Origin of the sequence: Vibrio sp. RE86 (assembly GCF_013114545.1) — a bacterium.
Taxonomy (GTDB): Bacteria; Pseudomonadota; Gammaproteobacteria; order Enterobacterales; family Vibrionaceae; genus Vibrio.
On the sequence record NZ_VTXI01000021.1, the window covers coordinates 1 to 83,042 of the forward strand.

The 83,042-nt window shown below is 44.3% G+C and carries 62 protein-coding genes; 24 read left to right on the top strand and 38 right to left on the bottom strand.

Annotated elements, in window-relative coordinates; genetic code table 11:
* The 6 genes from F0231_RS21170 to F0231_RS17110 form a co-directional block, all read right to left on the bottom strand.
* The coding region (locus F0231_RS21170) for a hypothetical protein (protein WP_216612299.1) at positions 1 to 1,181 on the bottom strand (1,181 nt) is incomplete at its 3' end.
* 15 nt (positions 1,182 to 1,196) lie between these two features.
* Complete coding sequence (locus tag F0231_RS17090; protein WP_171760912.1) at positions 1,197 to 1,499, bottom strand: hypothetical protein; 303 nt, start codon at positions 1,497 to 1,499, stop codon at positions 1,197 to 1,199.
* 436 nt (positions 1,500 to 1,935) lie between these two features.
* Positions 1,936 to 4,353 carry a hypothetical protein gene (locus F0231_RS20850; RefSeq protein WP_216612301.1) on the bottom strand — a complete coding sequence of 806 codons (2,418 nt, stop codon included), beginning with the start codon at positions 4,351 to 4,353 and terminating at the stop codon, positions 1,936 to 1,938.
* A gap of 318 nt (positions 4,354 to 4,671) precedes the next feature.
* On the bottom strand, positions 4,672 to 6,204 hold the full coding sequence (locus F0231_RS17100; protein ID WP_171760913.1) for a phospholipase D family protein: 1,533 nt from the start codon (positions 6,202 to 6,204) through the stop codon (positions 4,672 to 4,674).
* Positions 6,205 to 6,383: 179 nt separating this feature from the next.
* Complete coding sequence (locus F0231_RS17105) at positions 6,384 to 6,731, bottom strand: ATPase (RefSeq protein WP_171760914.1); 348 nt, start codon at positions 6,729 to 6,731, stop codon at positions 6,384 to 6,386.
* A gap of 9 nt (positions 6,732 to 6,740) precedes the next feature.
* Positions 6,741 to 8,750, bottom strand: coding sequence for a S8 family serine peptidase (locus F0231_RS17110; RefSeq protein ID WP_171760915.1), 2,010 nt, complete (start codon positions 8,748 to 8,750; stop codon positions 6,741 to 6,743).
* A 426-nt stretch (positions 8,751 to 9,176) separates the two neighbouring features.
* Between F0231_RS17110 and F0231_RS17115 the strand changes: the two genes are divergently transcribed.
* Positions 9,177 to 10,430 carry an SGNH/GDSL hydrolase family protein gene (locus tag F0231_RS17115; RefSeq protein ID WP_171760916.1) on the top strand — a complete coding sequence of 418 codons (1,254 nt, stop codon included), beginning with the start codon at positions 9,177 to 9,179 and terminating at the stop codon, positions 10,428 to 10,430.
* Between the two features lie 73 nt (positions 10,431 to 10,503).
* Here F0231_RS17115 and F0231_RS17120 read toward each other — a convergent pair whose 3' ends face one another.
* Positions 10,504 to 11,010: a DUF3087 domain-containing protein gene (locus F0231_RS17120; RefSeq protein WP_171760917.1), complete on the bottom strand. Its 507-nt coding sequence runs from the start codon at positions 11,008 to 11,010 to the stop codon at positions 10,504 to 10,506.
* A gap of 99 nt (positions 11,011 to 11,109) precedes the next feature.
* Complete coding sequence (locus F0231_RS17125) at positions 11,110 to 12,297, bottom strand: benzoate/H(+) symporter BenE family transporter (RefSeq protein ID WP_171760918.1); 1,188 nt, start codon at positions 12,295 to 12,297, stop codon at positions 11,110 to 11,112.
* An 88-nt stretch (positions 12,298 to 12,385) separates the two neighbouring features.
* Between F0231_RS17125 and F0231_RS17130 the strand changes: the two genes are divergently transcribed.
* The 4 genes from F0231_RS17130 to F0231_RS17145 all read left to right on the top strand — a co-directional run bounded on the left by F0231_RS17130 (position 12,386) and on the right by F0231_RS17145 (position 14,646).
* On the top strand, positions 12,386 to 12,949 hold the full coding sequence (locus F0231_RS17130) for a helix-turn-helix domain-containing protein (protein WP_171760919.1): 564 nt from the start codon (positions 12,386 to 12,388) through the stop codon (positions 12,947 to 12,949).
* Positions 12,950 to 13,092: 143 nt separating this feature from the next.
* Positions 13,093 to 13,635, top strand: coding sequence for a TetR/AcrR family transcriptional regulator (locus tag F0231_RS17135; protein ID WP_171760920.1), 543 nt, complete (start codon positions 13,093 to 13,095; stop codon positions 13,633 to 13,635).
* Positions 13,636 to 13,729: 94 nt separating this feature from the next.
* Positions 13,730 to 14,233 carry a GNAT family N-acetyltransferase gene (locus F0231_RS17140; protein WP_171760921.1) on the top strand — a complete coding sequence of 168 codons (504 nt, stop codon included), beginning with the start codon at positions 13,730 to 13,732 and terminating at the stop codon, positions 14,231 to 14,233.
* Positions 14,234 to 14,388: 155 nt separating this feature from the next.
* Positions 14,389 to 14,646, top strand: a complete 258-nt coding sequence (locus F0231_RS17145) for a YjhX family toxin (RefSeq protein WP_171760922.1) — start codon at positions 14,389 to 14,391, stop codon at positions 14,644 to 14,646.
* Positions 14,647 to 14,761: 115 nt separating this feature from the next.
* Here the strand turns inward: F0231_RS17145 and F0231_RS17150 are convergent, their stop codons facing one another.
* The 3 genes from F0231_RS17150 to F0231_RS17160 form a co-directional block, all read right to left on the bottom strand.
* A complete protein-coding gene (locus F0231_RS17150) occupies positions 14,762 to 15,592 on the bottom strand; it encodes a DUF3626 domain-containing protein (RefSeq protein WP_171760923.1) in 831 nt (276 codons plus the stop codon).
* A gap of 54 nt (positions 15,593 to 15,646) precedes the next feature.
* A complete protein-coding gene (locus F0231_RS17155; RefSeq protein WP_253825823.1) occupies positions 15,647 to 16,045 on the bottom strand; it encodes a hypothetical protein in 399 nt (132 codons plus the stop codon).
* 89 nt (positions 16,046 to 16,134) lie between these two features.
* Positions 16,135 to 17,508, bottom strand: a complete 1,374-nt coding sequence (locus F0231_RS17160) for a serine hydrolase (RefSeq protein ID WP_171760924.1) — start codon at positions 17,506 to 17,508, stop codon at positions 16,135 to 16,137.
* A 127-nt stretch (positions 17,509 to 17,635) separates the two neighbouring features.
* Between F0231_RS17160 and F0231_RS17165 the strand changes: the two genes are divergently transcribed.
* On the top strand, positions 17,636 to 18,634 hold the full coding sequence (locus tag F0231_RS17165) for an AraC family transcriptional regulator (protein ID WP_171760925.1): 999 nt from the start codon (positions 17,636 to 17,638) through the stop codon (positions 18,632 to 18,634).
* Positions 18,635 to 18,728: 94 nt separating this feature from the next.
* Here F0231_RS17165 and F0231_RS17170 read toward each other — a convergent pair whose 3' ends face one another.
* From F0231_RS17170 to F0231_RS17205, 9 genes are all read right to left on the bottom strand, one after another.
* Positions 18,729 to 19,616 carry a DUF726 domain-containing protein gene (locus tag F0231_RS17170; protein ID WP_171760926.1) on the bottom strand — a complete coding sequence of 296 codons (888 nt, stop codon included), beginning with the start codon at positions 19,614 to 19,616 and terminating at the stop codon, positions 18,729 to 18,731.
* A gap of 98 nt (positions 19,617 to 19,714) precedes the next feature.
* Positions 19,715 to 20,017, bottom strand: coding sequence for a hypothetical protein (locus tag F0231_RS17175; RefSeq protein ID WP_171760927.1), 303 nt, complete (start codon positions 20,015 to 20,017; stop codon positions 19,715 to 19,717).
* Between the two features lie 53 nt (positions 20,018 to 20,070).
* A complete protein-coding gene (locus F0231_RS17180) occupies positions 20,071 to 20,535 on the bottom strand; it encodes a hypothetical protein (protein ID WP_171760928.1) in 465 nt (154 codons plus the stop codon).
* A complete protein-coding gene (locus F0231_RS21255) occupies positions 20,528 to 20,794 on the bottom strand; it encodes a YkgJ family cysteine cluster protein (protein ID WP_171760929.1) in 267 nt (88 codons plus the stop codon). The genes F0231_RS17180 and F0231_RS21255 overlap by 8 nt, the downstream gene beginning before the upstream one ends.
* Positions 20,791 to 21,933 (bottom strand): hypothetical protein, encoded by a 1,143-nt coding sequence (locus F0231_RS17190; protein ID WP_253825824.1) that lies wholly within the window; start codon positions 21,931 to 21,933, stop codon positions 20,791 to 20,793. Before F0231_RS17190 ends, F0231_RS21255 begins: the two co-directional genes overlap by 4 nt.
* 216 nt (positions 21,934 to 22,149) lie before the next feature.
* Complete coding sequence (locus tag F0231_RS20990) at positions 22,150 to 22,473, bottom strand: hypothetical protein (protein ID WP_253825825.1); 324 nt, start codon at positions 22,471 to 22,473, stop codon at positions 22,150 to 22,152.
* An 18-nt stretch (positions 22,474 to 22,491) separates the two neighbouring features.
* Entirely contained in the window at positions 22,492 to 23,565 is a 1,074-nt protein-coding gene (locus F0231_RS17195) for a chemotaxis protein (protein WP_171760930.1), read from the bottom strand.
* A 20-nt stretch (positions 23,566 to 23,585) separates the two neighbouring features.
* The gene (locus F0231_RS17200; protein WP_171760931.1) at positions 23,586 to 24,575 is read right to left on the bottom strand and encodes a YafY family protein; all 990 of its coding nucleotides are present in this window, start codon (positions 24,573 to 24,575) and stop codon (positions 23,586 to 23,588) included.
* Between the two features lie 304 nt (positions 24,576 to 24,879).
* Complete coding sequence (locus tag F0231_RS17205) at positions 24,880 to 26,073, bottom strand: acetate/propionate family kinase (protein ID WP_171760932.1); 1,194 nt, start codon at positions 26,071 to 26,073, stop codon at positions 24,880 to 24,882.
* A gap of 294 nt (positions 26,074 to 26,367) precedes the next feature.
* Between F0231_RS17205 and F0231_RS17210 the strand changes: the two genes are divergently transcribed.
* Positions 26,368 to 27,975 (top strand): bifunctional diguanylate cyclase/phosphodiesterase, encoded by a 1,608-nt coding sequence (locus tag F0231_RS17210; protein WP_171760933.1) that lies wholly within the window; start codon positions 26,368 to 26,370, stop codon positions 27,973 to 27,975.
* A 48-nt stretch (positions 27,976 to 28,023) separates the two neighbouring features.
* Here the strand turns inward: F0231_RS17210 and F0231_RS17215 are convergent, their stop codons facing one another.
* Positions 28,024 to 30,039: a TonB-dependent siderophore receptor gene (locus F0231_RS17215; protein ID WP_171760934.1), complete on the bottom strand. Its 2,016-nt coding sequence runs from the start codon at positions 30,037 to 30,039 to the stop codon at positions 28,024 to 28,026.
* A gap of 116 nt (positions 30,040 to 30,155) precedes the next feature.
* Between F0231_RS17215 and F0231_RS17220 the strand changes: the two genes are divergently transcribed.
* On the top strand, positions 30,156 to 31,133 hold the full coding sequence (locus F0231_RS17220) for an AraC family transcriptional regulator (protein WP_171760935.1): 978 nt from the start codon (positions 30,156 to 30,158) through the stop codon (positions 31,131 to 31,133).
* Between the two features lie 106 nt (positions 31,134 to 31,239).
* Positions 31,240 to 31,626 (top strand): Cu(I)-responsive transcriptional regulator, encoded by a 387-nt coding sequence (gene cueR, locus F0231_RS17225; RefSeq protein ID WP_171760936.1) that lies wholly within the window; start codon positions 31,240 to 31,242, stop codon positions 31,624 to 31,626.
* 52 nt (positions 31,627 to 31,678) lie between these two features.
* On the opposite strand, the gene F0231_RS17230 is transcribed toward cueR, so the two are convergent.
* Positions 31,679 to 32,218 (bottom strand): GNAT family N-acetyltransferase, encoded by a 540-nt coding sequence (locus F0231_RS17230; protein WP_171760937.1) that lies wholly within the window; start codon positions 32,216 to 32,218, stop codon positions 31,679 to 31,681.
* Between the two features lie 9 nt (positions 32,219 to 32,227).
* Positions 32,228 to 35,116, bottom strand: coding sequence for a TMAO reductase system sensor histidine kinase/response regulator TorS (torS, locus tag F0231_RS17235; protein ID WP_171760938.1), 2,889 nt, complete (start codon positions 35,114 to 35,116; stop codon positions 32,228 to 32,230).
* Between the two features lie 80 nt (positions 35,117 to 35,196).
* On the opposite strand from torS, the gene torT reads away from it, so the two are divergent.
* Entirely contained in the window at positions 35,197 to 36,207 is a 1,011-nt protein-coding gene (gene torT, locus F0231_RS17240) for a TMAO reductase system periplasmic protein TorT (protein WP_171760939.1), read from the top strand.
* A gap of 13 nt (positions 36,208 to 36,220) precedes the next feature.
* Entirely contained in the window at positions 36,221 to 36,676 is a 456-nt protein-coding gene (locus F0231_RS17245) for a methylglyoxal synthase (protein ID WP_171760940.1), read from the top strand.
* Positions 36,677 to 36,729: 53 nt separating this feature from the next.
* On the opposite strand, the gene F0231_RS17250 is transcribed toward F0231_RS17245, so the two are convergent.
* Together F0231_RS17250 and F0231_RS17255 are read right to left on the bottom strand one after the other, a co-directional pair.
* Entirely contained in the window at positions 36,730 to 39,789 is a 3,060-nt protein-coding gene (locus F0231_RS17250; RefSeq protein ID WP_171760941.1) for an efflux RND transporter permease subunit, read from the bottom strand.
* Between the two features lie 11 nt (positions 39,790 to 39,800).
* A complete protein-coding gene (locus F0231_RS17255) occupies positions 39,801 to 40,898 on the bottom strand; it encodes an efflux RND transporter periplasmic adaptor subunit (protein ID WP_171760942.1) in 1,098 nt (365 codons plus the stop codon).
* 241 nt (positions 40,899 to 41,139) lie between these two features.
* On the opposite strand from F0231_RS17255, the gene F0231_RS17260 reads away from it, so the two are divergent.
* Complete coding sequence (locus F0231_RS17260; protein WP_171760943.1) at positions 41,140 to 41,349, top strand: hypothetical protein; 210 nt, start codon at positions 41,140 to 41,142, stop codon at positions 41,347 to 41,349.
* Positions 41,350 to 41,355: 6 nt separating this feature from the next.
* Here the strand turns inward: F0231_RS17260 and F0231_RS17265 are convergent, their stop codons facing one another.
* Both F0231_RS17265 and F0231_RS17270 read right to left on the bottom strand, forming a co-directional pair.
* Positions 41,356 to 42,003 (bottom strand): HAD-IA family hydrolase, encoded by a 648-nt coding sequence (locus F0231_RS17265; protein WP_171760944.1) that lies wholly within the window; start codon positions 42,001 to 42,003, stop codon positions 41,356 to 41,358.
* Between the two features lie 192 nt (positions 42,004 to 42,195).
* Positions 42,196 to 42,696, bottom strand: a complete 501-nt coding sequence (locus tag F0231_RS17270; protein WP_171760945.1) for a flavodoxin — start codon at positions 42,694 to 42,696, stop codon at positions 42,196 to 42,198.
* Positions 42,697 to 42,849: 153 nt separating this feature from the next.
* Between F0231_RS17270 and F0231_RS17275 the strand changes: the two genes are divergently transcribed.
* Together F0231_RS17275 and F0231_RS17280 are read left to right on the top strand one after the other, a co-directional pair.
* A complete protein-coding gene (locus tag F0231_RS17275) occupies positions 42,850 to 43,323 on the top strand; it encodes a CreA family protein (protein ID WP_171760946.1) in 474 nt (157 codons plus the stop codon).
* A gap of 164 nt (positions 43,324 to 43,487) precedes the next feature.
* Entirely contained in the window at positions 43,488 to 44,792 is a 1,305-nt protein-coding gene (locus tag F0231_RS17280) for an inosine/guanosine kinase (protein WP_171760947.1), read from the top strand.
* 72 nt (positions 44,793 to 44,864) lie between these two features.
* Here F0231_RS17280 and F0231_RS17285 read toward each other — a convergent pair whose 3' ends face one another.
* Positions 44,865 to 47,225 (bottom strand): Lon protease family protein, encoded by a 2,361-nt coding sequence (locus tag F0231_RS17285; RefSeq protein ID WP_171760948.1) that lies wholly within the window; start codon positions 47,223 to 47,225, stop codon positions 44,865 to 44,867.
* A 202-nt stretch (positions 47,226 to 47,427) separates the two neighbouring features.
* Here F0231_RS17285 and F0231_RS17290 point away from each other — a divergent pair, with 202 nt between their 5' ends.
* From F0231_RS17290 to F0231_RS21260, 3 genes are all read left to right on the top strand, one after another.
* Positions 47,428 to 47,922: a hypothetical protein gene (locus F0231_RS17290; RefSeq protein ID WP_171760949.1), complete on the top strand. Its 495-nt coding sequence runs from the start codon at positions 47,428 to 47,430 to the stop codon at positions 47,920 to 47,922.
* Positions 47,923 to 47,934: 12 nt separating this feature from the next.
* The gene (locus tag F0231_RS17295; protein ID WP_171760950.1) at positions 47,935 to 49,557 is read left to right on the top strand and encodes an ABC transporter ATP-binding protein; all 1,623 of its coding nucleotides are present in this window, start codon (positions 47,935 to 47,937) and stop codon (positions 49,555 to 49,557) included.
* 144 nt (positions 49,558 to 49,701) lie between these two features.
* Positions 49,702 to 50,454, top strand: a complete 753-nt coding sequence (locus F0231_RS21260) for a PilZ domain-containing protein (RefSeq protein WP_171760951.1) — start codon at positions 49,702 to 49,704, stop codon at positions 50,452 to 50,454.
* On the opposite strand, the gene F0231_RS17305 is transcribed toward F0231_RS21260, so the two are convergent.
* Complete coding sequence (locus F0231_RS17305; protein WP_171760952.1) at positions 50,451 to 51,350, bottom strand: LysR family transcriptional regulator; 900 nt, start codon at positions 51,348 to 51,350, stop codon at positions 50,451 to 50,453. The genes F0231_RS21260 and F0231_RS17305 overlap by 4 nt on opposite strands.
* A gap of 154 nt (positions 51,351 to 51,504) precedes the next feature.
* Here F0231_RS17305 and F0231_RS17310 point away from each other — a divergent pair, with 154 nt between their 5' ends.
* The 5 genes from F0231_RS17310 (at position 51,505) to F0231_RS17330 (ending at position 57,148) form a co-directional block, all read left to right on the top strand.
* Positions 51,505 to 53,196, top strand: a complete 1,692-nt coding sequence (locus F0231_RS17310; RefSeq protein WP_171760953.1) for an L-lactate permease — start codon at positions 51,505 to 51,507, stop codon at positions 53,194 to 53,196.
* Positions 53,197 to 53,323: 127 nt separating this feature from the next.
* Positions 53,324 to 54,463, top strand: a complete 1,140-nt coding sequence (gene lldD / locus F0231_RS17315; RefSeq protein ID WP_171760954.1) for an FMN-dependent L-lactate dehydrogenase LldD — start codon at positions 53,324 to 53,326, stop codon at positions 54,461 to 54,463.
* A gap of 177 nt (positions 54,464 to 54,640) precedes the next feature.
* Positions 54,641 to 55,429 carry a PhzF family phenazine biosynthesis protein gene (locus F0231_RS17320; protein ID WP_171760955.1) on the top strand — a complete coding sequence of 263 codons (789 nt, stop codon included), beginning with the start codon at positions 54,641 to 54,643 and terminating at the stop codon, positions 55,427 to 55,429.
* A 225-nt stretch (positions 55,430 to 55,654) separates the two neighbouring features.
* Positions 55,655 to 56,425, top strand: coding sequence for a hypothetical protein (locus tag F0231_RS17325; RefSeq protein ID WP_171760956.1), 771 nt, complete (start codon positions 55,655 to 55,657; stop codon positions 56,423 to 56,425).
* Between the two features lie 108 nt (positions 56,426 to 56,533).
* The gene (locus F0231_RS17330) at positions 56,534 to 57,148 is read left to right on the top strand and encodes an alpha/beta fold hydrolase (protein ID WP_171760957.1); all 615 of its coding nucleotides are present in this window, start codon (positions 56,534 to 56,536) and stop codon (positions 57,146 to 57,148) included.
* A gap of 81 nt (positions 57,149 to 57,229) precedes the next feature.
* Here the strand turns inward: F0231_RS17330 and F0231_RS17335 are convergent, their stop codons facing one another.
* Positions 57,230 to 59,980, bottom strand: a complete 2,751-nt coding sequence (locus F0231_RS17335) for a pitrilysin family protein (protein ID WP_171760958.1) — start codon at positions 59,978 to 59,980, stop codon at positions 57,230 to 57,232.
* Positions 59,981 to 60,145: 165 nt separating this feature from the next.
* Here F0231_RS17335 and F0231_RS17340 point away from each other — a divergent pair, with 165 nt between their 5' ends.
* Positions 60,146 to 60,487 carry a helix-turn-helix transcriptional regulator gene (locus F0231_RS17340; protein WP_171760959.1) on the top strand — a complete coding sequence of 114 codons (342 nt, stop codon included), beginning with the start codon at positions 60,146 to 60,148 and terminating at the stop codon, positions 60,485 to 60,487.
* Between the two features lie 80 nt (positions 60,488 to 60,567).
* Positions 60,568 to 61,644: an ACR3 family arsenite efflux transporter gene (arsB, locus tag F0231_RS17345; protein ID WP_171760960.1), complete on the top strand. Its 1,077-nt coding sequence runs from the start codon at positions 60,568 to 60,570 to the stop codon at positions 61,642 to 61,644.
* Positions 61,645 to 61,704: 60 nt separating this feature from the next.
* Here the strand turns inward: arsB and F0231_RS17350 are convergent, their stop codons facing one another.
* The 8 genes from F0231_RS17350 to pepT form a co-directional block, all read right to left on the bottom strand.
* Positions 61,705 to 63,735 carry an EAL domain-containing protein gene (locus F0231_RS17350; RefSeq protein ID WP_171760961.1) on the bottom strand — a complete coding sequence of 677 codons (2,031 nt, stop codon included), beginning with the start codon at positions 63,733 to 63,735 and terminating at the stop codon, positions 61,705 to 61,707.
* Between the two features lie 217 nt (positions 63,736 to 63,952).
* Positions 63,953 to 64,351, bottom strand: a complete 399-nt coding sequence (locus tag F0231_RS17355; RefSeq protein WP_171760970.1) for a GFA family protein — start codon at positions 64,349 to 64,351, stop codon at positions 63,953 to 63,955.
* Positions 64,352 to 64,380: 29 nt separating this feature from the next.
* Complete coding sequence (locus F0231_RS17360) at positions 64,381 to 65,232, bottom strand: mechanosensitive ion channel domain-containing protein (protein ID WP_171760962.1); 852 nt, start codon at positions 65,230 to 65,232, stop codon at positions 64,381 to 64,383.
* Between the two features lie 52 nt (positions 65,233 to 65,284).
* Complete coding sequence (locus F0231_RS17365) at positions 65,285 to 66,199, bottom strand: OmpA family protein (RefSeq protein WP_171760963.1); 915 nt, start codon at positions 66,197 to 66,199, stop codon at positions 65,285 to 65,287.
* A gap of 9 nt (positions 66,200 to 66,208) precedes the next feature.
* Positions 66,209 to 69,742 carry a hypothetical protein gene (locus F0231_RS17370; protein WP_171760964.1) on the bottom strand — a complete coding sequence of 1,178 codons (3,534 nt, stop codon included), beginning with the start codon at positions 69,740 to 69,742 and terminating at the stop codon, positions 66,209 to 66,211.
* A gap of 19 nt (positions 69,743 to 69,761) precedes the next feature.
* Positions 69,762 to 80,735 (bottom strand): DUF11 domain-containing protein, encoded by a 10,974-nt coding sequence (locus F0231_RS17375; RefSeq protein WP_367613483.1) that lies wholly within the window; start codon positions 80,733 to 80,735, stop codon positions 69,762 to 69,764.
* 299 nt (positions 80,736 to 81,034) lie between these two features.
* Positions 81,035 to 81,502: a DM13 domain-containing protein gene (locus F0231_RS17380; protein WP_171760966.1), complete on the bottom strand. Its 468-nt coding sequence runs from the start codon at positions 81,500 to 81,502 to the stop codon at positions 81,035 to 81,037.
* A 78-nt stretch (positions 81,503 to 81,580) separates the two neighbouring features.
* Positions 81,581 to 82,810 carry a peptidase T gene (pepT, locus tag F0231_RS17385; RefSeq protein WP_171760967.1) on the bottom strand — a complete coding sequence of 410 codons (1,230 nt, stop codon included), beginning with the start codon at positions 82,808 to 82,810 and terminating at the stop codon, positions 81,581 to 81,583.
* Positions 82,811 to 83,042: the final 232 nt, after the last annotated feature.

Sequence of the window (83,042 nt, forward strand, 5' to 3'; positions counted from 1 at the left end):
GTATCACCCGTTGGGCCTGTGTCACCCGTTGCACCTGTGTCACCTGTTGGGCCTGTGTCACCCGTAGGACCTGTGTCGCCCGTCGCACCTGTGTCACCCGTTGGACCTGTGTCGCCCGTTGGACCTGTATCACCTGTTGGGCCTGTGTCGCCTGTCGCACCTGTGTCACCTGTTGGACCTGTGTCACCCGTTGGACCTGCGTCACCCGTTGGGCCTGTATCACCCGTCGCACCTGTATCACCCGTAGGACCTGTGTCACCCGTCGCACCGGTATCACCGGTTGGGCCTGTGCTGCCCGCTGGCCCCGTATCACCCGTTGGACCGGTCCCCCCCGTCGCACCTGTGTCACCCGTTGGGCCTGTATCGCCCGTTGGACCTGCGTCACCCGTTGGGCCTGTGTCACCCATTGGGCCTGTGTCACCCGTTGGGCCTGTGTCACCCGTTGGGCCTGTGTCACCCGTTGAGCCTGTGTCACCCGTCGCACCGGTATCACCCATTGGGCCTGTGTCACCCGTCGCCCCTGTGTCACCAGCTAAACCAGCCGTTGGCCCAATCCATTGACCATGTGTATTGATGACTGGCAAGCTATTTATCGATATCTCTGAAACATTCACACCGCTCGTAACATCTAGAGAGCTCAACGTAGCAGCACCATCTTCAGAAATAATGACATTACCGTCACTGTCTAGAACTGATCTAGCTGTGCCAGCTCTCTTTGCATACGCAGAACGTGGGACATAACTGATTGGGGTTGCTTTATCCATCAAGTTATATGCTGAAGGGTCTACACTCTCCGCGCTTGTAGCATCGGCGTACTCACTTTCCGAACCAATGATAACAACGTCAAATTCAACATTTGTCTCTTCAAACAGATCGACATGTAGGGGCATTCGTTCCCCCAGCTCTACGCTATAGACACCTTCTTTAACGACCACTCGATGTAGCTCTTCCCACAGTGGTAGTTCACCGGAATAACGTGAATCTGAGCCATCATTGGGAGAGTCAAATATTCTGAATTTAAACCATAAGGTATCACTCACGAATTGGTCGGTGTTTGAATCTCGCAGAATACCATTATGCAGCATGGTGATTGATTGCTCTGACGTCGATGACATTGCTGAGCCAGAGGTTAACAATGAGCCAATCAAAGCTGGCAGCAAACTTTTTTTAAATAACTTCATAGATTTCCCTCTCTATCAAAGAGAACCATTTAGTGAAGAGGATTCCATACTGAAAGAGATCTCAACACTTAAAGCATATTCGCTGTTTGATAAATCTGTTTCCATTGACTGGAATGGTTTCATTACTGAGTCTGTTGAACTGTCGGTACCCATCATTGAGCCGTTCAAAACGAACTTTGTCTTATTTAATTCTGGATCAGAGTCACTTTCCGCATCTTCAACCGCTTTAATAGGACTAACACCATTTGAGAATGAGATCGTTGTATCGTTACACCCAAACAAGCCAAACGATCCACATAAAATGAATATCTTCGTCAAATTTTGTCTCATAATACACCCATACAATACAACATACTGTTAAAGATAGTAGTATTTATTATTGGCAAGATCAACTGGTTATTTGATACCTAAAGACATAGGTTCGAATGTAGAGCTTTATGCTTTTTCCAGCCACCTTCTTTCCTATATGAGTGAGTTATCCCCCCAACCAACCGCTGGTGGCGTCCGATAAAAAAGTGTCTTGTTTAACGACTTAATGATAACTGTAGTGAGGCGAAGCACGTATTCACGGCTTACATGTGCGTTCATGATACGGTAGTAACACCGTTTAAGAGAGAGGAGTAGGTTGACGAAACAGAAGTTTACATCGTTAGGTATGATTCATCACGGATAAGTGGCCTCTCTAAAAGTCAATGAGCTAAGCAACAAATATTGCTCAGCTCAATCCGTTTCCGCTAAAGTTGTGTACTGCTTACTAACGCCCGTAGTTAATAGATAGAACCCTCCCCCTCAAGTCAATTGCCGCACCTGAAGTATCAGAGCAGAGAATATGGTATTTATCGCTTGCCAAATTTTGTGCCCATATCGCGCAAGTACTTGCTGACTCATTTAAAGAGCTTCTGAATAAGTTTGCGGTAACATGTGCCCCCATATCATTGATGCCCAGCAAAAGCTCTATCGCCCGGCTTGATACGTTGTAACTTATGCCGATGGGGGATGCTATTGCACCGCCATATGAATACCAAGTAACACTACCGCTACCATCAACCTCCGCTCTACCTACTAGCTTAAACCCTGAACCTGTTGGGCCTGTTGGGCCTGTTGGGCCTGCGTCACCAATGGCGCCGGTCGCACCAATAGGACCAGTGTCTCCCGTTCCACCCTCGGAACCGATTGTCCCTGCAGGACCAGTTTCTCCCGTCGGCCCTGTGTCACCCGTTGGACCTGTGTCACCCGTTGAGCCTGTGTCACCCGTTGAGCCCGCTGCACCTTGACCACCAGTCGCACCTGTTGGACCTGTGTCACCTTGACCACCAATCGTACCCGTTGGGCCTATAGCACCTTGATCACCCGTCGTACCCGCTGGGCCTATGCTTCCTTGAGCGCCGATCGCACCCACTGGTCCTATGCTTCCTTGAGCGCCAGTTGCACCCGCAGAGCCTATAGCACCTTGAGCGCCAGTCGCACCCACTGAGCCTATACTACCTTGGCCGCCAGTCGCACCCACTGAGCCTGTGTCACCTTGGTCACCAGTCGCACCCGATGCACCTATAGCACCTTGGTCGCCGATCGAACCTACTGAGCCCATGTTACCTTGAGCGCCAGTCGCACCCGCCTGCCCTACGTTACCTTGGTCGCCGATCGCACCTACTGAGCCCATGTTACCTTGAGCGCCAGTCACACCTGCTGGCCCTTCGTCACCTTGATCGCCAGTCGCACCTACTGTGCCTATGTCACCTTGATCGCCAGTCACGCCCACTGAACCTGTGCTTCCTTGGACGCCAGTCGCGCCCACTGGGCCTGCGTTGCCTTGATCGCCAATTGCACCCGCCAAGCCTGTATTGCCTTTATTTCCAGTTGCACCCACTGGCCCTATGTTTCCTTGATCGCCAGTTTCACCCGCGGGGCCTGTGTTACCTTTACCTCCAGTAGCACCTGCTTGCCCTATATCACCTTGATCGCCAGTCGCACCCGCTGGGCCTATGCTACCTTGAATGCCAGTCGCACCCGCTGGGCCTATGCGACCTTGAATGCCAGTCGCACCCACTGGGCCTATGTTACCTTGATCGCCAGTCAAGCCCACTGGGCCTATGCCACCTTGAATGCCAGTCGCACCCGCTGGACCTATGCTACCTTGAATGCCTGTCGCACCCGCTGGGCCTATGTTGCCTTTATCGCCAGTTGCACCCGATGGACCTGTGTCACCTTTGTCGCCAATCGCACCCGCAAGGCCTGTATTGCCTCTATTGCCAGTAACACCTGTCACACCTGTGTTACCTTTAGTACCAGTTATGCCCGCAGGGCCTGTATTACCTTTATCGCCAGCCACACCTGCTGAGCCTGTGTTGCCTTTATCGCCAGTCGTACCCGAGGGGCCTGTGTTGCCTTTATCTCCAGTCGCGCCTGCTGAGCCTGTATCGCCTTGGTCGCCAGTCGCACCCGTTGGGCCTGCATCTCCGTTCTCACCCGTGGCCCCCGTTGGGCCTGTATCACCTTGACTGCCCGTCGCGCCTATGTCACCAACTATACCCGTCGTTGGTCCAATCCATTGGCCATGCGTATCAATGATCGGCAAGCTATTTATCGAAATTTCTGAAACATTCACACCGCTCGTAACGTCTAAAGAGCTCAACGTAGCACTCCCATCTTCAGAGATAGTGACGTTACCCTGACTGTCTAGAATGGCTCTAGCTACGCCGGCGCTCTTTGTATACGCAGAACGTGGGACATAACTGATTGGAGTTGGTTTATCCATTAGTTCATACGTTGAAGGGTCGACACTCTCCGCGCTTGTAGCATCAGCGTACTCACTTTCCGAACCAATGATAACAACATCAAATTCTACATCGCTCTCTTCAAATCGATCGACGAGTAGAGGCGTTTTTCCCCCAAGCTCTACGCTATACATACCTTCATAAACGACCACTCGATGTAACTCTTCCCACACTGGTAACTCACCGGAATAACGTGAATCGGAACCATCGCTAGGGGAGTCAAATATTCTGAATTTAAACCATAAGGTATCATTGACTAATTGGTCCGTGTTTGAATCACGCAGGATCCCATTATGTAGCATGGTGATTGCTTGCTCTGAAGTCGATGACATCGCAGAGCCAGAGCTTAACAATGAACCAATCAAAGCGGGCAATACACTTTTTTTACATAACTTCATAGATTTCCCTCTCTATTAAAGAATACTTATTAGTGAAGAGGATTCCATACTGAAAGAGATCTCAACACTTAAAGCGTATTCGCTGTTTGATAAATCTATTTCCATTGGTTGGAATGGTTTCATTACTGTGTCTATTTAAGCATTCATACAACATAGCATACTGTTAATGATAGTATTACTTGTTTTTGACAAAATCAACTCAATATTGAATCGACAAACCAATCTAGAGGGATGATTTGGAGTGGAGGGATAGAGCGCTTTCGGTGAGAGGTTTAAATGAAGCAAAGTAAAGGGAGCGTGACCTACGCTCCCTTTTAATTACAGATACTTTTCTATGGGTAGTAACTGAAGGAAGCCCGATTGCATTCTTTCCCAGTTGCCAGTTTCCGGCTCTTTCTCCCATACCTTATCGTTGGCATACCAAACAACATTGCCATCGTCTAGTATGAGGTTCCAACTGTTTGCCTCTTTCAATGCTGGAGTAATATGCTCGGTTAGCTGCTGAGCAACTTTTTCGCTCTCAATGATAAGAAGTGATTCCGTATTTAGGTAAGTTGATCGCAAATTAAAGTTAAACGACCCTATCGCTGCGATCTTTGAATCAAACACCGCCGACTTAGTATGCAGCCCATATGGGACCTTTGGCGCGCATTTTGAATCATCTTTTGTCGATTCATTACATAGTTTGGTATCAGGCATCAACTCAAACAGAGAAATGCCATGCTCTAGCATATCTTTTCGTCTGCCCGCATACGCAGAATGATTGGTCACCAAATCATTCGACGCCATTGAGTTAGTTAAGGCCCTAATCTCAACACCACTTTCTCTAAGTGCTTGCCACCCTTTTAGCTGCTCATCGTCAAAGACAAGATAAGCCGATTCAAGCAGAACCTGATTCTGAGATTCTCGAGCAAGCTTCCCCAACGCTTGAGCAGTAATCTTAGGTTCGTCAGTATTACTTACGTCATCAGGCACTGGTGTGTCTGAGATATAATCAGCTTTTACCAGGCTCATTTCACTAAGCCTGTCTTTCATAAACTGTCGTGACGATTTAGCGCCTTTAGGTAGGTTTGGAAACCCTAGATAAACGGGTGTGGCGATTTTAGGTAACGTCGGGCTTTCTGAGGTCGCTTCACCGCCCAACATCTCAACTGGGTATGACCAAGGGCTGTCCCAGTAACCCACAAAGCTTGTTTGAATCTCACCGACAACCTCACCCGTTACCAATGCGTCACGGTCACGAAAGTTGATTTCATCGGAAAGATCAAAATACTCATCGCCAATGTTTCTTCCCCCTACGACAGAGAAAGCGCCATCAACGGTAAACGATTTATTATGCATACGGCGATTGAGTCGTGAAAAGTCGCCAAGAAACTCAAACCACTTGCCTAAACCCCGTCTTGTCGGCGTTGGGTTGAAGACTCTAATTTGAACATTAGGGTGTGTATCTAACGCGGTTAACAGATCTTCTCGCTGATTTAAGTTTATGTCGTCCAATAACACTCTGACTGACACACCGCGGTCTGCTGCAGCCAACAATCGACTCGCTAAGTAGTGGCCAGATTTGTCTGAATTCCAAATATAGTACTGGATGTCTATGGAATGTTCGGCGGAGTCTACCAATGCTAAACGTTGTGATAATGCCTGCCAACCACTGTCCTGTATCAACACACCGCTCTGATCTGGCACTTCTGTATTGGAAAGATAACTTTCGCTTAAACTCAAAAGCGTACTCTCTGGTACCGCCTTTTGAGGGTCGCTGTCATGACTGATCGATTCTGGTAGCGATGAGCACCCCGCAAGTGAAGCGATCAAAAGCACTGAGCTCGTGATACGATTTAACGTCGGCATTAAATGACTTCCTTTTCTTTTTTAGCTTCAGTTGGTTTTGCTTGAAGCCATACGCAGAGCGTAGTTCGATAATTCAACCTATAGAATAGCAAAAAGGCGAACCAAACGGCTCGCCTTTTCAACTACTTATTGATGTGAGTAGTTGTTTATTGATTTCATGCTTGGAAACGTCACAAGCACTATTGGCTTAACAATTTCCTCATTGGCTCTTGCTCAGTGTATTCCACCGCCGCCGATCGCCCGAGAGCATCAATGGTCTCTTTGTCACCCATCACGACATAAACTTGTTGCGCTGGTAGGTGATCAACAACATCAAGACCGAGTTCTTGAATGCGTTGCTTCACTTGCTCCTCTTTACTTTGGTGATATTTAACAAAATAACGAGGTATTTGCTCTGCACTCTCTTCTAGCCGTTTATCATCAAATGGAAAACCCTGATTATTGGCTAGGCTTGCCCCACACAGGACAACCGAAAAGATTAGGCTCGCAAAAGTCGTCAACCTACGTATTAAAAATACTCGCTTCATTGTGCCCTCTTATTCAAAGGTTAAACTCCAGCTGTTGAGCGTGCCAACATCTCTCCAAGCACTATCAACCACTTTGAGTTGCCAAACACCTGACGCCTCGTAACCTGTGAAGTTCGCATCATAACTCGACTTAATATTATCAGCACTTCCTCCACTATTCGCATGAAGTGCCACTTGTGCACCAGAAGGTGAAGTCAATGTGATGTAAAGATCACCAATATACGTGTGACTGATGTCTAGTGTGACTCGAACAACACCTGCGTCACCACTTCGGCTTACATCAAGATCGCTAACTGCACCAACATAGCTATTGTCTGGTATTTCTGCACCCATCGTGTTTTCAAACGTCCAACCGTTTGAACCACCTGTTGGTCCATTACATCCAGAATCAAGGTGGAGTTTTGCCGCGTTTGCGTCCACTAAACCATGACCTGTGCGATTGTCACGTCCGGCAACATCGATATCAACTGCAGTCTCTGCCAGCGCAGAACGAATCTGCTCAGCGCTACACTCTGGATGATAGCTCCAGACTAAGCCTGCAACGCCCGCTACATGCGGTGTCGCCATTGATGTACCATTGTAGTACTCGTAATCTTCGTTCAACGTTGTAGACAGTGAAATTTCGTTGCCTACTTCGTTTAGTAAAGACAGGCCAAACTCGCGATCTACACTCACTGATACCACAGGGAATTGATTGTCTCTATCCACAAGGAAAGGATTTTGCAAACCCGAAAGTTCCGCGTTGCTGTATACAACCACAGCGCGCGCACCGGCGTTGTAACACGCTTCGACAGCATTGATTTCTGGGTAATCCCCTGAAGATTGATTGCCAATACGTTCAGTTAAACAGATCTTGCCAGTCATATCGCCACACGAAAACGCGCCACTCGACACGTCACAAGCAGCCAATGGTGCCGTGATTGAACCCGCGATCGGTTCTGGCCCAAAACTTCCGTTGTTCTGAACCAATCGATTATGCGGAACAATGCCACGTTCAAATTGGCTTACACCATTTAATGTAATATCAGAAAGTTTACCTTCCCCAACCGTCACAGTTGATAGGATCGCCACACCTGGGCCAGAGACTTCAACCTGATCAGTCGATTGTGAAAATGCTGCATGATCATTTTGGTTGTCAGTCGCGGCAACCGACATAACCGAATCATACGATGCTGGGTAGCTGTGTGCAGTATTACCGTCATTACCAGCAGCCGCTATCAACAATACGCCTTGTTCGTAAATAGTTTGGAGTGCTGCCTTCTCAGTTTGACTCGACTGACTGCCACCCAAGCTCATGTTCACTACATCTGCACCGTTATCAGCACATGTCTGTATCGCTTTAACTAAGCTTGAAGAGTAACCCCAACCTTGTTCATTAAAAACTTTAACGATATGTAGATTAACATTCTGATTTGGTAGAACGCCTTTGATTCCTTCCGTGTTGGCGATAGCAGCGATGGTGCCCGCTACGTGTGTTCCGTGGGAGTTATCTGTTCCAGGGATGTTCCATGAACCCGTGCCACTATCATTTGTACCCGTCACACGGTTCCCGCTAAGATCGTTGTGTGCAAGATCGTAACCAGAATCAATGATACAAATGGTGCGATTTCCTGAGTTAGAGTCATCCAACAGGTCAGCGTTTACTGCGTTGTATCCCCACGGTGTTGTTTCACTCAGTAAGTAGCGAGGTGGATCAATTTCAACATATTCAACATCTGTTCGCGTTCTTAGTTCCTCAAGTTTTGAGTTCTCTAATTCAACACTGTAGATTGCATCTTTACCTAGCTTCTCTACCTCTCGAGCATCAAGTTCGCTTAAAACGCCTTCTTGCACGATCTCAGGTGCAATCAGCATTCCTCCACTCATAGTCGAAAGCCTAGAAGTATCCTCTTTAAATTTAACGATGTATTTTGTGGGTAGTGATGACTCGTCAAAGCCTACTAACGGTGCTGCGTAACCTAATGTTGGAAGCGTCATAGCCAATGACAAGGTTACTAAGCCTATCTTTTTATTATGCATTTGCCTTATTTCCTTTTCAGACAATATTTATTCATCTTGTATTCAGTCACAGTCAATTTAGAGAATGACGAGTGACGTGCTTAGCTAGTCTTAAATAGAAAGCATCGCCAAACCATTTCAGCGATGAATCGTTATAAATGAACAAAAGATCGGCAATCCAACAGATAGAGTGAATACTCAATAGACGCACCATTATTCTTATAAAGCAATGACTTAATAATAATTTTTGCATTGCGAGTCACTTAGCTTGAGTATTTATTCTATAAATTTAATATTGCTTGATATTCACTAAATCTATTGAAATGAGACAGCGGTACCAAAGCTACTTTTTTGAATTTTATTGCAATTGACAAATCCGACCAGTAAGTCGAAGCTTACCTTTCTTAGTGAGAGTAATTCTCAAATGTAAGTTCGAAAGAGACTATTATGAAAAAAATAATTTCGTTACTGAGTGTCATTCTTCCACTCGCTTCAGCGTCAGCAGCAGAACCTAACACATTCGTTGAGCCACTAAGCGCAGCACAAATTGCGAGTGCTCAAAGACAACAAACCTATACCTATGTTCGCTGTTGGTATCGGACAAGCTATGCCATAGAAGATGCCGCGACCGATTGGGAATGGGCGGAAAACCCAGATGGAAGCTACTTTACGATCGACGGTTATTGGTGGAGCTCACTCTCTTTCAAAAACATGTTTTACACTGATACCCCTCAAAGCGTCATTCGTGAACGTTGTGAGCAGACATTAGATCTGGCAAACGACAACGCAAACATCACCTACTATGCAGCTGACAATCGCTTCTCATACAACCATACGATTTGGAGTAATGATCCTGTCATTCAACCAAATCAGATCAACAAGGTAGTTGCGCTAGGCGACAGTCTTTCTGATACAGGCAATATATTTAACGCTTCTCAGTGGCGTTTCCCGAATCCAAATAGCTGGTTCTTGGGCCATTTTTCTAACGGATTTGTCTGGACGGAATACATTGCCAATGCCAAGAATCTACCACTCTACAACTGGGCTGTTGGCGGAGCTGCGGGCGAAAACCAATATATCGCGTTGACGGGTGTAGGCGAGCAAGTTTCCTCATACCTTACTTACATGAAACTCGCGAAAAATTATAACCCAGCCAATACACTGTTTACGTTGGAGTTCGGCTTAAATGATTTCATGAACTACGGTAGAAGTGTTGCAGAAGTAAAATCGGATTACTCCGAAGCGTTAATACGATTAACCGATGTGGGGGCAAAAAACTTACTATTAATGACGCTACCTGATGCGACAAAAGCACCGCAATTCAATTACTCGACACAAGAAGAGATCGAAGTGATTCGAGAAAAGATCATCGCGATGAATGCGTTTATTCAAGCGCAAGCTGACTACTATATCTCGCAAGGCTATAACATAACGCTTTATGATGCGTATTCGCTGTTTGACAGCCTCACTTCGAATCCTCAGGAGCATGGGTTTGAGAACGCGACGGCCGCCTGTTTGAATATTAATCGCTCTTCCGCGGCAGATTATCTCTACAACCATTCTTTGCGTAATGAATGTGCAGCTTACGGAGCAGATAAGTTTGTATTTTGGGATGTCACCCACCCTACAACCGCAACGCACCGCTACGTCGCAGAAAAGATGTTAGAAAGCAGCAATCAACTGTCTAATCATCCTTTCTAAAATAAGACCTATAAACAAAGGCGAGCATATTTGCTCGCCTTTTCGTTATTGTCCTACCCGAAGTAAAAAGGATCTAGAAAGACTTCAGGATATCTGAGTGATATTCCGACACATCCAAATCAACGCCGTATTCTTTCGCTAGTTCGTCTAATTTTTCTTGAGCGGTATTCAAGCTATCCATCGTGATGGTGTTGTCGTCCAGTTGCCAAAGCTGACGTGAGCCCTCGTAGCTAAACTGAAGCGCCAGCATTGCATCAGCGTTACCCTGCTCTGCCGCCGCATCCAGTTTTCTCTTCTTACGATAAATCAAGTTTAACGACTGCTTAAGGTCCCATACGTAGGCTACTTCGTGCATTTTAGGGTGGCTTTTAAGCTTACTGAGCGTCACCACGACTCCAATCGCACTGACAACAACACCCAGTAAATTCCAATGAAAGTGAGAACCCGATTCTGAAGGAAACAAAGCAATCAGTGTCTGAGAAATCGCCAAACTCGCGACGGCAAGAGCAGCGATACACGAAACAATGACGACATTTAAACGGGAACGGTATAACTGCTTATCGATCTTCTGTAATTTCATTGATAATCCATTGTTAGAACAACACTAACATCGCTTAGATTGGGGGGAATAATTCGCTCATTATACATTGTTATCGATTCAAAAGGGGTTGAGCCACGATTATGTTGACGACTGCCCCTTCACTTGCGCGACGTTTGCTCGACGATTCAATAACCAACAACAGGCCAAGCCAATACATAATCCCCAAAATGCACTGCCTATTCCAAGAAGGTCAATACCTGACGCGGTTAATAAGAACGTCAACAGAGCGGGCTCACGGTATTTGGAATCTGCCATCGACACCGATAAACAATTCAACAACGTGGGCATAATCGCTAACCCGGCAATCGCAATTACGATAGCTTGAGGAACTGCGCTAAACAGTGATACAAACGACATGCCCATAATCCCCGCCAACAAATAGAATACACCCATCGACACGCCTGCCATGTATCGTGTTTTTGGATCTTCGTCCGCATTTGGCCCCATACAAATCGCTCCTGTTATCGCCGCTAAATTAAACGCAAATCCACCAAAAGGTGCCAATAGCAAACCAGTGACACCAGTTGTCGTTATCAATTTAGACGAGTCAACCTTGTAGCCATTTGCTTTCAATACTGCAAATCCCGGTAAATTTTGAGAGGCCATAGTCACAATAAACAATGGAATACCAACACTGATCATCGAGAAGAGTTCAAAGTCTGGAACCATTAACACCGGCGAGGTTATCCCCATTGTCACTTGTGTAAGATCGAGTTTCCCCATCCCGATACACATAATGAGTGCGATCAAAAAAATACTAGGGATCAGCAAGTTGCCCAATCGAACTTTGGCTAATATGAACAGTGCCAGCATCACGGCGACAACGAGTAGCTCTTCCATGAGAGACGTAAACAGACCAAGGCCAAATTGCAGTAAGATCCCCGCTAACATGGCCGATGCAATTGATGTTGGTATCTGCTTTAACACCTTTTCAAATATTCCCGCTAACCCCACCAGCGTGATCAATAGCGAGCTAAACAAAAACACAGCGATCGCCTGATTCATCGTTAACCCATCAAGCGAGGTGATCAGTAAGGCAGCGCCAGGCGTCGACCACGCGGTAACAATCGGTTTCTTATAGTACAAAGACATTAATATCGTCGTCGCACCCATACCAATGCCTAACGCCCAAAACCAAGAAGCAACTTGATCTTCCGTGGCGCCTGCGCTCATCGCAGCTTGGAAAATGATCGCTGCTGCACTCGCATAACCAATGAAAACGGCGATAAATCCCGTACTGATATGAGAAAATTTTAACTGAGTCATGTTAATTCCCCTCCTTGTGCGTTATAACGTCCATACATTCAATCTAGCACCCGTGCGTTATAGCGCACAAGTTATTTGTTGAAAAAATATGCAAACAGAAATCAAAGTTGGTGATAATTTAAAGCGTCTTCGTAAGGACAAAGGCTGGAGTCTAGACAAAGCAGCGAAAGAAACAGGTGTCAGCAAAGCCATGCTTGGGCAAATAGAGCGTGGTGAGTCAAGCCCTACGGTCGCAAAGCTATGGCAGATCGCTTCAGGGTTCGAGGTTTCATTTTCGAGCTTTATCACCACCAGTTCTAACAATGAACTCACCAGCCTATTTAGAGACGCCAATGAGCTTAGACGCGAGGAGTACAACGTTGGTTTTTTTGTCAGCTTGTTGTTCCCTTTTGAGCCTGAACTTGGCTTTGAGATATTCGAACTTACCCTCGCCCCGAATTATCAGCACGAATCAGAGCCGCACAACCTAGGCGTGACTGAGCACATCTTATGTATTTCAGGCGAAATGGAAGTACTGTTTGATGGGAAATGGCATAGGTTACAAGCCAGCCAAGCCGTTCGCTTTAACGCCAATCAGCTGCATGGATACAAAAATATAGGCAAGGATAACGCCGTATTCCACAATGTGATTCACTACCCACAGAGTAAGTAACCGCGCATAACTATAATCCGATTTCCTCTAGTCATTGAGAGCGTATAGAGGCTCGAAAGGATCAAGCTGCTTGACAAGATCCTTTCGAACAATTAAATTACAAACCGACCAGACGGTCAGTGGCATTAAAGTAAGTTAAAAGCATGGACAAAAGACAACATATTATTGAAGTCGCGACTCGTATGTTTTCAGAAAACGGGTTCGAGAAAACGCCAATTTCCGTAGTCTGTGAAGAAGCACAGGTTTCCAAAGGGCTGGTTTTTCATCACTTCAAGAACAAAAATGAGCTTCTTCGAGAAGTCTTCATTCATATCACTACGATAATTGAAGAGGTTGACCAACAGGATGCGAATGTAAACAGCAATGACATCCGCATAGAGTCTCTCATTGATTCTATCTTTGACGGAATGACGGTGTCTAAGCACCGTAAAATGTACCAGTTCAACTTTAGCGTTATGGTGCACCCAACGACTAGAGCAATCGTGGTTGACTTGATTGAAGAAAGATACAAAGGGTTACAGGTTTCGACAGAAGCCGTGTTTAAGGCTCTTGGATTTAGCAATCCAGCAGTCATCACTAAGATGTTTATCGCCGAAATCGACGGTATTTCAATGAACTACCTTCTGAATGATGATTTTCCGATTGAAGAGATAAAGCAAGAATTTATAAAAAAATACAGCCGATAAGCTCTTAAACTACGCACAATTTGGTGCGTATTTTTTTCAACCAACAACAAACCGACCAGCCGGTCAGATAGTTTAGAGAAATAAGAAGGAAAAGATGAAAACTCCATACGAAATACAATTTGAAGCGTTTAACGCAGACAATTACTACACCGAAGCACATGCAAAACTGTATGCGCAGTTTGCCCAAGAGCTCATAGAAGAAGGTAATTACTCAATCTTATATAAAGGTGTCGCGCACGCATGTTACACACCAATTACGATTGATCGCGCCCCTCAATTGAAATGCTTTGTGCTCGCACCATTAGCGGTATTACCAGAGCATCAAGGTAAAGGTTACGCCACGCAACTTATGGAACAGGCTGAAAGCGAACTAGGTGCAGATGTGGTATTCGTTCTCGGAGATCCGAAACATTATGCTCGACGCTTCAATGCGAGACATAGCGTGGCTTTGCCTGTGGGTTCTGATGAAAAACCAGAATTCTGGTTTGCTCGTGAAGTAACGCCCGGAGCACTAAACGGAATTGGCAAATCTTCATCAAGTATAAAAGGTGTGTTCGCAAACCCACTCATGTGGAGCAACCCAGAAGAGCAAATATAACGTCTTTACTTTAAACCTTTATAACTAATAACAAGGTGATTTTTGACTAGAACACTAATTAGCATTGTATAAGCGGCGTGTTTGCTGCCAAAGGCGACAAGCACATGTTCAAAACCAACCATGAGGAAAAATTTAACTACAACCGGAGAAATCCCGTGAATTTATCGAAACAAGAACAACGTGTACTTCATACACTTGCTATGGGCGGAGAGATTCGTCGTTACCTAGATGACAATAAAAAGATCACAGAAGTCATTTGTTTTACCCGCGAAGGTTATGGCTTATCTAACTGCACACTCGATGTATTTAGAAGCCTAAAAAGAAAAAAAATGATCAGCTCAAAAAGTGGCGAACCCTACCGAATAACCTATTTCGGCGCGACGTCTGTACAAGCTCAGATGAATCAAAGATAGGTATCATTAGCAAAGGCGAACCAGGCGGTGCGCCTTTTAAACTAACTTGTCTTTTCGCTATGAATCTACTCAGGCTAGTAATTCTAGCGCGCAGTAAAGCCATGTTAATGCTCGATTATCGACGGCCAAATCGAGCCAAGTAGTGCCAGATCTTCTTGATGTCTTGTTCCTCGAAGCCATATTCGTTAACAGCAATTCCGAGAAGCTTTGCATCAAGCACACCATCAATTGCAAGTTTTTGGGCTAACTCAATAAAGGACAAGCCACGGTAGTCTGGGTAACGGCCCATCTCTTCAACTGATAATTGAAACCCACCATGCCACTCAATGGGAATACCAAGCTGGGATGCATACTCGTCGACTTGGCTCTCTTTGTATATTGGATCTAACACAATACTTTCAATGTCGTCATGCACAGATATAACTCCATGCACATGGGCTTCAATATAATCATCTAGCAAATCCGCATTTGAAGATATCGCCATGCTGATTAGAGCATCTGCGTTATCCGTAGTAGCAAAGTCCTGCGGATTAAAATAACTATCAGGATAACAAAATGTTGTTCTTTTGAGTGTATGAGGCTTCAACTTGAAGTAGGCAGAACCAAAGCGTGGCGCAGCGCCAATCTCATCATTTTTGTAGTTCAGCGCTCCATATTTGGGGCGAAAGCAATTCTCGGCGTTGTCGTAGGCCCCGCCAAAGATTCGTTGTTCCCACAACCAGCGGTCCCCACCTTTGTATGCGGTAAGTCCCCCATTACTTGTGTGCGTTTCAAACTGTGACTTTAAGTATCCATCTTTGGCGATCGCCAAAAGTAGCGGAATGTTCGATGAGGTGTATCGGTCAGGATGAAAGTTGATGGTCACATCATGGCCAATAACAGCATCTCCACCGTTAGACTTAGCTTTTACCATCTCGATTGCCTTACTCACCGCGATTTCAGTCATTTACATTCCTTTTAGGGTTTCACTTTCAATGAACAGCTAGCTAATCAATGTATCTCATTCGTCGTGAGACTCAATAAATTTGATTGCTAATGCTTCGCCCGAGCCACTGTGTATTCCCGTACCTTCACCCTTAAAACCCCAGTGACCTTCAATAACTGAACGTATAATGATTGCATCGGCACCTAACTTTACTGCATCTTTTGTCATCGCTTTGATAATGCCTGGGCCACTGTAATCGTGAAAGATGGTTTGCCCCGTTGTCATTGTTATAAGCCCTAACTCTTTGTAATTAGAGCCGACAGGAGGCTCATACAAAACTTCGATTTGATCGCTAAACTCATTTTCGACCACCGTCGTTTTTGCGCATCCACCCAAGGTAAACATAGCCAGAGCTAGAACCATTAAACGTGTGAACTTGGCATTTGATAGACTATTTTTCACTGTCATTAACATCTGTTTTTCTTCTCTCTTGTCGAGTAGCCGCAACTAGCAAGCTAGGTAAAATGCTCCGTCCCTAGAGCAAACAGAAATAAATTGGTGTATTACTTATCGGCGAGTAACTTTGCAGCAGAACGCATTAATGCTGGGCCTTTGTTTTCACCGTACCCTGAGTGATAAGGATTGGTCGAGAACATCACCCCGACAAAATCTCGTTTAGGATCGATGTAGATCATTTGCCCTAAGTTACCGCTTTTCGCCATAGCACCGTCGTCGTAGATGAAGTCAAAATGAAACGACTGATAGCTCGACATCTCATTGAACGCCCCGGCCGAACTCTTTTGCTTGGCAGAGCCTTGGTGACTCTCGCGGTTTCCATTCTCATGAATCAGGCGAATCACGTTGTCGCTGACTACTTGCTCAGTCGCCACAGCACTCCAGCTTGGAGTGAACAATGTACCAAAGCGAGCTTTGTCTTCTAACGTTGACAACACAAGACCGAGTGAGATTGCCGTGCCATCCGGAGCTTGGTTAAAGAGGATTGGTTGACGAGCTGTGGTTTTGCTCCACACTCGATCTTCAAACACTTGAGTAAAAGTTTTGTTTTCGATGTTCTCAATCATCTTCGTCAGAATCATGGTATTGATGGAGGCATAACGGAACCGCTCTCCCGCGTTTTCACCAGTTAGTTTTTCCGTATCCTGCGCGACAGTAATCCAGTCTTCATATTGGCCTGTAGAGTGGCGTGGAGAGCCCGTAATTGAAGCGAAGAATCGAACCACTGGCGAATCTGGGTTTAAAATCGAGTCCAATGTTTCTTCGTTATCTAACCCTGTGGTGTGATTTAATCCATCACGCACTGTCACTGCATCCCAAACCGTGTTTTTCAACTCAGAGACATAAAAGCTCATCGGCTTGTTGATATCCACCTTGCCCTCTTCAACCAGTTGAGCAATCACCAAACCTACGGTTGTTTTCGCTGACGATGCCCAAACATGGCGATCAGTTGGTTTCATACCTGGATAAGCTTCATAGATGACCTCACCCTTATGAATCAACATGAAGCCCTGAGTACGAAATTCTGGATCCGCTAAGTAATCCTTCATTGTCATTTCGCCCTTGCCCACGGTTTCAACCGTCAGGCTATCAAGACTCTTGTTAATTTTTCGCACTAATGGCTTATATTCTTCACTCGGTGAAGCGACTGCAGTTGTCATGAACTCATTCATACTCTTGTTGTAATAAAGCGCATGATCACCGCCCATTTGCCAATGGAAGTTATTGAAGTTAGTACGCGCGGCGTCAACAAACTCGGGCGTGAACGCATTTTTAGCTCGCTCTACTGGCATCGAGACAGAAGCACCTTCGACACTTAACGCTGCCTCAACTGGATTTTCTGTTATTGCTTTAGAAGATGTACCGGCCAATGCAGTTGCCGATACGAGAGAAATTAATATCGCTATTGGTTTAAGTTTCATTAGGTATCTCCTGTAAATCTGGAGCCATTATAAAAAACTCATCGCACACAAATAGGTCATTTGGTGACATTTGAACCAGTAGCAATTACCCTTGTATTAGATTCGGCAAGTCGCAGAGCGTACAGCTATGAAAGCTTCCCATAGCACCACCAAACTATTGGTCACAGCGTCAAATAACCTTTTCCCTTACATTGAGTTTTGTAATAAACACCATATTCCTTGGCGAACAATCGCAAGTGAATGCGGCATCCAACCTCATTTATTAGCAGAAGAACAATGGCTGGCAACCAAAGATGTACTTAAGTTCCTTCACCGAGTGGAGCAACAATATGGTAAGAAAATAGGCATTGAAGTTGGTCAACTCGCGACCATAACGCTACTTTCTCCCAATATAGAAAAGCTGGTTGGGTCAGTGTCCTCTCTGGACGACGCTATTCATGTACTTGTCTCTGAAATCAACAAGCTTTCGAATCACGTCAATATCTGGACTGAGTTTAAAGATGGAAGATGGTGGTTATGTCACCGCAGTTGCTACCATCCTTCTAACTTGGGCTTTGAACAAGCCGAATGGTTTAGAACCTGTGCACTGGTTAATTACTGCCAACGATATTTAGGTGATGCTTGGCAGCCAGAGATTACCCAACTGATTTCCAGTCGCTCACAATATGATGATCTGTCAAAGCAATACCGTAACTCAACGTTAGTGTTTGAATCAGACTATGGCGCTTTAAGTATTCCAATGCCAGATGGCTATCGGCCATTAACAATCAATCAGGCACAACCCGACTGGTTTGAATCGGTTGTGAAGTTGATTGAAACCTACGCATTTCTTCCGTGGTTTAACATAGAGTGGTTTGGTGACATGCTCGGGATGTCTAAAAGAACACTGCAACGAAGTTTGAAGACGCAGAGTTTAATCTTCATAGATTTGAAAGAGTCAGCCCGCTTTAACAAAGCTAAGCAACTATTGATTGAAACACCGCTGTCCGTGCAAGAAATCAGTTGGCAGGTGGGCTACACAGACTTGAGCAACTTTAACCGCGCCTTTAAGAGGTGGTCTGGGATGACAGCGCCTAAGTATCGAAAAAGCAAAATCGAAGCTCAAAACGACAAAAGCGAGCACTAGGCTCGCCTTTAGAAAGGATTATATTCACTGCTGACAGTCAGAAACAGTCGTGTCTAATTATGATAAACTACAGATTAATTGGAGGCTGTACATGCTACTTTAGTAATTGCTGCTTTAAGTACTGGCCAAGTAGGGTCTGCTTATAATCAGTATGTCCTGGAGCGTATTCAGTCACGTCTAAATTCACTGTATTCTCATTAGCTTCCATCACAGAAGATAAACCAGCCGGTTCATGATCCCATAATGTTCCGGCTTTATAAGCACTTTTTAAAACGTAATCCTTCTTTGACATACAGTTGATCAGCTTCAAACGATCATGCTTTTCAAAAATAGAATGCCATTGCTCATTATCACTTGAGACAGCACCTGCAAGTACATATGCTACAGATACCTTATTGGCCGAACTTAGCTCATTTAGCGTATGTCTAACGATACGCCCGCCAAGTGAATGCCCCATTAGTATACAGTTTTCAAACTGTTCCTCACTTTCTAGGTATTTTGCTAGGCTTACTGACACATGGCGCGTTTCATGAAAAGACGTTTTCCAGTGTCCAATAACCTTATCGACAACAAAACCACCAGCAGTAGCGATCATACCAATCAGATTTGTTCTAGCCATTAAAGTCGCGGCAAACCCTAGTTTACTACCGCAGGCAATCTTCGCATCAGGTACGACTCCTTTATCAAACACCATATCTTTGAGATTACCCGCTTTCCATTGAACTCGGACAACCTTATGCTCGGGATAAAGCTCATCGACGATTTCAAGCCAATCCTCTGAGCATTCTCCATTCTGAGTCATGAAGCCATTAATAATAATAACCGCCGGCAACTTTCCATCTCGAACGCCAACTAGCTCACACGATGGCGTTTCTCTTAAGTCTAGATCTTCAGTTCTCGGTTCAGTCAAAGAGCCTTTAACACCTTTTAACAATGAATTTACATCAAACCCAGGAAGAGAGGCTTTAAATTTATTTAACATTACTTATGACCTTTGACGATTTTCTGTGCTTTAAAAGCCAAACTGATTACACCGTAGAGAAAGACAATGAACACAAAAATAGCGATAAATTTCATTGATTAGCCTAAAACCTTATTAAAAACAAACGCAATAACAGCCACTACCATAATGGCAATATTTATCATTAAAGATTTCTTTTCATGTTTAATAATTAACTTTCGCTCTTCAGCCATTTCATTGCGGATATCCGTTGCAACTTTATTAATGCGCTGGTCGACTATATTCAATAAACTTTCAAGCTTTGACTCATCAATGCCTAGGTCGACGCTTTTTGATGTTTCCACTACTTCTTTCAAGTTTTTGGTCGATTCATCGAAACGTTCTAAGGCGCCCTCGAACCGCTTTTTTATATTATCAGTCATACTAAGTTCCAGTAAAAATCTGCATGCTTTCCGAACAAGGTTAAACCCTAGTTTTATACGCTTCCCGACTTGTTAGACAACTCAGACGCAACAATGGAAGAGTATTTAAACAGAATTGACGCTGCATCTAAAAGATACCTTAGTTCTTCATCGTTGGTGTTTTCCACTTTGCCTAGGTCCATGACAAAGAACCTTTCAGACTTCAAATATTCATACGCTTCTAAAAGCCAGTCATTAACGAATGAACTAAATACGTACCCGTAAAAGTCGAAGAGGTCTATATGATTGGACATGACTCTTATCTGCTCTAGGTTATCAAAGATAACCTCCCTATCAATTAGGGTATAATCAAAGTCTCTTTCGATATGGACAGTAACCGAAGTCATACCAGAGCGGCATTCATATTCAATAGATTCACCCAACTCGGAAATTTTAGAAAACCAAGCCTTACCACCTGGTTTGATATGACTCAAGTCAGATAAGTGAGGGGTAAGCATAGACACTATTTTGCTAAACATTATTCTTTCCTAACAATTCGCAGACTTCGACATTGACCGCTACAAACTGGTCCCAAGAATACTGCTTTGAGTAATTTAATTGATACTGAAGCTCTACTCGGCATATATCAGGGCGAGTGTCGTATATGCTACAACGCATATCTTTCCCAAGGTGGCGACAAACACCATCCCCCCTATCTAAGGACTGAGTTAACTCAGACAGATGAACATTGCTACAGCATTTACCACATTGATTACAAGGGAAAGGCTTTTGGCTCATAAGCTGTTCAACCAATCACGGGTGCTGTTAACATTGTTCGCTTCAAATGGCAGTTCAATGTTTCTTCGCTTCACTTCTTGAGCTAACAAATTACCTTTCTCGACTTCGCAATTAACAATAACTAAGTTGTCTGCAAATGTTCTTAACTCATCAGCATTCAAATTGAACTCAATTGCTGCTAACTCTAAAAGATATTCATCTAACTGCTCATTGACGGCTTGGAAGTACTCAAGCGTCTTTTTTGCGTCACTTTTAAAAGAGTCTAGATAATCCCATACCTTCGACATCATTTCGCTATGATCTAAAAAGTATGAAAAGCCAAGCGTCATAAGCCCTGAAGCCACAGCACTTACGAATGCTGCAATTTCAGCCCCAAATGGGAAAGTCAGTAAACTGGAAAGATGCTGATTCAAGATAGCACCAAGTGCAACGGATACACCGGTAGACAACACACGGATAACTTCTTTAGTAAGCTCTCCCGCAGAAAGCCTTTTAGGGTTAAAGAAAATCATCTTTGCTACAGTTGTAAGGCTGTTCCACATCTCTCTTACAAGCTTCACTAAGGTCTTTTGAGTAGTAAAAAAGATATTCATAACAGTTGTTGTGAGGCTTGAAAGCGCGCCTGCTAACATACCACTCTTGAATTCTTCGAAGATATCTTTGAATCTTGATTTGACCCGATTCCAAATAGACACCCCAATGGCTTTCAAACGCTGTAGAAACTTGTCGAAAGTAAATGACTCATTTTTGTCTTTAAACAGTTCAGGAATCGCATCTTTTAACTCAAACCAAACCTCAGCAAACACAATGCCTAGAGCTTGGCGAACTCCCATCTTGAATCCGCTTTTAGCAGCATCATATCCAGTATCCTTTAGGAACTTGCTACTTGTGTAATACTGCTTATTAATTTCAGCATCGTACTCTTTTCTTGCCTTTTGATCGGCTTTTTTCATTTCTTTAGGGTCAATGCTTTCCAGGGCTTCTAGGTGCTCTTTCTCTTTGCGAACTTTGTCTTCTAGTTTCCTCTTACGGTGCTTTTGCTCTGGTGTAGTAGGATTTTCTAGAAGCTTTAGGGCCTCTGTATTCTTTTGGATACTGTGCTTCTTTTTATCAATCGTTGCCGGCAGTTTTTCATTCAAAAACACATCCATTGAATGGTTAGACTTCAATGTGTTGATGTAGCCGTAAGTTGATTGAAAGTTAGTTTCTTGATTGGCGATGATCGCGCCATCAACGTTAGCAAGAACCCTTCCGGCATCGTTGTGCACTTCACTTGCTGAGATCACATGATCGAGCTGTCGGTTGTCACTCTGAGACATGGTTTTGTTGCGATACGCGTCGTGAAGTTGGCCTTCTCACTGGGCAACCTTGTCCTCTTTACCCTTGGCTTTGTAGTTTGAATGACTATGGTAAGCATGAGAATCATATTTACCCCTGTCACGATATTCGTTTTTGACTTTATCAGACAGATAGATGTCTTTCTCACCGCTTTGGTATGCTCGTGCATTATGAATTGTTGCTACGTTCCCACCCTTTTTGTCATCAAAAAGCAGAAAATCTAAACCAAATGATGTCACTAAGCTTTGAACAACGGTTTTATGTAGCTCTTCTGTCAGTTGAAATTCTTTCTGTGCTTGAACAGTCATATCTATATCGCCGGATGTATGAGGAGCTAGCATAGCTAGCCCCTAGTCAAACTAAAATTGTTGAGATGCTTCGCTTGAAGTCGCTAAGTTTCTATCGATTTCTTGAGCGTTGATAACCTGTAGACCATCGGCATTTACTTCGATTTCTACTGCGTTGTCTTTATTCATTACAACTTTACCATCACTATCCATCTTTGGTTTGAATAATGGCGTTGTAATAATATCAGTCAGAATTGCTGCCACTTGGTAACCATTACCGATAATTTGGAGCAATTCATCAGCAATATCCTCTCGACTTTCACCAGACTTTATTACTCTTTCCATCTCTTTAAGAGCCTCAAAGTACGGAAGGAAAATACTGGTATAAATGCGCTCAATTTCTGTGTGCAGTTTTTTAACGTAAATACGAGTTTGCCCTAATTGATGTTGAGCTTTTTGCATCTTAGTAATGGCTTGCTCGACTTCCTTTCGAGATTTTTTCGCGTCAGATAGAGCCTCTTCAGCATGTGAAGCAAATGCAAAACCAGCAATTGCAATAATTGGAGCTGCAACTACACCGCCAAGAACCATCGCGCCTCCTGCCATGCCCATTCCGCCAGCACCGATAGCACCGCCACCGATTGCTGCCATTGTAGCGTTGTATGCAGCGGCACCAGAAAGTGCGGCAATTGGCGTCCCTGTTGAAGCTGCGGCAAGGGCCATTACACCACCATAAACAGCATATGCAGCCGCACCACCACCTACTGCACCTTTCGCAAGCTCACCAAGATAAGCTGTCGTAGAAAACGCCAAGCCATCTATTTTATCCAGTTTATGTTTTGGGAAATCTATAGAAATGTCACCAGCACTAGACTCATCTAACTTTTCGAGCAGGCTTTCCGCGATAGTACGAAATTCCTTAAACTCACTACCAACTTTAAGTTGCAACTCACCTAGTTTATTCAAATGCTCTTCAGTAATCTCATTCGCCTCATCGAAGCGAGATTTTGTAAACTCATAATCTGATTTCGCTTTTGCGATAATGTCATTCGCTTCTGTTTTATCTTGGTAACCATCATATCCCTTCTTTGCGCCGTAACCTGCGACTGCTGCTGCCGCTGCGCCTAAAATAAGTGGTAAAGGCATAATGCTCTCCAGTTGTAATTTCAGTTAATATTTGAATTGGTTAGGTCTATCTCACAATCGTCGAAACGGATATTGTTAACTTTATCTCCAAATGCCATTAGCCACCTTTTTAGCAGTAAAGAATCCGTAACCGTTGCTTTGATTTGGTAACTTTGTTCGCTTTTAGCTTCTATCGTTTGATCATCAGAAAGAGGTGTCTCTGATAGATACTGGCTGATTTTCTTATCTGTTGTGAAAGAAAGCACACCTACCACTCCTTCACCAAAGCCAAAGCGTCCATCCGCATCATACTGCTCTAAAGAGAAGTCCTTAGGACGCTCAAAGTTGAATGTTGATACCGTTGCTTTAGTAATCCGGTGTAATGCAAGACTTCTCTCATTATCAAACCCATCAAAACGACAAACTAAATAGATCCGATTGCTTTGCTGTGCTAGGCCTAAAGGCATAACTAATGCTGAATTTGTTCTATGATTGGCGTTTGTATATTCAACAGTGAGAAACCGATCATGAAACAAAGCTTCACTGACGGCATAAAATATATCTGACTCTATTTCTGGAGGCAGCAAAGGTTGAGTATCAGCGACAAACCGCACTTTCTTTAGCCAAGCGCGCTCTTTTGAACTTTCAGTTACAGAACGTAATTTGTGCCTCGCTTCGCTAAAAAAGCTTTGCATAGATGCCATTAAGCTCTGAGGTAAAAGGTTGCTTAAGTAGTCTTCTGCAAGTGCAAGCAGTAATGATTCTTGCGGAGTTAGCGTAGGCAGAGCTAAACCATCGATATTCTGTTTCAAAGAATATCCATATGGTTTGGTTCGATCATCACGCTCTATCTCAAAATGCTCACAAAGCATCTCAAGGTTACGCTGAATCGTCCTGATATCTCTTGCTATCCCTGCATGTTCTAACTCTTCGTGAAGTTCAGAAGCAGTAACTTTTCTAGAGCGTGGTATGCGCTTCAATAGTTCAAAAGCTAACACTAATGATTCACGAGTACTTGCTCGTTTAGTCATGCGTTGTATCTTCTAGAGCATCAAAACGCTACTTATCGCCGATGCCCATTGATTGAATAAGGTAGTCTCGTAGATCAGCATGTAAAATCATGCTGCGACATAATATGACGTACGTTATACACCACAATCACTACTGCGTAAACAATATACTATTCTAATGTGTTAAATAAAGTTTACCCAAGCAAACGACAAATTGTGCCGCATGCAATAGGTTAACTTTTAAAAATGAAGGGATATCTAAAAGGCAGGCATAAAAAAGCCCCAGAGACCGAGGCTTTTAGGAGAGGTTACACTCAGCGTCAAACTACAGAAGCTCAACCGACTGCTGCGCGATAACAAATTCTTCGTTGGTTGGGATAACCATCGCTACTGCATCTAGGACTTGTGATTTCGCGATGATACCAGCATTGCCGAAACGCGCGTCTTCGTTGCCTTTCTCGTCTTCAACGAAACCTAGAAGTTTAAGATTTGCTAGGATTTCGCGACGAATCGGTAGTGAGTTTTCACCGATACCACCCGTAAAGATAACAGCGTCTATGTTGCTTAATGGAATCATGTAAGAGCCGATGTACTTAGCTACGCGGTAAGTGAAGACTTCAAACGCCAGTTTCGCGCCTTCGTGCCCTTCTTCCATCGCTTCAAGAATGCCGCGAGCATCCGACGTTAGGCCAGACACACCTAAGAAACCAGACTTCTTGTTCAGCGTTTCAAATACTTTCTCTGCTGACCAACCTTTCTTGATTAGGAACTCGATGATACCTGGGTCTAAGTCGCCAGAGCGAGTACCCATCATCAGACCTGCTAGTGGAGTAAAGCCCATTGATGTGTCAACTGATTCACCATTAGCGATAGCACATACCGATGCACCGTTACCAAGGTGAACAGAGATAAAGCTGGACTCTTCGATTGGCTTATTCAGCATCTTCGCCGCTTCACGACTTACGAAGTAGTGGCTAGTGCCGTGGAAACCGTATCGACGGATACCGTACTCTTTGTACAGCTCGTTAGAGATTGCACCAGTGAATGCTTTTTGAGGCATTGTTTGGTGGAATGCAGTATCAAATACAGCGAATTGAGGAAGGCTCGGGAAAGCTTGCATTGCAGCTTCGATGCCTTTTGCGCCAGCTGGGTTGTGGAGCGGCGCCAGATCTGACAGGTTCTCAATTTCAGCAAGTACTTCATCGTTAATACGTACAGTAGAAGTGAACTTCTCTCCGCCGTGAACGATACGGTGACCCACGGCTACTAAATCTTTTGTGAAACCTAACGTATCCATTAGTGCAACGATTCGATTGATCGCATGCTGGTGGTGGCTGTCTGGAGCGTCAATTGATTCTTCAGTTTTCTCACCATTGTACTTCCAGCTGATAACTGCTTCAGGTAGACCAAAGCACTCACCTAGACCACTCACAATGGCATCACCAGATTTTGAGTCAATCACAGCAAATTTAAGTGAAGAGCTACCAGAGTTAATGACCAGTACAAACGAATTCGACATGGGTATGTTCCTGTTTCAGAGCAAATTAGTGAAGCGATATGCTTCTATTGTTGTGTGGCTACCATTATTCAATATTTTTTGAATCTTTCAACTTTATTTTTAAATCATCAACAAACTAAGTAATTTTTATTGATCTAAAGCAACTGTCGATTTAATTCACTCAAAAAAATTAATGACATTTTAATCGGTAAGCTCCAATTGCTTATACTTTAGTCATGTTTGAACCATTTAGCTTGATAAAACTCTCGATATAACTACAATTTAACAACACAAAATACTGTTAGGGTGATACGTTTGTTTACATTTGCAATTGTTTCGATAGCTACAGGCATATTTTTTCTGGCCTATGGTCTTTTGATTGCAAGAAAAATCTGTACAAAAACACGACATAATGGCTGGAAAGCACTCAGCGGCTTAATTGCTTGTTTCATCGTCGGTTACTCGGCCGTGTTGACGTCAGTTGCGCTTGAAAACAGCATCACACCTGTACTTTTTGGCCTCTCAATTATCTTACTTTCCGGTAGTATTTTTGTGTTGATGGTTTCTAGCTTCAGCTTAAAAACCATTTCTCAACTTCATGTGTTAGCAGAAGAAGAAAAATACAACGCCCTTCATGACTCATTGACTTCTCTACCGAATCGTAAACATTGTATTGAAACGATTCAGATGCTCATCGAAGAAAACGTTCCGTTCCAATTAATGCACCTCGATGTCGTCAACTTTAAACAAGTGAACGATGGTATGGGCCACTTTTGTGGTGATCACCTTCTTATGATGATCGGCCAACGAATTCGCTCTCATATAGAACAAGGAGACTTTGTCGCGCGTATTGGTGGTGACGAATTTGTCGTCATATTGCCGAAAAAGAGTCCTGAAGAAGCCACCCTAGTCGCAAAAAACATTAATGTGGATTTGAAAAAGCCATTTGTCATTGACGGGTTTGAATTAACGAGTGGTGCAGTCATCGGTGTCAGTACTTATCCGGCGCATGGGCAAAATGCAGAGCAGCTCATTAATTCAGCTGATATAGCCATGTATTGGGCTAAATCTTCAGAGCTTGAAATTGCCACATTCTCCCCAGAAATGAATCAGGGCGCTCGACGTAAACTCAAAATATCTCGCCAGATCGACGAAGCGTTGGAAAACAACCAGTTTAAACTGTTTTATCAACCTATTGTTTCTGGTAAATCCAACACAGTTGAGGGCTACGAAGCGCTAATGCGTTGGGTTGGTCCTGATGGCGTTCCCGTTGACCCAGTCGAGTTTATTCCCGTCGCTGAGCAAAGCAATAAAATCACCTCGATAACAGAGTGGATACTGAATCAAATCGCTAGAGACCTTGCCACGTTTCAAGATGCGGGTATTCAGTGCCCTATTCACGTGAACCTGTCTGCTAAAGACTTGATGAGTAGAAATATTGAGAACTTACTGACCAAACTGGCGTTCCAACACTCAACTTTCGTGCGCAATGTTGTTTTAGAGTTGACTGAAACTGCCGCGATTAATCGCCTACGCAGTCCAGAGCAAACTCTTCGGTCTTTAAAAGACTTAGGCTTTAAGATTGCTCTAGATGACTTTGGCACGGGCTACTCTTCGCTATCCTTACTTCGTGATCTGCCTGTCGATCAAATAAAGATCGATCGCTCGTTTGTTTATCAGCTGCAAAAAAATCAACGTAATCGCTCTATCGTAGAAAACTCAATTGCACTTGCACACGGACTTGGTTACTCCGTCGTGGCCGAAGGTGTCGAGAACCAAGCTGTCTATAACATCTTACGAGACAATCACTGTGACTTTGTACAAGGCTATTTCTTTAGTCCTGCGTTACCTATAGAGCGCGCTATCGAGTGGACACATAACTATCAACCTAATGCTTTAACAAATGTGGCTTATTCGCAATAAAAAAGCTGCCCCGAGAGGCAGCAAATGTTCAACACCTAATGGCAAAGATTAAAATTGATAAGCGGCTGAAAGCTTGAAGTTACGACCTGGTTCATAGTCGTCAGCTGCTACGTCTCCGATCATTCCTGATTTAGAGGCATGTGAGGTATATTCTGCGTCAAAGATATTATCAATGCCGAACGTCACCGATAAGTCTTCTGCCTGAGAAGGAATCCACTGAGCATAAAGATTGTGAACATCATAGCTCTCTTTTACTGGCGCACCGTCTTGTACATTATCTTCTTCAAGAACGACGATTGACGTCCACCCAAAGATCGTATCGATTGAGTCCGCTTGATAATCTAACGTTAGCGCGATGCTATCCCCAACATCTAGGCTTCGCGAGGAGCGACCTAGGGTATTTAGCACCGGTCCACCATTGGTTTTATCTTCGTTGTCTGATTTAGCGTAAGACAGCTTAGAATGGAAGTTTTTGTAACCATACGTCGCACTCATTTCAAAGCCTGTGAACTCCATATCACCATAGTTGTAGATGTTATAACCCGCTACAGCATTGGAATATTCAGCAACGATGTAATCATCAATGTCTGTTTTAAATACGGTTAAGTTTGCACTGACGTAATGTTCATCAAAGTGTTTATCGAAGCGCACGCCACCCTGTGTGTTTTGCCCTGTTTCCGCTTTAATATCATCGGCTAGGTACGCCACATCCTGGTATTTGACAAAAGATTCCAGCAGTTCTGGGCCTTTGAATAGGCTTCGTGTACTAGCGAATACTGTCCAGTCACTGTTTACTAACCACTCTGCCCCCAATGACCAAGTCACATCATCAAATGACTTCGTGCTCGTCGCAGCTTCACGTTTATAGTCATCGAATCGAACACCGGCAGTCACACTGAAATTCTCAGTGACGAACATTTGGTTCTCAGCAAAAATAGCACCGCTGATCGCTGTTTCATCGGCGTAGGTCGCTCCCCCATAGATACTTTTACTGTTCTTATCCATGTAATCGGCACCGTAAGTAACCGTATTGCTCAAACCAGCTATAATGACATCCGATTGGAAAGTCGCATTCAAGCCAGCGTTGCGATTTTCTGCGCTGTTAATGGACAGTCGGTCAGTCGGCCAACGGCTGGTCACATTACTTTCATCGCGTACAATCTCTGTTTTGCTGCTGTATAGAGTTACCTTGCCACGATGAACATCACCGCGTAACTCATAAGAGAGCGTCAACGTATCACGGTCATAATCGGTTGGGATGAGTTCTTCGTCGCTGCGAGATTTGTTTGCATCCACAGACCAGTCTGGCCTTGGGTTGTAATCCCCGCTGTCACGATACAAATCATAAGCCAGTTCAAATCGGTGAAGTTCTGACGGTTCGAAGCCAAGCTTTCCGAGCACATTATAGGTGTCCCCCTCAACCCCAAGGGTTTCTACTCCACGCCCATCATCAAAGTTGTCTCGATGGAGCATATGGCCATAAACCATTGCATCCACGTTGTCAGATAACATGCTATACAAAGTCAAAGAACCCTGCTGGCTCGCATTACTCGCGTATCCGCCATACACCCGAGTACCAAACGCTTCGTCGTACCTCAACAAGTCTTTGGCATCTTTCGTCTCGAATAACACTGAGCCACCAATACCATTTTGCGTCACTGAGTTGTTACCAACCTGGATATCCGCACTTTTCAAAATATCAGGATTTAAGGTCAAGTTGCCGATATGGTGGAACATGTTGGCGTGTTGTGACGCCCCATCAAGCCTGATATCGAGGTCTGTCTCACCTAAGCCACGAATATTAATACGTTGGTTTACTGAGTGAGTACCGCCCACATCAACGCCTGGGATGTCGCGCAGTAAATCAGACATATGATCCGCTTGCTTAACAGACATGTCAGCCGCACCGAGTGACTCCGAACTACTGGACACTTTTGTTCCCCAAACGATCACATCGTCAAAGTAGCTAACCTCTTCTTGTGCAACGATTGATGTCGAAAACGTACTAATGATCGCTGCTGTTAACAGTGAGAGTTTTTTGGGGAGCTGGTTTACCCTTTCCATGTGAGACTTCCTAAATCTAAATGATAACAATTCGCAGGTATGATATGTTCGTCTGTCATTGACGAAAAGATGAATTGGTTATGCAAAACTGCATATCACTTATGAGGAAGCACAACATGGCAGTCGCTACACGACAGGCAGGTCGAATACAGAAAATAGCAATCACGCAAAAGATTGAAAATTCAGAACGGCAGATGATTGTTGGTCAAACACCTCATGGGCGGTCGGCTTTGGTCGAAGGTAAATTCATTTCTCATAGCATGGACTCTGAGTTCTCAATCCATGCGGCTCAGTGCCTTGAATTAGAAGATTCCAACGTCATCTCAATGGCCCCGGCTTCAATCATCATCACTGTCTTACTTAAAGGGGAGCTCGATTTTGGTTACGATGATCTCTCGTTTTCTATCGATGGGAACAAAGAAGGCCAAGTTGCCATCGTAAACTTATCTCAGCCGGCAAGTTTTCGGCGTCGAATTATCAAAGACAACAACGTCACCAAACTAAATCTTATGTTAAGTCACCACTGGCTAAAAAAACGCATCAGTGGTCAGTGTAGCCTGAGTGACTTTATGTCCGTGCATAAAAACCACCTTCAACTTTCGGTCAATCAAGACGTTAAACAGATGGTCGAAAAGGTTTTACTGTTCGACAAGGTAGAATCATTTTCTGAACAAATAGCGATTGAGTCGCTATCGTTTCAGTTAATTGAAGCCTTGATGGGTCAAATTGATCTTCACAAATTACCATTGACCAACAAGCCTAGCGACACCGTAGACGTCACATCAATTGAAGATATTGTCTGTTTTATTGAAGCTAACCTGAGCGAATCCCACTCTGCGCAATCACTCGCTACTCGATTTGCCATGAGCACCTCAAACCTTCAACGAAAGTTCAAACTTCAATTGGGCATTACGCTAAACAGCTACATCAGAACGCGCCGACTCAATGTGGCGAAACAACACTTACAACGTGGCTTAGTCAGTGTCACCGAAGCGGCCTATGAAGCGGGATATAACCACCCTGCTAACTTTACCAACGCCTTTAAAAAAGAGTTTGGAGTTCCACCATTAGATATTGTCTCTGACACTCTATAGGTAACGTTTGTAGCTCTGTTCTCACTATGGCTTTCCGTATCACAAAGGCGTTAAAATAAGGACAGTATGACTAAGTTGCTTTCATTGTAGTAAGCGAGGAATATTAATGAACATTGGCGCAGTAGCGAAACTGACAGGTCTTTCGAGTAAGTCCATTCGTCTTTACGAAGATAAGGGGCTGATCAATGCTCCAGCACGCAGCGAGTCGGGTTACAGAGAGTATTCTGATCAGCATATTCAACAACTTAATCTGATTTCTCGTGCCAAGAGTGCAGGCTTTTCTCTTATTGAATGCAAAGAGTTTGTCCAACTCGCATCAAACCCAAACCGAAAAAGCAGTGAAGTGAAAGCAAAGGCAAAAGAGAAGCTCGATGAGGTACAGCACAAGATCGCACAGCTTCGTGAAATTGAACGTCAACTGAAAAGTTGGGTGTCCGTATGCCCGGGTGACTCAGGAAGTTCCTGCCCCATCATTGAAGACTTGACCAAGTAACCAACAAAAAAGCAGCGAAATATCGCTGCTTTTCAGTATGTTAAAGATGTAATTACGCAGACTCGACTTCGTTCACATGCAGTCGATAAATGAGATCATCATAAAGCTTACCACCAATCTCATAAGCATCGATTTCTCTTTCAGCAAGATTAAAGCCCGCCTTTTCCAGCACTTTACAAGAAGCGACATTTCCATCGGTAACGATCGCATTTACAGTGTGAATTGGGTAATTGTGAGTCACATGATCAATCAGTCCAATCAATGATTCTGTACCGTAGCCTTTACCATGAAACTCTGGTAACAATAGATAACCGACTTCAGCTTGATCTTGCTGTTCTTCTGAAACACATAAGCCTGTAACACCAATAGCCTGCCCTGTTGATTTTTCGCGAATAACAAGACATAACCAATGCAAACTTGGCCAAGACCACGTTGGTAATCGAGAGTCAAAACGTTCACGAATTTGCTCGCTAGAGGGCTTATTAAACGCGTAACGAATCACTTCGTCATCTTGATTTAGTCGTTCAAATAGCAGCCAGTCAGATTCCGTAATTTGTGTCATTGATAGCTTATCGGTTTCAATCTTTATCATTATACGTCTCTATGTTAAAAGCTTTGCTAGTGCAGTTTTAGACTCAACAACAATCGTGTGCAGTCGTGACTTATTGCTAGCATAACAATCAACTGGCTGAGTGTCTTTTTCTATTTCCAAACACACATCAAATAAGGCATCTAACCCCAAACTGCCTGCCGATCCTTTCAGCTTGTGGGCAACACTTTTTACGTCGTTACTATTCGTCTGTTCATGCGCTGAAGCTAGTAGTTCCAATGCTTCATCGGCACTACTGTAAAACAACTCCGCGATTTCTTGCATCTTTGGTTTGCCAAGGACATTCATATCTGATGTCACTATCGCTGGATTAATCACTGATCGTGCGGTCATAACGGTTTTCTCCTCATGACAATCACTTTGTTTCAAAAGTAACTCTTTGCCATCTAGGCTGTTTTGAACGGTGTGACAAAGCGCATCTTTGTCCAAAGGTTTGGGTAGATAACCATCAAAACCTGCTGAAAGATAGCTAGCCACTTCCTCATTATAGACATGGGCCGACACCGCTATCATCGGCGTTGGCGGGTTACCGCACTCACGTTCTGAACGTTTTAGTTGTGCCAGTAAGTCAACACCGTTGCAGTCTGGTAGGTTGATATCCATTAAAACAATATCAAATCGTTGCGAATCAAACAGCGCAGCCGCACTTTGGCCATCAACTGCGGTATGTACTTGATGCCCCATACTGTTCAAGAAGCCTTCTGCCACCATGCAGTTTACTGGGTTGTCTTCAATCAACAGAACTTTGGCATCAATTAGGCACTCAGAGCTTGTCTCTAATTCTTCAACCGCGTGACCGACGACCAATGGAATTGAGAACCAGAATCGACTGCCTTCACCTGAGGTGGACTCAACATTCAACTGGCCACCCATCGCTTCGACAATACGTCGACTAATCGCAAGGCCAAGCCCTGTTCCCCCCTTCGCACTCAATCCGCCAGATGCTTGAGTAAACGCATCAAACAGTGTTAACTGCTCCTGTTCGCTAATACCAACACCACTGTCAGTGACTTCAAACAGAACATTACCTTCGATATCAAGATCCAAAGAGACATAGACATCAACATGACCAGAGTCGGTAAACTTAATCGCATTACCCACCAAGTTATTTAACACCTGACTAATTCGCGTCACGTCACCGTGCCAGTACTTCTCGACATCGGATTCAATAAAAGACTCGAGTGCTAGTGATTTCTCTTGTGCTCGCCCATCTAACAGTTGTTTTGTATCTTCAACCATCGAATATAGATTAAAGTCTGTTGGGCGTATCGCTAAATGCCCCGCCTCTATCTTTGAGTAATCCAATACATCATTCAGAATCGCTAATAGCGTTCGACCACTGCGGTTAATGACATCGACATAGTGCCCTTGTGTGCTATTCAGACCTGCATCCTTTAGCAAGCGGGCTGTCCCAAGTACACCATTCATTGGAGTTCGTATTTCGTGGCTCATGGTCGCTAAGAATGCAGATTTTGCCTTACTTGCTTGTTCAGCCTCTTTCCGTGCTCTAGCATGATTTTCAACCTCTTCGTTGAGGCGAACATTGGCATTTTGAAGCTGGTGCGTGCGCTCTGTAATCAGCTCTTCTAGGTGCTCTTTGTGTTCTTCTAGTTCGCGTTTTGCTTTGGTTTCACTCTCAGCAACGACTTTAAGTGCGCGCGCTGTATCTCGCGCGGTAATAATGGCCTGCCCCATGTGTGCAAGCTCATCGTTACCTTTCACAGTCACATCTACTTGAAGCTGACCTTTCGCGATGGAAAGAAGAGCTGATGAATACTCTGCTAGTCGTTTTAAAACCGACAAATAGACCACTTTCCAAACGATTAAAACCGCACCCACCATGCCGAGTATGGTAATAATCGTCAGGGTTAACTGAGCGTAATCCAGTGTAGTTTTTAACTCTGCGACCGCTTTTGTTGTCGCCGCATTCGATTCATCGATAAGCTTGTTTACTGTGGTATTCAGTGTTGAGAACTGGGTCAAAGTATCTTGCATGAGCTGCTGAGCAAGAAGTTCGTTCTCGTAACGTTTTAGGAGCACTTCGAATACCACTTCACGTTGTTCTAATTGAACAAGCAAATCGACCATTTGAATCGATCGAGTAGGATCTTCTACCGCTTTCACTCGGCGCTTCATAATCGACAAGTTGTTGTTGAACTCCTGACGGATCGTGCGAATACGGTCAATATTCGAAATAGTTCGCGTCTCTTCGATATGATTGAGTAGCTTAAAAGCCAACAGATGAAGCTCGTGTAAGCGCTCAGCCAAGTCAAGGTCGACCTCAACCAAGGTATCGAGCGCTCGGTAGGCTTGTTGCTTATTATCGCTCTCCAACAGGTCGTAAATATGCGTAACGTTCGCGACTGCAATGGTTGATGTATTGGAGACCTGAGTACGTGTAAGTTGTTCCAGTTCTTTGGCTAACTCGCGTAGCTGCGATGTTCTGACTTTAAGTTCACTATCGAGAAATAGTCGCTTTTCGACACTAATACCCAATTTAGCGAGTGTATCGATGACGACTTGAAGGTCAGATTCCAACTTATTAAGCAATGATGAATCAAACGAGTCCGATCCTAACTGTTTGATGTGTGTAAGCAGAGACTCTAATTGCGAGAATAGTGCCTGACCTGATGCTTGACGTTCCGCTTCGGTCTTCGCATTTGATAATGTTTGCACCGATGAAATGATGCGTGAACTGAGTTCCGATACCTGGCGGGCTTCAATCATAGATGGAATTGCAGAGTTAACGACGTTACGCTCAGTTTTAGCCACCGAAGTGAAACCAAATACACCAATCAGAGCGGAAATCAAAACCAGCAGTGCCATCGCGATAAACGCAAACAGCAACTTACGACCAATACTGGCTTTAGCGAGTAACATAGAGAATCTTCACTTCTTTAGTCTTCTATAATGCGGTATATTTTGCAGTGTTTATTGTGCCTTTACCAACGAAATACTGCATGTCTTTGATCTCCGCTATTAAAAAGCGAGCACCACTCCTCAGCATGGTTAGCCTGCTGACTATCCCTAACTTGGCTCAAGCCAACGAGCCCGAACGTATCTGCGCGGTATACCCGCATTTGAAAGACTCTTATTGGCTTTCAGTTAACTATGGGATGGTCGATGAAGCCAATCAGCAAGGCGTTGATTTAAGAGTGCTTGAGTCTGGGGGCTACCTAAACTTTGAAAAGCAAAAAGAGCAAATTTCACTTTGTGTGCGTTGGGATGCTGACGCCATTATTTTAGGTACGGTCTCCCCTGACTTGTTCTACACGTCTCTGCGTCAAACTGCGAGTTCTACACCAGTTTTTGCTGCCGTGAATGAGCTGAGCGTCGATGAAGCTAACAGCAATGTGGTTAAAGGTCAGGTTGGCGTAGATTGGTATTGGATGGGTCATTACACCGGAGAATACCTTAAGGCCAAACACCCCACAGGTTCAGGCATCGCGAATGTCGTGTTATTACCGGGCCCTCAGTCAAGCGGTGGTACAAAGCCTGTCGTCAAAGGCATTTATGATGCGATCAAAGGAAGCGACATTCGAATCATCGACACCTATTGGGCTGATAATGACAAGGAGTTACAGCGTAACCTAGTTCAAACCGCCATCGACAATAAGAACACCGATTACATAGTGGGCAGCGCCGTTGCAATCGAAGCGGCCATTAGCGAACTGAGAAGTTCAAATATGCAAGACAGTATCGGTTTAGTTTCAACTTACTTAAGTCACGGCGTATACCGAGGACTTTTAAGAGGCCGTGTTGAATTCGCACCAACAGATAAAATGGTAAAACAAGGCCGCCTCTCAATCAGACAAGCGGTCAGTTACCTCCGCGGAGAACAGTACAACCGTGTTGTTGCCCCTACGATTGAACCTTTAACACCAGATAATTTAGACTCAGAAGTGATCGATCAATCTCTATCGCCTTCAGAGTACCGCCCTACTTTTTACGTCTATAACGAAAACAAATAATTAGGAAGTCTTGATGGAAAAAACGACTCGTACACTACCGGAAAACAAACACATCGCACTTGTTGCTCATGACAATTGTAAGCCTGAGCTGCTGCGTTGGGTTACTGAGAACAAAGAGAAGCTGCAAGGACATTTCTTGTATGCGACAGGCACCACTGGCTCAATGCTGAGTAAAGAAACGGGCCTAGCAATCAAAAGTATGATCAGCGGCCCAATGGGTGGTGACCAACAGCTAGGTGCCCTTATCTCAGAAGGTAAGATTGATGTACTGATCTTTTTCTGGGATCCACTCAACGCCGTACCTCATGACCCTGATGTAAAAGCACTATTGCGTATTGCGAGCGTTTGGAATATTCCAGTTGCAACAAACCGCGCAACCGCTAAGTTCATCATTGAGTCTGAGCTGATTACCGAAAAAGTAGATATTGAGATCCCTGATTACGAAGCTTACCTAGCGAATCGTACTTAACACCATCTCAAGATGAATAAAAAAAAGCCTGCATCGACGCAGGCTTTGTTATTTTAAGCAGTTTGTAAGGACGCTTTCGCTTGTCTATCTCTGAAAAATAGACTGTAAAGCACTGGCACTACACCAAGGGTCAGCACCGTTCCCACTGCCATACCAAAGATCATCACAATCGCCATCGAGTACCAGAACTCCCCGCCAGAGATAGCAAGCGGTACAAGCCCAAGAATCGTTGTCAGCGTCGTCATTATGATAGGTCTAAAACGCGTAACACAGGCTTCAACAATAGACGACTTCACAGAAAGACCTGTCTCTCTTTGCTGTTCGATACAATCGATTAAGACAATACCATTGTTAATAATGATCCCCGCTAGACTGAAGATGCCTAACATTGCTGGGAACGTAAAATACGCATCCATGATAAGCAAGCCTGATGATGCACCAATCAATGACAGCGGAATCGTCATTAAGATAATTGCTGGGCGGCGAATTGAGTTAAATTGCAAAAGCAACAGCAAGATCATCACAGCAAAGCACTGAGGTAAGTAACCAAATAACGCGCCGTTTGCCTTGCTCGCCCCTTTTAGCTCACCACCAAGGTAAATATCGTAACCTGGAGGAAGGTCAAGCTTATCCAACGCTGGCTGAACCAGTTTATTTAATTCGCTAGCCTGAAGCGAATCGTGTTTAACGCTGATCGTTACTGTACGCTCTAAGTTAAAACGACGGATGACTGACGGCTCGCTATGTGCCTCAATGGTTGCGAATTGAATCAAAGGTAATGCCGCCCCCGTACCACTTGATACGATTTGAGCAGAGAATAACTCTTCGATTCGTTTATCTTCATCACTGCCACTTACAACGACTGGAATGACATCTTCGTCACTGCGATAGCTTGTGATTGTCTTTCCACGTAAATAGCCTTCTAGGCTCTGAGCGATGTCTCGGCTTGAAACCCCTGCTCTAAGCGCTAATGCTTGGTCAATATTTACCACAAGCTTAGGCACGTTGTTTTCCCAATCGTTGCGTACACCGACTGCACCCGGAATTTGTCGAAGAACTTGCTCGATTTCTAATGCGATGTTTTGCAAGGTCTCGATGTCTTCCCCAACGACTTGATATTCCACTAACCCTAACTCTGTGCCACCAAGCCACATACGTTTCGCTTGACCACTTGCTTCAGGAAGATCGGTGTTAAAGAAACGGTTGGTCTTTTCAACCATGGTCAGTGCGGCATTGGAGTCTGTGGTGTTTACAACTAAAAATGCACGATTTGGTTGGCGATCTATTGGAGACAGAGCCAAGAAAAAACGAGGACCACCATCACCAACATACGCAACGGTACTGGTCACTTCTGGATTTTCTTCTTGGTTAAGTAACCAATTATTAAGACGTTCAGTCACTCTTTCCGTTTCGGAAACTTTTGTCCCAGCAGGCAGATCGACAAAAACCAAATATTGGTTGCGCTCCGAACCTGGCATGAATTGAACCGTTACAAAACGGAAACCATAAATAGCTAGGGCAAAAATAACCAATACAGTTGTAATAAAGCTAAAGCGGAAATTCAATACTGTGGTAATCGCCTTACGATAACCAGTATGAAACTTTGTCTCTTTCGCTGGTTGATTTCCTTCTTTGCTATCGCGCATGAACCATACGCACATAACAGGGGTAGCGAAAAGACACAGAAACCAAGAGCTAAGAAGCGCAATGGTAATTACCTGAGAGAGTGAACGCAGATATTCACCCGTCACATCTTGTGCGAGCAGCAATGGCATAAAGGCCAAAATTGTCGTTAACGATGAGGTAAGCAGCGGCAGCGCCATGGTACGAGAAGCTTCAATGGCAGCCTCTTTTCGTTCTACGCCCTCTGCAATCTTAGTTTTTATGTACTCCGCAATAACGATACCGTTATCCACCAGCAGCCCGAGTGCAATGATGATCGCCGCAATCGACATTCTTTGCAGTTCGACACCCCACAATGTCATTCCTATAACAGTCATTAAGATGGTTAAAGGAACGATACTGCCGACAATCAGCCCCATTCTGACGCCAAGAAATATCATTACGACGGCTAAGACGACACCGATTGTCTGCAATAAGTTATTGGTTGCAGACTTCACTGCAACATCAACTTTTTCTGGTTGGAATGTCGCTAACTCTAACTGCATACCTACTGGTAGTTTTGTTTTCTCTTCAGTAAGAAAACGCTCAATCTCTTGCCCGAACTGGTCACTCTGCGCGCCATCAATCATCGCCGCAGCAATAATGATCGCGCGTTGATTGTTGAAATAGACAGGTGTGTTAAATGGCTCCTCATAACCGCGGTAGACTGTCGCTAAATCACGTAAGAAAACCGTGTTATCAAGCTCACGAATGTACAAATCAAGGTTAAGGATATCTTCGACAGACTGAAAGTTGCCGGTGGGTTCAATCTCTACTTCCAATGAGTCCGCTTCAATCACACCACCAGGCATCACAACGTTTCGAGCCTGTAGTGTTTGGATCACTTGCTTAAACTGAAACTTGTCGTTTTCAAGCGCATCAGGGTTAGCCTTAATCCAGATACGTTCTTCATTAACGCCATACAATTCAACCTGTGATACGGTTCGTTGACTGTTCAAACGGTCTTGGATGTTTTCAGCGACCGTGTTCAACTCGCCTTGCGTAAAGTCATCACCATAAAGTGCAATCGTTGCCGAATAGACCTGACCAAACTCATCATTTACAAATGGGCCTTGGGTCCCATCAGGAAGTTGGGGCTTTATCGCATCCATTCGGTTACGAAGATTGTCCCAAATAGGTTGGAGATCAAAAAACTGGTCATCAACCGTTACGTTAATTTGAGCAACCCCCGTACGAGAAAATGACTTAATATCCGTCACTTCAGGGATCTGCTTGATCTCTCGCTCTAGTGGTTTGGTAATGAAGTTTTCGATTCGCTCTGGCGACATTCCCGGGAACTGAGCAACCACCACTGCATTTCGAATGACAATCTCAGGATCTTCTTTGCTAGGCGCACTCATAAAGGTTTTGTAACCAATGAGCACCAGCATGATGAGAAATACTTGAGTAAAGCGATTAAAGTTAAGCGCTAAGCGGGTCAACTTTTCCATGGTGTCTCTCCTTAAATACCATTCCAAAGAGACACTTGTTGCCCTTCAAACAAATAAGGCACACCAGCAACGACAACCTTTTCACCAGCAGAAAGATTATTCAGTACAACCACATCGCTATTGATATTGCGTCGGACTTGAACATAACGTTTTTCAAGAGTTAACTGCTCGTTGACGACAAAGATAGCCGCATTGTTCTGCTCGCCACGCTCTTCATAATCATTAAAGTCAAACGCCGTTAGCGGCAAAAACACAATCTTTTCATTTTGCTGACCAATGTTGAACTCCACGTGCGCCGTCATACCATTTCTCAGTAAATCATGAGCTTGACTCAACATAAGAGTCACGCTGTAGGCATTGCCCTTTTCGACCACAGCGCCAATTTCACTGACTGAACTTTCAAGTACTAATCCATTTAGAGCAGGAATAATCACGTTAATCTGTTCGCCAAAATCCACTTCACCGATTAGAGATTCTGGAACCAAAAAGTCCACTTGGTAAGCGTTCGAGTTGATCAGTTCAATGACCGTTGTACCGGAGCTAATCTTAGTAAACTCATCAAGAAATACCGCACTTACCTGACCTGAGAATGGCGCGTATAAAGCAGTTCGTGCAAGGCTAAGCTCTGCGTTGTTAACGTCTGTGACCGCAACATTCACTTGCTGCGCTTTTGCATCAAGATCCGCTTTAATTGAAAAGAGTTCAGAGTCCGATACGAATCCTTTTTCCTTAAGCTTATTTGCTCGCTCATATTGGTCTTTGGCTTGGACGTGTGCAGCCGTAGCTGACCCTAAAGACGCTCTTGCCTTAGCTAAAGCAAGTTTAAACTCTTCTTTGTCTAGCTCAGCAATGAGCTCTCCCTTTTCTACTCGTTGGCCCTTTTTGATATGGAGGACTTCGATTGTACCACTCACTTTGAAACTTAGAGGGGATGTAGTTGCACTCTTCACCTCACCGCCAAACTGCCTAGTTTGCTGATGATCAGCGAATTCCGTTTCGATATATTTTACACTTTTGACTTGAAGTTCAGCGACATTCGATGCGTTTTCCGAACGTTCACCACATGCACTTAGTGCAACGAGAAATGGCAGTAGTAGTAGGCGTTTCAAAGTATCAATCTCTAAATGGTATTTTGTACCATTATATACAAAACGGCGTTTTTTTAAAGTTAGCAGATCTTGATTATATGAATTGCTTCCCAATAATATTCAAATTATAAGGCGATCGGACTTCTAAGAAGAGAATTAGACTAAAATGGAATTGTAACGTTTAGGGTATGGCGTTAATCTGTCCAAGAATAATAAAAAATATACCCATCTAAACTAATCGCTGTTGCTAGGAGATCACTCTATGTGTAAAGAGAAAACATCAAATGATGTGCTATGTTGCCCACTGTGCGGCAGTGAAGAGTACTTACTCTCGTCTAGTGACAAGATGCTGTGTGCGGAGTGCGGTTCTTTCTTTGAAGACATCAAAACGGTCATTAACGAGCAGCCGATTCCTCGCCCTCTTTCTAATACTCAAAGTATCGGCTATGTCCCCGTTTCTTTAATGCATTAATTCCCTTTAGATTAACGACTCCAACTCTTTCAAACTGTGGATCTTCGTCAGCTCTAACTCATGAGATTTGTTGTTCAGCCTTGTAAGGTGCACAGTATGAACGCCAGCTCGAATGCCCGCTTCAAGACCTTTTGGCGTATCATCGACATAGACACACTCTTGCAGCCTAAAGCCCATATTCATTGCACTGTATAAAATAAGGTCAGGTTCAGGTTTCCAACTGTTGGTATCAAACGCAGAGAATATTTTCCCTTTAAAGAAAGGTAGAAGCCCAGTTAACTCAAGAGATCGTGTTATTTTGTCTACCGGGCCATTAGAAGCGACACAGTACTCCACACCACGCTGATTGAGGTTATCGAGCATTTCAAACACGCCATCCATTGGCTTCAACTGTTCTTCAAACAGATCATCGAGAATGTCGCGATAAATGGGTTCTAATCGATCTATTGAAACCGTTACCCCTAAACGCTGTTTCGTCGCCGCTAAGATGTCAGCAAGCTTGCCACCTTCAAAGTGGTTAATCGCTTCTTCCATTGTTAACGTTGCATTGAAGCGATGGAAGGTTTCGCATAGTGCCTGACAACAAAGTCGCTCACTATCGACAAGCGTGCCATCACAATCAAAGATTACGCATTGTGCTTGTGTATTTGCCATGAAAATCACCTTCTTATTTCGCTTCGAGAAATATTAGAAAATTTGGTGATAATTAAAATGACCCAGTTAACAGTTTATTTGATTGGATGAGATTAGATGCAGAAGTTTAGAGTACGTCACCTTTTTTGGTGTCCATACTCACATAAAGATCAGACGAAAGTCGCAAGTGTTGAAGGGAAGCTAGCGGTGAGCTTAAAACTCTAAATACAACGCTTCAGCCTGTGTCGTATGGTCGTATTTAGTCAAAACCGCTGAAACAAATGCAGCAGTTTCACTCTCGTCTCCGCTTTTTACCACAACATCGGAAACCAACACAGAACCTTCATGCTGAGAAATAATAGCAGCCGCTACCGGTTCACCGGACTTAAAGCCTAAATACAGAGCACAAGGTTCTGAATAGATAATTTGAGTAAGAAACTCGACGATCATGTCTTGATCTGAGCTGTCGTGCCATTGCGTTGATTGAAGCAAGGAGAACATGACGGTTAAGCGATGAAAATCAACTAAAAAAATATCGTCTTGTGCAAAAGAGGCTTGCTCGCCTGTATTGTGCTCAATACGCTTGTATTGACGGCTCTCAACCGCCTTTTTGTATACCTCTAACCCTATAAGACTTTCCTTGGTCGGAAACTGTACGTCAACTTGTTGATAAAGCCAGTTATTCTTAATTTCGGCAATCTGAGGTAACGACATAATAAGGTTAAACCTGTTTGTATACTCTAAGTTGATGAAAGCTTACTCGATAACACATTGAGGCCACAAGTATTTTGAACAGATATCCAGAATATATGAACAAAAACTGATATGCTGTCTCTATCACATTTATAGACCTATTCAGGATAAAGCATGAAAAAGATATTAATGGCTACACTCATCGCAGCTTCAGTCGCGGGCTGTTCTGACAATGAGGTGGGTAATGTTGACCTTGGCATCTTTAGTCTAAAGGATCTATCGGTAAAGAACTTAGATGACGAAAAAATTCCTGGCGTAACCTGTCACATAGCCTCTGTAGAAGCCGACTTTTCGCTTGCCGACCCAAGTGACTCTTCTATTTCTTGTCGCCAAACCGGCGAGATTACTCCTGAGATGATTGCGAAGATCGACAAGAGTCAATCTGGCGAGGTTGTCTTCAAGCAGTCTAAAAGTATCTTCTTTAAAACAATGAAGGTTCGACGCATCTATGATGCAGAAAACCAAACCCTACTCTACTTGTCATACACAACCAAAGAAACAGATAGCAGCTTTAAACATAGCCTATCTACTGTTCCACTTTGGGGTACAGCGGCTTACGTTGACCAACCAGTGACAGTAAGCAACTAAACGGTTTAAACGATGTAGCATCAGACGACATTCGTTATGCCGCTGAAAAATCGATTAAAAAAGTGCCAAAGCAGTGTCTTTGGCACTTTTTTATGTAATAAAAATGAAAGGAATCTTACATTAATGTGATATCATGCGGGAAAATTTTCAACGCCACTTTTAAAATGAAGTTTCCCGGACAGCGCAAATCTAAGCACTACTTTCCTACACACGCTCGTGACCCATTAATCAACCAAATGAAGCAAACACCAAAGCTTTATCGCCCGATTGTTGTTGGTATTGGTCAAACGATTGTTGACATCGAAGCTCGTGTAGACGATGAGTTCCTAGCAAAATACGACTTGAGTAAAGGACACTCTCTAGTCTTAGAAGAGAGCAAAGCGGATGCACTGTATGAAGAGCTAGTCGAACGTGGCTTGATCACTCACCAATACCCTGGTGACACGATCGGTAACACACTGCATAACTACTCTGTTCTAGCTGATAGTAAGTCCGTTCTACTTGGCGTAATGTCGCGTAACATTGAAGTAGGCTCATTTGCATACCGTTACCTATGTCGCACGTCTTCTCGTATGAACCTGAACCACTTACAAACGGTTGAAGGTTCAATTGGTCGCTGTTACACACTAATCTCCGAGAATGGAGAGCGTACGTTTGCTATCAACGAAGGTGAGATGAACAAGCTTCGTCCTGACAGCATTCCTGAAGAAGTGTTCGAGAAAGCCTCTGCACTGGTTGTTTCTTCTTACCTAATGCGCGGCAAACCTGAAGACCCGATGCCTCAAGCGGTCGCACGCGCAATCGAGCTTGCAAAAGAGAACAACGTACCTGTTGTCCTGACTCTTGGTACTAAATGGGTAATCGAAGGCAACGCCAAATGGTGGCAAGATTACATCAAAGAAAACATCACTATCGTTGCAATGAACGAAGAAGAAGGTGAAGCCCTAACGGGAGAAAAAGATCCACTTCTTGCTGCCGATAAAGCGTTGGAATGGGTTGACCTTGTGCTGTGTACTGCAGGCCCTTCAGGTCTTTACATGGCTGGTTACACAGAAGACAGCGTTAAGCGTGAAACTGAACTTCCTCTATTGCCAGGTAATATCGCTGAGTTCAATAAGTACGAGTTTAGCCGCGCAATGCGTCGTGATGAATGCGCAAACCCGTTAAAGGTGTACTCGCATATTGGCCCTTACCTTGGTGGTCCACTTGAAATTAAGAACACCAACGGTGCCGGTGATGCTGCTCTTTCAGCGCTTCTGCACGACATGGCAGCCAATAGCCATCATTTGATGAATGTACCTAACTCATCGAAGCATGATCAGCCATACCTAACGTACTCATCTCTTTCTCAGATTTGTAAGTACGCTAACCGTGTAAGCTATGAGGTGTTAACGCAGCACTCTCCTCGTTTGGGCCGAGCATTGCCAGAGCGTGAAGACAGCTTAGAAGAAGCATACTGGGATCGCTAAGACGATAACGGTCACTTTCTAACGAATTAAAGCAAGAGCCCCACATTTAATGTGGGGCTCTTTGTTTTGATGCTATTTTCTCAACGCATTCAGTTTCGCTTGCGCAATACCAAATATCGTATCAATCGGATAGCTGCCTTCATCACTCGGCGTGCCAGCAGGTTTGCCAGTAAATAGTTCTATGGCCTCGGTCACGTGCTCAATCGCCCAGATGTGGAACTCACCTTTTTCAACCGCTTTAACCACGTCAGGACGCAGCATTAAATTGTGCATGTTCGAACGTGGAATAATGACACCTTGAGAATCGGTGCGACCTTTGATTTCACACACATCGAAGAAGCCTTCGATTTTTTCGTTCACACCACCAATAGGTTGAGACTCACCAAATTGGTTCATAGAACCGGTAATGGCTATGTCTTGGCGGTTTGGCTGCTTAGAAAATGCGGAAACAACGGCACAAAATTCAGCCATACTCGCACTATCACCATCGACACCGCCATAAGATTGTTCAAATGTAATCGTTGTACTGAGGGGAACTTTCGCCGTCTTACCAAACACTGAGGACAGATAAGCGGTCAGAATCATCACCCCTTTAGAGTGAATACTGCCACCGAGATCAACACTACGTTCGATGTCGATCACTTCACCTTCACCGTAACAGGTGGTCGCAGTAATTCGATTTGGCGCACCGAACATATACTCACTGGTACTAAGTACAGAAAGCGCATTCACTTGGCCAACCGCTTCACCATGGGTATGAATAAGCGTTGTACCGTTGATAAAGCTTTCCATGACGCTATCTTTAAGTCGGCTCACTCGAAGCTCTTGATTCGACAGCGCTTCTTCAACATGACTAGAACGAATCATGTTCGAGTTTGCTTGCCTTGCAACGTAGTTCGACTCTCGCAAAAGGTTGGCGATATTGGCAGAGTGAAGCGAGATCTTTGTTTGATCGCCTGCCAGTCTGGAGCTGTGTTCAATAATCCGTGCGATTGCTTTTCTATCACAGTGCAACATGCCATTGTCGTTGACCACACTCGAGATAAACTTAGCGTATTGAAGCTCTGAATCTGGATTGCGTTTCATCTCGTCTTCAAAGTCAGCCGTCACTCGGAATAGCTCGCTAAATTCCGGATCGTAGTGTTGCAGTAGTTGGTAAGTACGATAGTCGCCAAAGAGGATGATCTTCACATCTAATGGAATCGCTTCAGGATCAAGAGAGACCGTACCCGTCAATGTCACCTCTTTTTCTAATGAGGTAAAACTTAACTGACGCGCTCTTAACGCACGTTTAAGCCCATCCCATACATAAGGTTGTTCAAGTACCTTTTGAGCGTCCATAAGTAGCACACCGCCATTCGCTTTGTGCAGGCTACCAGGGCGGATCAGTGAGAAATCCGTAAACACAGTACCTTTAAACGTTGCCGTCTCAATATAGCCAAACAATGTGTGATAGTTTGGGTTCTCTTCTACAACAATCGGGAACTCATCGCTCTTACGGCTTACAAGCACGTTAACCTTGTAACGTCGTGGCAATTTTTTATCAAGTGATGCTGTCGCCGCTTCGCCCTGCTCTGCACTCTGTTCCAAAAATATATCGGCATTCTCGACGATATCGGCTTGCAACTCGGTCAAGTAACTCTTGATTACCGGATAACCTGAGTAATCCTTTTTCAGCTGTTTGATAAAGTGCGTAATAACGTCCAACGTCACTTCATCATTGAGCTTCTTGATTTTCTCACTGTACGCTTCTTCCCACTCGGTCAGCTGACGAACCATATTGCGCAATTGAACTTCGAGGTCGTCGATTGCTTCGCCGAACTCCTCTTGCTCTTTTTTGCTCAGCTCATCAAATGACTCTTCACTGTGCAGCTCTTCACCATTCATTGCGACGAACTGATAGTCACCTTGAGTAGTAATCGTCAGGCTAATCCCTTTGGTTTTGGCGTCTTTAGTGATCAGTGCTAGCTCAGCTTCTTGCTTGGCTGCCAACTGATTCTTCAGCTTGTCAGCACGGCTGTAGTAAAGCTCGTTATCAAACGCCAATGGCATAGCGTTAACAAGTTTGGACATCAGCTTTTCGATATCTTGCTTAAGCTTGCTACCGACTCCACAAGGCAACTTAAGAACTCGTGGTGTTCTAATATCTTCAAAATTTGCAACATAGCACCAGTCGTAAAGTGCCTGCGCGTCGTGCTGATGACGATTAAGGTAGCGTAAAATCATCGTGCGCTTACCAAGGCCATTTTGCCCGATAGCGTAGATGTTATAGCCTTTCTCTTTAATCGACATCGCAAACTCTACTGCTTTTTGAGCTCGCTCTTGACCGACAATTTCATCGATAGGCGGCAACTCTTTAGTAGACTTGCTTTCTAATTTTTCTAGTTCAGCTGCTAGGTATAGCTGATTGGCATCAAGTCTTTGAATCGTCATCACTCTATCCTTGTGTTTTTCTATCTTGCCCTTAGTTTAGGCCAGAATTATTTAGATTTTAGTGACTTACAACCAGAACACGTTCAAGTGATTACTTTTTACACAAAATCATCTTAATATCACTTTTAAATGATAATTATTTGCATTGGTTAATAAATTGCATTTAAATAGTGGCCTCAAATGGTGAGCGGAGTATTTGAACATGGAACTGCAACAATGTTGGGCACATTATCTAAAAGCTGAGCAATTGTTAGAACAAGGGCACTGGCCAGAGGCGCATTACTTATACGATCAAGTCTTAAACCATCTCCCTGGGCACCTGCAATCCGCCCTCTCTTCAACCGATACTAAACCATGTCAATTTAGCTGCTTAGTAACAGGGCTACGTGATGCTGCGGTTTCTCAGTCAGAGATACTGAACAAGATGGGCCAACAGCAAGAAGCGTTCAACCTCCTCAATCAAACCTATGCACATCTGCAATTTGTGTCGATTGAAACGTTCGACTTGGTTCAAGCAACCCAACACATTATTCATAACCAGTGCGAAGACTTACTCCGTCATATTGGGGCTTTTTGTAATGCCCAAAGAAGCGCACAGTGGATGCTTGAGTTCGAACATGTCCAGAAAGCCCACCATTACTTTTCTACCTTGAAACAACACAATGCGGTTATGGAAAGCGCACACATAATAAATTAATAAGGAAATACAATGTCACAGATGCCAATCCTTTCAGTTCGCGAGCTATCGGTCAGCTTTACCACAAACGATGGTATTGTTGATGCCGTGAAGGAAGTCAGTTTTGATCTGTTTAAAGGTGAAACACTGGCAATTGTTGGTGAATCAGGAAGTGGTAAATCGGTATCAACCAACGCCTTGATGCAGCTATTGCCGAACAATGCCATCGTTCACCCTAGAGCTGAAATTGAGTTCGAAGGTAAGCAACTACTTGATCTGACAGAAAAGGAGATGCAGTCCATTCGAGGTGACCGAATTGGCATGATCTTCCAAGAACCAATGACCTCTCTCAACCCATACATGAGAGTCGGCATTCAAGTTGCCGAGGCCATTATGTGTCACCGAAGCGTCACACGTAGCCAAGCGAAAGAGAAGGTATTAGAGCTATTTGATCTTGTTCACCTACCGAACCCACAACAAGCTTATACCAAGTATCCCCACGAATTTTCTGGCGGTCAGTTGCAGCGCATTATGATCGCAATGGCGCTCATTAACGAACCTGATATTTTGATTGCCGATGAACCGACTACCGCTTTGGACGTAACGGTACAAGCGGAGGTCCTCAACCTGATCAAAGAGATTCAAGCTAAAATGGGGATGTCGATCCTCTTTATTACTCATGATTTAGGTGTCGTTAAACACCTTGCTGATCGCGTAATTGTGATGTGTAAAGGAGACGTGGTTGAAGAAGGAGAGTGTGACGCGCTTTTTGCCGATCCGCAGCATGAATACACCCAAATGCTCATCAACTCGATACCAAAAGGCAGTAAGAGCCCTATTGAAGACTCCGCTCCTGCCCTACTTAAAGCTGACGATATTCGCGTTAAGTTTCTTATTAAGTCACACTTTATGGCGAAGCATAACCAATACTTTGAAGCCGTGAAAGGTATCTCTCTAGAACTTAAGCAAGGTGAAACACTCGGTATTGTTGGCGAATCTGGTTCAGGGAAGTCGACGTTAGGGCGCGCCTTAATCGGTCTTCTTCCTTCTACTGGGCATATTGAGTTTAAAGGGCAATCGCTCAATCAACTTTCAGATAAACAGCGTTTTAAACTTAAGAAAGACATTCAGATGGTGTTCCAAGATCCTTATGGTTCACTTTCCCCTCGGATGACTGTTGGCGATATCATCACTGAAGGTCTGACCGTTCATCAGCCTCACCTTTCGCGTCAGGAACGTATGGTAAGAGCAAGAACCGCACTAGAAGAAGTTCGTTTAGATCCTCACTCGATCAACCGCTATCCACACGAGTTCTCGGGTGGGCAACGTCAGCGTATCGCTATTGCTAGAGCTCTGATTCTTGAACCATCTTTCATCTTACTGGATGAACCAACTTCTGCGCTTGATCGATCAGTCCAGCTCACTGTGATAGAGCTACTGAAAGATATTCAGAAGAAACACAACATCGGCTTTTTGTTTATCAGTCACGATTTAAGTGTCGTAAAAGCGCTCTCCGATCGCGTGTTGGTGATGCAGAAAGGCGAAGTCATGGAACAAGGCAGTGCAGAAGAGATTTTCCACAACCCTCAAAGTGATTACACGAAAAAGCTCATCGCAGCGTCATTTGAACTAGAAGAAGAGACAGAAGCTGCCTAAGCTTATAACTCGTTCGGTTTGGCCGCCGACCCTAAAGCCGACGCATGGAAGCGTCGGTTTTTTTATAAACATTTTCTGTACCCTCTTGATATACAGTCAATCATACCGTAAATTGGTATTAAGATCGGATATCAGGAGTCTATTGTGGAAACTACCCTCGCCAAGGAACAGGTGGCTTCATCAGAAAGCAATCCTATTCAACAAAATCAGAACAACAGTAATAGCAAAGACAATTCATCAGAGACAATCGTTACAGGTATTGAAGCATTTAAAACACTGACAACTCAAAGTCAGTTACTTCTGTCCATCTTCCACCCTACCGGTACTTCCATTCGATGCAAAAGTACGTTGATCGGATCCGCGTTTAATAAAGTGCTCGTTATTGAGCAGCCTGAAGGTATCCCTGAACAAGATACGGCAAGGTTTATGCGGCGAGGTTTCAAAATAAAGGGAATGTATCGGAATGAAACGGAAGGCACCGCCTTATATTTTAGGTCTACCTTTCTTGAAACCACACAACTAAATCGAAAAAATGTTTTTATGATTGAGCTTCCTAGAACAGCGGTGATCCAGCGTATGGACCAAATTCAACGCAAGGTAAAGTTGAATGAACGAGTGCTTATTGACCGCGACCCTAAAAAAATTGAAGCCACAGTCACCAACCTATCATCTAAAGGTTGCCAATTGCGTATCCCACGTAAGTTGAGCTATTTCGACGTTAACGAAGTACTGACTTTACATTTTTGCGATATCGAAACAGAACCGCTTTCAGGTGAACTGAAAAATGTAATGGTCACCACGAATCACTACTATTACGGCATAATGTTTGACGAGCAAACGCAGTCCCATGCTGAAGAGTTAGTCAACGCATTGGAGCAAAAGCAAAGTGAAAACTAAAAATAGTGTGAGATGGTTAAGTATCTTGTGCGTATATGCTCGATGAGCAATTTCACTTTGTTTGGTGGCTGTCGAGTGAATGGGTATACCGCATAGATACCTAACCTCTTTCCCACTTGCTCAGGAAATAGATCGACCAACTGTCCACTTCGAATGTCGTGATACACCAAACATCTTGGCACGTAAGCGATACCATAGCCGCCCAAGGCCGCTTTTCTTAGCGCTGTTGCATTATCCGTTGAAAAAGAGCCAGACACTTTAACGATGTAGTTTTCGCTCTCTGACTTGAACTCCCACTCACTCGCCCCTGTTGTCTGATACGCGTACTGTAGACAGTTGTGCAGCACTAAGTCTTTCGGCTCTTTCGGCTTACTGTTTCGCGCAATATAAGCGGGAGAAGCGCAAACTACCCACTGGGAATCCAGTATATGACGAGCGATTAAGCTGGAGTCCTCTAAATACCCAGTACGGATAACAAGGTCATAACCCCCATCCACAAGATCGACAAACTTGTTATCAAGCGACATATCGACCGAAAGCCCTGGATGTTGATGACAAAATTCAGCAACGGCATCCGCCAAAATTAAGTCCCCAGAAATCGTCGGCACCGACATTTTAATGTGACCATTCACCTCTTCACCAAAGCCTGAAACTGCATCCATAGCCTCTTGGGTGGCCTGCTTCACATTTTTGGCCCCATGCACTAAGGCCTTTCCGGCTTCAGTCAGCGTCAATTTACGCGTTGTTCGATATAATAATTGTACACCGATGTCTTCTTCTAATCGGGCGATCCTCTTGCTAACTACCGAATTTGTAAGGCTATTTAGCTCTGCAACCTTACTAAAACTCCCCAATTCAACGACCTGAGAAAACAAGATTAAATCATCTGAACGCATTGATTATGTCACTTTTGGAATTAATTATTTTCATTATTTCCCTATATTAATAAAAAATAAAGGGGTAAATTCACCCCAAATTAACATACACGTCACAATTATAAATTCTAAGAGACTCCTAAGAGTCCATCTAAAGAATGTAAAGGACATACCAATGAGTGAAACATTACTAGCCTTAGTGGCCTTCTCACCAATAGTGGTGGCTGCCATACTTCTCGTCGGCCTAAACTGGCCAGCCAAAAAAGCGATGCCAGTCGCATTTAGCCTAACGGTCATCATCGCGCTGTTTGCGTGGGATATGTCAACAACCCGCGTATTAGCATCAGTCTTTCAGGGCTTAGGTATCACCGTATCTGTCTTATGGATCGTATTTGGTGCCATTTTCCTACTCAATACTTTGAAACATACCGGTGCGATTTCAACCATTCGTAACGGGTTTACCAATATCTCTCCTGATAGACGTGTACAAGCGATCATTATTGCTTGGTGTTTTGGTTCCTTCATTGAAGGGGCTTCAGGCTTTGGTACTCCAGCCGCCATTGCAGCTCCACTGCTTGTTGCGATTGGTTTCCCAGCTTTAGCCGCAGTTCTTATGGGTATGATGATCCAATCAACACCGGTATCTTTCGGTGCAGTTGGTACACCAATCATCGTGGGCGTCAACAAAGGTCTGGATACTCACAACATCGGGGAAGCACTAGTCGCGAACGGTTCAACTTGGGACGCTTACCTTCAGCAAATCACGTCAAGTGTTGCTCTTATTCACGCTGGCGTAGGCACTCTAATTCCTGTTTTGATAGCGATGATGCTTACGCGCTTCTTCGGCAAAAAGCGCAGCTGGACTGAAGGATTAGACATTCTGCCATTCGCACTGTTTGCTGGACTCGCATTCACGATTCCATACGCACTAACAGGTGTTTTCCTTGGCGCAGAGTTCCCTTCATTAATTGGTGGTCTGGTTGGTCTTTCAGTTGTTGTCTCTGCAGCAAAACGCGGCTTCCTAATACCCAAAAGCACTTGGGACTTTGAAGACGAGAAACTGTGGCCTGCTGAATGGCTAGGTTCTCTAAAGATCGATCTAGAAGAGACCAAAGCGAAACCAATGAGCATGGCAATGGCATGGCTACCTTATGTATTGTTAGCCGTTGTTCTAGTAGCTAGCCGCGTTAGCGCAGAGTTCAAAGACCTTCTGCGTAGCGTTAGCCTTTCGTTTAGCAACATTCTTGGTGAAGTGGGCATTAGCACTGCGATTCAACCTCTCTACTTACCTGGCGGAATCTTAGTCTTTGTGGCACTTGTTGCGGTGCTTCTGCAATCTCGTAGTGTTTCACCACTGACAAAAGCCTTTGGTGAGTCGAGCAAGACACTGATTGGTGCAGGTTTCGTTCTTGTTTTCACTATCCCTATGGTTCGAATCTTTATCAACTCAGGCATCAATGGCGCAGACCTTGCGAGCATGCCAGTAACCACGGCTAATTTCGCTGCTGGGCTGGTTGGCGAAGCCTTCCCTGCCCTCAGTGCGACGGTCGGTGCACTTGGGGCATTTATCGCAGGTTCAAACACCGTATCGAACATGATGTTCAGTCAATTCCAATTCGAAGTGGCTCAAACACTGACAATTTCAAGTGCTGTAGTCGTTGCTCTTCAAGCCGTTGGCGCTGCAGCGGGCAACATGATTGCAATTCACAATGTGGTTGCCGCATCTGCAACCGTAGGCTTGCTTGGTCGAGAGGGTGCAACTCTACGCAAGACCATTATCCCTACACTTTACTATCTCTTTGTTACTGGCGTAGTTGGTCTTGTAGCCATTTACGGTCTACAAATTACTGATGCGTTAATGCTTTAACTTTAAAACAATCGGACGTTAATACTTCCCCGCCCTGTTTCAATAAAAATCAGGTGTATTAACGTCCCCCCTTCTATTCCCAAACCTTCATAGAAAGGTACATGCTTTATTTTGATAGGACTGAAATATGATTATCTCTGCTTCAACTGATTACCGTGCGGCAGCAAAGTCAAAGCTTCCCCCGTTCCTTTTTCACTATATCGATGGTGGCTCTTACGGTGAGCATACGCTAAGAAAAAACACTGAAGATCTAGCGGAAATCGCTCTCAAGCAGAGAGTGCTAAACAATATGGAAGACCTAGATCTTAGTACCGAAATCTTTGGTGAACAATTATCTATGCCTATCGCACTTGCTCCTGTCGGCTTAACAGGAATGTATGCTCGACGTGGTGAGGTGCAAGCGGCGAAAGCTGCCGAGAACAAAGGGATCCCTTTTACCATGTCTACGGTATCGGTCTGCCCAATTGAAGAAGTGGCACCAAAGCTCGAGAGACCGATGTGGTTTCAGCTCTATGTACTTAAAGACCGTGGTTTCATGAAAAACGTCCTTGAGCGCGCAAAAGCCGCAGGCGTTACCACGCTCGTATTTACTGTCGATATGCCTGTACCTGGCGCACGTTACCGCGACATGCATTCGGGGATGAGTGGTCCGAACGCCGCAGCGAGACGTGTTTTCCAAGCTATGCGTCACCCACAATGGGCCTTTGATGTGGGCCTTTTTGGCAAACCTCATGATCTTGGCAATATTTCGACCTACCGCGGTGAACCAACCAAGCTAGAAGATTACATCGGCTGGTTAGGCGCTAACTTCGACCCGTCGATCAGCTGGAAAGACCTAGAGTGGATTCGTGATTATTGGGATGGTCCAATGGTGATTAAAGGTATTTTGGATGAGCAAGACGCCAAAGACGCCGTAACATTCGGCGCCGATGGCATCGTGGTATCTAATCACGGCGGTCGACAACTTGATGGTGTACTTTCGACGGCGAAGGCTCTGCCAATGATTGCCGACAAAGTAAAGGGAGATTTGAAAATCTTCGTAGATTCGGGGATCCGTACCGGACTAGATGTCGTTCGAATGTTAGCGCTTGGCGCAGATTGCACCTTACTCGGACGCTCCTTCATTTATGCCCTCGCCGCCCAAGGGCAGTCAGGTGTCGAGAACCTGCTCGATCTTTATGAAAAGGAGATGCGAGTGGCAATGACATTGACAGGTGCCAACAGTATCAGCGAGTTAAATCGAGATTCACTGGTCAATATTAAGTAAATTCTGAAGAAGTAAGTAAAGCCGTAGAATAGCGAAGGCAGTAATAATAATTTAGAGAGAGTATGTAACTAATGGATGGTTCCATTCGATCCTAGTCGCAACTCTCTCTGATTTATGCCAAAAGCGTGTTACAAGGGGTAATAATTTATTTATTCGATTGACCCAAAAGGAATGGCTATGGAATTTGAAATATTTGTATGTGATGCGTTTACCCAGCAAAGGTTTAAAGGTAATTCTGCCGCCGTTGTCCCAGTAAGTGAATGGCTAAGTGACGAATTAATGCAGTCCATAGCCACAGAGAACAACCTTTCTGAGACAGCATTCGTAAAGCCTCTCGGAGTAGACCATTATGAGATTCGCTGGTTCTCCCCTATCTGCGAAGTCGATTTCTGTGGTCACGCTACCTTAGCGTCCGCCTATGTTCTGTTTAATCATTTCGACGCAAGTGAAGTGATTACGTTTGAAACACGATTTGTTGGGCCGCTGACCGTTGAGAAAGATGATTCTGGTCGTATCTTGATGTGCTTTCCCCTCCGAGAACCAACCCCTATCGATACACCACCTGCACTGCTCGAAGGTTTATCAATACAGCCCAAAGAGATTCTGAGCAGCCCACAAGCTTATTTTGCTATTTATGACAATGAGCAAGATGTTATCAATCTTGAAACTAAGAGTGAATATCTAAAAACACTCGCTCCCTTTGATGTCGTCGCAACAGCGCCTTCAGCAGACTATGATTTCGTGTCTCGCTACTTTTGGCCTGCGAATGGCGGTGATGAAGACCCTGTAACAGGTTCCATTCACGCCGGTCTTGCGCCATATTGGGCTGAAAAATTAAACAAGCCAAACCTGATTGCCTACCAAGCCTCAAAACGTGGCGGAACGATCTATTGTCATGTAGAACCAGAGCAAGTCATTATTTGTGGCGATGTCGTGCCCTATTCTCACGGCAAAATTTACATCTAACGTTTCTCTTTTCTAACCCTGATAACTGGTGTTTATTGCCGATATAAGCACCAGTTAATCGTACATCGCCATTCATTCACGTAATCTACCTTTATCGACACACCATAACGCTCCCATACAATTCGAAACAGCCCGTAACGATTTGAGCTGTTTCCATAACAAGACTCTGACAGAGTATCGATATGGTGAGGCTCAAAATTTTGGACTCCGTTTTAAGGTATGATTATGAACACGACCGCAAAAAGCGCACTGGCTGCTGCAATATCTCTTCCTCTGTTAGTTGGGTGTGTAACACCCGGTGAAGATGATCCAAACGCCCTAACTAAACAAGGAGCCGCTGGTGGGGCTTTATTAGGCTTAACTCTGGGCGCTTTGACTGGTGACGCTGAACTTGCAGTTCAAGGCGCTGTTGCTGGGGGTGTGGCTGGAGGTGTGGCAGGTGCATCTGCCGACATTCAAAATAATCGCGAGTCAATACGTTCAAATAGCCGTGATGACGCCATCGCTCAAATTGGTGGTAACAACAACCAACCCCAACAAGCACAATCGCAGCAAAACTGGGATAAGCTTGATCACTTCGTTGGCAATTGGAATGTAAACATTCAAACTCACAGCCAAGATATGGCCAACGTTGCGCCACTATCAGCGTCTGGGTCACTTGCTAAAACCACCCAAGCCGATATCACAGTACAAAATGAACAAGGTGTCGATTTAACCGCCGAGTTTTCATATACCACAACGGATGGTTATCAATTATCGTTAGTTAATAATGCCAAAGACGTTGCTGTGAGCTTTGCAGGAGAGTCGCAAACTAACTCTAGCCGCTACAACTTCTACCCGACCAATACCTCTGATGTCATCTATAAAGATATTAACAGTGCAGATATCCATGTTGAACTTGGATTCGCAGGTCCAAATGTATGGTTACTAGAAAGCTACGCATATATGGATGGTGAACAACAGAAATTACAAACGTTTAGATTTACAAGAAGCTAATGAATAGAAACGTAACCCTCTACCATGACCACAGTTTAAGTAACTATATGTAGAATCCAACAGCGATTTAAGCGTATGATAATAAAGAACTAACGATCGGAGGCTGTAATGAAGATTATTATTCTACATGGCTTATATATGCATGGTATGGTGATGCAACCTCTCAGTCGTCGGCTACGTGATCTCGGTTATCGAACCAAAATTCTGTCATACAACAGCGTTGCCATCGACGAGCAAAAAATCTTTGCCATGCTCGATGACGCGCTATCAGATTCAATGCCCAATATCTTGGTCGGTCATAGCCTTGGTGGTTTAATTATTCGTCATTACCTAGAAAGCAAACAACACGTCACGTCGAAAGTCTCGCATGTCGTTACTATTGGTTCTCCTTTAAAGGGAGCGTCGATTGTTACTCGAATTCAAGAGCTTGGTATGAGTATGATTCTGGGGAACTCACCCGATTTCGGTTTGCAGCAACACGATAATGATTGGTCACTGCCGCAGAAACTCGGAAGTATTGCTGGCACGCTGCCACTAGGTGCAAGGTCTTTGCTTTTGATGGATAAGAATATGATGTCCGATGGGACAGTGACCGTAGAAGAGACCAAACTTGAGGGCATGACCGATCACGTAGAGATTAGAAACAGCCACACCAGTCTCATATATAGTTCTCTCGTCCCCAATCAAATCCACCACTTTATTCACCACGATAGATTTGAATAAAGAGAACATAAAAAACAGCGAACGTTTGGCGTTCGCTGTTTGAGGTTTGAGGTTTGAGGTTTGAGGTTTGAGTAATACCCTTTACGATTCAGGCGTTAACGCATATTTCATACTGATGCTGTTGTCTCCAAATGCTTGTTCAACGCGCTGAGTAAACTCTTCTTTTGTAATGGATTGCGTCATTGCATCTACATCCATTAACGCATCAACACCGTACCCATGAATAAGGTAACGTGTATAGAACCAAGCCCTTTGCCCCTGATCGTCCGCCAACGGGTGCAGCGCAACCGCGAGCTGTTTTGCTACCAAATCGATATCTTGTTGCGTGACATTACTACGAACATCAGCAATCACTTTATCAATCGCCTGCTCAATCTTCTTTATATCTTCAGGAGCAACCTGAGCTTCAATAAACCAGTCTGTGCTTGGTTGTTGATCTTGGCCAGTCGCATAATTATCTGGCGCATAATCCAACCCTAACTCTTCACGAACATAACTTGTTAAACGCTTATTAATTAAACGCTGCACCATATCATCAATAAATGCAGTTCGAGCTGTTGTTGAAGACGTATTAGCATTGGTTACACGTAGTATGTAGTAACTGTTCGGCTCATTATAAATGGCCATGTCTATACGTTTTTTAGGTGGCTCTTTATATCCAGCGTCGAATGAAACTTTTTCAGCTGGCGTCAAAGGAATACCCGCAATGTAATACCCCACCATCTCTTTAAGTTCCGCGGGTTCAATATCTCCCACCACAACCAACTTGTTGCCTCGATTAAAGCTAAACAATTGATGGTGCACTTCTTTAACTTGCTCTGTCGTCACCAATGTATATTCAGGAGTTGGTAACATGTAGTGCATGCTGTTTTTCTTGTAGCTATTGCGGTTCATAGCTTGAGACCATTTTCCTACTGGAGTAGCAAGATAGTTGTCTATGTTCGAAATAACTTCACGCGCCGAAGCATTAAGCTGTTTTTCAGACACATTCACGTGAGTAGAAATATTGAAGATCACATTCAGTGTATCTGCCAACTTATCCTTTGGTGCTTTCAGCTCCACACCATGGTGAGTGAAATTGATAAATGGATAGACTTCTATGCTGTTTCTTTGCAGGTAAGAGTCAAGTTCTGGGCCATTGAACTCACCAAGGCCGCTTCTCGATATCGTTGGTATAGCCAGTTCAGATGCAGCGAATAAGCTTGGGTCTAATGCCGCTTTGCCTCCTTGACTGCCATAAACAACATTTACGTAGTTACCTGCTTTCTCATCACGCTCGTACCAAACTTCAACGCCGTTCTCTAACGTCCAGACTATAAATCCATTATCCAAGGTCTCTTCACTGACAATTTGAGCGCTACCGTTAGGTTTCATGAGCTCTGTCGCTGTTGCAACCAAGGCAATAGGTTTAACACCGACCTGTTTTATGTCATCACGCAATACTGAGATTTGATTTGTTAAAGGCGTAATAGCTTGCTGATTCTCCGCACCAATGATCATTGCGGAGTCTTTTGATAAGTAGCTACGTAGACGTTCGTTAATATTATCGAGTGTCGCTTGCTCCAATACAGCATCTAAGCTCTGTTGATAATCCTCTTTGGATTGAAGTGGATTGCGCAAAGAAATCGCATATACAATAGACTCCGCATTATCTAGCGGCGAGTGTTGCTCCCACTGTTCATCCACCGTTTTAGCGAGTTGTTGGTAGTGAGCAGTAGCAGCATCAAGTTCCTGCTGTGTCACACCATGATCTCGGAGAGAGGCCAAAGTATCAATGAAGATGCGCTGTGCTTTTTCTCGCTCAGCTTCCACGAATCCAACGGACAGCAACCCGTAACGACGATAATTGATATAGTAAGAAGACGCGTACAAACTTTGCAAAGGCTGCGCTTCTGTGTTGAATCGTGTATCTAATCTTGTCCAAATAAGGCTTTCTGTAATACCATCTAGCCATTCATCAAGCAGTTGGTTACGAGTTTTTACGCTTGCTGAACCCCTTTCAATGAGAAGACTTAAACTAGGTGAATCATACTCTCCGATCTCTTCTACAAAGTCGGGCGTATTGAGGGCAACCATAGCCACCTTATTGTCCGTAAGATCTGTATCGTTCTCCCAGCTTCCAAAGTGCTTCGCTATCAGTTCCATAGCCTGCGATTGAGTCACATCACCGGTCACAATGACTTCTGTGTAACGCGGTTGGTACCATTTTTCGTAAAACGCTCTGATACTTTGAGACGTAGCTTCTGCGACAGATGTTTTGTTGCCGACTGGGTCGAGAGTTTCGAGCTCCGTCCCTTTAATCACATTCTCATAATACTTTTCTGACAGTGATTTATTCTCAGGCCGAGTGCGACGAATCTCTCCCTGAATAACGCCCTTTTCTTTTTCGATTTCGTTAGGGTCAAGAGTCAATCCATCAGCGATGTCTCGCATCCATTGGAGACCTTTATCTAACTGCTGATTGCCAGGAAGATCGAGTTTATAGACCGTCTCATAGTATGAGGTGTAGGCGTTAATATCGGCGCCAAATGTCATGCCTGATTGTTCAAACAATGAAACGACATCATTTGAAGTGAAATTCTTAGAGCCATTGAATGCCATGTGTTCTAAAAAGTGCGCATAGCCTTTTTGAGATTCCTCTTCATGAGCTGAACCAATATGGACAAACATTCGAATAGAGACCGGCTCTTTGGTCGATGGGTAAATGTGATACTGCAAGCCATTATCCATTTGCCCTGTTACCAGTAAAGGGTCACTTTGAATCGGTTTATCTGGCGCTTGCTGAGTACACCCCGTAAGCACCATTAAGAATAGAACGATTATTTTTTTCATAGCCATACTTCATTTTTATAAATTTCATGACAAATATACCCCAAACGAATGGAGGTTTTTATAAATTTCAATGTGTTAAAGAAACTAATTTGAGCCAGTTGCACGATTAAAACTAAAGGCGTATCATTAATCGTAATTCGACGATTAACTATTAGGTAGATATCAATGAACACTAGCTGTGCTAAGACCAATGCCATAGCGTTTGAGTCAACAGAACAAGAACTGGCGCAAGAGCTTAAACTCGCAGCACAATCAAAAGCACTATCCCACCCTGCGCGTGTTCGGATTGTTAAGATTCTACTTAATTTAGAAAAACTTGGTGGATGCCTTAATAGCGATTTGGTTTCTGAATTAGGTCTTGCTCAATCAACCGTTTCTGAGCATTTACGGATTCTTAAACAAGCAGGTTTTATTACCGCAGAACCAATGCCACCTAAAGTCTGTTATCGAGTGAATAAGTCCGAGATCGAGCAGTTTAATCTGTCTTTCACTACTATATTCAGCTAACCCTGTAGGGAGGTTTCTATACTTCCCTTTTATAAACATTTAAATATCGTCATTCGACGATAAACGAAGAGAGCGTTGCTATGAATTCACAAGCTGCAACCAAATCAACACCTGACCAATCTGCGTCAAACAACATGAGCTTCTTAGACCGTTATTTGACCGTTTGGATCTTTGTCGCAATGGCCGTCGGTATTGCTATTGGTGTTGTGTTCCCACAAGTCGCGGAATGGAACGAATCAATGTCTGTGGGCACTACCAATATACCCCTAGCGATCGGCTTAATCCTGATGATGTATCCACCACTTGCCAAAGTGAACTATGGATTACTGGGCAAAGTTCGTAAGGATAAGAAAGCCATTACGTTATCACTGATCATGAACTGGATCGTTGGGCCGATCTTGATGTTTGTCCTTGCGCTTATATTCCTAGGCGATAAGCCCGGGTACATGGTTGGCATCATTCTAATTGGTTTAGCTCGATGCATCGCAATGGTATTGGTATGGAACGATATTGGTGGCGGTAATAAAGAGTACGGTGCTGCGCTGGTTGCACTGAACAGCGCATTCCAAATTGTGACTTACAGCTTTATGGCTTGGTTATTCATCACTGTACTGCCACCGGTCCTTGGATACCAAGGGTTTGATGTCAATATTTCAATGCTAGAGATTGCCGAAAGCGTATTGATCTATCTTGGTATTCCTTTCTTAGCAGGATTCTTAAGCCGTAAATGGTTGACCGCTTGGAAAGGTGAAGATTGGTACAATGACGTATTCATTCCTCGCATTTCACCAATGACGTTGATTGCACTACTCGCAACCATCGTTTTAATGTTCAGCCTAAAAGGTGAGATGATCTTTGAGTTACCAATGGATGTTGTGCGCGTTGCAATTCCACTGGCTATTTACTTCGTGCTGATGTTCTTCGTAAGTTTCTTCGTCGGTAAGAAGTTGGGCATTGATTACGATAAAAACGCTTCAATCGCCTTCACCGCGACAGGGAACAACTTCGAGTTAGCGATTGCCGTGAGTATTGCCGTTTTTGGTTTGAATTCAGACCAAGCATTTGCAGGTGTTATTGGGCCACTGATTGAAGTACCCGTCTTGATTGCTTTGGTTAACGTTGCACTGAGAATGAAACAGAAGTACTACAGTAAGTAATCATAATCACTAATCTTTATTAAAATCCCGGTGCATAACACCGGGATTTTTATTTCCTAATTAAGCGCAAAACTTAATGTTTTCTAGTATTGCGTCAAATGGCATTGGTTTGTAGAAATAATAGCCTTGTATTAGTTCAATCCCCTGCTCTGTGACGAATTCACACTCTTGTTCAGTTTCAACGCCTTCAACAACAATGTCTGCTCCGGTTAATCGAACAAGTTCACTGGTCAACCTAAACATCTCTCTGCCATTTTTGTGCTTTAAGTTAAGCACTAATGAACGATCGATTTTGACTTTATCGTAATCGTACTTGCTCAAGTAGCCGATTGAGGAGTACCCAGCGCCAAAATCATCCAGTGCGATACCTATCCCCTTCTCTTTTAATGTCTGGAACACAGCCCAAGTTGCCTGCTCATCTTGGATCAGAAGATCTTCAGTGATCTCCAACTCCACTTGATGAAAGTCGAGTGCACTTTGCTCAATCATCTTGATAACGGTTTCAGTGAAGTTCGGTATCAAGAAGGTTTCTGTTGACACGTTTATGGAAACCTTAAACGACGGATTCTTTGCCAGCGGTGCAACTTCTGCCAGCGCTTGCTTGATAACCCAAAGGTCCACTTCTGAAGTCAGCCCAAGTTTGGCAAAACTCGCCAAAAAGGTGGGTGGCGTGATTGTTCCATCCTTACCCTTGTGGCGAATCAGCACTTCGAGCGAGTTAACACAACCATCTTTTGTGTTCACTTGCGGTTGGTAAAACAGAATGAATTCACCATTTTGCTGTAGCTGGCTAATGTGTCTTTGCGCCATCAAGTTACGGCTCATACTTGGCAGTAAACCAGTTTTACGGTTGCTTCCGACCTCCTCATAGTTAAAAAACTCGTCAGAAGAGCCCTTGCTGAACACAGCGTGACTACCCACAACTTTATCCATCTGCTTAAAGAAAGGTAGGTAGATAACAATGCCAACAATGATGATCATTAACTGCAATACCGCCCCGTTAATATCATTCCCGGTCGCTAAATAACCACTAAGCAAGCTTGGCGTCATCCAGCTAACAAACTCTGAAATAGGCGCGACAAATCCCCAGTACGTGGCGAAGTAGGCAATCATAATTGCCACTAACGGAGTGATTAGAAACGGTATCGCTAGCACTGGGTTAAAGATGACAGGCAAGCCAAACAATATCGGTTCGTTGATATTGAAAATACTCAACACCAATGTTGCCCACGCCAACGTTCGATAGCCTTTGTTTTTCGTGAAAAAGAGCATGCAAAGCACTAGGCTTAATGTATTCCCTGCGCCACCAATCCCAGCATAAATATCGTAAAAATTACTCGATAAAATCGGCAATGATTCGCCCAGCTCTTTATGCAGCGTGAAACCCATTTGCGTTAACTCATACAGTTCAGATTTGTATGGAGAAAACACAATATGGCCATTGATGCCGACTACCCATAATAGGTTTCGAACCAATTCATACCACAGCGCATCACTTAACGAATCAACACCAAGCTTAGGAACCAGCACATTGACACTGTTACAGGTTTCAAACCAGTTACCCATTACGCGGCCAATCGCTGCATAAGCGAAGACGAGTAGGATCGTCGAAAGAATCAGGTTAATCGATTGATCGACAACATTAGGTAGGTCACTGTCCATGAACACGCGTTTGCGACTTAAAAACCTGACTGACAATGCCACCAGCAATGGGGTAATGATGGCTAACGGATAGTTGGCAGGAAGCACAGAGCCCACATGCAGTAATCCCCACTCGTTACTTACAATCACGTAGATCAGCAAGGATGGCGTAACAACAGTAGTGCGAGATAGTTTATGAATTCTCGCTAGAAACAACCCGTAGTAGGTGAGCAGCAGTAAAGGAAAAAGTTTCCACACCAATGTACTAATGAACACCATGTACTCAGATGCAGATTGGAACTCGAGTAGCGCTAAAATATTGCCAATCAACATAGAAAATGCCGACAACAATGAGACAGGCAAGAGCATCACAAAGACATTGCACAGTCCGTTTAGGTATAGGTTTTGAGATATTTTAATAAAAGTATGATTGATTGAATTGGTGTTCATTAAGGAATCTGATAAGCCAACAGTTACGAAACCAACGCGCAGCATTGCGCGCTACCCTAGCCAGTTTCATAGCAAATCCTTAATGAAATATTTGTATCCTATCGCTATGTATGAGCTCAGCTATAATCGCTTGAACTCATATCGGCAAGACCGCGACCATACGCCAATTTAGACGCAGCATCTAATCAATCTTTTTGTTGGTGTCGATAAGCATTAACTATCGGTCGGCAGGATGATTCACACCGTCGTTTGTCACAACATCACCAAGGTCAAATGGGTTAACGCCTTCTAAACAGCCGACATTAAATCCGTACTCGTCTGGGGCAGAACGTCGATGGTGATGGGTGTAAATACCACAGTTAGAACAGAAATAGTGCTTCGCTGTATTGGTATTGAATTGATAAAGCTTGAGTGAGGCCTCCCCTTTAACAATGCGGATTCCATCAAGTTTAACAGAGGCGACGATAGCGCCTTTACGACGACAGATAGAACAATCACAACGGCGTGGCTTTTGAATGCCATTGGGTAAGCTCAGCTCTAGCTCTAGCTCAACCTCCCCACAATGACATGTTGCTTTATGCTTGGGGAGTATTTGTGTTTTTCCGACTAGTTTGATCATATCGCTTCCTTGCGTGATTTCGTGTCCTATTCCGAGTCTTTATTCTCAGAAAATTTCTCTTCATACAGCGCCATAAAGTCGGAACGAATTTCTTGTTCTAAATGGGTTGCCTTATCCGTTGGGCAAAACAGCATGAAATGCACAACCTGCTCACCGGTCGCCCCACTGGTGATGTGGATATGCGGCTCCGCACCCGGTAAATCGACACCAGCGTGTTTTTCTATCATGGCGTTGTAACGTTTTGCCACTTCATTAAAGTATCCTGTGTGCTCTTCAATCTTTTCAAGCATGGTTGGAACAAGCGGATAAAGATTGACAAACTTAGGCACAATCACCGAAAAGTCATGATAGACGTAACGCTTCATGAAGTTGAGGTTCTTTACTGGGTAAGTAAAAAACATGCTGTTAGGCAGCGTGGCGGTTTTTCCTGTGAAGTGATACTGACCATGGTAAAGGTCAATCTCTTGAATCACCGTGGCCATCATATTGTGTTCAATCACTTCGCCGCAGATCTTTCCTACTTCAATCCAGTCACCAATGCGAAAAGAACGAGAGCTTGCTCGCTGTATTGAACCCGTAAAACAGAGAATGATCTCTTTGGATGCCACAACAATCGCAACCGCAATCGCCGTTACTGAGAGCGCAAACTCGTTAACTTCTGATTTCCAAAGGATGAACAGCACAATGACCAACAAGGCAAAGCTGCCATTTTTGGTACGTGACATCCAACTTCGTTGCTCTTCGGAGACAAATGCGACGTCACCGCGAATCATCGAAAGAACAATTCGACGGACAAGATAGATCACGAAGATGATCAATACCGTGAATAGTAATTTATGAGTTAGAAGAAAATCGATAACTGCTTGTGCTTTCTCCACGCTCTGCTCCTGCTAGCTTATGGAAAAGGGGCTTTATGCGGCCCCTTTTGTTTTAATTAATTTTATGAGTCTCCTGAGGAAGCTCTCCTTCCTTGAAGACAATGAATGCCCGCCTATTCAGAGCGTTAGCACTAAGCCCTTGCTCTTGAGTAATGGGGTTAAGTTCACCGAATGACTTAACTTCCCATACAAATTGGCTCGGGTCTAGTTTGGTCTGCAAATATTGCTGGACTGATTCCGCTCGTTTTTGAGCGAGGGCTTCATTATAGCTGAGTGAACCTTGATAGTCGGTGTGACCTGCGATTAGAACGCGACCATTTAGACCCGCTAGATTGTCAGCGAACTCATCAAGCGACGCATAATCTTGCTGCTTCAGCTCAGACTTATCGAAATCAAAGTGTGATGTCATAGCCATATACACTTTACGCTCAGGTTTAGGCGGTTCACAGAACGGGTTCTCTTCTTGTGTTTGAGTCTGTTCAAATAAGACGTACGCTCTTCGATTTTCTGCATTGGCTTGTTTACTCTTACCTTCAACAGCTGGTCGAGATTCACCATAATACTTCACTTCCCAATCGTATCGAGATGCATCTAGCTTTGTCTGCATATAGGCTTTTACCGCTTCAGCGCGGCGCAGAGCGAGCTTCACGTTGTAGTCATCACTCCCTTGATAATCGGTATGACCCACTATCGCGACTTGACCATGTAGCTTTTTAATACTGCTTATCAAGTTGTCGATGTTAGCCTTATCTTCATCTTTAAGCTCTGACTTATCGAATTCAAAATGAGATGCCACTGCGATTTTAATATCTCGTTCTGGAACAATGCATTCACGGATCAGGAACTTTTCAACATTTGGGTCACCGAACTTATCGATGTTTTCTTTGCTAACGTACGTGTCGGTTGCACAAGCGGCTAACCCAGTAACCAGAGCAATTAAAGTCAGGGATTTCACAAGGTAATTCATATCGATCCTTTAAATTTTGCCGACTATATTGATGAAGACACCACTCGCGTCATAGTCATCATCGTTCGCTAAGTTGCTGTCAAAGCCAGAGAAATTGTAACCAACGCCTACTTTAAAGTTATCAGACAGGTGTTTATTAACTGACAGTAGCGCGCCATGCTCGAGTTCATTATTAAGAGTGTCCGTTTTCCAGTGATACTCACCTGTGACATCCCACTCTTTGATGACATGATAGGACGCACTGACCCCATACAAGTTGATATTGCTCTCGACCGTTTCTAGGTTGCCTGATGCACGTTCAAAAACTTCTGTTTTATCTTTGTGGGCATATTTTGCGCCCACATCCACTTTCGCATTCACTGAGTAAATGCCCTCAACCTCAATAATGTGAGACTCTTCATCGGTATAGTCCACATCACGATCGAGATTGTCTTTATCAGCGATATAAGTGTAGCGACTGAGCAAGTTCAGCCTGTCGTTGTAAATTGGTCGATATGCTACGCCGCCTGTCGCTTCAACAAAACGAGCCAAGGTTTCATCGGTATCTTTGCTGACTGACTTCGAGTAGTTGAACTTGCCAAACAAGGTATACTCTTCCGTTAAGTTTTGTATATAACGGTTCGTCGTGACAAATTGATCAATCCTACGACGGTTTTCATCGACATTTTCGTTGCCCTTATCCACTCGGTACTCCACCTTGTGTTTTAGGTTCACGTCGTCAATATCAATATTGGCTGTAAATGTGACCGCTTTACGCTCCGTCACTTCTAATTTTGAAGGATCAATTTCATTGCGTTTTTCAATCTCACCTTGCTGATAGCCAATGCCAAAATCGACATCGTCACTCATGTCGTAGCCAAAGCCGAACGAGTCAATTCTTCCTTTGCCGTTGTTCTCATCAACAAATTGGTTTTCTTGATAAAAATCGACGTTCGACGTTAAATCGGCTCTTTGACCGACGATGATATTGTTCTCACCTTCATAGTTATCGTCTGTGTAAGTGGTGTACGCATTATAGTTATCTGTGATGTCGTAACTCGCCGTTGCTTCAGTCGCATCACCGCGATCACCCGTGGTGTACTCGGCTCCTAACGTTAAGTCTTCAAGCACCCGAAACTCAGTACCAACCGAGACACTGTCGTTGTCGTCGTATTGCTCAGTTTGATCAACGGTTGTTTGGCCTTTTACATAGACACTATTGTCAGTATCCCAAATATAATCAGCTCGTAGACCGGCTAGTGTACCTTTTCCTTTTTCGTTTTCACGGTTAAGCTCATCAACCTGCTTACCCGCAGCAGACACCTTAATATGTTCCGTTAACTTAAACTGCGCTTCTAACTCGGCTTGTTGCGTGTCGGTCTCTTTCGTGCCGTCTAGCTCGGTCTCTTCAATGGAGGTATAGCGAGTAGCAAAGCTCAATCGATCCGTCGCTTGCAGTCGCAGTTCAGTACCATAGGATAGTTGCTCTAAATCATCACTTTGACTCGCATAGCTGTAGCCCGCGTCTTTCTCTTTGTACCAAGCTTTGATGTCGTTACCCACCACACCAAATATATTCGGCGCAAGGTCATACAAGTTTGCAACACCTTTGACTTGTACTAGGTCACCGCTTCGTTCGTCCAGATCAGCTCCGATTGGCGTAAACGTTAAACCACCATCGAATGAGACAAAGTTTGAATCTGTTTGGCGACCTTCACTTTGAGCAAACTCCGCTTTTAAATACGTCCCTTCTGTCGCTCTAAGGGTCAAATCTGTCCCGTAAGATTCATAGTCCTGCCCATCACGCTCTTCTGTCGAATAATTCGCTCCGACACCAATGTAGTCATTAGCCCAGCCTTTAACTCGACCGCCATAGGTAAGTGAGTCTTTGATTTCAGAGCCTTGCGGTACGTACTCGTAATCGACTGCCAGATAGTTTTCGTAACCGTCGGTCGGCGTGTCATCAATCACACTACCAAAACTGTCTGAGATGATATTGCTGAGCGGTCTCGTTAAGATGATTCGACCTTGGTAAGGGTCAATTTCATAGTCACGACCAGACTGAAGTGGCACTTCTTTTTCTGAAATCCCTGAGTCTTTGTTCACGACTTTGACGTAGACTTTGTCACTGCCCGGAACCACTTCACCATGACGCAAGAAATAGAGCGAACCGCCGGTTCCTAGGAATTCATCATGGGCGAATGCCGAATCAGCGGAAGCAGCAAAACCGACGACATTAAGTCGATCGTCACCAAACTTAGTCGTTGAGCGAGTTCGATAGTCGCCTTTAAAGCCATATAAGCTTCGGTTGTAGTCGTTATTATCGGTCCCGGTTAAGCCTGTATTGTAATTGCCCCACAACACTCGCGACTTATCGTACTCGACATCTAAATACACTTTACCTTTGGTATTGACCACTTTATGGATGTTCGCGTCATCACCATAGTCGCCGTAATAAAGCTCATCGTCATCTTCTAGAATATCGAAAACGTCTGAATCTTCAGCGGCAAAAGGGTGTTTAAAGATGTCTTTAATCTGTCCATCTTTACTGTCAAAGTGAGTGGTAACGCGTAACTTATCGCCAAATTTTCCTTGGCCAAAATAGGCAATCCTACCTTGGTTATAAACATCATCTTGGTATTGATCATTCACACCGAGTGCACCGGTATCCCCCGTCACACGGTTCTTACCAATGTACATATCCGCTAAACCCGCTTGTGCGTAATAGGTATCCGGAATGCGGACATAAAGTTGATAGCGTCGCTCATCGCCATTATCAAAAATCACTTTGGTCGGAAACATATAGGCATCAGCAGGCAAGAATTGTTCGGCGTATAGCTCCCCATCCTCGATGTCGAACTCATCCTCTCCAATGACGACTTTATCTACCCCTTTCAGCCCCGTACCAATGAACTTAACGAGCCCTGAATCGGTTGGAATGTTATGCCTCATTAGCTGAGCGCGCCCAAAGCTCGCTGAGAGATCGTCTTCGCTGTCATTACGGTCGAGTTCGACCTCAGAATCGGCTTTAACAAGATCAATGACGCCAATGGTCGTCATATCCATATTACCGTCTTTGTCCCAAGCTTTTAGCCTGAACTGCAACTGCTGACCTGATGAGAAAGAGTATTCAACGTCCGTTGTTCCATCCCAACTAATGTCTATATCGTTGGCAACTTCAGTACCTTCCAACACTTTTAGAGGCTGCGAAAGACTTCTGTCTTCACCACGGTAGATCTCTACCTGATAGCGAGTTAAGTAATAGCTGTAGTTTGAGCTGAGAGTAAAATTGACACTGTCGGCGAGTTTTCCCTCTTGCACTTCAAGCTCATCACCAACACTAACATCAAGCACCGGCTCAAAACGCGTAATATCGCGGCTTGCCCAAATAGCGCCCTCTTCTAAATAGATTCGAGAGCTATCCTCTTGGTTGTGCAATTCAACTTCGATCCCTGTCGTATCCGTATCGAGTTTTTCCAGCTGACTAGTATCTTTCGCCGTAGCCATGATAGGAATCGCCGCAATGATGCAAAGTGCAAGCGTACTCTTTTTTAATCTTTTCATCGTTTGTTCGCTCATCACATTACTCCTCATCAACCACTACGCTAAAGTTAAACTTGGTTAACTTGTTTGGAGAAATGCGTTGGACTCGTGGGTTTTCACTGAACACTTTCATACCTGTCGGCAGTGAGTCAGTGTCGACTTTAACCAAGAAGTTTTTACCTTTCTTATCGAGTACCCACTGATCAGGCACGTGGTATCGACCATATTGATCCGTTTCGATGACAATCCCTTCTACCGTAAGCAATCTGACACCCGGTACACCATCTTCGTAAACCCCTTTGTTTTCAATGATGATCTCCCACAGGTAGTGGTCGCCATCACGATACAGGTGGCGCGTGATGTCCAAGTTTTCAGCCGACAGCCCCGCTTTTTTATCACCCACATAGTGTGAACTGATGTTGCCTTGTCTATCAAATACAATGCGAGTGCCTGCATCGGTTACAACACTGAATGTAAAGCCCTTATCTGTCTTAGTCTCTAGCTGAATAACCACTTTATTGCTCTCAGGCAATGTGCGGTTGTGAGACAAACCAAACAGCTCATCGATTGAGATCCCTTGCACCAATGCAGAATCGGTAAATCGCTTGTTCTTGTGTTGAGAAGCGTCAGTATTATTCTGCTCATGGGCTTTCACTTTACCTTCATACCCCACTTGAGGATAAGCTTTACCCGTGTGCGCATGATCCTGTAGGCGCACTTCACGCTCACCGCGAATCATCACGGTGGTATTCGGAATGTAGTCTCGATGGCTTATGTTTGCTTTAAGCTCAATATCAAAGGCCGTAGCGTCAGCTTGGAATCCATCTCGGTTATGATCTTCAAACACCTTACCGATAATAGAAGCGGTATCGAACACTTTGTCTGGCAAGACCTCAACCGTTGCGGTTGCTGTATTCGACTTTTCAACCAATGCGCCTGATGTCTGGCCTTCTGGTGGTGTCATCGCTACCGCGGAGTTCACATACTTACCAAACGTTGCCCCGACAGAAACTCGCAGAAGATAACGAATACGGACACTTTCTGTGGTAATTTTGTCTGTGTTCCCGTAAGCCAACATATCACCAACGTTGAAGGTTAACGTGTTTGTGGCGGCTGGTTCTGCTGTACTCAACACATCATCACTCGTATCAAACTCACCGTCTGGGCCACTGTTCACAAGCTCTGTTGAACCCGGAACATACTCAAAGCCTGATGGGTAGCGGTCGACCAACTTCACGCTCTTGAACTCCGACTCATTGTTGTTGGTGATTAACACTTCATACTCAACCACATCACCTACTTGAGCATCTGTCTTGAGCGCTTCCTTGGTGACCAATAACTCCCCTTCGTTATCGGCAAACTTCTTCACATGAATCGTGACATCATCCGATGCGCTAATACCTGTCGCGGGATCGGTGACAGTGAATGTGTTGGTAATGTTGTCATCCAAACCTTTATTTAGCTGCCCAGTTATAGTGATTTCATAACCGTTGCCCATGTATGGCAATAAGTCGAGAGATAAGCCACCATTTGGCAAGTTAAGATCTTGGTCGGTAAATTCACCTTTTATCTGCCCAGTTGGCCACTCTTCAATAGTTACCCTCCATGACGTGAATAATGGGTTACCATTTCCGCCTACAAGCTTGCTGATCTCATCCAACATTTGGACGCCTGTAATGGTGTTAGCGCCCTCATTGCTCACCTTTAACAAGTAAGTGAGTTCATCATCGTCGTTGGTGTATTCAGCGTTTTCACCTTTTGTCGTGGTTTTGTCGATTGCAAAGCTCACCGCCCTTGGGATAATCATCGCACTGACAGTTTCAATGGTTGGCGTACGGGCGGAGCGCTCTCCCGAGTAGGCCGTTGTTGGAGCCGCATCATCGATCTTGTGCGACACGTTAACAATTTCACCCATTGCACGGGGATCTGTCGTACCAGTAATCGCAATTTCAACGGTGTCCCCTGGGGCGATGTCTCCGCCGATATTAATGTCTGCGTTTGCAGATAGAGTACCTACAGTAATATGCGAGCGAGGGTCAGAGCTCTTTGATTCTACTTTCCAATCAGTAAACGCATTGATGATCTCTCTGTCACCTGTCGCGAGATCTGGCCTAGTCGGGACCTTCATTCTCGAGATGGCATTTCTCAACAGAACATCATTGGCAAAGCCTTTACCATCATTGAACAAAGTAATTCTGAATGTCGCTGGTTCACCCGCCGTATAGATAGGGTTATCCGCTTCTTCTGTAATGATGACGTTGTCAGGTTGCGACAATAAACTCGCGATAGCCGTGTAGCGCTCTGGCTTACCGACATTAATGGTCATACTCGCTTTGTTATCGATCTGACCATTGGCGTAACCATTTACTTGCCCGGTAATGACTAACTCAAGAGTGTCATTTGGTGCGAGATTTACTGTCGCATCAACTTCTCGATTATTACCACTCGGATCTGGGCTAATCGTCGTTAAATCATTGCCTTTATTGACTTGAATAGACCAAGAATCAAACGCCTTTTCACGACCACCATTGACGGTTTCAACATCCATTGAATCAAGAAGATCTTTCAATTCGATGCCACCAACAAACCCTTCATTGTTATTGGTTAACACCACGCGATATGTCGCTTGTGTACCTGGTTCGTATGGCATTTCGGTATCTTTGCCCGTTTCACCAACAAACTTTTCTAACGTGACCGATACAGGTCTGTTCTTCATTAAAGCGTCAGCGGTTTTCTGTGGCTCTGTACCAAAATCTACCGTCACTTGGTTAAAGATGTCACTCACAGCGTAACGATTTACGATACCCTCAATCGTGAAGGTTACATCACTGTTTGGAGCAATGTCCGCTACGGTATCAATGTCAGGGTTAGCACCACTTGGCAGCACGGTAAGCGTAGAGTTAATGTCGCTAAGCGCCGTTTTTATCGTCCAGGTCTCGAAGGCTGTGCCAGTTGTGCCATCAACAAGATCAACTAACACATCATTCATGATGTCTTTGATCGCCACATCATTGGCAAAACCATCCCCCTGGTTAGAAACCTTCACAACAAACTGTGCACTTTCTCCCGCTTGGAAATATTCCCTGTCCGCAGACTTTTCTACCAGAACGTCAGCAGACTTAGGTTTTAGTACTGCTGTAGCATCAAGGGATTTTCCGTCATAAGTCACGTTCGCGGTGTTCTCAATATCACCGATCGCACGACCATCAATTTCTCCTTCCACTGCAAAGACAATCGTATCTTTAGGGGCAAGGTCGATCATATGGTCAATATCGGTGTTCCAACTAAAGACTCTAGAATCTACCGTCGTCATTGGATCATTTGCTTTGAATGAGTAAGTCCAGCGCGTAAATGCTGGGTTATCAACACCATCGACAGTATTTACCTTGATGGTTGAGATAAGATCTTTAAGCGCGATATCGTTAGCAAACGCCTCATCTTTGTTTTCAATCGTAATATAAAAACCGTTAATCGAACCTGGCGCGTAATACTCTTCTATTGGTGTTTTCGTCACTTCAATGGACGGAACAAGAGGTAAACTGACCGCTTCGTCTTGCAATGATTTATCACCATAATCCACCGTCACGATGTTTTTCACTTCCCCGATAATTTCAGGTTTCAGTGTTCCTTTAATCGTGATCGTAACAATATCTTCAGGCGCAATATCAATGCGATTGTCTATGTAGTTTCCTGATAGCGCAGGTAGTGATGTGGTCCCTTTATCTGACTTACCTGTTATCGATATAGAGCTAGGGTCGAAAGCGGAAATAGAGCTACCGTAGATGGTTTCAGCGCTAATTCGATCAACGAAGTCTGTCACTTGTACGTCGGTCGCCCAAACTCGTTGTGTGTTCGTCAGTACAATCGTGTAGGTAAGTTCATCAGATGCCTTGTAAATGTCCTTATCAACATTTTTCGACACCATCACTTCAGCATCAATCGGTTGATAAGTCGCGCGTTTGCTTACCGAATCTACGTTCTCAGCATCGACATCGACTACGTTGGTGATCTCACCGACAACATTGCTCTTAACCTGACCTTCTAGGTGAAGTTGAATTTTAGACCCTGGGGCAAGTTGGTAAACCCCTTTAAAACCATCAGGGCTATCGAAGGCCGTTTCAGAGACCGTGTACGTTTTACTCGCGCTCGGGTCAACAATAGATATAGAGCTCTGGCTCGCGTCCCAACTATCAAATACACGCTCTGGTATGAAACTGTCGACGGTATCCGCTTTGATCTGGGAAGCAAGGTCTTCTAGCGTAACGTTCTGTAGATAGCCTCCCCCTGTATTCTCAACGACAATATCAAAACCAATCATATCTCCCGGCGCATATAAAGCTGGCGAGATAGAGGCGTCTTTCGTTACCGCCAAGCTGCCCTGCTCAGGGTAAATATAATGTTGTTGTAAATCGTACTGGATCTTATCGACATATAAGGTATTACCAAATTTGCCTATCGCGTCGTCACGGACTTGACCAACAACATCGATTTTCAGAACGGTAGGCTGAGCATCTGCCGCTCCCAACTTGACGATTGCATCGATATCGCCAGAGGTTTGGATCGCCGTTGCGTCATTGTGCACGGCTCCAATATTACTCACGAACTTAGCCGTCGTTGTCCAAGACTCCAGTGCAGTTTGCATACTGCCGTCTGCCGTTTCGACAGTAAATTTAGAAATCGCATCTTCTACTCGAACATCGGCGTTGGAGTCTGAAGTATTCGCGATAAACATGGTGTAACGAACTTCACCACCCGGAACATAAGTTGGAGTGTCAGTTGTTTTTGAGGCAAATATCGCAGCATCACCTTGGTCTAACACAATCGCATTGGAATCTTTTCCATCGACTTTAGCCACATTGGTAATTGTTCCTGTTGCATCGCCATCAGCAACACCACTCAACCCAAACACGACTTTGTCACCTGGCATTAAATCAAAGCTCGCATCAAGAGGCTTGCTACCAGAATAATCACCAGAGATAGCGAAACGGTCAGAGCTTGGCTGCTCAAGAATAGCCGTCGAGAGCTTAGAGAAAGCCTTCGCACCCGACGAGGTCGTAATCGTATTCAATTTATCGACGATCGACACATCATTTGCGATACCTTCGCCAGTGTTCTCAACCGTAATCGAGTAAGCAACTTGACCGTTCGGGTTGTATTGACAGCCACTTCCGGTATTGGAAGGGAATGTACAACTGCCGCCATCCGCGGTGGTATTCGTCACGAGCTTCTCAAACACTAGATTGGGTGCAACAGGCGGTATTACAGGAGTCACAACATTTTGACCACCAGCAGATGCTTTATTCGCGTCAACGTCCCCTAAGGCATCAGAGCGGATAGTACCCGTAATCGTAAACTGGATGTCCTCTTGCGGCGCTATGTCCACGGTCACGTCGAGATCACTGTCTGTAACATAGTCAGGAAGATAGGTATCAACACTGCTACCAAGCCCTTGACTGATATCGTGAGTAATATTGAATGAATCTAACGCTTGCTCAGTAGCGCCGCCTAGGACTTCTACTTTGATGTTCGAAACGATATCTCGGATTTGCGTTTGATCAGTCCAAACTTTGGCTTTGTTATTAACATCAAGAAGATAAACAACCTCTTCGCCCGGTTTATAAGTATCGCCAGATGAGTATGGACGCCCGCCAATCGACACTATACGTTTTGCGACTTTTAAATCTTGCGCTTCAGGCTTAACCGTCGATTTTTGGAAAGCTGAACCATTGTAAAACGGCTTAGCAATCACATTATCCAACGCATCGTCACGAATTTTCGCTTCGATGATAAAATCAACCCAGCCGCCTGCAGCAATGGAAAGAACAGGAATATCGATATCAACGTTTGTGCCGCCAACATAAGTACCGATGTCCGTCACTAGCTCTTTTGACTTGTCGACTTTTACATCCCAACCATATTGATCAAACACCGCCGCACGTTGATCATTGCTTTCGCCGATAGCATCTTGCGCCAGACGAGATTTTATCTTCGAAAACTCTTCCTTCAGCGAAACCGCATATTCCGTACCCTTACCTTTGTTTTCCAATCGCAAGTGGTACACAACATCCTGACCATTGACTGAAGGATCAAAGTTATATGTGCTCTTTATCGTTGCAAACGAGCCATCAGTATAGGCTTTATGCTTCTTACTGATATTCGAAGGCAACATGTCAACGCGCTCAGACTCTAACGTATGTTTATTGTCAACTTTGGCTATGTTTTTGATCGGTCCAACGGCTTTTTCAGAAATTTTTGCCGTAACACGGTAACGCACAAACGTTCCACCCGTTGCAAAAGAGCTACCCGCTAAATCAAAACTGGTGTCTATGTTAGTGTCGTTAGCAACACTGCCCGCGTTAGACAATCCACTGTTATCAACTTCTGTTTCAATGGTCCAAGAGTCAAACGCCTGCCCTGTTGTACTATCAAAATAATCGGTGGTGATACCTTTGATGTCATCGACTATCTTCACATCTTGCAGGTGGACGTTGTTTTTGTTTTCTAAAGTGATGTCATAAACGAGGTAACCACCAGGTGTATAACCACCGGTCAATTCAGTTACACCATCTTTGTCTAGAATCTGAATAACATGCTTATCAAAGTCATACTTTTCAGTGTCAGCCTTAGACTCCGCACTCACATAATCGCCATCAACACGAAGAAAGTTCACGATATCGCCGACTGCATTTGGATTTACTTTTGCCGTCACCACATATTCAATGATCTCCCCCGCAGGCACGGAAATATGAGTTTTAATATCTTGGTTGTCGTTTAAGGTTCCATCGAGATCGACTTGAGCATGAGGGTTACCTCCGAGAACTTTTGGCTCAATTGTCCAACCATCAATAAATGCAAGCCCTTCGGTTCCATCAAGTAGGTTGGTTTTGATGCTTGAGAGGCTATCCTCCAATGGAATATTGTACGCACTACCCTTGCCATCATTGTTGATAGTCAAGTGGTAAGTAAGACCCTCTCCCGGTTGGTAGTTTTTCTGCTCGACGGTCTTAGAAAACACTAGATGATATTCGTAAGGCTCAACGGTAATACCACCAATCGTAATGTCACCTACGGCATCACCGCGCACTGTCCCTTCAACGGTGTATAAAACGTAGTCACCGCCTGCGACATCGATGGTAGTATCAATGTTTTTATTATCTTCAACGGTTCCATCTAACGTGCCGTCTGTTGTCCCAGCACCGCCGTTCACATCATCTTTCGCGACATCAACCGAAAACACGTCGTTAAATGGGTTCGCTTTAGAGCCATCAAGCAACGCAACTTGTACGCCTTCAATGTTTTCAAAAACACGGTGGTTATTGAAGTAGCCTCTATTTGAAGACACTTTCACGGTGTACGTTAATGTATCGCCAGGAGCATAGAATCGGCTCTCTTTTCCGTTCACCAATAACTGACGTACTGTGCCACCACCGCTATCAACACGTTCCATCTCATGATGCGAGACGTGCGACTCTTCAGTCACTTGCTTATAGTCTTGAAAGATATACGCATCGTTAGCAATTTTTCGTTCTAACAGGCCACCTTGCATCGATCCAACAACATTGTCTTTGACGTGAGCTTTCACTTTGAAAGTACGTGTTTCGCTAGCCGCCAATGAAAAGGTCGTGTTTGCTCCGCCTAGAGGGTAAACAAGATCATCGTTCGTTTGTGCTTGCCAACCCGAACCGTCGGCGTAGTCAAACTGCCAGTATTCAAACGGGGATTGATCCTCATAGTCGGCATATTGGTTATCTTTATCGTTAGCAAGTACCGAGCGAATCTCTGTCAGAGGGTCGACCAACTTCAATGATGTTGCTTCATTCTCACTGTTGTTCTGTAAGGTGATAAAGTAAGTCACATCGTCACCTGGGACGAAACGTGTCTGGTCAGCCGTTTTCAGAATAGAAACGTTTAGACGCTCATCACCACTATCACCAATTTCGGCTGTCGCTGATTGGTCTAGGTTATTAACGGGGTCGTGAATCTCTACCGTGTTAGAAATTTCATATTTATCATAGTCACTGCGCACTAAGCCTCTGATCTTATAAGTAACATGCCCCATACCGTCAGCGGTTTGTGGATCAATATCAATCTTCGAATTAATATTGCCATTACTTGGATAGGTAGACGGTGCCCCTGCAAAGCTGCCCGTATCGTATTTCGTATTGTTACTATCGGTAGATGCTGTGATCGTCCATTCTGAGAAAACCCCCATTCCCTTGATGTCATCTTTCACTGCTACTTCATTGGCATAACCCGCACCACGGTTGTATACCGTCACATTAAACTCAACCCATTGCCCCGGAAAGAACTCATTCTCTTTTGAGGTTTTAACTACGACTACATTAGGCGCTTTAGGGTAAACCGTTGCAGAGTCAGATACTCTAGATTGCGCATCGGAGTCTTGTGTTTCTACATTGACGGTGCTGTCGAAACGCTTGTAAACAATCTCATCACTCTTAGTGCGGTCAATCTTAGCCGTTACTGTATATAGCACTTCGACGTTAGGCGGGATCTGCGCTGTAAGGTCAATGTCTTTGTTATCTTCAAAGTCCCCCACTTTGGTGTAGGTACTATTACCGTTCAATAGAGGGTCGTCGGAGATAATGTCTGCCGTAATCGTCCATGACGAGAAAACCGCTTTTGAAGCACTATCCGGCTCTAGAGTGCCTGCGGTTATCGTCGAGAACGTATCTTTCACCTTAACGTTGGTCGCGTAACCATTGCCTTTGTCATTCTTAACGTGAATTTGATACGTGACTTCGTCTTCTAGCTTTGAATAACTCGTATGTTCATCATGAAAGTTGGAATCGTTGTTTGTCTTGACGGTCTTGTTGACCGAAACGGTGAAATCACGAGGGTCAGAACCGCGGTCGGCATAAACTGAACCATCAACAGTGACACTATTTTGGATATGACCATTCGCTAACGGGTTCGTTTTTGCGTCAATGGTGTAGATGATGTAGCTATGCGGTTCTAGCGTCGCTTCCACGTCCAAAATGTCAGGGCTAGTTACAGTGCCTGAAATGCCCGTGACAGATGAGGTCGCACCGCTTCCATTTTCACGAAATGCTTGTGCTGTGATCTCCCAGCTATCAAATGCGGGAATAATTGCCCCACTCACGGACGTTGTTTTGACAGAAGACAGGTCATCAATGACAGGCACTTGGTTTGCAAAGCCGTCACCATCGTTATCAACACGAACGGTATAGGTAAGAACATCACCCGAGGAGTAGAAACGAGCATTTACATCTTTGCTCGCACGTAGGTTGTCTTCTGGCATTTGAACACCAGAGCCCTCTTCCGATACGTTATCCGAACACGCTGGATTGTCATCTAAGATAAGACCGATGCTAGAATCATTCACTTCTGCAGTTAGCGTGTAGGTTACACGTTTTCCTGGTGCGATATCAGGTGACAGCGTCACTGCACTCGTTGTCCATGAACCATAACTGTATTTACCCGGATCTGTCCCTACGTTATCTTCTGTACTGCTTGGTTCTATTTTCCAACGTTTAAATGCTTGTCCTTGCCCAGCACCCGCCGCTTGCTCTGTTTGCACACATGTTAGGTCATCCACGACTTGAAGATCGTTGGCAAAATATTTTGATGACGTGTTCGATACCTCTATTTCGTATTCGACGGTGTTCCCCGGCGTGTATAAAGAGGCTTTCGTCGTCTTTGAAATGGTAATTTCAGGGTCAGTGACATTGAGCGTGCGCTCTGCATTCAGAGAGCCCGATATTTGTGCGTCTTGAACTAAATTGTTTGCAGCGTCAAATACCCCCGCATTCGCCCCTTGTACCAGACCAATAGCAACAGGAGATAAAGTCGCTTTTACTTCATACGAAATGGTTTCATTGGGAAAGAGCGAAATCTGATCATCAAATGCAACGTCAGTCTGTACACCTGCATCTTTAAATTTAGATAGGGTGTTTGCGCCTGAGCCTGTAACCTCGATAGTCCAAGAGCTAAAAGGGTTACCTGTTACGTCACCATTATCATGCTCAGACTGTAAGTTGTTACCTAAACCGAGATTAGACAATAAATCGCGAATATTTTGTTTTACATGATAATCGTGTGCAATACCCGACCCGCTGTTAGTCACATCGATCGTGAATACACGTTGTGAGCCGACTAAGTAAGGATTCGACTGGCTAATAGCGTGTTCAATCGACACAATCGCAGAAGCGGGCGGCGTCGTTTTCTCATCACTGGCCAGTTCACCCTCTTTAGTTTCACTTTTTGCAGACGTGACAATGTCGCCAACCAAGCCTTGCGCTACTTGCGTTGATATGGTGTATGTCAATGAGCCGCCGACAGCAATAGTAGCGTCCTCTACCTGTAAGTCACCACTGGTCGTATAGGTTCCTAAATCACTCTGTTTGCCTGACGTTTCACCGCTAATTTCAACTCTGCTAAATGGTGAAATTGCACTGCCTTGAGCCCCCTCCACAGCTAAAGAAGAAAATAGCTGCTCAATATCTAAGTGCTGAACCTTATAACTACCCGTATTGGTCAGTTTAAGTGTGTAAATAAGGGGTTGACCCACCGAGTATTCGGATTTGTCGACACTTAAATCAATGGTGTACTGATAAGGAACTGGACTAAACGTACTTTTAGTAAATGGCGTAAAGACTTCAAGCGAACCATCGCCATCTACGTCAGCTTTGACTTGGGTATTCCCAAGCTCAATGGAGCCGATAACATCATCACTTACTTTCGCTTTAAACTGATACTCAATAGAGCTGTATGGAAACAGCTTGGCATCTGCGACATCGAGATTGGCGTCCGCGCCCGTTACCGAACCCGGATTTGAGCCAAAGCCATTGGAGGGAATAACGGTCAGTTCACTAAACGCTTTAACATCTCCAGTCTCACCCTCAGCCAACGTATCCCAAATCGTGTCCACAACGGAAACGTCGCGCAGCGTCTTTGTGGTGTTATTTTTGACTTTGACGTTGTAACTGATGAACTCACTATTCTCATAGGTGCTATTGAGTGGCGAAACTTGCACGTCAATTTCGGCAGCGAGGACATTTACGGAGAAAAACGTAAGGAGAACGATTAAGCCGTTGGATAACTTAGAGGATAGCGAGTGCAACAAAACAATAGAGTCCTATGTCAGTGAACACACTGCATGACCCTTATTGTTTGTGAATCAGTGCAGCTGATGAGCGCAACTGACATTATTTTTTTCACTGTTACAAAATGTCACAACTTTGTCAGGGTTTATAAGAAAATGGCAAGATCCTTCATTTTTTCTAACTAAATTACGGGAAGCATTAACTAACTCAGAATTATCCTACAACTTGGCTATTTAAAGCGTGCTGACGTAATAAACTCACCAAATGTTTCACACCAAATAACGACGGTATTGTAATTAGACACATTGAGTTCAGATGGCAAGTCGACGGTGAAACGATCAAATGTTTTTACATCCCCCACTCTTACCATGGCAGATTTGTTCGCGTTAAAGTCTATCTCCGTTTCGACAAATTTTGGAGACAGATACACTTTGTAATCTGGGCCAGGTGCGAGTTCACCAACAAACGCAATTTGAGTATCACTGATTGAAATAGAGCCTTCCCCCCAATGAAGGAAGTCACTGTCTTTACGGTCTTTTTGAAAAGTCCCGGTGTAGATAGCTTGGTTGTTTACCGTTTCCACGGAGTTCATTGAAGGAGAGTCTGGTTGGATAAGGATGGGTAATGCGTAAATACCGAGCGCAAAACCCACCGCGCCAAACATAAGGTGAGTAAATATAAGAACTAATTTTTTCATCTCTACTATCTCAATGAAGTCATGAACACACCTCTAAATGTACACGATAATCAATGAGATATTAGGCATCAGTTGTTTTTATTTATGATTGAGTGCCAATTGTTGTGCCATTGTCACAATTACGTTTACCGCCTGTTCCATTCCTTCAACCGATATAAATTCGTGAATACCATGGAAGTTGTAACCTCCAGTGAAAATATTAGGACAAGGCAACCCCATAAATGACAACCTTGCGCCATCAGTACCGCCACGAATAGGCTTAATCATGGGTTCTACGTCACATTCGATCATCGCTTGTTTGGCAAGCTCAATAATATGCGGGTGCGGTTCAACCATCTCTTTCATATTAAAGTAGCTGTCTGTCAGCACGAGCTCTGCCCGTCCGTTTTTCAATGAATCATTGAGCTCATCGACTTTCTGCTGCATAAACGCTTTTCGCGCTTCCAGCCCGTCACGCTCAAAGTCTCGAATAATATAGCCAAGCTCGCTTCGGGCTACCGACATCTCCGCTGATTTTAGATGATAGAAACCTTCGTACCCTTCGGTCGTTTCAGGCGTTTCATCGGCTGGCATCATCATTTGGAACTGTGCTGCAATGTTGATCGAATTGACCATTTTATCTTTGGCTGTTCCTGGGTGTACATTTGTCCCGAAACAGATGACATCTGCGCTCGTCGCATTGAAGTTCTCATACTCAAGTTCGCCTACTGGACCACCATCAATCGTATAAGCCCACTTAGCGCCGAACTTCTCTACATCAAATAGATTGGCACCACGCCCGATCTCTTCATCCGGTGTAAAGCCAATACAGATATCACCATGAGGTATATCAGGATTAGCAATAAGATCCGCAACCGCTGAGATAATCTCCGCGATTCCTGCCTTGTTATCAGCACCCAATAAAGTGGTGCCATCCGTCGTAATTAGGTTGTGCCCATGCAGTTTATGGAGATCAGGATATTGAATCGGCGAAAGTACTTCATCACCTTTACCTAATGCAATATCTCCACCTTGATAATCTTCAATAAACTGAGGTTTCACATTTTTTCCTGATGCATCAGGAGCTGTATCCATATGTGCGATAAAGCCAATCGCCGGCACGTCGTAGTCGACATTAGACGGCAATTTCGCCATTAGATAGCCATTTGCATCAAGGGAAACATCACTCAAGCCAAGAGCAATCAATTCTTGCTGTAGAAACTGTGCAAACGTTAATTGCCCTTCACTACTTGGACAGGCTGGGTTACTTGGGTTTGATTGGGTGTCAAAAGTCACATAGCGCAGAAAGCGTTGAACGAGTTCATTCATTATTATTTCTCTTATTTTTCGGTTCTCAATGGTTCTTCCTCTCGAGAGAGTACGATTCATCCTACGCCGAACAACAAGACAAATGTTGCGGTAAATCAGAGTTTGCGCATCTAAGGTGTACGAGTAGATAGTAAATTACCACCTTCTAAAGAAGGTGGCTTTGTGTGAGCCCCCTAAAAGGGGGCCTTTGTTTAGTCCAACGCTAATTGTTGCTGTTCCACGCGCTCTTTCT

Bases quoted from the DNA above. Each gene is read 5' to 3' on its own strand.
- F0231_RS17275 (WP_171760946.1), top strand. From the start codon at position 42,850: ATGAAAAAGATATTAATGGCTACACTCATCGCAGCTTCAGTCGCGGGC.
- F0231_RS17170 (WP_171760926.1), bottom strand. From the start codon at position 19,616: ATGTTAAATAAATTTAAAGCCTCTCTTCCTGGGTTTGATGTAAATTCA.
- F0231_RS17150 (WP_171760923.1), bottom strand. From the start codon at position 15,592: ATGACTGAAATCGCGGTGAGTAAGGCAATCGAGATGGTAAAAGCTAAG.
- F0231_RS17265 (WP_171760944.1), bottom strand. From the start codon at position 42,003: ATGGCAAATACACAAGCACAATGCGTAATCTTTGATTGTGATGGCACG.
- F0231_RS17305 (WP_171760952.1), bottom strand. From the start codon at position 51,350: ATGCGTTCAGATGATTTAATCTTGTTTTCTCAGGTCGTTGAATTGGGG.
- F0231_RS17325 (WP_171760956.1), top strand. From the start codon at position 55,655: ATGAACACGACCGCAAAAAGCGCACTGGCTGCTGCAATATCTCTTCCT.
- F0231_RS17370 (WP_171760964.1), bottom strand. From the start codon at position 69,742: ATGAAAAGATTAAAAAAGAGTACGCTTGCACTTTGCATCATTGCGGCG.
- F0231_RS17200 (WP_171760931.1), bottom strand. From the start codon at position 24,575: ATGACTAAACGAGCAAGTACTCGTGAATCATTAGTGTTAGCTTTTGAA.
- F0231_RS17335 (WP_171760958.1), bottom strand. From the start codon at position 59,980: ATGAAAAAAATAATCGTTCTATTCTTAATGGTGCTTACGGGGTGTACT.
- F0231_RS17220 (WP_171760935.1), top strand. From the start codon at position 30,156: ATGGCAGTCGCTACACGACAGGCAGGTCGAATACAGAAAATAGCAATC.
- F0231_RS17365 (WP_171760963.1), bottom strand. From the start codon at position 66,199: ATGAATTACCTTGTGAAATCCCTGACTTTAATTGCTCTGGTTACTGGG.
- F0231_RS17135 (WP_171760920.1), top strand. From the start codon at position 13,093: ATGGACAAAAGACAACATATTATTGAAGTCGCGACTCGTATGTTTTCA.
- F0231_RS17285 (WP_171760948.1), bottom strand. From the start codon at position 47,225: ATGACGATTCAAAGACTTGATGCCAATCAGCTATACCTAGCAGCTGAA.
- torS (WP_171760938.1), bottom strand. From the start codon at position 35,116: ATGTTACTCGCTAAAGCCAGTATTGGTCGTAAGTTGCTGTTTGCGTTT.
- F0231_RS17330 (WP_171760957.1), top strand. From the start codon at position 56,534: ATGAAGATTATTATTCTACATGGCTTATATATGCATGGTATGGTGATG.
- F0231_RS17130 (WP_171760919.1), top strand. From the start codon at position 12,386: ATGCAAACAGAAATCAAAGTTGGTGATAATTTAAAGCGTCTTCGTAAG.
- F0231_RS17120 (WP_171760917.1), bottom strand. From the start codon at position 11,010: ATGAAATTACAGAAGATCGATAAGCAGTTATACCGTTCCCGTTTAAAT.
- F0231_RS17320 (WP_171760955.1), top strand. From the start codon at position 54,641: ATGGAATTTGAAATATTTGTATGTGATGCGTTTACCCAGCAAAGGTTT.
- F0231_RS20850 (WP_216612301.1), bottom strand. From the start codon at position 4,353: ATGAAGTTATGTAAAAAAAGTGTATTGCCCGCTTTGATTGGTTCATTG.
- F0231_RS17205 (WP_171760932.1), bottom strand. From the start codon at position 26,073: ATGTCGAATTCGTTTGTACTGGTCATTAACTCTGGTAGCTCTTCACTT.
- F0231_RS17175 (WP_171760927.1), bottom strand. From the start codon at position 20,017: ATGACTGATAATATAAAAAAGCGGTTCGAGGGCGCCTTAGAACGTTTC.
- F0231_RS17340 (WP_171760959.1), top strand. From the start codon at position 60,146: ATGAACACTAGCTGTGCTAAGACCAATGCCATAGCGTTTGAGTCAACA.
- F0231_RS17245 (WP_171760940.1), top strand. From the start codon at position 36,221: ATGGAAAAAACGACTCGTACACTACCGGAAAACAAACACATCGCACTT.
- F0231_RS17260 (WP_171760943.1), top strand. From the start codon at position 41,140: ATGTGTAAAGAGAAAACATCAAATGATGTGCTATGTTGCCCACTGTGC.
- F0231_RS17350 (WP_171760961.1), bottom strand. From the start codon at position 63,735: ATGAACACCAATTCAATCAATCATACTTTTATTAAAATATCTCAAAAC.
- F0231_RS17115 (WP_171760916.1), top strand. From the start codon at position 9,177: ATGAAAAAAATAATTTCGTTACTGAGTGTCATTCTTCCACTCGCTTCA.
- F0231_RS17380 (WP_171760966.1), bottom strand. From the start codon at position 81,502: ATGAAAAAATTAGTTCTTATATTTACTCACCTTATGTTTGGCGCGGTG.
- F0231_RS17155 (WP_253825823.1), bottom strand. From the start codon at position 16,045: ATGTTAATGACAGTGAAAAATAGTCTATCAAATGCCAAGTTCACACGT.
- F0231_RS17110 (WP_171760915.1), bottom strand. From the start codon at position 8,750: ATGCATAATAAAAAGATAGGCTTAGTAACCTTGTCATTGGCTATGACG.
- F0231_RS17290 (WP_171760949.1), top strand. From the start codon at position 47,428: ATGGAACTGCAACAATGTTGGGCACATTATCTAAAAGCTGAGCAATTG.
- cueR (WP_171760936.1), top strand. From the start codon at position 31,240: ATGAACATTGGCGCAGTAGCGAAACTGACAGGTCTTTCGAGTAAGTCC.
- F0231_RS17195 (WP_171760930.1), bottom strand. From the start codon at position 23,565: ATGCCTTTACCACTTATTTTAGGCGCAGCGGCAGCAGCAGTCGCAGGT.
- arsB (WP_171760960.1), top strand. From the start codon at position 60,568: ATGAATTCACAAGCTGCAACCAAATCAACACCTGACCAATCTGCGTCA.
- F0231_RS17100 (WP_171760913.1), bottom strand. From the start codon at position 6,204: ATGCCGACGTTAAATCGTATCACGAGCTCAGTGCTTTTGATCGCTTCA.
- torT (WP_171760939.1), top strand. From the start codon at position 35,197: ATGTCTTTGATCTCCGCTATTAAAAAGCGAGCACCACTCCTCAGCATG.
- lldD (WP_171760954.1), top strand. From the start codon at position 53,324: ATGATTATCTCTGCTTCAACTGATTACCGTGCGGCAGCAAAGTCAAAG.
- F0231_RS17295 (WP_171760950.1), top strand. From the start codon at position 47,935: ATGTCACAGATGCCAATCCTTTCAGTTCGCGAGCTATCGGTCAGCTTT.
- F0231_RS17310 (WP_171760953.1), top strand. From the start codon at position 51,505: ATGAGTGAAACATTACTAGCCTTAGTGGCCTTCTCACCAATAGTGGTG.
- F0231_RS17250 (WP_171760941.1), bottom strand. From the start codon at position 39,789: ATGGAAAAGTTGACCCGCTTAGCGCTTAACTTTAATCGCTTTACTCAA.
- F0231_RS17180 (WP_171760928.1), bottom strand. From the start codon at position 20,535: ATGTTTAGCAAAATAGTGTCTATGCTTACCCCTCACTTATCTGACTTG.
- F0231_RS17125 (WP_171760918.1), bottom strand. From the start codon at position 12,297: ATGACTCAGTTAAAATTTTCTCATATCAGTACGGGATTTATCGCCGTT.
- F0231_RS17270 (WP_171760945.1), bottom strand. From the start codon at position 42,696: ATGTCGTTACCTCAGATTGCCGAAATTAAGAATAACTGGCTTTATCAA.
- F0231_RS20990 (WP_253825825.1), bottom strand. From the start codon at position 22,473: ATGCTAGCTCCTCATACATCCGGCGATATAGATATGACTGTTCAAGCA.
- F0231_RS17230 (WP_171760937.1), bottom strand. From the start codon at position 32,218: ATGATAAAGATTGAAACCGATAAGCTATCAATGACACAAATTACGGAA.
- F0231_RS17165 (WP_171760925.1), top strand. From the start codon at position 17,636: ATGAAAGCTTCCCATAGCACCACCAAACTATTGGTCACAGCGTCAAAT.
- F0231_RS17105 (WP_171760914.1), bottom strand. From the start codon at position 6,731: ATGAAGCGAGTATTTTTAATACGTAGGTTGACGACTTTTGCGAGCCTA.
- F0231_RS17215 (WP_171760934.1), bottom strand. From the start codon at position 30,039: ATGGAAAGGGTAAACCAGCTCCCCAAAAAACTCTCACTGTTAACAGCA.
- F0231_RS17160 (WP_171760924.1), bottom strand. From the start codon at position 17,508: ATGAAACTTAAACCAATAGCGATATTAATTTCTCTCGTATCGGCAACT.
- F0231_RS17280 (WP_171760947.1), top strand. From the start codon at position 43,488: ATGAAGTTTCCCGGACAGCGCAAATCTAAGCACTACTTTCCTACACAC.
- F0231_RS21255 (WP_171760929.1), bottom strand. From the start codon at position 20,794: ATGAGCCAAAAGCCTTTCCCTTGTAATCAATGTGGTAAATGCTGTAGC.
- pepT (WP_171760967.1), bottom strand. From the start codon at position 82,810: ATGAATGAACTCGTTCAACGCTTTCTGCGCTATGTGACTTTTGACACC.
- F0231_RS17140 (WP_171760921.1), top strand. From the start codon at position 13,730: ATGAAAACTCCATACGAAATACAATTTGAAGCGTTTAACGCAGACAAT.